This window comes from Bradyrhizobium sp. AZCC 2262 (assembly GCF_036924535.1).
Classification (GTDB): domain Bacteria; phylum Pseudomonadota; class Alphaproteobacteria; order Rhizobiales; family Xanthobacteraceae; genus Bradyrhizobium.
This window is the reverse complement of record NZ_JAZHRT010000001.1, coordinates 7,828,961-7,942,310: the sequence shown is the minus strand read 5'-3', so window position 1 is coordinate 7,942,310 and position 113,350 is coordinate 7,828,961. Positions and strand designations below refer to the sequence as shown.

Sequence of the window (113,350 nt, the reverse complement as noted above, 5' to 3'; positions counted from 1 at the left end):
CCGAGGTTCAGGCGGCGCATATCCAGCCCGTAGCGGCGAAAGGTCCCGACTCTGTTCGCAACGGCCTAGCCCTTTCTGGAACAGTGCATTGGATGTTTGATAGAGGGCTTATTTCGGTAGGAGACGACTACAAGATACTCGTCGCAAAGAACCATGTTCCCGAAGACGCTGCACGTCTCTTGAACAAGAGTGGTGCTATCTACCTACCGAAGGACGAAACCCTTCATCCGAATGCGCACTTTCTCAGGTTTCATCGGGATAACGTCTTCAAGGGCTAAAGTCCGATGGCATACTTGGGATCAAGGTCGTACTTGATGGCATACCATTCGACAAACTCGTAGGGAGATTGCTTCATCTGCCAATGTGAGACCAACCTCTCATCATCGATGCCTGCATCGTCGATTGTGATGAGGTAGATAGTCGGCCGTGAAGAATCCTGGATTTTCAGGCTGGATTGACCCGGGGAAGGTGGCGATGATTTGCCACAACAAGAGCCTGAGCCAGCAGATCAGGCGGCGGAAGTTATAGCCGACGGCGGCGAGGACGGCGTTGATGGCGTCGCCTTCACGATGCCAGAGGTAGTTGCGGCCCATGCGGTGCTCGGATTTGAGGTGGCCGATGACCGGCTCGACGGCGGAACGCCGTCGCAGCTGGCGCTTGATCTGTGGCGTCACCCGCCGCTTCTGTCCTGAGATGAACACCCTGAACTTGTAATCGGGCGGAGCGTTGTGGCCGCGATAGCCCTTGTCGAGGAGCGCGCGCTCGATGGTGTTGCCGATCAGCGCCTCCATCTCGGGGATGACGGTTGCAAGTGTGTGGCCGTCATAGGGGTTGCCGGGCAGCGCCTTCACATGGCTCACGAACTGCCCGCCCTTGGCGTGCGCCAGCGTAGTGGCGACCGAGACCTTGACGCCGAACTCGTAAGGCCGGTGCGCCTTGCCCTTGCCGATGCATTCCACCTCCGGCGCGTGCAGCGAGTAGAGCTTCGGGCCACGCTGGCGCTGCTTCTGCTCGAGCACTTGTCGCGCCCGCGCCAGCATGCGCTCCAACACGACCCCCCCGAGCAAGTCGGCGTTGCCGCCGAGTTTGCGGCCTATGTCGCGGATGATGCGGCCGAGATAGATTTTGAGCTTCTTCAAGGCTCTGTTGGCGCGCTTGAACTGCTTGGCGTGGGCATAACGCTGGTGCTTGATCAGCGCGAACTTGCCCACCCTGGCATAGGACTGGCGCAGCTTGACACCATATCGCTTCGCCAGCCGGACCAGGATCTCGCGGGCGCGGTTCAGCAGCCTGGCATCGGTCGGGAACATCACGTTCTTGGGCTGCACCGTCGTATCAATGATGACCCGATTAAGATCGGCCGGTTTGATCGCCTCGGTCTTGCTGGCCACCGCAAGGCTCTCCTGCAGCAAGGCCTGCAACTTCTCCTCGCCCATCCGCTGTCGCCAGCGCGTCAGCGAAGAGCGATCGAACACCAACCGGTGCTGGAAGAACTCCTCGCCGCAGAAGAACTGGTAATAGGGGTTCTCCACCCAGCGCTCGCACAACACCTCATCAGAGAGGTCGTAGGTGTGCTTGAGGATCGCGAGTCCCGCCATCAGGCGGGTCGGCAATGGCGGCCGGCCCGGCTTGTCCTCATAGACCGCCCCGAACCGCTGCTCCAGGAACGACCAGTCGATCGTCTGTGCCAGCTTCACCAGCGGGTGGCCCATGTCGATGATCGCGTCCAGCCGCGAGCGCAGAAGATCGGCTTGTCCCGTCTCTCGTCGTTCCCTTGGTCGCATCGCTCCCTCCGATGCGATGACGGAATCACGGCTCGCGATTCGACGGAATCCTCAAAAATGAAATTGCAAGCTTTTGGGCAGTCAAAGCCCCAAAGCTTGCAATCTCAAAGCCAATCTCGCCCGGAAAATCGATTCTTGATCAACCGCTTGGATGGTTCTTCACGGACGACTAGATATCCTTAAGCCGCCGGTTCACGGTGCTACGCCACTTGGGAAAGCTGATCTCTTGCCACGTCCAATTGTCTGTAGTTTTCTTCATGGCGATTTCCGACAAGCGTCTATCCGCAGGATAGACCATGGTAGATGTCGCGCAAGTGGCCCTACTTGTTGATAGCGTGTAGTATTTCTTTCGCCGCCCTGTCTCCCGAATCCCTTGCCCCATGCGCGGTCGAGAAAAACCCCGGCGACGTCGCCTCTCCCGCAAAGAATAATCGCCCGTCGACCGGCGCGGCCAGCACTTCGCGGTCCCCCGCGTGGCCCGGCAGCGCGTGCGAATACGAACCGCGCGCAAACGGGTCGTGGGCCCAGCGCGATTCTGCAAGCGGTTTCAGCTTGCGGCGAAAATCGTTGCCGAGAAACGAGACGATCTCGTCGATGCTCGCGGCGGCAATTGCGCCTTCGCCGCCGTCTTCCAGCGATTGCGCAAAACGGCCGCCGAAAAAGCCTTCGATGCAGGGCTGGCCGAATGGGCGGATGTGATAGGTGCCCATTTCGGTGCGCATGGTGGCGGCGCGCAGATTGCCTTCTTTCGGCAGTGTCTCCGGCTGGTCCAAAGCGAGTGTCACCTTGTCGGCGAGGCCGAGCGGCAGGCCGCGCGCGGCGTCGACTTTTGCCGGCAAGGGCGGATGAAAGCGGATGGCTTCGTCGGCGATCAAATTGGTCGGCACGGTGACGATCACCTTGTCGGCCGTCAGCGTGCCCCGCGAAGTTTCGATGCGGACGCGCTTTGCTGAATGATCGATCAGAGTCACCTCGCACTTGAGCGCGAGCGGACATGTCGCGCCATAGGCGGCAATCAGCGTGCCGTAGCCGCGGCGGATGCGCCAGTTGAGGTCGGTATCCTCATAGGCGTCCATGTCTAGAATGGAGACCTGATCGAGCTCGCAGCCATTGATGTAGGTCGAGATCGCATCGATCATCGGGTTCCAGCGGTTGCCGGGCTCGAGAGACAGGCTGGCGGCAACGTCTCGGCCGCTCTGCTCGGCGTCGATCGCGGCCTTCTCGGCGCGATCGTAGAACGCATCCAGAGCGCGGATGAAGTCGTCGCGATCTTCTTGTGGAAATGCCTTGCCATAGGCGCGTTCGCGCCAGGGCGGCAGTGACTTGTTGATTTCGAAGCCGAGCCGTTCGGCGATTTTGACGAAGGAATTTTCGTCCGCCGAATGCAGCCAGCCGCAGCCGACGTCGAAGGTGACGTCAGGCGAGGCCATGATGGTGTGCGCCCGGCCGCCGACGCGATCGCGCGCTTCCAGCACGAGGACGGAGAGGCCGGAATTCTTCAGCGCGTTCGCGGCGCCGAGGCCGGCGGCGCCGGCGCCGATGATGGCGACATCGACAGAGGAGGGGAGGGAGGACATGCCCTTGCCTCTAGCATGTTCGCCGCCGCGCCTGAAGTCGCGGCATGCATAGCTGTCATCATCCGCGAAAGCGGATGATCCAGTACGCCGCGGCCCCCTCGGTTCTATCTCAGGCGCTAGTTATTACTGGATGCCCCGCCTTCGCGGGGCATGACGAGCCGGGGCAGTTACGCCACCGCTTCCTTGGCTTTTTCCGCGCGCTTGCGGTCGTTGGCGTCCAAAAACTTCTTGCGCAGGCGGATCGATTTCGGGGTCACTTCGACCAGCTCGTCCTCCTCGATATAGGCCAGCGCCTTTTCGAGCGTCATCCGGATCGGCGGCGTCAGGCGCACCGCTTCGTCCTTGGAGGTGGTGCGGATGTTGGTGAGCTGCTTGCCCTTGAGGATGTTGATCTCGAGGTCGTTGTCGCGGGTATGCTCGCCGACGATCATGCCCTTGTAGACCTTCCAGCCCGGCTCGATCATCATGGGGCCGCGGTCTTCCAGCTTGAACATCGCATAAGCCACCGCCTCGCCCTGATCGTTGGAGATCAAGACGCCGTTGCGGCGGCCCTGGATGTCGCCCTTGTAGGGTGCATAACCGTGGAACAGGCGGTTCATGATCGCGGTGCCGCGGGTATCGGTGAGCAGTTCGCCCTGATAGCCGATCAGGCCGCGGGTCGGCGCGTAGAACACGAGGCGCAGGCGGTTACCGCCGGAGGGGCGCATCTCGATCATCTCGGCCTTGCGTTCGCTCATCTTCTGCACGACGACGCCGGAATGCTCCTCGTCGACGTCGATCACGACTTCCTCGATCGGCTCCTGCCAATTGCCGGTGGCTTCGTCCTTCTGCAGCACGACGCGCGGGCGCGACACCGAGAGTTCAAAACCTTCGCGGCGCATGGTCTCGATCAGGATCGCGAGCTGCAATTCGCCGCGGCCGGAGACTTCCATCGAATCCTTGTCGGAAGCCTCGACCACGCGCAGCGCGACGTTGCCTTCGGCTTCGCGCAGCAGGCGGTCGCGGATCATGCGCGAGGTCACCTTGTCGCCTTCGGTGCCGGCGAGCGGCGAGTTGTTGACAATGAACGACATCGACACCGTCGGCGGATCGATCGGCTGCGCCACCAGCGGCGTTTCGACCGTGGGGTCGCAGAAGGTGTCGGCGACGGTGCCCTTGGTGAGGCCCGCAATCGCGACGATATCGCCGGCGTCGGCTTCATCGAGCGGGGTGCGCTCGATGCCGCGGAAGGCGAGGATTTTGGTGATGCGACCCTGCTCGATGGTCTTGCCGTCGGCGCCCAGCACCTTCACGGCCTGGTTCGGCTTGATCGAGCCGGAAGTGATGCGGCCGGTGATGATGCGGCCGAGATAAGGGTTGGCTTCGAGAATGGTGCCGATCATCCGGAACGGGCCTTCCTCGACGCTCGGCGGCGCGACGTGGCGCACGATCAGGTCGAACAGCGGCTGCATGCCGGCGTCGTGGGAGCCGTCCGGGCTGTCGGCCATCCAGCCCTGCTTGGCCGACCCGTAGAGGATCGGGAAATCGAGCTGCTCCTCGCTGGCGTCAAGCGCGGCGAACAGGTCGAACACTTCGTTGATGACTTCGGTCGGGCGCGCGTCGGGGCGGTCGACCTTGTTGATGACGACGATCGGCTTCAGCCCGACCTTGAGCGCCTTGGAGACCACGAATTTGGTCTGCGGCAGCGGGCCTTCGGCGGCGTCCACCAGCACCAGCGCGCCATCTACCATGTTGAGGATGCGCTCGACCTCGCCGCCGAAATCGGCGTGGCCGGGGGTGTCGACGATGTTGATGCGGGTGTCCTTCCACTGCACCGAGGCGGCCTTGGCCAGAATGGTAATGCCGCGCTCGCGCTCCAGGTCGTTGGAGTCCATCGCGCGCTCGGTCACCTTCTGGTTCTCGCGATAGGTGCCGGATTGCTGCAGCAGGCGGTCGACGAGGGTGGTCTTGCCGTGGTCGACGTGGGCGATGATGGCGACGTTACGAAGGTTCATGGCTCTTCTTCTGGTCGTGCATGGTGGATGCGCGATCTCACCGGAAAACCGGGACCCACTTTTCCGGATCGCGCTTCTAAAACCTGGAATACTGGCGCGTGATGACGCTTCTTCGAATCGTCATCCCGCGCTGTCTATTTTGTTTGAGCATGATCTCCGGGCAAACGCGTACCGCGTTTGTCCCGAGGGAAAACCGGTAGCCACTTTTCCGGATCATACTCCGGGGGCGCTTTCTCCCCCAAAAAGGAAGCCCGGCCAAAACGACCGGGCACACCTTACGCGTTGCGGCGCAATATATTCAGAAAACGCCAAAAAACAATGGTTTGTTTGGCATTTGGTTAGCCGATTTTGGGCGTGTCGCCGGCCCTAATTGCCCTTTTCGGGATCGGGATAGACCCCGCGCAAAACCTCGTCAAAATGGCCCTTCACGGCCTCGTTGCAGCCGCAGGAGCGGTTTCGCAGCGCATCCGGGTTGCGGACCAGGATCGAGCCGCGCCGGGTCTCCAGCGTCCCCTCCGCCTTGAAGGTCTGGATGACCCGGCTGGTATAGGAGCGGCCGACCCCGAGCAGGGTCGCCAATTGCTCATGAGTCAGCGGCACGACCTCCTCGCCGTCGGTGCGTTCCATCGCCGAAATGATCCATTTCGCCGTGCGCTGCTCGATCGAATGGATCGCGTTGCAGGCGGTGGACTGGAAGATCTGGGCCAACATGCAGTCGGCGTAACGTGCGAAAATGTTGTTCAGCGTGCGTGATTTCGACTTGGCCGCGTCGAGCTTTCCGACCGAAAGCCGCACGAACGGCCCGGCAAACTTGACCGCGATGCGGGTATAGGCCGGGAGATAGCCTTGGCTGACGATGCCCCCGACCGCGCCCTCCCGGCCGATCAGGATGGTCTCGACATCGCGACCATCCTCGTTGGTCACCATGAAGGACGCGAGGCTGGGGCCGCAGGGGAAGTACACGGTCTCGACGTTGTCGCCGGGACTGTAGAGCAAATCGTTCGGAGCCGCGTCGGCCGGGACGAGGTGCCGTTCGATCAACGCAAAATCGGCGTCGTTCAGGCGGCGCAGCAGATTGTTGAACGGCCGCTCGCCGGCCGCATCTTCCTGTCGCAAAATCATTGAAGGTTCCTGCTCCCCGCCGGAGCACAATAATCGATCCAATCCCGTTTATGTGTTCACTAGTGAACAGACGGTAGAACGTACATGTGGTGTTTCAGTTCCGGAACCGGCGATGCGCTTTACGGGCGTCGGCTTGGTGTTGTGCCTTCCGGGGCGTCGGCCCGGGCCTCTTAATCAAATACTGAACCTTGAACTGGCGAGAGACATGGAACCCGCCTCCTACGACGGCATGCCCAACGATGTGTTGATCGTTGAAGACGATCCAATCATCGCGCTCGATTTCGAAGACACGATTTTGGGGTTTGGCGTGAAGCTGGTGCGGACCGCCGCGAACGTGGCCAAAGCGCTCGATATGATCGCCGAACGGCCGCCGGAATTCGCGCTGCTCGATGTCAGCCTCATTCGCGAGAAGAGTTTTGCCGTTGCCGAGCGGCTCGAAGCGTTGAAAATTCCTTTCGCGTTCGTCACCGGTTATGGCGCCGACGCCAGGCTGCCGGCGGCGCTCGCGTGCAAGCCTCGGCTGCCCAAGCCCTATTCGACCGATGCGCTTGAGGCGCTGCTGAAGAGCCGCGGCAGCAGGCCTTGAGCGGTTGCGGCCTCGCGGCAGCTACACGGGCGCAACTACGCGGGCGCACCTATGCGGGCTTGGGATCGAGCGTCGTCGACCACAGCGCTACGTCGGCGCGGTCGCGCAAGGTCACCGTCATCTGCCCGCTGGCGCCCTCGATCCTGACATGGCCGAAGAACTGCATGCCGGCCGATGGCGGCAGGTTCTGCTTGTCCGCGCCGGGCGCCTTGATGAATTTCACCTCGGGGCCAAAAGTGTTGTCGAGCTCGTTCGGACCGAACGTGCCGGCGTGCAGCGGCCCGGAGACGAACTCCCAGAACGGGTCGAACTCCTGGAATTGCGCCTTGTCCGGGTTGTAGTAATGCGCAGCGGCATAGTGCACGTCGGCCGTCAGCCACACCGTGTTGACGATGCCTGATGTCTTGATGAAACGCAGGATGTCGGCGATCTCCAGCTCGCGGCCGCGCGGCGGGCCATCGCCCTGCGCAAACGCTTCCGAGCCTTTCTTGTTGGCCGCATCGTCATAGACGATGATGCTGAGCGGCATGTCGGACGCGATCACCTTCCAGGTGGCGCGCGAATTCAACAGCGCGCGTTTCAGCCAGGCGAGCTGGTCTGGACCGAGGAAGTAGCTTTCGGGCCCGTAAGCCGTCTGCTGGTTTGGACCATTCGGGCCGCGATAGCTCCGCTCGTCCAGCATGAACACGTCGAGATGCGGGCCATAATTAATAGTGCGATAGACCCGGCCGGGCTCAACAATGCTCTCGCGCATCGGATACATTTCGTGGAACGCGCGCGCCGCGCGGGCGGCGAGCAGGGTGATGTTGCGTTCCTTGTAAGCCGCAGGCAATTCCTTCGACAGCGACCAGTTGTTGGTGACTTCGTGGTCGTCCCACTGCACGAAGATTGGCACCTCGGCGTTGAACGCCCGCAGATGCTCGTCCATGAAATTGTACTTGTGCGCGGCGCGGAATTCGTCGAGCGTTTCGGCGACCTTTGCCTTCTCCGGGGTAGTCACATTCTTCCAGACCTTGCCGTCGGCAAGCGTCACCTCGCTCTTGATCGGTCCGTCGGCATAGACGGTGTCGCCGGAATGCAGCAGGAAATCCGGGCGATGCTTGCGCATGGTGGCAAAGGTGAACATGCCGCCGTCGTCCGGGTTGATACCCCAGCCCTGTCCGGCAACGTCGCCGCCCCAGACGAAACTGACATCGCGTCGATCGCCAGGCGCGGTGCGGAACCGCCCGACCACCGGCTCGCTTTCGATGCCGCTATGCGCGAGGTCGCGAAACCGGACACGGTAGAAGATCTGCTGCCCGGCAGGCAGGTTCTCCAGCAGCATTTTCGCGGTGAAGTCGCTTTCGGGCAGCGCCGCGATCGGAGGCAACGTTCTCGCATTGGCAAAGGACTCCCTCGTGGCGACCTCGACCAGCATTTGCGACGGACGGTCGGCGCGCGCCCATACTACGCCGCCGTCAGCGCCGACATCGCCGGATTGCACTCCGGATGTCACGACCGGCCGGTCGGCGGCGCGGCTGAGATACGGCACCGCAAGAGCGCCGATGGCCCCGGCCCCCGCAGTGGAGAGAAAGCGCCGTCGGGAAAGTCTGCGAGAAATCCTGAACGTCATGTGAGCTCCCTTCGGTCCGGTGCGGGCATGCAATGCCGGCACCGCCAGACCTAGAAAGAAATGATGACGGTTCGATTACGGGATTTGCAGATCACGCGTTGCTGGCGGCGCGAAATTGCGCGCTCGCCCGTTGCAGGTTTTGCGGCATGCTCATCAGGAGCGCCTTGCGGTCGGCCACCGCGTTGTGGAACTGCTCGATCGCGATGTTGAACGCAGTCAACGTGCCTTCCTCGATCGTGCCGTGCTCGTAGCATTGCAGCGTGTCGCGCAGAATGGCATCCGCTTCCGACTGCATCTGGTCGAGTTCGTCCATCGAGTCGCATTGGCGGGCGGCGGTCAGCATGTCGAGAAGCCGGTCGCGCTGCGAGGTGTTGACGCTGCGATCATCCTTCTTGAGATATCCGGCGAACCAGGCGCCGGCGGAACCCATGGCCGACAGCGCCATCAAGGCCCACCAGATGTAATCGCTGTAGCGGTCGAGGAAGGTTTTCTCCTCGCCGTCGACAAAGGCGGCGGCGCCGGGATGAACGGGGATCGTGGCGTCCTTGTCGGTATCGGGCGTCTCGATCTTGGCGGCCAGCGGAAACTCGTTCTTCAGGTTCTGGCGGGCCGCAAACAACTGCCGCGTAAAGATCGCGATGGTCGATTCCGCAATACCCCTGCGCGCCACGATGTGGTGCGAGAAGCTGATCGTCTTGATCTCTTCCTCGGGCCGGCTCGGCGCGCTGCCAAACGTTCCGGCCGGGATCTCGGAGGCCTCATAGGCGGGATGGTTCTGCGCAATTGCCTCGGCCGAATCGATCGCGAGGAATTTCGGCGTGCCGCCGTCGCGCACGGAGGCTGTGATCGCGTCCGCCGTAATCTTGCTGTTGACCGGGCCGGCGGCGAGATAGGCGTCCGCCTTCTGGTTACGAATGGTCTCGGCGGCCTCGTTGGCGGGGAACTGGATGATCTCGACCTTCGCCGGATCGACGCCGTATTGCCGCAGGATCACCTTGAGCAGATTGACGTTGGCCTGGGTGCGGCCGACGACGCCGATGCGGCGCCCAGTGAGCTGGCCGATTTTCGTGATGGCGGGCGCGGCCTTCTTTCCCTTGGTCTTGGCCGCAGTCGGCACCCACAGCACTACGACGTTCTTGCGCAGCGTCGCCACGGCCTGCGCATTCTTCGGCACATCGAGGTCGCCCCTGATGATGGCAAGATCGGCTTTGCCTTCTCCGAGCAGGTTGGCGCTCGTCACCGCGCCATCGGTCTGCACCGGGCGCAACCGGACCACGCTGTTTCGCTGGTTGTTGAAGGCCTGCGTCAGGTTCTGAACGACTTTGAGGTCGTCGCTGTTGACCGGGCCGACCGCGATCCGCAGCGTCACCGGCCGCATGGCAAAGTAATAGCCGGCAACCAGCGCGCCGACGATGGCCAGCACGCCGGCCAGCGTGACGAATGTCAGCCGTTGTTTCGCTGATCGGGGCGAGGCTGGGGCCGGCTTTTCCGAAGGGAGGGGGCCGTCGCTCATCAATCCCTGGATAGTCGTTGGAGGTGCAATTTCATGCCGCCGGCATGCTTACCGACCTACTCTAGCAAATTTCCCGCTTAACCATTGTTACATCTGCGTCATGGTTACCGGCGCCCCCAAACCGCCATTGGACACCCGATGTGGCTCATTCCGGGCGAGGGATCCCCGATGCGGCCTTCGGTGTTAGGGTAGAGGGGCAGTCTGAAACGGGAGGCAATCATGGCGGAACGGCTGTCGGCAGAGGCGCGGAAATCGGCGCTGGCGGAACTTCCCGGCTGGTCCGAGACGCCGGGACGCGAGGCGATTGCGCGGACCTTCACCTTCAGGGACTTCAACGAAGCCTTCGGATTCATGTCCCGCGCCGCCCTGGTGGCGGAAAAGAACGACCATCATCCGGAATGGAAGAACATCTACAAGACGGTCGACGTGGTGCTGGCGACCCACGATGCCGGCGGGGTCACCCGGCTCGACATCGATCTGGCCAAGGCGATGAATGCGATTGCCAAGCAATTGGGCGTGGCCTGAGTTGGCGGCCCACGATCCTTGCAGGGTAGGGCGGACATCCCCAATTCTTGAATCATACAATCGGCCGCGGCGATCTGCCGCGCCCGGGTTCCGAGGAGCGCCGCGATGGCATCGTCCGATCACACCGTGGGTTTCGAACCGGCCGACCGGCTGGCGCAGGACCGTGACAGCGTGCGCCGGCGCTTCGGGATCAAGTTCAAGCAGGTGGTGGCGCAGCTTCCCTTCGCCGAAGACCTGCTGGCGGCCTACTACTGCGCGTTCGACAAGGAGACGCCGCGTCACGTGCAGGCGGCGCTGCTCGGCGCCGTCGCCTATTTCATCCTGCCGTTCGATTTCGTGCCGGACATGCTGCCGGTGCTCGGCTTTACCGACGATGCGGCCGTCCTGGCCACCGCCATCCGCATGGTCGCGGGCCACATCACGCAGGAGCATCGCGACGCCGCCCGCGCTGCGCTGAAGCGCGGGATCGACACCGCCGACGTGAAGGATTGAATATCAAGGAGCCCCGCTCCGATGCGAACCGGAACGGGGCTCTGGTTTGAAGCGTTTCGCTAACGCTGCGCCGGCTGGGGAGCCTGCGCCCTCGCGCTGCGCTCGGCCTCCCAGGCCTGGAACTGCCTGAACAGGGTTTCCTTGTCCGCATCCGTCTTGACGGCTGCCGCGGTCGCCGGGCTCTGCTTCAGGAATTCATCGAACCTGGCGCGTGACACGGCCTCGACGTTGTGGCTCTTGAGCCATTGTTCGGCGACCGGCAGACGCTGCCAGTCAGGCAACGGCGCCGACAGCGAGACCTCCTTCCACTTCGGGTGGAACGGCGGGTTCTGGAACGTCGGAAACTTCGTGAAAAACGCGTCCACGAACTGGGACAGTTTGCGATAGCGGTCGGTATTGGGCGCCCAGTTGTAGGCGGCGAGCACCGCGGGCACGGCGATGGTATCGACCTTCTCGCCCTCCGCAATCAGGTTGGGATAGTCCTTCGACGTCAGCGTCGCCGGCAGGTAGTCGGTCTGCAGCGGTCGCGAATAGTCGACAGGTACGAGGTGGAAGCGGTTGTCATTGAACGCGCTGACCGATTTGTATGGCTTGCCGCCGACGGCAATCACCGCGTCGATTTCGCCGGCCCGCATTTTTTCCATCGCGATACGCTGCTCGATATAAAGGAAGTTCGGCTTGATGCCGAGCCGCTCGAACACGATTGCCGCCGTCACGAAGGTGCCGCCGTTGGGAAGATCGACGCTGACCTTCTTGCCATTGAGCTGGTTGATGTTGGTGACCGACTTCGACGAGATGACATACATCTCTTCATTGTAGAGCTTGGTCACGTAGGTGAACTGCTTCTTGATGTCCTTGGCGAAGCCCTTTTTCTCGAGATAGTCGAGCGTGTCGGCTCGCACGATGCCGAGGTCGACGCCCTGCAGGAACAGGATGTCGGCGACGCTCTGCACAGAGCCGCGCCCGACGATCGGAAGTACGCGCAACTTGTTTCCGTCGTCGAGCACGGAAGCGAGGTCGGCACCGAACTGCACATAGGTGCCGCCGATCGTCCCCGAGATAAGCGTGACTGTGTTCTGGTTCAGCGCCTGCTTTGTGGCGACCGAACCGAACTGAAAAATAGCCTTCAGACTGTCGCTGACCTTGGCTGGATCGTATTCCGTCTCTGCAGCCCGGGTCGCCGTGTTGCTGCATGCCATCGTCATGGCAAGCAATGCCATTCCGAACAAATGTCGCATAGATTCTCCTGCGCTGGTCTTGAGTAATTAATTAATTCTGCAGCTGACCGAGCCGCCGCTTCGCGTCAGCCGAACCGAGTTGGGCGGCCTTCTGGTACCATACTTGCGCCGTCGCCGCATCGGGCGTGACGCTCCGCAAATCCTGGCTGCCCAGCACCTGCGGATCATACGTCCCCGCCAGCATCAGCGCCGCTTCCGCCTCCTGCGCGTCCGCGGCCCGTTCGAGCAGCAGTCGGGCGGAGGTGATGTCGCCGATCGCAAGCAGGCTCTTGGCCCGCTTCAGCAGCACCGCAAGCTCGTCCGGATCGATGCGTCGTACCGGAGCTGCCTCGCGTGTCACCGGAACGGGCTCACGAACGGCCGGAGCGACCGCGACCACTGGGGCCGTCGGAGTTACCGCCGCGACTTCGCGGGAGGCTTCGCGGGCCGCAGGCTCAGGTACCGCGACCTTGCCCTTGAGCGCGCTCTGATAGGCGGCGGCGATTTCGTCGCGCGACGGCGATGCCGATGCCAGCGCATTGGGCGGCGAGCGGCGAGCGGCCGCAACCTCTGCTCCGGACGGTTCGGCGGCGAGCGGCGGCGCGGCAATGCGCTGCGGCTGCGGAGCCTCCGGCTGCGCCACGGCGAGTTGGGCGGGCGGCGGCGCGCTGCCGCCACCGAGCGAGGCGTTGAAGATGACGGCACGCGTCGAGTCGATGGAGAACAGCGCGAGAACGGCCGCGATCGCCGACACCACCACGACGCCGGTCACGATGCGTCCCGCGCGCGCTTTCTTCAGCCCGCCGCTACCGAACCGCCGGTCGCCGTTCGCGAAAGTATATTCGGAAAGCTGCTGGTGAGACTCCTCCTCGTAGTTGGCGAGGAAAAGCGGTACCGGCTCGTTTGGCGGTAGCTCCTCCGGCAGCACATCCGTCCGCTCAAACGACAGCGCGAAGGGCTGCTCATATTGAGGCCGCTCGTATTGAGATTGCTCGTACTGAGGCTGCTCCTCGTATTGGGGCTGCGGCTCATATCGTAGCTGCTCTCGGAGCTGCTGGTATCGCGCCTGGTCGGCTTCATACAACCGAGGATCGCTGATGGCTTCGTCGAACCGGTCGAACGGATCTCTTGACTGAGCCGGCCTGTTATTCTCCGCCATGGTGATGTTCCCCACTACTGCAACGCAACTACGGGCGTCCCCTGCACCTACTTCTTGCTTTTGTTGACGTACAGGAGCCCCTTAACTGATGGTTAAAGTCGCACACGGAATGGGTTCAAAAAACGACCGTGGCCGGTGCGAATGGGGAGATATATTGGTATGATTGAGGCAAAGAAGCGGCATAAGGGGTTTTTGGAACACGCATTGTTACCGAAAATTATCTCGGTGACATGACATCAGAGGCCTGCGTCACCTGGCGACACGCCCCTCCGGCCTGCGTCCCTTCGAATGGATGACAATGCAACAGATGATCCGGCATCTCCACTCAGGGATGCAGGATCACCTTGCCCATCGCCTTGCGGCCAGCGAGCACCTTCAGCGCTTCGGCGGTTTGCGCCAGCGGAAAAGCGCGGTCGACATGCGAGGAGATCTTGCCTTCCGCGGTCCACTTCACGAGCTTCTCCAGGTTGGCGCGGTTCTTCTCGGGGTTGACCCGGGTCCACGCGCCCCAGAACACGCCGCGGATATCGCAACCCTTGAGCAGTGCGAGGTTGAGCGGCATCTTCGGGATGTCGCCCGCGGCGAAGCCGATCACCAGGAAGCGGCCTTCCCAGGCGATCGAGCGCAATGCGGCCTCGGCGTAAGTGCCGCCGACCGGATCGAAGATGATGTCGACGCCCTTGCCGCCGGTGAGCCGGCGCAAGCCCTCCTTCAGGTCTTCCTTGCTGTAATTCAGCGTCAGCTCGGCACCGTGCGCTTTGGCAAATTCGAGTTTCTCGTCCGACGAGGCGCAGGCGATCACCTTCAGGCCCATCAGCTTGCCGAGTTCGCAGGCCGCAAGTCCGGTGCCGCCGGCAGCGCCGAGCACCGCAAGCGTCTCGCCGGGCTTCGGGCTGGCGCGGTCTTCCAGCGCGTGCAGCGCCGTGCCGTAGATGATGATGATGCCGGCGGCGCGATCGAAATCCAGATTGTCGGGAATTTTCACAATAGAGCTTGCGGGCAGCGCGATCTTTTCGCGCGCGCCGTTATGGCCGCAGGACGCCACCACGCGGTCGCCGACCTTCAGGTCGGTGACGCCGGCGCCGATGCTTTCGATCACGCCGGCAACCTCGGCGGCCGGCGAAAACGGGAACGGCGGCTTGATCTGGTACTTGCCCTGGATCATCAGGATGTCGAAGAAATTCAACGCCGCGGCCTTGATAGCAATCACCGCCTGTCCCGGTTCGGCCACCGGATCGGGCACGTCGGCCAGCACGAGGTCGTCGGGTTGGCAATATTGCGAGCAGAGAATGGCTTTCATGGGCGCACCTGATTGTCGGACCGGGAAAGAAGAGGCCGGATGCTTCTTGCCGGATTTGAAGGCAGGCTACAATCCGATTCAGGCGTATGGCCTAGGGTGATCGAAGGGGATTCAAGCGATGTTTGAAAAGGGCTTGCTGGCGGGAAAGCGGATATTGGTCACCGGTGGCGGTTCGGGGCTCGGCGCGGCGATGGGACACCGCTTCGTCGAGCTCGGCGCGGAGCTGATCATTTGCGGACGCCGGCTCGAATTGCTGGAGACGACGGCCGCGCGAATGCGCAGCGAACTCGGCGGCAAGGTCGGCGTGATCGGCTGCGATATCCGCGACGGCGCAGCGGTCGATGCCATGATGGAAGAGATATGGCGCGAGGCGCCGATCGACGTGCTGGTCAACAATGCCGCGGCGACCTTCATCGCGCAGACCGAACACCTGTCGCCGCGGGCAGCCGATGCGATCCTGGCGCCGACGCTGCACGGCACGATGTACTGCACGCTCGCCGCGGGCAGGCGCTGGATCGACGGCAAGCACAAAGGCGTGGTGCTGAGCATTCTCTCGACCTCGACGATCACCGGCCGCGCCTTCACGGTGCCGTCGGCGATGGCGAAGTCCGCCGTGCTCGCGATGACCAGGAGTCTTGCGGTGGAATGGGGACCCAAGGGTGTGCGCACGGTCGCGATCGCGCCCGGCGCGTTTCCGACGCCCGGCGCTTCGGGCCAGCTCCGTCCCGAGGGCCGCGATGAAGGCTGGGCGCAACGCAATCCGCTCGGCCGCGCCGGCGAGCATGGCGAACTTGCTGACCTGGCGAGCTTTCTGATTTCGGATCAGGCCGGTTACATCAATGGCGAGATGGTGGTGCAGGATGGCGGCGCGCATTTGCGCAGTTCCGGCGCCGAGGATCTGCTGCAATGGACCGATGCGCAGTGGCAAAGCCAGCGCGAGCGCCGGCCGAAGGGCTGAAACCAAAACCTTCGGTTTTGATTCGCCTAAGGGACGTCATTTGATTCGCCTAAGGGACGTCACAAGGATCTTGGGACGAAGCGTCGCCACGGTGGTGACAACGCTGTAACTGCCTTCCCAAAAAAGCATTTCCCAGCTATCCATCCCCCGGCGGCGCGATGCGCCTTCGGGCCATCTTCCAGTCACAATGATGAGGGAACCAGTTGTCCGTGTTGCGAATACTGACATTTCTGGTTGCGATTGCGGCGTTGTTTGGGACGTCATCCCTCGCGCAAGCACAGGGCGCTGCTTCGAAAGGCGCCAAGGATGCGGCCAAGCCTGCGCCCGCACCTGCACCGGCGGCAAAGCCGACGACGGCCAAGCCTGCGAAGCCGGAACCGGCAGCGACCGCCGCGGCCGGTGGCGCGGAACCCACCTTGATCGGTCAGTTCGGAACCTGGGGCGCCTACTCGGCGACGCCGAACGGCAGGAAGGTTTGCTTCGCGCTGGCGAAACCATCGTCCTCCAAAACCAATCCGCCGAATCGTCCGCGCGATCCCGCCTACGCTTTCGTCTCGACGCGTCCGGCCGAAAGAGTCGTCAACGAAGTTTCGATCATGATCGGATACGCGCTGAAGCCGGGTTCGGAATCCTCTCTCGAGGTCGGCGGCTCGGCCTATGCGATGTATACCCAGGGCGACGGGCTCTGGATCAAGAACGCCGCGGAGGAAGAGCAGATGGTCAACGCCATGCGCAAATCCGCCGAAGTCACCGTCAAGGGTGTTTCGGCCAAGGGCACCGAGACCACAGACGTCTTTTCGCTGAAGGGATTGTCCCAGGCGCTCGACCGGCTGGCGCAGGACTGCAAGCGCTAGGCGGCTTTTAAGCTCAGAATGACGTTGTTTACGGGCCTTGGAAGGCCTATTTGAAGCTGCCTCCCCTCATGGTGAGGAGGCGCTTGCGCCGTCTCGAACCATGAGGCCCGGCTCTCACCCTTCGAGACGCGGCGAAGGTGCCGCTCTTCAGGGTGAGGGAGAAACCTCCCTAGAACAGAAATCCGATGACCGCAGTTTCGACCGAGACGAATTCCATGCCGACAGTGGCCGTGGCGCCGCTGGAGAAGGTTCCGCTCGAAACCTACGTGCCGCCGGCAAAACCCTCGCTGATCGGCCTGTCGCGTGCCGAAATCGCCGATCGGCTGGGCGAGATCGGCGTGCAGCCTGCGCAGCGCAAGATGCGGACGCAGCAGCTCTGGCACTGGATGTACGTCCGCGGCGCCAAGGCGTTCGACGAGATGACCAGCATTTCCAAGGAAATGCGTGCGCAACTAGAGCAGCATTTTACCGTCGACCGCCCCGAAGTGGTGGCCGAGCAGATTTCCAACGACGGCACCCGCAAATGGCTGTTGCGCCTGCCGAGCGGTGATGCATTCCAGAAGGCGCACGAGGTCGAGTGCGTCTACATTCCCGAAACCGATCGTGGCACGCTCTGCGTTTCCTCGCAGGTCGGCTGCACGCTGAACTGCTCGTTCTGCCACACCGGCACGCAGCGGCTGGTGCGCAATCTCACGGCCGGCGAAATCGTCGGCCAGATCATGGTGGCGCGCGACCGCCTCAATGACTGGGCCGATCGCGAGACCCCGACCGGCAGCCGGCTCGTCACCAATGTCGTCATGATGGGCATGGGCGAGCCGCTTTATAATTTCGACGCGGTGCGCGATGCGTTGCTGATCGTCGCGGACAATGAAGGCGTCGGCATTTCCCGCCGCCGCATCACGCTGTCGACCTCGGGCGTGGTGCCCAACATCATCCGCACCGGCGACGAGATCGGCGTCATGCTGGCGATCTCGCTGCACGCCGTGCGCGATGAGTTGCGTAACGAGCTGGTGCCGCTGAACCGCAAATATCCGATTGCCGAATTGCTGCAGGCCTGCCGCGATTATCCTGGCTCATCCAATGCGCGGCGCATCACCTTCGAATATGTGATGCTCAAGGGCGTCAACGACTCCATGGATGACGCCAAGCTGCTTGTTAAGCTGCTCAAGGGCATTCCGGCGAAAATCAATCTGATCCCGTTCAATCCGTGGCCGGGCGCCAAGTATGAGTGCTCGGACTGGGAGCAGATCGAAAAATTCTCCGAATATATTTTTAACGCCGGCTATTCCTCCCCGGTGCGCACGCCGCGCGGCCGCGACATTCTCGCCGCCTGCGGCCAGTTGAAGTCGGAGACCGAAAAACTGTCCGCGCGCGAGCGCCAGGCGCTGCGCGCCATGGCGATGACGGATTGAGAATAGTGTCCCCGTCATTGCCTGCGACAAACGCGAAGCGTTTGCGCAAGGGAGCGAAGCGACGAAGCAATCCATCTCCCAGCAAGCGGCAGGATGGATTGCTTCGCTTCGCTCGCAATGACGGAGTCCAGCCATGTCCCTGATCGGTCGCCTCTTCGTCATCCTGTTCGCTTTCCTCGCTGCCTGCTTCGTGGCGGGGATGATCGTGGTCGGCGCGGTGCTGTATCCTGAGTTCAGCGATCTCGGCGACGGCCAGATCGACCAGAGCGCGATCAACGTCGTGCTCGGCTTCGGCTTTATCTTTCTGTCCGGCTTTGCGCTGCTGCCGGCGCTGGTCGTGGTTTTGATCACGGAAGCCTTCTATATCCGCAGCGTGCTTGCCTACGCGATCGGCGGCGCCATCGTGGGCGCGGCCTGCTATCTCGGCCTTATTCCGTTCGATCCCGACACGCTGCGGTTCGACGGCATCGTGCGCCGCCATCTCGAAATCATGACCGGTGCCGGCATCGTGGCCGGCCTGATCTACTGGATGATCGCGGGCCGATCCGCCGGCGCCTGGCGCGAACCAAGGCCTCCCTTGCGTCCACCGCCGCCATTGCCGTCGCAGTCCCGGCCGCAGGCGTGAAGGGGACCACGGCTGCTTCGCTCGCGCTCTCTTGCGCAAACGCTTCGCGTTTGTCGCAGACAATGACGGGGGTTTTCATCACGGACCGCCTCGGCTAAACCCCGCGCCATGAACCGGACCGGACTTGTTATCGCGTTGGGCCTATCGCTCGTCATCGGACTGCTGTTCGGGATTTTCCCTGAACTCGACCTGAAGCTGGCGGCACTGTTCTACGATTCCACGAGCACATCATTTCCGCTGAAGCAGAACGGGCTTGCCGCCGTTGCGCGCGACGGCGCGATGTGGATCGCCTGGGCGCTGGCGCTGCCGGCGCTGTTCGCTATCGTGGCAAAACTGGTGCGGCCGGACCGGCCGATGCTGGTTCGGGGACGCGCAGCGGTGTTTCTCTTGGTCACCGTCCTGCTCTCCGCCGTCGTGCTGACGAACCTCACCTTCAAGAGCTATTGGGGGCGGCCGCGGCCGGTGGTGGTGACAGAATTCAACGGCCCCTGGCAGTTCGTGCCGTGGTGGGACCCGCGTGGGGAGTGCGGGCGTAACTGCTCGTTCTTCTCCGGCGAGGGCGCCACCGCGTTCTGGACCTATGCGCCCGCGGCGCTGACCCCGCCGGCGTGGCGGCCTCTGGCCTATGTGGCGGCGACCCTGTTCGGGGTTGTGACGTCTGGGCTGCGGATGGCGTTCGGCGGTCATTTCTTTACCGACGTTGCCGCCGCGGGGCTGGTGAGCTTCTTCGTGATTTGGCTGGCCTACGCCTGGATTTACCGCTGGCCGTCGACGAGGCTGACGGATGCGCAGATCGAATCCGCGCTGGGGCGCTGGGGTTGGCCTGGCTATCGCCTGTGGCAGCGCTGGCGCGGGCGCGAGGCGGGGTAATCCGATCCCAGCCGTTAAGGGCCACTAAAAAGAGCGATTAAACGCGTGCCCATCAGCGCGAAATTTGTTATTCGCGCCCTCGAAACCGGCATCCGCCATTTCGACCGATTGGAAGCTCCATGAGTACGATTCTGAAAAGCCTGCCCAAAGGGGAAAAAGTCGGCATCGCTTTCTCGGGCGGTCTCGACACCAGCGCGGCGCTGCTCTGGATGAAGCAAAAGGGCGCTCGCGTCTTTGCCTATACCGCCAATCTCGGCCAGCCTGACGAGACCGACTACGACGAGATTCCGCGCAAGGCGCTCGAGTTCGGCGGCGAAAAAGCCCGGCTGGTGGATTGCCGCACGCAACTGGTCCACGAGGGTATCGCCGCCATCCAGTCCGGCGCCTTCCACGTCTCGACCGGCGGCATCGCCTACTTCAACACCACGCCGCTCGGCCGCGCCGTGACCGGCACGATGCTGGTTGCGGCCATGAAGGAGGACGGCGTCAACATCTGGGGCGATGGCTCCACCTACAAAGGCAACGATATCGAGCGGTTCTACCGCTACGGCCTGCTGACCAATCCGAACTTGCGGATCTACAAGCCCTGGCTCGACCAGCTCTTCATCGATGAGCTGGGCGGCCGCGCGGAAATGTCGGCGTTCATGACCGCCAATGGATTCGCCTATAAGATGAGCGCCGAAAAGGCCTATTCGACCGACAGCAATCTGCTCGGCGCTACCCACGAGGCCAAGGATCTCGAGCAGCTCGATAGCGGCATCAAGATCGTCAATCCGATCATGGGCGTGCCGTTCTGGCGCGACGACTGCGTCGTCAAGGCCGAGAAGGTCACCGTGCGTTTCGAGGAGGGCCAGCCGGTCGCGCTAAACGGCCAGACGTTCAGTGATCCCGTCGCGCTGTTCCTCGAGGCCAACGCCATCGGCGGCCAGCATGGCCTTGGCATGAGCGACCAGATCGAGAACCGGATCATCGAGGCCAAGAGCCGCGGCATCTACGAGGCGCCCGGCATGGCGCTGCTGCACATCGCCTATGAACGTCTCGTCACCGGCATCCACAACGAAGACACCATAGAGCAATACCGGATCAGCGGCATGCGCCTTGGCCGGCTGCTTTATCAGGGACGGTGGTTCGATTCCCAGGCCCTGATGCTGCGCGAAACCGCCCAGCGCTGGGTGGCGCGCGCCGTCACCGGCGAGGTGACGCTCGAGCTGCGCCGCGGCAACGACTACTCGATCCTGAACACCGAGAGCCCGAACCTGACCTATCAGCCGGAGCGGCTGAGCATGGAGAAGGTGGAGGATGCGGCGTTCACGCCGGCCGACCGCATCGGCCAGCTCACCATGCGCAACCTCGACATCGCCGATACCCGCGCCAAACTGGATCTGTACGGCAAGACAGGCCTGTTAACGAGCCGGGAAGGCGCCGATATCTTCAAGCTTGAGAGCGACAAGAGCTGACCCAAAGCGCAGCGTGCCCACCAATTCTGGTCTGGGCACGGACGGTGGGCACGGCGCGATGCGCCTTTGCCCATCCTGCGAATCTCGCAATGACGAATAACAAAAATGGCCGGGATTGCTCCCGGCCATTTTCATTTGATGAACGATCGCCTCAGCGCGGCGGCGCGGTGCCGGGCGGGGGCGGCGGCAGCGAGGCCTGTCCGCCGTTGAGCAGCGGCGTGATGTTGCGGATGGTGACGCGCCGGTTGATCGCGCTCGGCCCGTCGGTCTGCTCCTTCAGGTACTGCTCGCCATAGCCCTGCGAGGTCAGGTTTTCCGCCGGCACGTTGAACTGCTGCGTCAGCAAGGTCGCGGCAGATTCGGCGCGGCGATCCGACAGCGACAGATTGTCGACATCGTTGCCGACCGCGTCGGTGTGGCCCTCGATCAGGAACACCGCACGCGGATTCTGCTGGATCGCCCGGTTGAGGCCGTCGGCGATCGCCTGCAGCTTCGACGCCTGATCGGGCGGGATTTCCCACGATCCGGTTTCGAAGTTGATGGTGTTGACGTCGATGCTCGGCATGCGCTGGCGCACGGTCGGGCTGTAGCGGATTTCGTCCAGCGAATAACGCCGTTCGATCCGCTCCACGGGCGGCGCCATCATGGTCTCGTAGAGTACCTCCGGCGACGCCTCCTCGGCATCGACGATGTAGCGGTTATAGGGAATGCGGACCACCGGCGGCGCCAGCGCGACATAGAATCCGCCGCCGAAACGCGGATCGCGGTAGCTGTTGTCGATGATGATGATCTCGCGACCGCGCTCGTCGCGGCGAATACGCCGCAGCAACTGGCCGTCGCGGCCGACCACGGTGATCACCTGCGTGCCATCGGGCCTGATCACGACGGTGCGGGTCTCGCCACCAACGGTCTGGGTCTGGATGTCACGCGCGCCGTAGCGGAAGCGGTCCACCTCGCTGTGACGGACATATTGCTGTCCGCCGGGATCGCGAATGATGATCCGCCCGGGCTCGGTGATGATGGTGCGGCCGCCCTGCTGGCTCTCGCGGCGCTGGCCGCGGAAGTCGTCAAGCCGTTGCGGTCCGGACGGCGGTGCACCCGGAGCAATGGCCCTGATCCCTGCGTCGGGCGGCGCCGCTGGCAGCGGTGCGGTGACTTGCGGTGCCTGGCGGAAGGCCGGTGCAACGGTCGGCGGGGCGTTTTGCGCCCGGCCGGGAGGCGGTGCGGCGTTGGGCGCGCCCGGCACGGCGGTCGGAGCCGTGGGAGCGGCAGTCGGCGGCGTTGTGCCCGGAGCGGTGGGGACGCCGCCGGCGCTTGGCGCGGCAGGCGGCGGCGCGCCGGGTCGTCCCGGCGGCGTGGTCGGCGTGGTTGTCGGGGCGCCCGCACTTGGAGGTGTCGCCGGTGCGCCGGGACGCGGCGGCGGCGCCGTCGTACTTCCGCCAGGCGGCGGGGCGGCGGTCGGAGGCGCTGTCGGGGCCGGCGTGGTGGCAGGCGCGGGCGGCTGCTTGGCGCCAGCCGGCGGGGGCGGCGGCGTAGTCGGTGCGGCCGGTTGCTTCGGAGCCACAGGCGCGGCTGCCGGCGGAGGAGGCGGCGGTGGCGTCGGGCGCGCAGGCGCAGCTGCAGGAGGCGGCGGAGGTGTTGCCGGTGCCTTCGGCGCAGCAGCCGGTGGCGGCGGAGGGGGCGGGGGTGGTGTCGGCCGCGGAGGCGCAGCCGCGGGAGGCGGCGGAGGCGGTGTCGGGCGCGGGGGCGCAGCGGCCGGAGGCGGCGGGGGGGCTGGCGTCGGGCGCGGTGGCGGAGCCGCAGCAGGCGGTGGCGGCGGAGGCGCTGCCGGACGCGGAGGTGCTGCGGCCGGAGGCGGTGGAGCGGCCGGCGCCTTCGGCGCGGCGGCCGGCGGCGGAGCGCCCTTCGGCGCTTCCTTCTTGGTGCCCGGGGGGCCCTCATCTTTGGCTTGCGCCACGACGATCGGTGCGGTCTGCGCCTGCGATTCGGAGGTCGCGAGCTGGCTCGCCGTCAAGGCAGTCGTGGCGAGCAGCAGGATGCGAAGGTTTTTCATGATGTCCTTGGTCCCCGGAATAGGCCTGACAGCAACGGAACGGCTTTCCATTGGCATGTCAGTTGGTCGATTGAACGGCTAATCATTAGGCCGGATTGTGGCGGCCTACAAATGGTCGGATGGTTTTTATTTCATCGGCGCAATGGGTTGCATGCATCGTTGTTCATTGCGCGTTCAGACGGTGCCTTCATATGGTCCTCGGATTGGTGGCGGGATTGGGAGTGCTGGGGCCGCTTGGCCCGCGTATCGGTAACTCGTCCGGCGTCTTGCCCGGCAACTCACGCGGTTGTGGTGGCTGACCGGGTTCACGGAGGGGTGGTGGCACCTCCGGGCGGGGATTACCCGGAGGATTCTCCGGCGGCGGCTCGGTCGGCTGTCCCGGTGTCGCCGGCGGTATCTCCGGCGGTTCAATCGGCATCGCGTCTCCTGAAGTTTCAACTCCGGATGAGACAACGGCGCTGGCGGCGCGAGGTTCCCGCGCGATACAAAAATGGAACCGCCGGGACGGTCAAGCCGGCGCGTGACAGACGGCTTCGATGTTGTGGCCGTCGGGATCGAGCACGAAGGCGCCGTAATAGTTCGGGTGGTAGTGCGCGCGAATTCCCGGTGCGCCGTTGTCGCGCCCGCCGGCCGCCATGGCTGCCTTGTAGAAGGCGTCCACCGTGGCACGGTCGTTGGCCAGGATCGCGACATGCAACGGCTTGTCCATCCCGCCTTCGCCGCCGATCCAGAAATCGGGCTTTCCATTGGCGCCAAAACCCGCGGCGGGCTCGCCGCCTGTTCGCTCCGGCGGGACTTCAAACACGAGGGTGTAATCGAGCGGCGCCAATGCCTTCAGATAGAAGGCCTTGGAGCGTTCATAATCCGAAACCTGAAATCCGATGTGGTCGATCATCAAGCTCTCCTGCGGTTCGAGGGATTATGGAGATTCAGCCGCGCGCCAGCAGCGTGTTGCTGCGGGTCTTGCCCGTCTCGATATAACCCCGCGCGCGCATGTCGGCGATGCAGTCGCCCAGCCACTCGTCCTTCGACAGATGCTCGATCACGATCGCGCGGGGCCACAAGGCCTGCGGCGCGTCGGCGAAAAACCCGGTCAGCACGCGGTCCTCAAAACCTTCGACATCGATCTTGAGCGCGTCGACATGCGAGACGCCGGCTTCCTCGAGGATGCGCTGCAGCCGCAGCGACGGCACCTTGATCGCCTTGCCGGAGGCCTCACCCGACACGATGTGGCTGGCGCCGAGATTGTCGCCGTCGGTCTCGATCAGCAATTCGCCATCGGCGGGGCCGGCCGCGGCCGCGACCAGCCGCACCTGGGTGTAGCCGGAGGACGTGTTGTTGAAGGCGAGCCGCGCATGGGTCACCGGATGCGGCTCGATCGCGATCACCTTGCCGCCGGCGCCGACATGGCGCGCCAACGCCAGCGCATAGGTGCCGACATTGGCGCCGACATCGACGAAGACCCCGCCCGCGGGAACATGCGCGCGCAAAAAATCCAGCTCCTCGATATTGTAGGCGGGATTGAACAGCGCGCCGCGCTCGGTGGCGCTGGCCTGGTGGTAGAAGCGGAACGAGGCGCCCTGATATTGCACGTCGACAGGACCCGCGCGCAGCAGATTCACCAGCCGCGACAGCATCGGCCGAAAGGCGCCGCGCTTCAGCCGCGAGCGATGGGCCAGCGAAATGATCGCGGCCTGTGCGGCATTCGGGGCGAATGCGCCGAACGGCGCGGGCGAAGGATCGTTGTTGGGCTTCAAGCAAAAGTCCTCGGTGAAGCGGCGGCATGCATAGCCGGTTTTGCGCGCGACTCCAACGACATCGTCGCCCCTGCGAAAGCAGGGGCCCATACGCCGCGGCTTCTCGATTTGAGGCGGTTGGAGTTGATACTCTCCGCAATAATCAAGGCCAGGGGTTATGGGTCCCTGCTTTCGCAGGGACGACGGGAAGTCTTTATCTTACGCCGCTTTCTTGGCAGCCTTGCGATTGCGCAGGAAACGTCCAAGCAGGCGTTGTCCACCCTTGCGCGGGATCAGGTCGACGTCGCTGACCAGTTTGGCGCCGCCCTTGCGCCGTTCCAGCACGATTTTACGGCTGTGAAACGCCTCCAGCTCGACGCGGTGGGCGACGCTGACGATGGTGGCCTTCGGGAGCTCCTTGATCACGATTTCCATCATCTTGTCCTGGCTCTTTTCGTCGAGCGCTGACGTCGCCTCGTCCAGCACCACGATGTCGGGGTTGTGGAGCAGGAGACGCGCGAATGCCAGCCGCTGCTTTTCGCCACCGGAAAGCGTCTGGTCCCACGGTCCTTCTTCCTCGATCTTCTCCTTGAGGTGATCGAGGCCGACCTTGTGCAGAGCCTCGCCGATCCCCTCGACCGTCCAGTCGTCAGCTGCGCCGGGGTAGGCGATCGCGCGGCGCAGCGTGCCGGATGGGATGTAAGGCTTCTGCGGCAGCATGAAGAGCCGGCGGTCGGGGTGGAAATTGACGCTGCCGCCGCCCCACGGCCATAACCCCGCCAGCGCACGGACCAATGTGCTCTTGCCGGTGCCGGATTCGCCGGCCACCAGCAGGCGCTCGCCGGGCCCAATTGCCACTTCGGTTTCGCCGACCACCGCGGTGCCGTCATCGAGCGTGACCGAGAGATCGTTGAGGCTCAGCATGGCGTCGCCCTCGGTCTCGCCGCGCTTGATGCGGCCGATGCCGTCGCCCTGCTCGGCGCGCTCGAGGCCATCGAGCGACATCATCAGCGAAGCGATGCGGCGCGCGCAGGCGTTCCAGTCGGCAAGCCGCGGATAATTGTCGACCAGCCAGCCGAACGCCGTCTGCACGATGGTGAAGGCGGACGCCGCCTGCATCACCTGCCCGAGCGTCATGCTGCCGTCGAGAAATTTTGGCGCGCACAGCAACAAGGGTACGACAGGTGCAATGAGGCTCGATCCCTGCGACACTAGCGTGGTGCGCATATGCTGGCCGGCGAGCCGTGCCCATTGTCGCAGAACTTTGGTAAAGGTCTTGTCGATGCCGTCGCGCTCTTCCTCCTCGCCGCCAAGTAGCGCAATGCTTTCGCCGTTCTCGCGCACGCGCGTCAACGTGTAGCGATACTCGGCCTCAGCCTGGTTCTTGTCCTCGGACACCTGCACAAAACTTCGTCCGATCGTCATGATCGAGCCTGACGCGATCGCTGCGTAAATGATCGCGGCAATCACCAGGAAGCCGGGGATGGTGATGGTGGAGCCGCCCAGCGTTACGGTCAGCGCGCCGCCGATGGTCCAGAGCACGACGATGAAGGTCGCGGCCGAGAGGAACGCCGACGTCACGCCGGCGACGAAGTCCACCGGAGAGTCGGTTGCAATCCTCAAATCCTCGGCGATGCGATACTCCGGATTCTGGTGATCGCCGCCGACGAGATTGAGCTGGTAGTAACGTCCATTGGCCAGCCAGCGCGATATCACCGCGTTCGTCAGCCAGGCGCGCCAGCGGCGCTGGATGCCCATGCGGGCGAATACCTGCGCCACGCCGAGCAGCACGCTGCCGATCGCGAGCGGAAAGAATACCGCGGCGAGATAGTACACGGTGGCGGAATCGCGCTTCTCGATGGCGTCGAAGATCGCGCGATTCCAGACATTTATGCCATACTGGAAGCCGACATTGGCAACGATCAGGAACAGCAGCCCGAACGTAAAAAGCCACGCCAGCCGGCCACCGTTCTTGCCCCAGTAGCCGCGCGCGCTGATCCAGAACCGCGTCAGCAGATAATCCTTGCGGGCTTGCTCGGCCTCTTCCGGGGACCATTCCGGGTCGGGTTCAACCGCTTGGGGCGGCGGGGGCTCGACATGGTCACCGTCTTCCGCGACGACTTCGACGAATTCCGATTTTTCTTCGGAGTCCGGCGCCTTGGCGCCGGAGTCGGGTTTCTTTCTTGCGATTGCGGGTTTCTTCGCTGGCGATTTGACGGTTGCTTTGCCCATGGCGGCACAACGGCAGCCAAATCAAAAGGTTCCAGTTGAGTTCCAGGCGCTATGCCGGCAGCACCAGAAACCCTGCGCGCGGAAAATGCACGACCACCTCGCCGGTGATGGGATCATTTCGCCGAATCGCGATGTGCTGGGACGAGAGCGCGACGATTTTGCCGCGCACGCCGATCTTGCCGTAGTCGTCCGGCATCACCGTGACCGCGTCGCCCGGCTTGCGGCCGTTGGGATCGTGGGGATCGGCGAGCTCGATGGTCGCTGGAGACGCGCGGGTCGCAATCTCCAGCGCTGCCGCGGTCGATATTTCGGTGGAGGTGGCGTGCCCGATCGCGCGCATCCGTGCTTCCCAATCCTTCGTGGCCGGAAATTCCGCGAGCAGTTGATCGAGGACGGGAAGATTGGTGCGAAGGTACCAGACGTTCATGTAGGCGTTGATGTCGCAGAGGCTGACCTGGTCTCCGCACATCCAGCTTCGACCATAGGCGAGCTGCGCGTCGATCCACTGCAGATGGGCGCGAAACTGGTCGCGCATTTGCGGAATCGCGGCCGTCATCGCGGCGATATCGAATTTGGCGCCGCGGAGTTTCTCGCGGTCGGCGATGAACTCCTGCGGGACCTTGTCGGCGAGCGAACCGAAGATCAGGTTCACGGTGCTCTGAAAGAACGCCTTGTCGGTCCACATCGCCGTGGCCGAGGCCAGACCCCGGCACGCTTCCGGAAACAGTGTCGGCGCCGGGAAACGCCGTTCCAGTTCGCGGATGATACACTGGGTGTCGCAATAGATGTCGGCGCCGATCTGCATCACCGGGGTGCGCCGATAGCCTCCGGTCATCGGCATCAGGTCCGGCCGCGGCATGATCCGCGTAATCAGCACCGAGGTCCATGCAATGTTCTTCAGGCCAAAGATCAGGCGGATCTTTTCCGAGAACGGCGATTGCGGAAAGTGGTGGAGGATAATGGGAGGTTCGGTGGTCATTTGCCTTCTTCCGGGTCAATGGCGCGGATAGCGTGAATTTTGCAAAAAATACCGCGGTTGGAAGTGCTCTGGCTATCGCGGGGTCAGGATGATGCGGCCGTCGGCGTCTGTTTGAATTTCCGCCGGCCGACCCGGTGCAGCACGCGCGAGAGCTGCTCGACGGAATAGGGCTTTTGCAGCAGCTCAAAACCGTGGCTGCCGTGTTCCGACAGCACGTGGCTGTAACCGCTGGTCAGCACGACCGGCAGGTCGGTGTACCGGCGGCGGATTTCCTGGGTGAGTTCGAGGCCGGTCATGCCCGGCATCACCACGTCGGTGAATACGACATCGAAGCAATCCGCGCCGACGGCCAGCACTTCGAGCGCATGCGCGCCGCTGCCGACCAGGCGGGTGGTGTAGCCGAGATCGGCCAGTGCGTCGGTGGCAAATTGCCCGACCTCGGCATTGTCTTCGACCACCAGCACCGACATCCCGCTCCCGGCGATCGCCGAGGCATCCGCCGCCGGCATCTGTCGCGATTTCCCGCTGCCGGCGGTGCGCGGCAAATACAGCGTGAAAACACTGCCCTTGCCGGCCTCGCTGGCGACGACCACTTCGCCGCCGGATTGCCTGGCGAAGCCGAACACCTGCGACAGGCCGAGCCCGGTGCCATGGCCGGCCTGCTTGGTTGTAAAGAAGGGTTCGAAGATGCGTTCGAACTGATCCGGCGGAATGCCGCTGCCGGTGTCGGCGACGGATACCGCAACATAGCCATAGGGATTTTGCGACAGCGGCGCGGCGTTGGGCAGACTGGCCGCCATGCCCACCGCAATCGTCAGCCGTCCGCGGCCCTCGATGGCATCCCGCGCGTTCACGGCCATGTTGATGATGGCGGTTTCGAACTGGCCGGCGTCGGCGTTGACGAAGCACGGTTCGTCCGGTCCAAGGATGACGATCTCGATGCGCGAACCGATCAGGGTGCCGATCATTTCGGCCAGCGTCTGCACGCTTCGTCCGACCTCGAACACCTCCGGCTTCAAGGTCTGCCGCCGCGCGAAGGCCAGCAATTGCCCGGTCAGCCTGGCGGCGCGGGTCACCGTATCCGAGATCGCATCGATATAGCGCAGCCGCCGCGGCTCCGGCAGGTCGGGCCGCCGCAACAGGTCCACCGAAGCGCGGATCACCGTGAGCAGATTGTTGAAGTCGTGCGCGACGCCGCCGGTAAGCTGGCCCAGCGCTTCCAGCCGCTGGCCATGCTTCAGCGCTTCTTCGGCCACCTGCCGTTTCTCGGCCTCGAAATGGAGATGGCGCGTCCGGCGCAGGGCCAGCCCCAGCAGGGCAAACAGCAGCGCGGTGGCGGGCGCCCCGAAGATCAGATGCTGGCCCATGGTGGACAGCCAGCGGGCGTGAATGGCCGAGGTCTCGAGGCCGGCGCCGACATAGATCGGGTATTCGGCGAGGCGACGATAGCCGAGACGGCGTTCGAGGCCGTCGGTCGGCGACGTCACGGTGATGAGACCGTCCGTTGGACTGGCGATCAGTTTCCCGATCGGACCTTTGGGGTCGAAATGGATGTCGCGGTCGACGGTGGGGAAACGCGCCAGCACGGTGCCGTCCGTCCGGCCGAGCGCGAAGTAACTGCCGGGCTCGCGGCCGATCCGGGCGTAGTAATTCTCGAAATATTCCGGGAACACCGAAGCCTGCAGCACGCCGGCGAAGCTGCCATCCTCGCTCGGGCGCCGCCTGCTGACGCCGAAGAACGTCGCGCCCTGATAGGGCGGCCGCGGCTTCAGCGCCTCACCGATATAGGTTCCGATATCGCTGGCCGTATGGGCCTTGAAATAGTCCCGGTCGGAAAAGTCTATTTCGGGTGCCGGCACGACCAGGCTGTTGACGAGGGCGTGGCCCTTGGCGTCGAAAATCCAGGCTGATTTCACCTGCGGCAGCGAAGCGACCAGTTGTTTCAGCCGCAGGTGCAGCAATTGCTCGCGCGCAACGATGTCGGCATCGGGAACGTCGCGGACGATCTCGGCCATCTCCGACAGGCTGCGGTCGATGGTCTCGAACACTTTCAGCGCATGCTCGTGCGCGACATCCAGCGCGCGTTCGATTTCGCGGTCGGCGGTTTCGCGGATCGAGACCCAGGAGACGGCGGATGCAAATACAAACAGGGCCAACGGAAGGGCCAGCGAAGCGACCATCATCCATTGCAGCAGTCTCAGCGAATTATGTTGTGCGGTCTGCACGGGCGCTCCGACTCCGCGCCGAGCTTAACGCAATCTTTCGTTGAGAACAAAGTTGGGCGGGGAAGGGAACTTTCGTCCGGACGGATCGGTCATAATCGATTCAAATATCGCCGTTCCCGGGCTACGGCGTCTCGCCTAGATCTGGCGCTCGACCATCTTCAGCTTGAGCTCGGCGATGGCTTCCGACGGGTTGAGGCCCTTCGGGCAGGCCTTGGCGCAGTTCATGATGGTGTGGCAGCGGTAGAGTCGGAACGGGTCTTCGAGGTTGTCGAGCCGTTCGCCGGTGGCCTCATCGCGGGAATCCGTCACCCAGCGATTCGCTTGCAGGAGCGCGGCGGGCCCCAGGAAGCGGTCGCTGTTCCACCAATAGCTCGGGCAGGAGGTCGAGCAGCAGGCGCAGAGAATGCACTCGTAGAGGCCGTCGAGCTTTTCGCGGTCCTCGTGGCTCTGCTTCCATTCCTTCTGCGGCGTCGGCGTAGTCGTCTTCAGCCAGGGCTCGATGGAGGCGTATTGCGCGTAGAAATTGGTCAGATCAGGCACCAGGTCCTTCACGACCGGCTGGTGCGGCAGCGGGTTGACCTTCACGGCGCCGCCCGAGGCCACGTCATGCATTGATTTGGTGCAGGCCAGCGTGTTCTGGCCGTCGATGTTCATGGCGCAGGAGCCGCAGACGCCTTCGCGGCAGGAGCGTCGGAAGGTCAGCGTCGGATCGATGTGATTCTTGATCCAGATCAGGCCGTCCAGCACCATCGGGCCGCAGTCGTTGATGTCGACGTGATAGGTGTCGACGCTCGGGTTCTTGCCGTCGTCCGGATTCCAGCGATACACCCTGAACTCGCGCGTCTCGGTCGCGCCCGCCGGTATCGGCCAGGTCTTGCCGCCGGTGATCCTCGAATTTTTCGGGAGCGTGAATTCAGCCATACTTGCAAGCCTTCGTTGTCGTCATCAGTAAACGCGCGCCTTCGGCGGGATGTACTGGACGTCGTTCGTCATCGTGTAATCGTGCACCGGGCGATAATCGATCGCGGTCTTACCGCCCTTGTCGATCCACGCCAGCGTGTGCTTCATCCAGTTCTTGTCGTCGCGCGCGGAAAAGTCCTCGCGGGCATGCGCGCCGCGGCTTTCGGTGCGGTTCGCCGCCGAATCCATCGTGACGACCGCCTGCACGATCAGATTGTCGAATTCGAGCGTTTCGATCAGGTCGGAATTCCAGACCAGCGAGCGGTCGGTGGTGGCGACGTCGCCGATGCCGCCATGCACCTTGTGGATCAGGTTCTGGCCTTCGTGCAGGATCTCGCCGGTGCGGAACACCGCGCAATTACTCTGCATGACGTGCTGCATGCTGTCGCGCAGTTTTGCGGTCGGCGTGCCGCCGGAGGCGTAGCGGTAGTGGTCGAGCCGGCCGAGCGCCAGATCGGAGGAATCCTTCGGCAATTCCGGCTGCTTGCCGTTCGGCGTCAGCTTTTCCGCAAGCCGCAGCGCAGCCGCGCGGCCGAACACGACGAGGTCGATCAGCGAGTTGGAGCCGAGGCGGTTGGCGCCGTGCACGGAAACACAGGCGGCTTCGCCGATCGCCATCAGGCCGGGCACCACCGCATTGTCGTCGCCGTCCTTCTTGGTCAGCACTTCGGCGTGATAATTGGTGGGAATGCCGCCCATGTTGTAGTGCACGGTCGGCACGATCGGGATCGGCTCGCGGGTGACGTCGACATTGGCGAAGATTTTTGCCGATTCGGAAATGCCCGGCAGCCGTTCGTGCAGCACCTTCGGATCGAGATGATCGAGGTGCAAGTAGATGTGGTCCTTCTTCTTGCCGACGCCGCGGCCCTCGCGGATTTCAATCGTCATCGAGCGCGAGACGACGTCGCGGGAGGCGAGGTCCTTGGCGGAGGGCGCATAGCGCTCCATGAAGCGCTCACCCTCGGAATTGACGAGATAGCCGCCTTCGCCGCGGGCGCCCTCGGTGACGAGGCAGCCCGAGCCGTAGATGCCGGTCGGGTGGAACTGGATGAATTCCATGTCCTGCAGCGGCAGGCCGGCGCGCAACACCATGCCGCCGCCGTCACCGGTGCAGGTATGCGCCGAGGTGCAGGAAGCGTAGGCGCGGCCGTAGCCGCCGGTGGCGAGGATCGTGGTCTGCGCCCGGAACCGATGCAGCGTGCCGTCGTCGAGCTTGAGCGCGATGACGCCGCGGCAGACGCCCTGGTCGTCCATGATCAGGTCGATGGCGAAGAACTCGATGTAGAATTCGGCCGAATGGCGCAGCGCCTGGCCGTACATCGTGTGCAGCATGGCGTGGCCAGTGCGGTCGGCGGCGGCGCAGGTACGCTGCGCCTGGCCCTTGCCGTAGTCCAAGGTCATGCCGCCGAACGGGCGCTGGTAGATCTTGCCGTCCTCGGTGCGCGAGAACGGCACGCCCCAGTGCTCGAGTTCGTAGACGGCCTCCGGCGCGTTGCGCACCATGTATTCGATCGCGTCCTGGTCGCCGAGCCAGTCCGACCCCTTGACGGTGTCGTACATGTGCCAGCGCCAGTCGTCCGGATGCATGTTGCCGAGCGAAGCGGAGATGCCGCCTTGCGCCGCCACCGTATGCGAGCGGGTCGGGAACACTTTTGTGATGCAGGCGGTGCGCAGGCCCGCTTCCGAGCAGCCGACCACGGCGCGCAAGCCGGCGCCGCCGGCGCCGACCACCACGACGTCGTAGGTGTGGTCCTCGATCGGATAGGATTTTCCGTTGGTGGCAGGACCACTTGCAGTTCCACTGCCGTTGGTGGCCTTGCCGTTACCTTGTGCAGCCGAATTCTTAGAAGCCATGGGTTAGACTCCCGATGACAATTTGAGGATCGCGTAGATCGACGACAGTGCCACCGCGATACAGAAGAAATTGTTCGCCATCACGCAGGCGAGCTTGAGCTTCTCGTTATGGATATAGTCCTCGATCACGATCTGCATACCGATCTTCATGTGCCAGGAACTGGCAATGATGAAGAGGGCCAGAATGATTGCGATCGGAATCGAGCCAAGAATTTGCGCGGCGCCGGCCTGGTTGCGGCCGATCAGCATCAGGACGATCACGATGACGGGCACGATCAGGAGCGCCATCGCCACCGCGGTGAGACGCTGGCGCCAGAAATCGGTGGTGCCGGAATGCGAGGAACCGAGATTGCGGACGCGGCCGAGCGGCGTGCGCATCGAGGAGGGGCCGCTCATCGTCCGCCTCCGACCGTATAGGCAATGATCCAGACCAGGACGGTCAGTGAAATGCCCGCGATCAGCGCACCCCAGGTGAGAGCCTCGCGCTCATTGGCCTTGAAACCGTAGCCGAGGTCCCAGAAGAAGTAGCGGATACCGCTGCACAGATGATGCAGCAGCGCCCACGTGTAGCCGAACACGATCAGCTTGCCGATGATGCTGCCGGTGAAGGCCTGGACGTTGGCGTAGGCTCCGGGGCCGGAGGCTGCGGCAATCAGCCACCAGGCCAGCAGCAGGGTACCGAAATACAGCGCCAGGCCGGTGCCGCGGTGGATGATGGACAGCGCCAACGTCAGCGTCCAGCGATAGGTCTGCAAATGTGGCGAAAGCGGTCGTTCGATCCTGGTGGTCATCGGCGGCTTTTGAAGTTGGCGGGGCCTCGGTGTGGCCCATCGCGGATCGCTGTAGATGAATTCTATTTACGAAGTCGAACCAGCGAGCGCAACGATCAAATCGCTTGGAATCGAACCACCGTTCACTACTAGGATGCTATGAAACGCGATCGATCAGCGGCTTGGTATACCACGGCCATTTGGCACAGTTAAAGAATTGAATATTGATTCCGTTTCTCTATCCGTCCGAGGCTGCGCGCCGAACGGATCGACGCCGCGCCAGCGTTCGACGAGGTAATCGACGAAGGCCCTGATCTTCGGCGAAGCCAGCCGCGATGGCTGAAACATCAGGTGCAGTGGCACTGGCGCCGGTTCGAAATCGGTGAGCACCCGCACCAGGTGGCCGGCGGCCAGGTCGGCCTCGGCCTGCCAGGATGGCACCCGCACGATGCCGGCGCCTTCCTTCGCAGCGGCGGCGAGCGCGTCGAGGCTATTCATCCAGAGCCGACCGGATATGCGGATTTTGCGGCCTGCTTTACCGTTGTCGGCGAAGCGCCATTCGGCGCTGCCGGGCGCATCCGAGAACACCAGGCAGTCATGATGCGCGAGATCGCCCGGCATCTCGGGCGTGCCCCGCCGCGCGAGATAGCCGGGCGAGGCGCAAACGATCATCCGTATGTCCGCAAGCTTGCGTGTGACCAGCTGCGAGTCGCGCAGGCGGCCGACGTGAATAGCGAGATGGATGTCTTCCTCGACCATGTCGACCGCGCGGTCGACCAGCAGGAGATCGACCGACAGCGCCGGATAGCGGCGCAGGAATTCGGCGAGCAAAGGCGCGATCACAAGCCGGCCCATCAGGCTGGGCGAACTGACCCGGATCCGCCCCGACGGCTGGTGGCGGCCGCGCGACAGCGCCGCCTCGATCTCCTTGACCTCACCAATGATCGCTTTGGCGCGCTCGTACAGAATCCGGCCCTCGTCGGTGAGCGCGAGCTGGCGCGTGGTGCGCAACAGGAGGCGGGTCCCGAAATGCTGCTCCAGCGCCGAGATCTGCCGGCTCACCGACGTCAATGAACTCGGCAGTGACCGCGCCGCCGCCGACAGGCTGCCGGCGTCGACCGCCCGAACAAAGGTCGCCATGGCCGACATCAGGTCCATCGAACCTTCCGAATTTCGCAAGGGTGCCTGTAAAAGATAATAGATACTCCCGCATTTCAGAAGCAGCTAAGTCTCGCGGGCGGCCATGCTGACGCGCGGGTCGCAAGCCCTGAACCTGGGATGCTCAAGGACATGATGGCTGGCCTCGATCCCAAAGAACTCATCGAACTCGCTCTGCTGCTGGTCGCGACCGGGGCGCTGTCGGGATTTCTGGCCGGCGTGTTCGGCATCGGCGGCGGGGCCATCCTGGTGCCGGTGTTCTACGAATGCTTCCGGCTGGCCGGCGTGCCGCTGGAGGTACGGATGCCGCTCTGCATCGGCACCTCGCTTGCGATCATCATCCCGACCTCGCTCGCCTCCTTTCGCGCCCATTACGCCCGTGGCGCGGTCGACATGGAGATCCTCAGGCGCTGGTGGCTGCCGGTCTTGATCGGCGTGGCCGTTGGCAGCGTCACGGCGCGCTTTGCGCCGGAGCGCCTGTTCAAGATCGTGTTCGTGATAGTGGCGTGGTCGGCGGCGGCGCGGCTGCTGCTGGCGCGGGAAACCTGGAAGCTCGGCGACGATGTCCCGAAAGGTTTTCTGATGCGCGTCTACGGCTTTTTTGTCGGGCTGTTGTCGACCTTGATGGGCGTTGGCGGCGGCCTGTTCGCGAACCTCTTGATGACTTTCTATGGCCGGCCGATCCATCAGGCGGTCGCGACCTCATCCGCGCTCGCGGTATTGATCTCGATCCCCGGCGCGATCGGCTATGTCTATGCCGGCTGGCCCGCCGCGGCGCGCTTTCCGGACGTCACCGCGCTGCAACTGCCGTTCTCGATTGGCTATGTGTCGCTGATCGGGGCGCTATTGGCGATGCCGACCACGCTGATCACGGCGCCGCTCGGGGTGAAGGTTGCGCACGCGCTGTCGAAGCGCGCGCTGGAGATGGCGTTCGGCGCGTATATGTTCATCGTAGGTGGCAGGTTTGTGATCAGCCTGTTGTAGACGCGTAGCCCGGATGGAGCGAAGCGAAATCCGGGATTCTCGCAGCCGGACAAACCGCTCCCGGATTGCGCTTCGCTCCATCCGGGCTACGGTTCTGTGAGGTAGGGGCGCGTGACAGCCAGCGTTGTCGTCCCTGCGAACGCAGGGACCCATAACCACAGGTATCAGTGGTTAGAAAAAAGCCGTCGACCAGCGCTTCCCACAATATCCGCCGCGGCGTATGGGTCCCTGCGTTCGCAGGGACGACACCGAACTACTTCGCGTAAATCTTCGCGTAGGTATCCCGCAAGATGTTCTTCTGCACCTTGCCCATGGCGTTGCGCGGCAATTCCTCGACGACGAACACGCGCTTCGGCATCTTGAACTTCGCCAGCCTGCCGTCGAGCGCGTGCAGCACGCCCGCTTCGGTGACTTCGGCGCCCTTGTTGCAGACCACGACCGCCGTGACGCCCTCGCCGAAATCGGCGTGCGGCACGCCGATCACGGCGGATTCGATCACGCCCGCCATGGCGTCGATCTCACTCTCGATTTCCTTCGGGTAGACGTTGAAGCCGCCGGAGATCACGAGGTCCTTGCCGCGGCCGAGGATGTGCACATAGCCCTTGGGATCGATCTTGCCGAGGTCGCCGGTGATGAAGAAGCCGTCGTCGCGGAATTCAGATTTTGTCTTCTCCGGCATCCGCCAATAGCCCTTGAACACGTTCGGGCCCTTGACCTCGATCATGCCGATCTCGTCGCGCGCGATCTCCTTGCCGGTCTCGGGATCGGTGACGCGGACGGAAACGCCGGGCAGGGGATGGCCGACGGCGCCCGGCACGCGCTCGCCATCATAGGGGTTGGAGGTGTTCATGTTGGTTTCGGTCATGCCGTAGCGTTCCAGCACGGCGTGGCCGGTGCGCGCGGACCATTCGCGGTGGGTATCGGCAAGCAATGGCGCGGAGCCCGAAATGAACAGCCGCATGTGGCTGGTCGATTCCTTCGTCAGCGCCGGGCTCTGCAGCAGCCGGGTGTAAAACGTCGGCACGCCCATCAGGACGGTGGCGCGCGCCATCAGCTTGATGATCATTTCAGGATCGAATTTCGGCAGGAAGATCATCGAGGCGCGGGCGAACAGGGTGACGTTGCTCGCCACGAACAGGCCGTGGGTGTGATAGATCGGCAGCGCGTGGATCAGCACATCCTTATCCGTGAAGCGCCAGTAATCGACCAGGCTGTAGGAGTTTGACGCCAGATTGTCGTGCGTCAGCATCGCGCCCTTGGAACGGCCTGTCGTGCCGGAGGTGTAGAGGATGGCCGCGAGGTCGGCATTGGCGCGCGCGACGGTCGCAAACGCCGAATCCGCCTTGGCGGCGGCGTCCGTCAGCGATCCCTTGCCGTCGGGTCCAAGCGTTTCGACTTTCGCCTTCACCTTCGCCGCGATCGCGCCGATGCCTTCCGCCTTCGAGGGGTCGCAGACCACCAGCGACGGCTCGGCGTCGGAGATGAAGTAGTCGAGCTCGTTGAGCGTATAGGCGGTGTTGAGCGGCAGGTAGACTGCGCCCGCGCGCACGGTCGCGAGATAGAGCACCAGCGCCGGCACCGATTTCTCGGTCTGGGCTGCGACGCGGTCGCCGGGCTTGACGCCGCGCACAACTAGCACATTCGCCATCTGGCCGGCGCGGGCGATCAGATCGCCATAGCTGATGCGCGTGCCATCGAGCATTTCGATCGCGAGCCGGTTCGGATCGTCGAGCGTGTCGAACAGGCGGGAAAACAGATTGGCGTTGGCGGTCGTGTTCATGCAACATTCCCTGAGGGGCGCGGGTAGCGCCCCTCAGGGAGGGGCGCTGGCCAGCGGAATTTCGCCGGCTGGAATAGCAAGAACGCCCTTCATAAAGCAACGGAGACAGTTTGCATGTCAAATAACGGGAAACGCGTGGCTTGGGTGACCGGTGGTGGCAGCGGAATCGGCGAGTCTGGGGCGGAATTTCTGGCGGCCGACGGCTGGACGGTGGTGATTTCGGGCCGCCGCAAGGAAGAACTCGAACGCGTTGTCGCCAACATCACCAAAAAGGCCGGCAAGGCCGAGGCGATCCAGCTCGATGTCAGCAATAAGGCCGATGTCAACAAGGCCGCCGATCAGATCCTGGCCAAACACGGCCGGATCGATTTGCTGGTCAACAGCGCGGGCATCAACGTGCCGAAGCGAAGCTGGGCCGAAATGGAACTGGAAGGCTGGGACAAGCTCGTCGAGGTCAATCTCAACGGCGTGCTCTACTGTATGCGCGCGGTGCTGCCGGCGATGCGGAAACAGAAGGACGGCTGCATCATCAACGTCGCGTCCTGGGCCGGCCGCCATGTCTCGAAGATGCCGGGCCCGGCCTACACGACCACAAAACACGCAGTGCTGGCGCTGACCCATTCCTTCAACATGGACGAATGCGTCAATGGCCTGCGCGCCTGCTGCCTGTCGCCCGGCGAGGTTGCGACCCCGATCCTGAAACTGCGCCCCGTGGTACCCTCGGAACAAGAGCAGGCGAAAATGCTGCAGCCGGAAGATTGCGGCCGCACCATCGCCTTCGTCGCCAGCATGCCGCCGCGGGTCTGCATGAATGAGATACTGATCAGCCCGACGCATAATCGCGGGTTCATCCAGACGCCGCATAACAGGGATTAGGGCACAAATCTCTCGGTGGTCGTCCCCGCGAACGCGGGGACCCATAACCACCGGCGGATGTTTTGCGAAGGGCGTCTGCCATTCTGCCCTATTGAGGCATCACGCGGTATGGGTCCCCGCGTTCGCGGGGACGACACCGAGCGCTTGGCGCGCGCCCGAACCCGCCCCCTCAAAAGCTTCGCTCATCACCACCATTACTCCGCTGCATCGGCCTCCAGGGGGCGGACCGGTGTCCGGTGCCAGCCCTCCTCGTGCTTACGCCAATAGGTATCCTTGAGCAGCATTGAGATCGGCCCGGGCCGATCGTTGCCGAGGATGCGTGCGCCGATGCGCGACGCGGGCATGACGCCGCCGGCCGTCGTCGCCAGGAAGACCTCGTCCGCGTGGTCGAGCGCCGATCGGGGAATCGGTTCAATCGCAGCCTCGATGCCGAGTTCGGCGCAGAGCTCCAGCACCGATCGGCGCGTGATGCCGTGCAGGCTGCCGCGATCTGATGTCGTCACCCTCCCGTCCTTCACGAGGAAGATGTTGAAGCCCGGCCCCTCAGTCAGGAAACCGTCCGTGTCGCACAGCACCGCCGTATCGAAATCGGCGTCGTGCGCCTCCAGCAGGCCGGAGGTCAGGTCGTTCCATTGGTAGTTCTTGACCGTGGGATCGACCGAGGCGTCGGGCACGCGCGGCGTTGAGGCGAGCCAGACATGGGCTCCGCGCGCCTGCACGTCCTTGGGAACGACATCGATCCAGGGCAGCGCGTAGGCGATCAGGTGGTTTTCGCAATCGGCCGGCCGGCGTGATCCCGCAACGCGTGGCCGTCCGCGCGAGGCCACCATCGCGACATAGGCGTCCGAAAGGCCGGTTAGTGCCACGCAGCGATGCAGGATCGCCTCGATCGCGGCGCTGTCTTCCGGTGGCCGGATCCGGCGCTTCGCCATCGAGCGCTCGAAACGATCGAGATGGTCGGCAAGCCGGAAGAAGCCGCCCTTGAACACATGCACGACGTCGTAGACGACATCGGACCGCGTAAAACCCCAATCGGTGACGGGCAGCGTCGCCTCGGCGATCGGGACGAAGCGCCCCCTGACATAGCCGGCGCCATCGGCGAAGATCGAGTTCTTCATGCGTCATCTCCCGGACATCGCAAGGGGCTCCAGCCATCCCAAGCCGTTGCGAATGGCTACGGTAATGCCAGTCGCTGGTACCGTACAATTCCACATTCATTGCACCGCTCCAAAGCCAGCTCGGAAATACCCGGCTCACCCTTGAGCCGCGTCGATTGTACCTCTATACAAGCCATCTCGCGCGACTGGCGATCGCAGATGGGGCACCATCGGGAAGCGCGAGGAATTGAGCCGCTCGCCTGGGCAATCGGATAATCCGATCCACCTTCTCATGAAGGAGCGGCCCAATGTTGACGACCATCCAGATCGCCGGATTGCAGACCTTCGGATATCATGGCTTGTTCGAGGAAGAACGCCGCCTCGGCCAGAAGTTCACCTTCGACATCGACGCGACGTTGAATCCGGCTCCGACACACCGGGACGACAGATTGGATGCATCGATCCGCTACGATGCCGTGGTGGACGCTGCGGTGAGCCTTGCCAGCGGGACGAAATATCAAACGCTGGAAGCGCTCGGGGAGGCCGTTGCGATCGGCCTGCTGCGACGTTTCGTATTGATCGACACCATCACCGTTGGCGTCTCCAAGTTCAGCCCCCCAATCCCGCATACGCTCAGCAAAGTCGGAATCGCGGTACGCCTGGCTCGATCCGATCTGGCGAATTGGCCGATCGCGGAGGCGCTGGAAGTACTTGTCTAGATTGTTGCGAAAGACATCGTAGCCCGGGTGGAGCGAAGCGTAACCCGGGACGGCATCCATCGTCGGAGATGCCCCGGATTGCGCTGCGCTCCATCCGGGCTACGGGCGCCCGTCGCCGCACGACTCGCCTCCGCAAAAGTTTCAGCCATCACGATAATTTATTCGCCGAAACCGGCCGAAAAACCTCCCGTAGCTCGGCCCAACGACGACGAAATCAACCCGGTCAATCGACCTGGCGTCGTTGTTTTGAGTACCGGCGGATGCCCCGCCGGCCATCGCAATCCTCGGGAGAAGATTCCATGTCCAAACGTATTGCACTTCTGTCCGCCGCCATGTTCAGCGCACTGGCTTTCACCGCCACCATCACCGCGCCCGCCAGCGCGGAGGAAAAGACCGTGATGGTCGGTGGCGCGGCGATGTTCCCTTCCAAGAACATCGTCCAGAACGCCGTCAACTCGAAGGACCACACCACGCTGGTTGCCGCGGTGAAGGCTGCCGGCCTGGTCGAAACGCTGGAAAGCAAGGGCCCGTTCACGGTGTTCGCGCCGACCAACACCGCCTTCGGCAAGCTGCCGGCCGGCACCGTCGAGACGCTGGTGAAGCCTGAGAACAAGGCGACCCTGACCAAGATCCTCACCTACCATGTCGTGCCCGGCAAGCTCGCCGCGTCCGACCTGAAGGACGGCATGAAGCTCAAGACCGCCGAGGGCGAACAGCTGTCGGTCAAGCTCCAGGACGGCAAGGTCTGGATCGTCGACGCCAAGGGTGGAACCTCGATGGTCACGATCTCGAACGTCAACCAGTCGAACGGCGTGATCCATGTGGTCGACACCGTGCTGATGCCGGCGTCCTGAACTTCCCACGCGCCTTGACTGGTCCCAACAGGGCGTGTGTGGCTGGGCGAGCCGGGGCAACCCGGCTCGCTTTTTCGTGAACCCGATACCCGCCGTGCATCGATCTGATAGCATCACGGCAGTAACGGAAAGCCGGTTCCCGGCGTATAAACGATATCGAATTCCATGCGGGAAGAGCCATGTCGACCCTCACAGTCAGCGAAGAACACGCCGCGTCAACCAAGGCCAAGGTCATCCAGCCGGCCTGGGTGCGGGCGCTGCACTGGACCAACGCCTTCGCGATGGTCCTGATGATCATGTCGGGATGGCAGATCTATAACGCCTCGCCGCTGTTCGGCTTCAGCTTCTCTTCGAGCATCACGCTGGGTGGCTGGCTGGGCGGCGCGCTGCTCTGGCATTTCGCCGCGATGTGGCTGTTGATGGTCAACGGCCTGATCTATCTGACTGTGGGTCTTGCCACCGGCCGCTTCCGCAAGAAGCTGCTGCCGATCACGCCGGAGGGCGTGATCTCGGATACCAAAGCGGCGCTGACCGGCAAGCTGTCGCACGCCGACCTCACCAAATACAATCAGGTGCAGAAGCTGCTTTATGCCGGAATCATTGTCGTCGGCATCCTCATCGTGCTGTCGGGCCTGGCGATCTGGAAGCCGGTGCAGTTGCAATACCTGACGGCGCCGTTCGGCGGCTACGACGCCGCCCGCTACGTCCACTTCTTCTGCATGGCGGCGATCGTCGCTTTCATGGTGGTTCATATCGCGCTCGCACTTCTGGTGCCGAAGAGCCTGCGCGCCATGATCATCGGCCGCTAACTTAACGGAGTACGGTCATGGGCCGCATGCGCAACCTTCTCATCCCCGGCGTCGACAAGATGCTTCTGGTCAGGGACGCGGTGAAGACGATGCCGGGTCTGACGCGCCGGCGCTTTATCACTGGCGGTGCCAGCCTCGGCGCGCTGACGTTGCTGACGGGCTGCGACGTGACGGACAGTTTCTCGGCCGAAGACATGTTGAAGCGGGTCTCGAAGTTCAATGACGGCGTGCAGGCGTTGATTTTCAATCCCAATGCCATGGCGCCGACTTTCCCGGAAAGCGCCATCACAAAACCGTTCCCGTTCAACGCCTATTACGACCTCGACGAGGCGCCAACAGTTGACGGCAAGACCTGGAAGCTGGAAGTACGCGGACTGGTCGAGAACAAGAAGTCCTGGACGCTGGAAGAACTTTATCAATTGCCGCAGGTCAAGCAGATCACGCGTCACATCTGCGTCGAGGGCTGGAGTGCGATCGGAAGCTGGACCGGGACACCGCTGCGTGATTTCCTGAAACTGGTCGGCGCCGATACGCGCGCCAAATATGTCTGGTTCCAGTGCGCCGACAAGGACGGTTACAACTCGCCGCTCGACATGGCGACCGCGCTGCATGCCCAGACCCAGATGACGTTCAAGTTCGGCGACGAGATCCTGCCGCGCGCCTACGGTTTTCCGATGAAAATTCGCGTGCCGACCAAACTCGGCTTCAAGAATCCGAAATACGTGATGTCGATGGAAGTCACCAACGACTACAAGGGCGGCTTCTGGGAAGACCAGGGGTATAATTCGTTCAGCGGGAGTTAGCCCGCGTCATTTCACTATGCGATGCTGCCCGAATCTCGGAGCGCACGACCGCTGTGCATGCGGGTTTCTTGCGTCTTTCAGCCGACGGATACGCCTGCCTTTGCGCGGCTCATTCCGAGGGCCAGGATGCGATGCAGCACGTCGGGGTAATCGAGTCCGTCATGCCGAGCCGCCAAAGCGAACTCTTGGCTCTTTGCGATTTCGGGATTGGGGTTCGCTTCAATGAAATACGGAGTGCCGTCGGCAGAGAGGCGAAAGTCGATGCGCGCGTATCCATCGAGGCCAAGCGTTCGGTAGATGCGTTTTGCTATTCGCTGAATACGGGCACGTACCTCCGGCGCAAGGTCCTTGGCCGGCCCGTCTTCAATTCCGACGCGCTCCTGATAACTGGGATCGTGTTTGACCCTCTCTGTCGCGATATGCCGCGCACTCTGGCCGCCCATGCTGCCGAATTTCAATTCCCAAACCGGCAGGACCCGCAACCGATTGTTGCCGAGCACGCCGACGTAGAGCTCACGTCCTTCGATATACTGCTCGGCGATGGCGGCAGTTCCGACCCGCTCGTGAATGAAGGCGACGCGCTCTGCGAGCTTCTCGTCCGTATCGACGATGGATGCCTGCGAGATACCCCGCGATCCATCCTCGCTCAGGCTCTTGACGATCAGTGGCAGCGCAAGACGCGCTGGCCGTTTGACCTTGCGCCGCATCGGAAACACCGCGAAGGCCGGCACCGCGATCCGGCGATGGTGCACCAACGTCTTGGACAGATCCTTGCCGCGCGCCAGGATCAGGCCACGCGGGTTGCAGCCCGTATATGGGACCTGCATCAGCTCCAGATAGCTCGGAATGTGCTGGTCATATACCGGCTCGTGATGAAATTGCTCGAGCAGGTTGAATACCACGTGCGGCTTGAAGCCTTCGATCTCTTCGCGCACCGGCTTGATTTCCTCCTGCACGCCGAGCGGGCGCACTTCATGGCCGGCCGCACGCAAGGTGCTCACGACGTCGTACTCGGTTTTCCATTCATTGATTTGCCGCGCGGTGTATCCGTCGGTGGAATCGGGGGGCACGAAGTCCGGATGCATGAGCGCCAGAACGCGAAGGTGTCTCATAGCGCGATCCATTTCCGCCGCGACGGGCCAAACAGCGCGTGCATGGTTTTGGCGGTCAATAGGATGGTGAAATTGACCACAAGCTTCTGTTTGGAGCCCACGGCGCGCAGATTGAGCTCGCGGCACCGGGAGATCATGTCGTCGAGCACGGCATCAAGCGTGAGCTGGTTCTCGCCCGTCCACCGCGCAACCAGCTGCCTGATTTGAGCGCGGTGCCGCCTGATGAAGAGAGAAGCCGCCTGCTCCCGGCGATGCCGCGGATCGGCGGAGAAGAGCCGGGAGAGGTCGCGGTCGTAAGTCTTCGGTGCTTTGAACGCGTAGAATGCCTGCTTCTTTTGATAGTGCTCGCCAATCGTCTCGCTGAGTTGATGCAGCGGATCGACGCGCTCCCGCGTCGTGACAAGCGGTCGTTTCCCGGCGATTTCTTGCATCAGTTCGTCGACATACTCGAGCTTCTTCAGTGCCGGCCACCCGGCATAGCGCGTCCGCCATTTCGAACGCGGCCGCAGCCATACCGCGAAGGTTTCCGCAAAATCCTCGTCTGGATGGCTCTGCGCGTACCAGAGCCGAAGATGCTGGACATAATTCCGGCTAGCCGGATTGGGACGGTAGTAACGCGGGTAGTGTTTCGAGGACGCGCCGAACAGTTGCTGCCAACGCCGGCGGCGTTGCAGCTGGTAGGCGTGCTGCATGGCATGGCCCGTCTCGTGACGGAGAATGGCCATACACTCGGACCAGGTGCCGCCCTCGACGTCGAGCATCATTTTCTTCTCGATCTTCATCAGGCGGGGATGGGTGAGATAGAATGGGATGGCAATACCGGGCACATTTGCCGGGCTGAACCATTCGCTCGACACCCATGTGTGTGGCCGCAGCCGGATGTTCCGAGCCTCGAGCTCTTCATAGAGAGCGTTGAGGCAATCTTCGAGCCAGGTGTCGTCGACGGCAACCCTCAGACTGCTGAGGCGTTGCTTGAGCAGCTGTTCATCCGACAACTTTTCCCAAGTATATTTCTTGCGTGGCATAGGCGCCTAAAAAGTCACAATAATCGGTATTGGATGGTGTCATAAGGTTCTGCTGGCAACAACCGCCCAGTCTTCGCGGCGTTCCCTCGTTCACGCGCCGATATCGCAAACAGATGGTTAATGCTGACACGCCGACGCGAGAGCGGACTTGATTGATTTTTGGCTGAAGCCGAATCCAACTGGCGCAGCGAACGGCTACGCGGCCGCCACGTCCATCCGACGGCAGAAGCAGGAGGCCTTTATCGGAATCTCCGCCCGCGCCTGCGCCAGGTCGAGCCTCTGTTTGATCAGAGCTGTCTCGGCCTTTTCTCCGCGACGGACCAGGCATTCGTGCAGCCCGTGCAGCGCCCAGAGATTGTCGGGATGCTGGCAGGCGCGGCTCAACTTGCCGTCGAGACCGAGATCGGAGCGGTACACCGCCTCGGCTTCCTCGATCCGTCCCTGTTCGAGGAGAAGTGCCCCCAACGCATGGCGGGTCGGCTGCATCCATCCCCATGGCTCGTCATAAGGCAGGTCGTCGCTGAGTTCGACCGACCGGCGCAGGTGCGCGAAGGCCGCGTCATGGTTGCCCTTTCGGTATTCCAGCTCGCCATTCAGCATCGCTTCGGCCACATCAAGCAGATCAACGATATGATTGTTGTGCACGCGGCGGCTCTCGGGCACGCGGGTCTTCGCCGCCATGAACGATGCCTTCTCCATCTCGGCCTCGGCGACATTGCCAAGCGCTGAATGCGCGACCGCCTTGGCGTAATGTATCATGGCAACATTCGAGCAGTAGAGTTCTCGATCCCCAGGCAGCTCCTGTTCGATGATTTCGCGCCATTTGCCGAAGCGCACGAGGACGTGCTGCTTCATCGTCAGGTAGCCCTCGAGGAAATCCGCCATCGGTGGCGATTCAATACGCAGTACCGTCTCGGGGATCGTCGCGATCAGTTCCTCGGCCGCCGCGATTGCGGGCGTGTACTGGCCAAGGAACATTGCGCCGTAGATCGCAAAGTGGAAGTTGTGGATGACGTAGACCAGGTAGACACCTGGATCGTCCGAATAGGCGAGGAACCTGCGGTCGGTCGCCAACGCCTTCTGGTTATGGACAAGGACATCCCTGTAGTGCCCGCACAGCACATCGAGATGCGTCGGCATGTGGATGAGGTGACCGGAGTCCGGGACGATCTCGCGCAACCGATCACCGGCCCGCAATGCGCGCTGCGGAAACGGCGACATCTCCATCAGGTGGACATAGAGATGCAAGAGGCCCGGGTGATCCCATGCTGCCGGGAATTTGTCGAAAGCGTATTCCAGCACCTTCCTGCATTCCTCGGTGCCCGCTCCCTCGGTGGGTTTGCCGGAGGGCAGGTCCCACATCTGCCACGGCGTCTCGTTCATGATCGACTCGGCAAAGACCGCCCGGACCTCCAGATCGTCGGGAAACGCGTCGAAGACCTTGCGCATTTCCCGGGTGTAGGCCTTGTCCCAAGGCGACATGTCCTCGATCGCCTCGCGCTGCGGATAGCGCGCGGTGAGGGCCTGAATCATCGCCCGCTCGACCGGACCAGCCTTCGCGGCATGCGCAAGTGCTGCCTGCATCGCATCGTAGGATGCCGACAGCGCCATTTGACGGCCATGCGGGTCGTAGCGAACCCAGGGCAGATTATAGTTGGGCCCCGAGGCGTAGCTGATGCCCCAATGCGCCATGGCGCATTCGCCGTCGTGCTTCAGCGCTTTCTGAAAGCACTTGATCGCTTCAGTATGGTTGAAGCCAAACAGCCAGTTGAGCCCGCGGTCGAACCAAAGCTGGCTGTCAGGCGACGACGTGGTGACTTTGCGGCTGTACGGCCCGAGATCAAAATAGGTCATGCCATTTGCCATCATCTCCATGATCGCTTCTCCCCATTCTGCATCGCCGATTGCTTCGGGATGTCAGCTGCCTGGCTTGGTGGCGCTAACGCGCAGTGCCGAGCAGACACCTTAGCATAAGACGGCGTCCCGCAAACTGCCGCAGGCGATTGTCACTTCAGGGCCAGCATCCGGGAGTTGATCGGGTTAAACTCTCTCGTCGTCCCTGCGAACGCAGGGACCCATACCGCGCGATCTGAATTTTGGAGAAAGCTGGAGCAACAGCTTCGCATAACCACGAAACCCTGTGGTTATGGGTCCCTGCGTTCTCAGGGACGACGCGCGGATGGAGAACGCATCACGGCTTCTGCACCAGCTTTTTCTGAAACGCCGACAGCACCGCGCCCAGCGCCAGCATCGCCGCCGAGACATTCAGCGCAAACGACAGGCTGCCCATCGCATCCGTGATCGCGCCGACCACGATCGGTCCCAGCGTCTGGCCGATGCCGAATGAAATCGTCAGCGCCGCAATCGCCGTCGGCCAGGTCTGCGGGCGATAGTTGAAGCGCACGAAGGCGGTGGTGGAGCCGACCACCGCGAAAAAGGCGACGCCGAACACCACCGCCGACAACCCCAGCAGCCATACCGAATGCCCGAAGATCGGCAGCGTCGCGCCGACGGCGTTGGCGCCGAGAATGATCGTGGTGGCAAGGCCGCCACGGTCGAGCGCGAGTACGCGACGCCACACCCACGGGGTCACGAATGCGCTGAGGCCGATCAGGCTCCAGAACGCGCTTTGTGCGGCCGCGCCGCCGCCGGCGTCGCGCACATAGGCGATCATGAAGGTCATGTAGGCGATGTAGCCGGCGCCGAACAGAAAATATCCGATCAGATAGACCAGCACCGGGCGGATGGAGAATTTGGCCGGCGCCGCGCTGTCGATCACAGCACCGCCGCCGAGCGGCGCCAGCAACAACGGCAGGATCAGGACGGCACAGAGCAGCGTCATGGCCCACCACACGATCCACCACGATCCGGGCCCAAAGCCCTGCAGCACGAACGGCGCGATCAACCCCGATGAGATAATGCCGAGCCCCGGCCCGGCATAAAACAGGCTGAGCAGGAAGTTGGCGCGTTCGGGGCGCGTTTGCGCGATCGTGGCGGCCAGCGCCGCACCGCCGACGAACCCGCCCGCCGCGCCGACGCCCGCCAGCAATCGCGCAAGGCTCAGCACGAAAAAATTGCCGGAGACAGCGCATAGCGCCAGCGAGGTGACGGCGGCGAGCGTTCCCCAGCGGACCGTTTGCGGCAGCCCGAAGCGCCTGATCATCCGAGAGGCAAGCAACGCGCCCGCCAGATAACCGACGGCGTTGATCGTGTTCATGAAGCCGGCCGCGGAATAGGACCAACCGAGCGCGTCGCGCATGTCGGGCAGCACCAGCGCATAGGCGAAGCGGCCGATTCCAAGACCGATCGTTGGCGCGAGCGACAGAATGAGGATCAGCCACGCGGGGTGCGCGTAGGTGTGTTGGTCGGGGGCTTTCACAAAATTCTCCGGCAGCGTTCATTCTGGCAGGCAAAGCGGACGTTGCACAGATGCGCCGGCCGCAACGGTGTCTTGCCGATCCCGCAACGCGATCAGCCGATCAGCACCAGCGCGACGCCAAGCACTGTCAGCGCGGTTCCGACGACGATCCGTGCGGTGATCTCGATGTGCTTGAGCAGCATCGCGCTCAGCGCCACCGTGACCAGCGGATAGATTGCGGCCAGCGGCGCCACCAGCGTGATCGGACCGTTGCGAATGGCGATGAACAGGCTGAGTGCGCTGAGCCCGTTGCTGATTCCGGTCATCGCGAACCAGAACCGGCCCGCGCGCGGCGCCTGCACCATGAAACTGCCCTTGCGGATACGTTGCACCGTCAGCACCACCAGCGAGGACATCACGTAGCCGATCAGGCAGGCCCAGAGCGGGCTCGGCCAGATCTCAAGCCCGAGTTTCATGATCGGCGGCGTTGCGCCGCGCACCAGCGCGCTGCAGAGCGGCAGCAGCAGCGCCCAGCTGCGCCAATGGCCGAGGTCGCGCGGGCGGGTCACGGTGATGATCGCCGCACCCGCGACCGCGATGACGAGGCCAAGCAGTTGCGGCGGATGCAGCGGCTCTTGCAGCAAGGCCACAGCCACCGTAACCGAAAAAAGCGGCGCGAGGTTGCCGATCGTCGAGGTGATGACGGGCCCCAGCGCCCGGTTCGATGCAAAGGTCAGCAGCGTCAGCGCGGCCGGGAAGAACAGGCCGATCGCCATGAAAACCGGCAAGGCGCGCCAGACCACGGGCTCGCCCTGCAGGACCAGCGGCGATAGCAGGAGGAACAGCAAAGTGAAGGTCGGGACGCTGATTGCGGCCCCCGATAGCGGCTCGACGGTCCGCAAGCCCAGCTGTGCCAGAACGACCCCGGCCCCGAGGAAGAAGGCCGAAGCAAAGGCGTAGATGATGGCTGCGGTCATGAGGTCCGTCTTGTTGCCTTCTTGAGGGGGCTAGCGGGTTACTCGTTCCCAGCCTTTTGACCTGTCAGCGGTGCCTTGCCAATCCGCCTCCGGCGTTTTAGCACTCGGCTCGCATTTCCTTCTCGTCATGTCCGGGCTCGACCCGGGCATCCATCTTTCTTGAAGAAAGCGGGATTGCCGGGTCAAGCCCGGCAATGACGACCAAACATCAGTATCGAGGTAACGACCATGGCGACCCATAAACTGCTGCTTCTCCCCGGCGACGGCATCGGCCCCGAAGTGATGGGGGAGGTGCAGCGCCTGATCGACTGGCTGAACAAGCAGGGCATCGCGTCATTCGAGACCGAGCAGGGTCTGGTCGGCGGTTCCGCCTATGACGCGCACAAGGTGTCGATCTCGGAAGGCGACATGGCCAAGGCCACGGCCGCGGACGCCATCATCTTCGGCGCGGTCGGCGGCCCGAAGTGGGACAGCGTGCCCTATGAGGTGCGGCCCGAGGCCGGTCTTTTGCGCCTGCGCAAGGATCTCGGCCTGTTCGCCAATTTGCGCCCCGCCGTCTGTTACCCGGCGCTGGCGGATGCTTCCAGCCTGAAGCGCGAGGCGGTCGAAGGCCTCGACATCATGATCGTGCGCGAACTGACCGGCGGCGTCTATTTCGGCGAGCCGAAGACGATCACCGATCTCGGCAACGGCCAGAAGCGCGCCATCGATACGCAAGTTTACGACACCTATGAAATCGAGCGCATCGGCCGCGTCGCGTTCGATCTGGCGCGCAAGCGCCGCAACAAGGTGACCTCGATGGAAAAGCGCAACGTCATGAAGTCGGGCGTGCTCTGGAACGAGGTCATGACGGCGGTGCATGGACGCGAATACAAGGACGTGACGCTGGAGCACCAGCTCGCCGATTCCGGCGGCATGATGCTGGTGAAGGCGCCGAAGCAGTTCGACGTCATCGTGACCGACAATCTGTTCGGCGACATGCTGTCCGATATCGCGGCGATGCTGACCGGCTCGCTCGGCATGCTGCCCTCGGCCTCGCTCGGCGAGGTCGACGCCAAGACCAAGAAGCGCCGCTCGCTGTTCGAGCCGGTGCATGGCTCGGCGCCCGACATCGCAGGCCAGGGCCTCGCCAATCCGATCGCGATGATCTCCTCGTTCGGGATGGCGCTGCGCTATTCGTTCGACATGGGCGCGCTGGCCGACAAGGTCGACGCGGCGATCGCGGCCGTGCTCGCCAGCGGTCTGCGCACCGCGGATATCAAGTCCGAGGGCACGACGGCCGCCTCAACCACGCAGATGGGCGAGGCGATCCTGAAGGAATTGCAGCAGCTGCACGCCTAGAGTCGTAGCCCGGATGAAGCGAAGCGAAATCCGGGAAAAGCCAACCGTTTGCAAGATCGGCCCCGGATTGCGCTTCGCTCCATCCGGGCTACATGCCGCTGACCACATCATCGGAGCCGGTTCATGGACGCCTCGCATCGACCCAAGATCGCCGAAACCATCGTCCATGAAACGGTGCGGCTGCGCGAGGCGCAGATCGGCCGGCGTTGCGAAGTCCTAAACAACACGCGCATCGAATATTCCTCGCTGGGCGACTACTCCTATCTCGGGGAGAATTGCGAGGTCGCCGACGCCGTGATCGGAAAATTCACGGCGATCGCGAATTCGGTGCGGATCGGCGCGCCGAACCATCCGATGGGCCGGCCGTCGCAGCATCGCTTCACCTATTGCCCGGAATATTACGAGCCGACGGCCGCCCGGGACCGCGATTTCTTTGCGGAGCGCCGCAGCGACCGGGTGATCGTCGGCAACGATTGCTGGATCGGCCATGCCGCCATCCTGCTGCCGGGCGTGACGGTTGGCGACGGTGCGGTGATTGCCGCGGGCGCGGTCGTCAGCCGCAGCGTGGCGCCCTATACGATCGTCGTCGGCGTCCCCGCGCGCCCGATCCGCAAGCGCTTTCCCGATTCTGTCGCCGAAAGCCTGCGCCGCATCGCCTGGTGGGACTGGCCGGATGAGATCATCTTCGAACGCCTGGGCGATTTTCGCTCCGAGGCGATCGAGCAGTTTTGCGAGCATTACGATCCCGCGTTCGCTCGCTGAAGGCCACAAAGAATGCCCGGTCTCGACCGGGCATTCTTTTCATCTGGCGAATGCCGATTAATACGGCGGCAGCGGGACGGTCAGCGGATAGCCACCCATATCCGACGGCGGGTTAAGCGGCTGGCGGTCGATCGGGCGGTTCAGGTTTTCGCGCGCGAACGTTGGGTACCCGAACGGCGACGGAAAGGCGTAGTCCTGGAACTTGCGGTCGCCCGGCAAGACTTCGGTGCCGGCATCGAGCCACGAGCGCGTGGTGACGTAAACGCGGGTGTGCGGGCCCTGCTGATAGGAGCGGTTGGGGCCGTTCGCGCCGTAATAGATACGGCCGTCCTTGTCGTATTTCGGCTTGGACTGGGCGCTGGCGGAAGCCGAGCCGAGCGCGACGAGGGCAGCCGCGGCAAGCAACATCGCGAGCTTGCTCGCAGCGGGGAATTTTCGGGTCATTGCATCCTCGTCATTGTCCGCCCGTGACGGGCTGGCGGATCGCCAAATCTGGTTGCGCGCATTGTAGCCGTGGCGGGACCATCGTCGCTAGGTCAATTGCGCCACACCGGGCCGGAATAATGCGGCGTGCAACGAAAAAGTTTCATGAAAACCAGTGTCTTGGCTGCTTGTTGCCACAATCGTGAGGGGCCGACGGAGCAGGCCCCGGCAACGGCGGATTACAAGGTGCCGCGCAAATGCGGGTTGTCGGCACCCATCACCCAATCCGCCGACAAGGCCGGCGCGCCCGATGTCGCGCAATCGCTACGCCTGACCTCGGCATGGGCGAACAATTCCGCCAGTTTTGTATCGTTTCCGGCCGTCAGCAGGATCAGCCGGTTCAGCACGCAGCCGATCGCGGTCCGGCGGGCCGGCAAATCCTCGCCCAGGCATGACCAGCCGGAGAGACGGAATTTCGGCTCATCGACATGCCTATAAAATCGGAGGCAGGAGCGGGCGGGCTCCGTGCCGCCGACCCGGCGAAACAGGGTGACGGCGCCGAACTTGCTGTCGATGATTCCTGCTGCTTCCAGTTCGCGCGGGCCAGCCGGGTCCATCCTGGCGGCAAGGTAGCCGGCGGCCGAGCCGACCTGATCGATTTCTTCACCTGGACGATAGATTTCGAGTTCGGCGACCGGCGTGCCACCGATGCCGCTCCAGCGGAACACATCCTTGCGGCCGCCCTCGGGGTGCCGAAAAACTTCGTAAACTTCTGTTTTACCTGGGAAAATGAGCTGGCTTACCGCGAATGCGGGCGCGATGCGTCCGGTCTGGCTCCAGACTTTGGGCGACGTCTCCGTCGCCGTAACGTCGGGCAAATGCTCCCATAGCGCGATACCGCAAATGGCCATGAGTGCCAGCGTCATCAGATAGGCGCAGAGCCGCGCCAGCGTGCCGCAGACCTCGTCCACGAAGCTTGCCAGCGCCGGCCGGATTGTCAGCGTATAGTAGGAGTTGGCCGTTCTGGCCGGAAATGAATGCATCAAGCGCCCAAACACAGCCGTCAAACGTTGGTCAGATTGTTGTTTTGACGCGTTTTCTTCACGCGAACCGGTATCCACTTCGCTCGAAAACGCTATAAGGGCGTTTCTCGCATAGAAGCGCTGCCTTCTCCCTTTCCGCTTGACGCGGCGGGGCGGCATTTTTCCTCGGAGAGTGAACGATGGGTTACAAAGTCGCTGTCGTCGGTGCGACCGGCAATGTCGGGCGCGAAATGCTCAACATTCTCGACGAGCGCAAATTCCCGGCCGACGAGGTCGTGGTGTTGGCCTCGCGCCGCAGCGTCGGCGTCGAAGTGTCCTATGGCGACCGCACCCTGAAGGTCAAAGCGCTCGAGCACTATGATTTTTCCGACGTCGACATCTGCCTGATGTCGGCCGGCGGCTCGGTATCGAAGGAATGGTCGCCGAAGATCGGCGCCGCCGGCGCTGTCGTAATCGACAATTCGTCGGCCTGGCGGATGGATCCGGACGTGCCGCTGATCGTGCCCGAGGTCAATGCGGATGCGGTCGCGGGTTTCACCAAGAAGAACATCATCGCCAACCCGAACTGCTCGACCGCGCAGCTCGTGGTCGCGCTGAAGCCGCTGCATGACAAGGCGAGCATCAAGCGCGTGGTGGTCGCGACCTATCAATCGGTGTCCGGCGCCGGCAAGGACGCGATGGACGAATTGTTTTCGCAGACCAAGGCCGTCTACACCAACAGCGAGCTGATCAACAAGAAATTCCCCAAGCGCATCGCCTTCAACGTCATCCCGCACATCGATGTGTTCATGGAGGACGGCTACACCAAGGAAGAGTGGAAGATGATGATGGAGACCAAGAAGATTCTCGATCCCAAAATCAGGCTGACCGCCACCTGCGTGCGCGTGCCGGTGTTCGTCGGCCATTCCGAAGCCGTCAATATCGAGTTCGAGAACCCGATCACGGCCGATGAGGCGCGCAACATCCTGCGCAATGCGCCGGGTTGCCTCGTGATCGACAAGCACGAGCCCGGCGGCTACGTCACGCCGTATGAGGCGGCAGGCGAAGACGCCACCTATATCAGCCGGATCCGCGAGGACAACACCGTCGAGAACGGCCTGCAGCTGTGGTGCGTGTCGGACAATCTGCGCAAGGGTGCTGCGCTCAACGCCATCCAGATCGCCGAATGCCTGATCAACCGCAAGCTGATCACCGCCAAGAAGCAGGCGGCGTGAGTTAAGGGCGTCGGGGAGCCGCAATCGCAATGACGGAACAACCGGCTTCCTATCGGCCCAATCCGACAGCGAAGCGCGTCGAGCGTGGCTTCGAGAGCCTGCTGTTCAACAGCCGGTGGCTGATGGCGCCGTTTTATTTCGGCCTCGTCGTCAGCCTCGCGGTGCTGCTGTTCAAATTCTGCGCGGTGCTCTGGGAATTCATCGTCCACGCACCGGGCTCCAAGGAATCCGACATCATCCTCGGCGTGCTGGCGCTGATCGACCTCTCGCTGACCGGCAATCTGATCCTGATCGTGGTGTTTTCCGGTTACGAGAATTTCGTCTCCAAGATCGATCCGGGCGGCCATCCGGACTGGCCGGAATGGATGACTAAAATCCATTTCGGCGGGCTCAAGCAAAAACTGATGGCCTCGATCGTCGCGATCTCGGCGATCCAGGTGCTGAAGGCCTTCATGAACATCGACACCGCCTTCGATCCGGCCAAGCTTGCCTGGCTGGTCGGCGTGCATCTGGTGTTCGTGGTCTCGGCCTTCATGCTGGCGATATCCGACCGCTGGAGCGGTGGCGACCACGGCGGGGAATAGCGGACACCGGGTCTGCTTGTTCGGCGTTCCGGCCTCTTTCCCCAACCGAACCATACCGCTTGTTTCCGGCTGCGTTCGCGCACGTCCCGGTCCGCCAGGGTGGTGATGAAAACAAATGTTGCAACCCTAGGAAGTGTGCGCCACAATTACAGGTATTTCAGCATTGCTGCCACACGGCAGCGCCGTTTCGGCGTCTGGCTGCAGCACACAATTTTTTTTGGAGGTCCCATGCCTACCAAAATCCTTTTCGGCGGCACGCGCAAATTCGATGCCCGGCCTGACCGTATCGACTTTCGAGACCTGCCTTACCGGGCGCGGCTTGTCAGCCTGCCGGACAAATATCCATCCGACCAACTGATCGCCGACTGGTTTCCGATTTACCGCGCGGGCCAGATGGTACTGAACCAGGGGCAAGAAGGCTCCTGCACCGGCTTCGGTCTGGCCGGGGTGGTGAATTATCTCCGTTGGGAGCTGGCAAACCAGCAGGCGATGGAAAGCGGCAAGAAGCCGACGCAGATCGAACGCATCAGCGCGCGAATGCTCTACCAGAACGCCCGTCTCTACGACGAATGGAAGGGAGACGATTACGAGGGCTCAAGCTGCCGCGGCGCCATGAAGGGCTTTCACAAGCATGGCGTCTGTTCCGAGAGCTTGTGGCCTAATTTCGGAAAGCGCGGCAAGCCTGGAACGGCACTCGACGGCTGGGACGTCAACGCGCCGCAAACACCGCTTGGCGCTTACTATCGTGTTGACGGAAAATCCATCGTCGACATGCAGTCTGCGATCTTCGAGACGCATGCGATTTACGTTTCCGCTGACGTGCATGACGGCTGGAATCGCGTCAAGAACAATCGCAAAGTGCTCGAGGACGCACTGATCGAGCCGCCAAAAGACCCTGACGACGTTGGTGGCCACGCCTTTGCGCTCGTCGGATATACTGAGTTCGGATTCATCGTCCAGAATTCCTGGGGTCCCGACTGGGGCTTTCATGGGTTCGGCCTGCTGCCATACCAGGATTGGACACGCTACGGCACGGATGCCTGGACGCTGGCGCTTGGGGCCCCGATGCGGGTGGCCTTCCCGGCGATCAAGGGCCGGACCAAGGCCAAGGAGCAAGACAAACAGACGTTTGGCAGCCCGCAGATGCGCACGGAAACGTCGCTTGATGAGCGGCTGCGCGCACGGTCAATGTTGCGTACCAAGGTTGCCCGCGATCTCAGCACGGTCTCGCCATGGATCAACGGCGAGGAAGCCGGGCACATCATTTTTATCGGTCACAACGGCGCCGCCGAGCGCGAGCACGTAGCGGCCAATTCCGGGGATGATGCCGTTCGCCTGGTGGTGCGCGACTGCATCGCCTCGGCGGCACGCGACGGATTTTCGCAGGTGGCCATTTACGATCATGGCGGATTGAACAGCCGTGCGGATGGCATCGACCGCGCGCGCGTTCTCGGCCCGTGGTTCGAGGCGAACCGTATCAAGCCGATCTTTGTGGTTTGGCAGTCCGGCTTGCTTGAATCCGCCGCTGACATTCTCAAAACCGCACTGGAAAAGATCGGCGTTCCCGCCGCCGCAGAGCGGAGCTGGTTGAGGAGCAAGATCAACGAGGTCAAAGATCGCGCATTTGAAGTATTTGCCCGCGACGCCGGAATCAAGGCGATCTGGGAAAACATGAAGTTCCGGGCGGACGGCGCCAGCAAGCCGGGCGGCGGATTGATGACGGCTGCAAAAGAGCTGAAGGCGGCCATCGGCGACCTGACTCGCGACGAAAGGCCTGAAATCCACCTCATCGGGCATTCGGCCGGCGCGATCATGCATGGCAATTTCCTTTCGGCAATGAAGGCGCAGGACCTGAAGGCAAGCTCGATCCAGCTCTGGGCGCCTGCGTGCACGGTGGCTTTTGCGACGGCCAAATACGGAGCAGCCTTTGCCAACAAGGTAGCCGATCCGAAGACGACCTATATCGAAGTGCTTAGCGACGACAATGAAAAGAGCGACCCATGCGTGCCGGTTCTGTATTCCAAGTCGCTGCTCTACCTTGTCTCCCGGGCGCTCGAGCCGGAGCACAAGACACCGGTGCTGGGGCTTCAGAAGGTGTGGTCCAAAGAGCCCGATCAGGACGACACCTTTATGGAAGGCTATCAGAAGATCGTTGATGCGTGGCGAGAAACCGGCGTCTCACTCGATACCACGATCACCGAAACTGAAGTGCCGATCCGTCGCGAAAAGGACAAGGACGAAACGATCGACGCCAGTCACGGGTCATTCGATAACAATTTGGACGCCGTCAATCGCGCGATCCGGCGGATCAGGGGCCGCGTGCTGGAAGAGGTGACCGATCTGCACGGCTTCTGACCCGCTTCGACGCGGTCAGGAAAGGTCCTGCGCTTCCCTGACGCTGCGAAATTCCTTCGCTTCCGGGTCGAGCACGAACAGCGAGCCTTCGGCGACGCCGAAATAGGCGCCGTGCAATTCCATCTCGCCGCGCTCGACGCGGCTGCGCACGAACGGAAACGTCATCAGGTTTTCGAGCGAGCGAAACACCGCGGCTTTCTCGATCCGCGTGGTGAAATCCTGCCGGGTCTCGCGTTCGCGCTGGCTGACCTTTTCGCCCGGCTTGATGAACATCGCCATCCAGCGGCCGATGAAATCGCCCGGCGACAGCGGATCGATATCGTCGATGAAGGCGCGGATGCCGCCGCATTGCGCGTGGCCGAGCACCACGATGTGCTTTATGCGCAGCACCTGCACCGCGTATTCCAGCGCCGCGGAGACGCCATGGGCGCCGCCGTCCGGCTGGAAAACCGGCACCAGGTTGGCGACGTTGCGGACCACGAAGAGTTCACCCGGGCCGGCGTCGAAAATCACTTCCGGCGAGACGCGGGAATCGCAGCAGCCGATCACCATCGCGGCGGGCGACTGGCCGCGTTCGGAAAGTTCCCGGTAGCGCGACTGTTCGGTCGGCAGCCGCTGCGAAGTGAAGGCCCGGTAGCCGTCGAGCAGACGTTGCGGGAATGAAGCCATGGTATCCTGTCCGTATCGGGCCATGCCTAACCATAGACCGGTGACGGGAACAAGGCTTTCGGACCCCGGTTTGAAATGTTAGGGCGTGGGGTTCGAAGCCTCCAGAGGAACCAGCCCATGATCCGTCCGCGCCGCAGCCTGTTGTTCATGCCGGGGTCGAACGCGCGGGCGCTGGAAAAGGCACGCAGCCTGCCCGCTGACGGCATCATTCTCGACCTCGAGGATTCGGTGGCGCCGGACGCCAAGGCGATGGCGCGCGACCAGATCGCCAAGGCCATTGCGGCCGGCGGGTTCGGCAAACGCGAGGTGCTGATCCGCGTCAACAGCCTCGATACGCCCTGGTGGGTCGACGACGTCACCATGGCCGGCAGGGCGCGGCCCGACGGCATCCTGGTTCCCAAGATTTCGACCGTGGCCGATCTCAGCGCCATTGCGAACCGCCTGAGCGACATCAATGCCGACATGTCGATCCGGGTCTGGGCCATGATCGAAACCGCGCGCGCCGTGCTCGATGCGGACAAGCTGGCGGCGGCATCCAGGGATTCAGAAACCCGGCTCGCCGGCTTCGTGTTCGGGCCCAATGATATCTCGCGGGAGACGCGGATCCGCATGCAGCCGGGCCGCGCGGCGATGATCCCGATGATCACGCACTGCATCCTGGCGACGCGCGCGCACGGGCTGGAAATTCTCGACGGCCCCTACAGCGACATCAGCAATATCGACGGCTTTGCGACCGAATGCGCGCAGGGGCGCGATCTCGGCTTCGACGGCAAGACGCTGATCCATCCGAGCCATATCGAGGCCTGCAACGTCATCTTCACGCCGCCGGCGGAAGAGGTGGCTGAAGCGCGCAAGATCATCGCGGCGTTCGAGAAGCCGGAAAACGCCTCCCGCGGGGCGATTCAGCTCGACGGGCGGATGGTGGAGCGGCTGCATGCCGATATGGCCCGACGGACGATTGCGATCGCTGACGCGATCGCGGCGATGGCGCATTAGAGCAAAGTTGCATCGGATTGGGCCGCGACAACGGACCAACTCGCGCCCCGGACGCAACCGGCCTGAGCGCCGCGAGGCCGGCCCCATTCTACTTTGCATGGGGTTGTTTTCGATATTTTCAAATTGGGGTCCGTCCCTTCTCCCCTTGTGGGAGAAGGTGGATCGCTGACGCGAAGCGGCAGCGAGATGGATGAGGGGCCTGTCTCCGCGGAGAGAACCCCTCATCCGCCTCCGCTTCGCTACGGCACCTTCTCCCACAAGGGGAGAAGGGAAGGCGAGCTGCGGCTACGAGCCAAATTTCCCCGCCGCCCACGCATAAAGGCTCCCCGGAATCGGCTTTTCGCCGCCGCGGCCTTTCGGCGAGATGTGCAGCCCGACGATCTCGGGATCGGCGAGCAGGCCGGAAAAGTCCGCCGGCTCGAAGAACAGTTTCGGCTCGGCGTGAACCGCATAGAAGGATTGCTTCGGCAGTGCGTGCTGCAATCCACCCGTACGGCGCGCGAGCGCGGTGATCGCGGCCGGGCCGTAGATGGCTACGCGGATGTCCGAGAGGCGGCTCGATCGATGTCGCAGCTGGCGCAGCATGAAGGTGAGGCGGTGACGCAGCGCCAGCCAGTCCGGCGTCAGATCCTCCTGCTCCATCAGATCCTGGAACGCCCGCACGATCGGATCATTCGCAGGCAGGTACAAGACCGAGTTGCCGAGCTGGCGCCGGCGCTCCCACGCGAAGTAAGGTTTTGCCGGATCGATCTCGATCGGCTTCAGCAACAGCACGTCGGCGTCGAGCCACAGGCCGGCGCGTTCGGCCATCAGCCGCATCCGGAAGAAATCGCTGAACTGCAAAATGGTCCAGTCGCGCCAGCTTCCGTCCGGCTCGGGCGGGCGTAGCCGTTCGGAAAAGGAGTGCGGCAGGATCGCCTCGGCCTCGGCATTGCCGACACCATCGGGCAGGCCCGGCAATGGATCGAAACTGTAGACGGTGACCTTGTGGCCAGCGGCGACCTGCGACCGCAGGCAGGTCAGCCGTAGTCCATCGAGCCGGCCGTGCCAGAAAGTGACGACGTCAGGCCGCATCCGCGTCGCCTCCGCTTAACGAAAGAGCCCCGATGTGATCGGGGCTCTCGTAACACAATCAGGTAGCACGATCAGGCCCAGGCGCGCTCTTTCTTCAGCTTCGCCTCGTAATCGTCGATCGACGACTTCTTTTCCATGGTCAGGCCGATATCGTCGAGGCCATTCATCAGGCAGTGCTTGCGGAACGGGTCGATCTCGAACTTCACCTTGCCGCCGTCGGGACCGCGGATCTCCTGGTTGGCGAGATCGATGGTCAGCGTCGCGTTGGCGCCGCGCTCGGCGTCGTCGAACAGCTTGTCGAGGTCGTCCTGGGTGACGCGGATCGGCAAAATGCCGTTCTTGAAGCAGTTGTTGTAGAAGATGTCGCCGAACGAGGTCGAGATCACGCAGCGGATGCCGAAATCCAGCAGCGCCCAGGGCGCGTGCTCGCGGCTCGAACCGCAGCCGAAATTGTCGCCGGCGACCAGCACCTTGGCGGTGCGATAGGCCGGCTGGTTGAGGACGAAGTCCGGGTTCTCGCTGCCGTCATCCATGTAGCGCTGCTCGGAGAAGAGTCCCTTGCCAAGGCCGGTGCGCTTGATGGTCTTCAAATACTGCTTCGGGATGATCATGTCGGTGTCGACATTGATGATCTTCAGGGGGGCAGCTACGCCTTCCAGTGTGGTGAACTTTTCCATCGATCGCACTTCCCGGTTGAAATTATGGGACAGGGCCAGTGATTTACCGCGAATATGGCCCCGGCAAAAGGCCCAAATACGCAATCCTAGCCCGCATCAGCCTCGATCGCCTCCATATCGGCGTCCGATAGCCCAAAATGGTGCCCGATCTCGTGGATCAGGACATGGCGGACGATGTGGCCCAGCGATTCCTCATGCTCGGCCCAGTAATCGAGGATCGGCCGCCGGTAGAGCCAGACCATGTTGGGCAGGCGGGCGATGTCCTGATTGCTCTGCTGCGGCAGGCCCACGCCCTGGAATAGCCCGAGCAGGTCGAATTCGCTTTGAGCCTCCATCTCGTCCAGGACTTCGTCGGTCGGAAAATCGTCGACACGGATGATCACGCCCTCGCAAAGCGTTCGAAATCCCTTCGGCAGGCGCTCGAACACCTCATGCGCCATGGCTTCCATTTCGGCGAGCGAGGGGGCTTTTGCTTCGGTCCACATCAGGACGTATTTAGCGTGTGTTGTACCCGTGCGCATCCTGGTTTTGCGAGTTGACCTCGGCGCGCCAATCGGGGACCGTACGGGGGATATCAGGCGTGGGTGGACGTAAGATGAAGCAGATTGTGACGGTTGCAATTTGGGCTGCTTTTGCCGGAATGTTGCTGCCCGGTACGATGGCGCAGGCGCAGACGGTATCGCTGGAGCTGCGGGTCGCGGCAGCGCCGAAGCCGGCCGTCACGGATCTGTCCGCGCAGCGGCGGCGGCCGTTGCGGCGAGTGCCGATCTATCGCCAGGAGGAATGGGTGCCTGACGTCTACCCGCGCTACAACCCCGGTCCCAACGCCGTGCGCGACTGCACCGCGCATTACGTGCAGGAGTACCGGCCGAGCGGCACGGTGATCACCCCGCGCATGAACTGCTACTGGCGTCCGGGCTAGCTTGCGCGTTGGCGCCTGAGCACCGCGACGATCAATCCGGCGCCGACGATGATCGCCGACATGCCATAGACGAGAACGGCCATCACCGTCTGGGTGAGGGGGCTTGCGGTTCCAATGCCGCCGCCGGGTCCTTGCGACGCCAGCGCGGCACTGCTCCACGCTGCGGCAGCGATTGAGGTCACCGCCGGCGCTGCCCGCGATATTGCAGTGCGCGTGCGAAATGATGTCATGGAAATCTCCATACAGAAGGCGCTGTCGAAGATACGGCGGCAGTCTACGCCGGGTTCGGGGCGCGGGAAAATTTTAAAACCGCGTCGCGTGCTGTTTGCGTTCATCTTCGTGGCGCATTCATTCACGGCCCATTCAAGTCGCTGGCTTCAGCTTGCGTGCAGCGTTGCGGCGAGCGATTCGGCGCAGACGTGCCACCCGACCCAAGGAGAGCATTCATGCAGTTCACGAAAGTTCTTGTCACGAAGGTTTTTGGGCTCGCCGCCGTTGGCGCGTTGCTCGTGCTCGCAGCTCCAGCCGAGCGCGCCAATGCGCTGTCGCTCAGCAATCCCGGCGCCGCCGCGGCGGTTCAGGAGGATGCCCGGCTGGCGACAACGGAAGTGCATTGGCGACATCATCACCATCATCGGTGGCACCGCTGGCACCATCATCATCGCCACCACCATCACCGTCACTGGCGCCGCTGGTAAGTGCGGCAACTCGGTGCGGATATCGCACAGGCCCGTTCATTGCGGGCCTGTTTCGATTTGAAGGGGTGCCTTGAAACTGGCGAGATTGCCGCCCGTTATCTCTGTCATCTGGATCAACGAGAGGAGTCCGTCATGAGGAGCTTGATCGGGGCAGCGTTTGTCGCAGGCGCGCTCGCAGTCGGCGGGCAGGCCGCGATCAGCCCGGTCGCCGCGGCGCCACAGGCGAAGGCGCAGAGCGCCGGCGCATCCGATGCCACCGATTTCAGCGCGCATCGTTATGTCAGGCGCCATTATGGTCACTACGGCTATTCTCGTCCGTACTACGGTTCCTACTACTACAACCGGCCAGTCTACTATCGGCCGTATCCCTATTACGCGCCGGCGCCGTTCACCTTCGGCATCGGGTTTGGTCCGGCCTGGTGGTGAGCGTGCACAACTTCGCTCAGCCGCAAATCTCTTTTGCGCTTTCTCTTGTGTCTTCTCCTGCGCGTTCATCTTTGCGGTCGATGCATTCATGGCGCGTTCACGAGCCTGTCTCTAACGTCATGTCGGGAGCGACCGCAAAGAAACGCGACGGGGATCGGCCGCAGAGCGGTTGAGGGCGCGCCGTCGCCGGTTAGGGAGATTCATCCATGGCGATATCCGATCCCGGACGCGGCCTTGTCCGCCGTCTGGGCGTAACGGCTGCGGCCCTGCTTGCGTTCGCAGCCGCATCACAACAGCGCGCCGAAGCGCTCTCGCTTGCGAGTCCCGGCACAGCGCCTTCAGCAAAATTTGCAACCGACGATTTGACGACCGAAGTCCGGCATGGCGGTCATGGCGGCGGCGGTGGTGGTTTCCGCGGTGGTGGAGGCGGCGGTTTTCGCGGAGGCGGCGGTGGTGGTTTCCATGGCGGTGGCTTCCGCGGTGGCGGGTTTCATGGCGGTGGATTCAGAGGCGGCGGCATGGCAATCCACCGGGGCGGCTTCCGTGCCGCGCCCGTCTTCCGGGGCGGCGGCTATCGCTACGGGTATCGCCACGTCTATCACCGGCCGCACTTCTACCACCGTCATCACTTCCATCGGCGGTTCTACGCGTCGCGCTATTACAGCTACCCGTATTACTATGGCTACCGGCACCGCTACTGCCGCGTGATCTGGACCTATTACGGGCCGCGCAAGATCTGCCGCTATCGTCCGTGGTATCGTCACCACTGGCGCGTTCGCCACTACGGATATCGCTATTGGTGAGCGACGAAATGAAACAGGCGCCCGATCGGGCGCCTGTTTTCTTCAATGCAACGAACGCTGCCGGTTCAAACCCAATCCTTGCCGCGCCACGGCTTGATTCGCCACGGCGTCAGCGTCTCCATCCGCCACTGTTCCCAGTGATCCGGCGGCCAATGGCTGAGGCGCGAGGTTTCCTTGGTGGCGATGGGCAGAAGGTCAACGATACGCGGCGTCGTGCGGCGTCGCACCTGCTTCGTCGCCTCGCTGATCATATCGACAAATTCAGGCTTGTCCGCCACGGCAGGCTCCCTCGCGAAGGGTCTTCGCAAGGGTCCACTCTGCACCCGGTGCCTTAAGGAGACGTTTCAGGAACGCCTCGCTATCTAGGCAAAGGAGGGTTAACGCCACTCCCGGATATCGACAAAGTGCCCGGCGATGGCCGCGGCCGCCGCCATGGCCGGCGACACCAGGTGGGTGCGGCCCTTGAAGCCCTGACGGCCCTCGAAATTGCGGTTCGAGGTCGAGGCGCAGCGCTCTTCAGGGGACAGCTTGTCGGGGTTCATGGCCAGGCACATCGAGCAGCCCGGCTCGCGCCATTCGAAGCCGGCCTTGATGAAGATCTTGTCGAGGCCTTCGGCTTCCGCCTGTTCCTTCACGATGCCCGAGCCCGGCACCACCATCGCGTTGACGTGACCGTTGACGGTCTTGCCTTCGGCGACCTTGGCGGCCGCGCGCAGATCCTCGATACGGCCGTTGGTGCAGGAGCCGATGAAGACGCGGTCGAGCTTGATGTCCGTGATTTTGGTGCCTGCGGTCAGGCCCATATATTTCAGTGCGCGGTGTTTTGAGAGCCGCTTGGCCTCATCGGCGATCTTGTCGGGATCGGGCACGAAGCCCGAGATCGAGACGACGTCCTCGGGCGAGGTGCCCCAGGTCACGATCGGTGGCAGCTTGGCGGCGTCCAGCCGGATCTCGTGGTCGAAATGCGCGCCTTCGTCCGAGCGCAGCTTTTCCCAGTAGCGCATCGCGGCGTCCCAGTCGGCGCCCTTCGGCGACTTCGGGCGGCCCTTCAAAAACTCGAACGCCTTTTCGTCCGGCGCGATCAGGCCGGCGCGGGCGCCGCCTTCGATCGACATGTTGCAGACCGTCATGCGGCCTTCCATCGTCAGCGCGCGGATCGCGTCGCCGGCATATTCCAGCACATAGCCGGTGCCGCCGGCGGTGCCGATCTCGCCGATGATCGCCAGGATGATGTCCTTGCCGGTGACGCCGTCGGGCAATTTGCCGTCGACCACCGCGCGCATGTTTTTTGCTTTTTTCTGGATCAGCGTCTGCGTCGCCAGCACATGTTCGACTTCCGACGTGCCGATGCCGTGCGCCAGCGCGCCGAACGCGCCATGGGTCGAGGTGTGGCTGTCACCGCAGACGATGGTGGTGCCGGGCAGCGTAAAGCCCTGCTCGGGGCCGATCACGTGCACGATGCCCTGGCGCTTGTCGAACTCATTGTAGTATTCGATGCCGAACTCCTTGGCGTTCTCCGCCATCACGCGCATCTGCTCGATGCTCTCGGGATCAGGATTGGGCTTTGAGCGGTCGGTGGTCGGGATGTTGTGATCGACGACGGCCAGCGTCTTCTCCGGCGCGTGAACCTTGCGCCCTGTGGCGCGCAGGCCTTCGAACGCCTGCGGCGAGGTCACCTCGTGCACCAGATGGCGGTCGATATAGAGCAGGCAGGTGCCGTCATCGGCTTCGTGCACCAGATGGTCGTTCCAGATCTTGTCGTACAGCGTGGTCGGTTTGGACATGAGCGTCAGCTCCAAAAGAAAATTCTGTGTGGGCGGTCAGGCGCGGTTACGCGCGAGCAACGAACGTCGGCGCAGCATCAAGCTGCGCGCGTAAGCTCTGACGTCGCCGACGTCGCGAACCGTCCGAAGAACCGGCCGGGCAGCCGCGAGCGATCGTCGATCACGACGCGCTGGCAGGGCTGGCTTGCTTGATCCGGAACCATTCTAAATTTCTAACACAGGGCCCATACCTGCCACAATCAATCGATTGGGCAGGGGCATTGTCCAGATAGGTATGGCTCAACAAAAAAGCGCGGGGATGAGCCCGCGCTTTTGGTCACATCCGGAGAAGGATGGAATTTACTCGCCGACGGCGGTCGCGCGGTCCTGCTTCTCGACGATGCGGGCCGACTTGCCGCGCAACTGGCGCAGATAATACAGCTTGGCGCGACGCACCTTGCCGCGGCGCACCACCTTGATCGAGTCGATCATCGGCGACATCACGGGGAATACGCGCTCCACGCCTTCGCCGTAGGAAATCTTGCGGACGGTAAAGCTCTCGTTGAGCCCGCCGCCGGAACGGCCGATGCAGACGCCTTCATAGGCCTGCACGCGGGTGCGCTCGCCTTCGACCACCTTGACGTTGACGATCACGGTGTCACCGGGCCCGAATTCCGGGATCGACTTGGTCGCCGACAGTTTTTCGAATTGCTCTTTTTCGAGCTGTTGAATGAGGTTCATTGAAATCTCCATCGGCGGCGCGCCCGGCAGCGGGCTGCGCGACGTCCATCTATCCTGTAGCGCGTATTCCGCAAAAGTGGATACCGGTTTTGCGAATAGAATACGCGCACTTATAACTAGTTAGCGCATTTTCGGACGGCAAACCGGAATCCACTTTGCCTGAAAATGCGCGTGCGCGGATTTGGCGCTCGTATAAGGCATCGGGCCACGCTTGTCACCCGTCTGTCGTGCTTTTTGTGGCTTTTTGGCCGGACCTATTGGCCCACAAATCCGGCCGCCGCGCCCGGGTCAGGGCCTCGGCTTCGGCCTTTCGCCACGCCGCCACCTTGGCATGGTCGCCGGAGATCAGGATTTCCGGGATACCGCGGCCCTCGAACTCCTGCGGGCGAGTGAATTGGGGGTATTCCAGTAGTCCTTCGGAGAAGCTTTCGTCCTCGCCCGAGGCCTGTTTGCCCATCACGCCCGGCAAAAGCCGCACGCAGGCGTCGATCAGCGCCATCGCGGCGATCTCGCCACCCGACAGCACATAATCCCCGATCGAGACCTCCTCGAGGTGCCGTGCCTCGATCACCCGCTGATCGACCCCCTCGAACCGGCCGCAGACGACCAGGGGGCCGGGCCCGGCGGCGAGTTCCCTAATCTGCGACTGGGTCAATGGCCGACCCCGCGGGCTCATCAGGAGGCGCGGACGGCTTTGATCGATATCCGCGGCATCGATCGCCGCCGCCAGCACGTCGGCCCGCAGCACCATGCCCGGACCACCGCCGGCCGGAGTGTCATCGACGCTGCGATGGCGATCGGTGGCGGAATCCCTGATGTCGCGCGCTTCCAGTGACCACAGGCCTGATGTCAGCGCTTTACCCGCCAGGCTGACGCCGAGCGGCCCGGGAAACATCTCGGGAAAAAGCGTGAGAACCGTGGCGCGCCAGGTCATATCAAACCCATCACGTGAGCGTCGGGGCGTCGTCGCCTTCGATTTCCTGCGGCAGCTCGATCACCACGCGGCCGCCGGTGAGATCGACGGTCGGCACCACCGCATTGGTGAACGGCAGCAGCATGGTCGGCCCTTGCGGCGGCGCGATCTCGATGATGTCGCCGGCGCCGAAATTATGAATCGCGGTGACGCGGCCGAGCGGCTCGTTCAAGGCATTGACCGCCGCAAGTCCGATCAGGTCCGCATGATAATATTCGTCGTCGTCGGTCTCGGGCAGCTTTTCGCGCGCGATATAGAGCTCGATGCCGTTGAGCCGTTCGGCGTCCTCGCGGGTGGCGATACCCTTCAGCGTCGCCACCAGATGATCCCTGGCCTCGCGGACATGCGTCACCTCGAACTGGCGCGCGCCGTCCCTGGTCATCAGCGGACCGTAATGTTTTACGGCCAGCGGATCTTCGGTGAACGTCCACAGTTTCACCGCGCCGCGCACGCCATGCGCGGCGCCGATTCGGGCGACGCAAATCGGTGCTGCCACCGTCGTGCGCCGCTATGTCTTAGGCCTTCGCGGCGGCTTCGGCGCGCGCCTTGCGCTCCTTGCGCGGCACGGCCTTTTCCGGATTGCTGCGGGCAGGACGCTTGACGATGCCAGCGGCATCCAGGAAGCGCGTCACGCGGTCCGACGGCTGCGCGCCCTTGGCGAGCCAGGACTTCACCTTGTCCATGTCGAGCTTCAGACGCGACTCATTGTCCTTCGGCAGCAGCGGGTTGAAATGGCCGAGACGCTCGATGAAGCGGCCATCGCGGGGAAAACGCGAGTCGGCGACGACGACGTGATAGACCGGGCGCTTCTTGGTGCCTGCGCGAGCGAGGCGGATAACGACTGACATTTGGTTCTCCTGTTGAATGCGAAACTCAATGATGTGAACGATGTGAATTGGCGTCATTGCGAGAGGGCCCTGCCTCGCCCGTCATGCCCCGCGAAGGCGGGGCATCCAGTAATCGCAGGCATTAGCGATTGAACTGAGGGAGCGCGGCGTACTGGATCGTCCGCCTTCGCGGACGATGACGGCGCGTGTTGGCGAGAGGTCATTTCTTCTTCCCCGGGAAGCCGCCAAGGCCGGGCAAGGTCGGCTTGCCGCTGAGTCCCGTGAGGCCTGGTACATTCGGCAGTCCCTGACGAAGGCCAACGGGAAGATCCTTGGGCAACTGGGGCAGGCCGCCTCCGGCGCCGCCCTGCATCTTCTCCGCCATCGCCTTCATCTCTTCGGCCGAAGGCGGCTTCATGCCGCCGCCAAAGCCCATCGCCTGTGCGATGCCGGCCATCGGGCCGCGCTTGCCCGAGCCCATGGCCTTCATCATGTCGGCCATGTTCCGGTGCATCTTGAGCAGCTTGTTGACTTCCTGGACCTCCAGGCCGGCGCCGGCGGCGATGCGCTTCTTGCGGCTGGCCTTGAGGATGTCGGGATTCTTGCGCTCCTGCCGTGTCATCGAATCGATTACCGCGACCTGGCGCTTGATGATCTTGTCGTCGATCCCGGCCGCCGCGATCTGGTTCTTCATCTTGGCAACGCCGGGCATCATGCCCATCAGCCCGCTGATGCCGCCCATGTTCGCCATCTGCAGCAACTGCTCGCGCATATCCGTGAGGTCGAACTGACCCTTGCGCATCCGCTCGGCGGTGCGCGCGGCTTTTTCGGCGTCGATATTTGCGGCTGCCCGCTCGACCAGCGACACCACGTCGCCCATGCCGAGAATGCGGCCGGCGATGCGGCTCGGATGGAAATCTTCCAGCGCATCGGTCTTTTCGCCGGTACCGATCAGCTTGATCGGCTTGCCGGTCACCGCGCGCATCGACAGCGCGGCGCCGCCGCGGCCGTCGCCGTCCACCCGCGTCAGCACGATGCCGGTGAGGCCGACGCGCTGGTCGAAGGCGCGCGCGAGATTGACCGCGTCCTGGCCGGTCAAGGAATCCGCGACCAGCAGCACTTCATGCGGATTGGCCGTGGCTTTGATCTCGGCCGCCTCGCTCATCATTTCTTCGTCGAGCGTGGTGCGGCCGGCGGTGTCGAGTAGCACCACGTCGTAGCCGCCGAGCTTGCCGGCTTCCAGCGCGCGTTTTGCAATCTGCGCCGGCTTCTGTCCCGCCACGATCGGCAGCGTCGGGATATCTAGGTCGCGCCCCAGCACGGCCAATTGCTCCATCGCCGCCGGGCGGTAGATGTCGAGCGAGGCCATCAGCACCTTGCGCTTGTCGCGCTGGGTCATGCGGCGGGCGAGTTTTGCGGTGGTGGTGGTTTTGCCGGAGCCTTGCAGACCGACCATCATGATCGGCACCGGCGGCACCGCATTGATGTCGATGGTCTGGCCGTCGGAACCGAGCGTGGCGACCAACTCGTCATGGACGATCTTGACCACCATCTGACCGGGCGTGACCGACTTGACGACGGTGGCGCCGACCGCCTGCTCGCGAACGCGATCAGTGAAATCTCTGACGACCTCGAGCGCAACGTCGGCCTCGAGCAGCGCGCGGCGCACCTCGCGCATCGCGGCGTCGACATCCTTTTCGGTCAGCGCGCCGCGCCCCGTCAGACGATCGAGTATCCCGCCAAGCCGCTCCGACAGATTGTCGAACAATGCCGTTGTCCTCTGTCCTGCCCAATGCAGGCTCGCTGCTTCGATCCGTCCACTGCTGTCATCACCCGCGAAGGCGGGTGATCCAGTATTCCAGAGCAGCTCGTTTCAACCGAGAAGCTGCGGCGTACTGGATACCCCGCCTTCGCGGGGTATGACGGCCAGTTATATGCCCGGCGCAGAACGCCAGGACGATATTCCAAACACTTTCGCGCCCGAGGGCGCATCGCGCTGTCGGGCGTTGGCCTCCAGCCTCATGGGCCGGGCGGCGGGTCGAAAAGAACGTCTTTCCGAGAAAGTGCGCGGGTTAAACGCCCGGAAGGGGCGAAAGTCAAGGAAACTTGTCGGTGGCGGCACTTTCGTGAGCTTTGGCAGGCGGTTAACCGCTGCACGAAAATTCACCGTTAGGCCCAGGGCGGATTGGCGAATATGGTATAAGGACACCATGAGATTTATTCCGTGGTATCTGACGCGCGGGGATGTGCTGGGCGCCTTGTTCGTTCTGGCGGTGCTCGGCCTTCTGATCTTCACCCACATTCGATTCCCCGGCTTCGCGGCCGCACCAGGCTTTGGCCCGGATTGGGACTGCAAGAGCGCCCCGCAGGGCGACCCTGTCTGCGTGAAGAAGATCGCGCGATAATCGAAAGCGGAAATTCCAATTCAGGCTTCATGTTGCGGCTGCCGACGCCATATAGGCTGCATGCCTCCCGCCCTTTCAGTTCATTGACCCCGCCCCGTGCCCATTACCCGCCGCCGTGTTCTTGGAGTGCTCGCAGGCGCCGCTGCGGCCGTAGGCGTTCCCTCGATCTGGATCAGCAGTATGAAAACCTATGACGGCCCCGTCTCCGACCACTTTGATGGCACGCGCTTTTTCGATCCCGATGGGGTGCCGCCGAAATCATTGGCCGAGGTGCTGCGCTGGCAGTTCGGCACCGATCGCAAGCGTGCGAGCTGGCCGGATTGGGTGCCGAACGCCCATAGCGATACGCCGCCGCCGCGGGTTTCCGGCGACAAGGTGCGGCTGTCCTTTGTCGGCCACGTCACCTGGCTGATCCAGACCCGGGACCTTAACATTCTCGTCGATCCCGTGTGGTCGCTGCGGGCCTCGCCGGTTTCCTTTGCCGGGCCGCATCGGCACAACGATCCCGGCATCGCCTTCGACGCGCTGCCAAAGATCGACGTCGTGCTGGTCTCGCACGGCCATTACGATCACCTCGACATCGCGACGCTGTCAAAGCTGTCGGTAAAATTTTCGCCGCGCGTGATCACGCCGCTCGGCAATGACGCCACCATGCGCGATACCGACAGCGCGATCAAAGCCGAGGGGTTCGACTGGCAGGACCGCGTCGAGCTCGGCAACGGCATCGCGGTGACGCTGGTGCCGACGCGGCACTGGTCGGCGCGCGGATTGTTCGACCGCAACAAGGCGCTGTGGGCGAGCTTTGTATTGGAGACGCCGGTGGGGAAAATCTACATCGTCTGCGATTCCGGCTATGGCGAGGGCAAGCATTTCCGCCGTGTGGCCGAGAAGCACGGCCCGCTGCGGCTGGCGATCCTCCCCATTGGCGCCTACGAGCCGCGCTGGTTCATGAACGACCAGCACATGAATCCGTCGGATGCGGTGAAGGCGCTGGCCGATTGCGGCGCCGAGCAAGCGCTCGCGCATCATCACGGCACCTTCCAGCTCACGGATGAGGCGATCGACGCGCCGGTGATGGCGCTGGATGAGGCGCTCAAGGAAGCGAAGATCCCGCCGGAGCGGTTCGCGGCGCTGAAGCCGGGGCAGGTTTACGAGATCTAACCTCCGTCGTCCCTGCGAACGCAGGGACCCATAACCGCCGTTGCTGATTGTTGAAAAAGGCTGGAGCTCCAGCTCAGCATAACCACATCTCCCTGTGGTTATGGGTCCCTGCGTTCGCAGGGACGACAGCAACTATTGGCTCGCCTTGATCGCCCAGGTCACACTCACCGTCACCGATAGCATCTCCTCGCCTTGCGCCACCGGCGCACCCGCAGCCATGGGGGCCGCCATCTTGCCGCGAAATGCCGGCACGGGCGCGCCTTCCTCGGAAATGCTGATCGGCTCGCCGAGCGTCACGCCTGCGGCCTTGGCGTAGATCTCCGCCTTGCGGCGCGCATCCGCGATCGCCTTCGTGCGGGCTTCGTCGAGATGTTTTGAGGCCTGCGTTACCGTGAAATTAATGCCGCCTATTTCGTTGGCGCCGGCGCCCACCAGCACGTCGATCACGTTGGCGACCTTGGTCACATCGCGGACCTTGACCGTGACACGGTTGCTGGCGCGGAAGCTGACGATGCCCGTGCGCTCCGAGGGCTTGTAATTCGCCGCAAACTGCGGCTGCAGCGACAGCCGCGAGGTCTGGTAGTCCTTTTCCTCGATGCCGGCGCCCTTGAGCGCGGCCAGCACCTTGCCCATCGCGGCATTGTTGGCGTCCGACGCCTCGCGCGCGGTCTTGGCGTCCGACGTCACGCCGCCGTCGATCTGGGCCTGATCGGGCGCCACCGACACGTTCGCTTCGCCGGTCACGGAAATCGCAGGCGGCGGCATCGTCTGCGCCAGCGCGGGCGCGGCCGCCAGGGTGACGGCAACGACGGCGAACCCGAGCGAATGCTTCATGCGTCTCACTTCAGCGGCACATAGACGTTGATGACCAGCTTGTCCTCCGCCGTCTTCAGGGGATCGGTGATGTATTCCTCGATGAAAGTGTCCTTGGCCTCGAGCTTCTTGTCGTCGAGGTGATTGGTGATCGCCTCATAGGTGTTGTCCATGTTGTCGTAGGAGCCGCGATGGACGAACTTCAGCGCCTTGCCCTCGGGCGACTTGCCCATGCTCATGTCCTTGGTCAGGTTCTTGACGTCCTGATCGACCGGAATCTGGGCCAGGAACGTAAAACCGGTATCGTCGGTCGAGGTGTAGACGATCATTGAATTGCCCGTGGCCTTGATGCCCTGCTTGTCGAGCAGGACAGTCAGCGCCTTGAACGAATCGATCAGGGTGTCGAACGCCGCGTCCCAATTCGCGGTGCCCTTCATGACAACCACTTTCTTGGGCTCAAGCGTGAACTCCTCGCCGAAGGGGTCGGCGGCCTGGACGCTGGCGGCGGGAGGAGGGGGCGCGGGCGCCGGGGCTTTTTCCGCCGTGGGGGCATCCGCCGGCGACTTGGTTTCGGCCGGCGGCGGGACCGGCACCGCCGATGGTGCCGGGCTGGGCGCAGCCGACGGGCTGGCGGCTGGCGAGGCTGAGGGCGCCGGCGATTGCGCCAGTGCGGCCCCGCCAAACGCAACCATGGAGAGCGCGGCCAGGGCCGCACGGAAAGTGCTGATACGGTTCATTTCAGGTATTCTCCATCCACCCCACCTGGCGGCGGCATGTCCCCATCCGCACCCGCCAGGATGGTGCCATTTTCTAACACGCAACGTCCGCTTTCGTCCCATGACAGATGCGTCATATGCCCCTGCGTACTAGGCAATTGGCCATCATTCGCCATATAAGGCAGGCAGAAATTGGGAAATTTCATGAGCGCGCTCGCCAACCACGCATTTGCCAAGATGAACGGCATCGGCAACGAGATTGTCGTGGTGGATTTGCGCGACTCCAAGTCGGCGGTAACGCCGGAAGACGCGCGGGCGGTCGCCTCGCCCGCGGGCGTGCCCTATGACCAGTTGATGGTATTGCAGCCGCCGCGGCTGCAGGGCACCGAAGCCTTCATCCGCATCTACAACAATGACGGCTCGGAAGCCGGCGCTTGCGGCAACGGCATGCGCTGCGTGGTGCGCCGCCTGTTCGAGAAGACCGGCCAGACGGCGGTGACGTTCGAGACCCGCGCCGGCCTGTTGAACTGCTGGCAGGGCCCGGCGCCCGATCTCTACACCGTCGACATGGGCGCGCCGAAGTTCGGTTGGCAGGATATTCCGCTGGCTGAAGAATTTCGCGACACCCGCTATATCGAATTGCAGGTGGGGCCAATCGATGCGCCGGTGCTGCATTCGCCGTCGGTGGTCAATATGGGCAATCCGCACGCGATCTTCTGGGTCGACGATATCAACGCCTATGACCTCGAACGTTTCGGGCCGCTATTGGAAAATCACCCGATCTTCCCCGATCGCGCCAACATCACGCTCGCCCATATCGTCGATCGCGATCACATCGCCATGCGGACCTGGGAGCGCGGCGCCGGATTGACCCGGGCCTGCGGTTCGGCGGCCTGCGCGACCGCGGTCGCCGCGGCGCGGCTGAAGCGCACCAATCGCACGGTCGAGATGACGCTGCCCGGCGGCAAGCTTTCCATCGAATGGCGCGAGCGCGACGACCATGTGCTGATGACCGGCACCGCCGACTTCGAGTATGAAGGCCGCTTCGATCCGGCGCTGTTCGCCAGCGTCGCTTGAGAACAATGAGCGTCGACGTCCTAACCTTCGGCTGCCGTCTCAACGCGTTCGAATCCGAGGTGATCGCCCGCGAGGCGGAGCGCGCCGGACTTTCCGATACCCTCGTCATCAATAGCTGCGCGGTAACCAATGAAGCCGTGGCGCAGGCGCGGCAATCGATCCGGCGGCTGAAGCGCGAGCGGCCGCACTTGCGCATCGTCGTCACCGGCTGCGCGGCGCAGACCCAGCCAAAAATGTTTGCCGAAATGGCCGAGGTCGATCGCGTCGTCGGCAATGACGACAAGATGCGCGGTGATGCCTGGCGCGAGACGCGCGCGGCGTTCGATACAGGCTTCGGAATCGAAGCAAGCGAGAAGATCGCGGTCGCCGACATCATGGCGGTGCGCGAGATGGCGCCGCATCTGCTTGATGGCTTCAAGGCCGGCTTGCCGCGCGTGTTCGTGCAGGTGCAGAACGGCTGCGACCACCGCTGCACCTTCTGCATCATCCCTTATGGCCGCGGCAATTCGCGCTCGGTGCCGATGGGTGCGGTCGTGGATCAGGTCCGCGCGCTGGTTGAGCGCGGCCATGCCGAGATCGTGCTGACCGGTGTCGACCTCACAAGTTACGGCGCCGATCTGCCGGGCACGCCAAAACTCGGGCAGCTGACAAAGCAGATTTTGCGTCACGTGCCGGAACTGAAGCGCTTGCGGATTTCGTCGATCGATTCCATCGAAGCCGATCGCGATCTGCTTGAAATTATCGCGGAAGACGAGCGGCTGATGCCGCATCTGCATCTGTCGCTGCAGTCCGGCGACGACATGATTTTGAAGCGGATGAAGCGCCGGCATTCGCGAAAAGACGCGATCGAGTTCTGCGCACAGGTGCGGCGGCTTCGTCCGGACATCACGCTTGGCGCCGATATCATCGCGGGCTTTCCGACCGAGACCGACGAGATGTTCGCGCGCTCCGAGGACCTCGTGGATGAATGCGATCTCACCTTCCTGCACGTGTTCCCCTACTCGAAGCGACCCGGCACGCCGGCCGCGCGGATGCCGCAGGTGGTGGGCGGGGTGATCAAGGAGCGCGCACGACGCCTGCGGGCGGCAGGGGACGCAGCCCTGCAGAAGCGGCTCGCATCAGAAATCGGTCACACGCGTCAGGTCTTGATCGAGAGCGCGACGCAGGGGCGTACCGAGCATTTTTTGTCGGTGGCGATAGCGGGCGAGACGCCGGGCGCGGTGATGGCGCTCGCGATCAACGGCCACGACGGTGCGCGGTTGACGGTGTGATTCTTCCTTCTCCCCTTGTGGGAGAAGGTGGCGCGAAGCGCCGGATGAGGGGTTCTTTCCGCGGAGACAGACCCCTCATCCGTCTCGCCGCCGCTTCGCGTCCATAGCCGATGCAAAGCATCGGCGTCCTTTTCTAAGTACGGCGGCCGACGGCCGCCTATGCCACCTTCTCCACAAGGGGAGAAGGGAAGTGAGCAGGCGTGTGCCATCACTCCCCGTTCCAACCACACGCCCTGAGCCGCTCCCGCATATGCTCTGGCGCCGGCGCTGTCACGCGCACCGGTTCCTTGTTCTTCGAAATCGGAATCACGATCTCGCGGGAATGCAGATGCAGGATCGGCTCGCCAACACGAGGTCCGTTGCCATAGATGTTGTCGCCGACGATCGGCCAACCCATGGCGGACGTGTGCACGCGCAATTGATGGGTGCGGCCAGTCACTGGCTCGAGTGCGAGCCAACAAAGGCCATCGCCGCGGCCGCGCACTTTCCAGTTGGTGACGGCCTTCTGCCCGTCCGGATCCGGCTTCTGCCACCAGCCACGCTCGACGTTGAGCCGCCCCAGCGGCATGTCGATGACGCCTTCATCCTCGGCAGGTCCGCCCTCGATCACCGCCCAATAGGTTTTTCCAATCTTGCCGTGCTTGAACAACAGGCCGAGCGAGGCGGTAGCCTTGCGGTGGCGCGCCCCAGCACAAGACAGCCTGAGGTGTCCTTGTCGAGCCGGTGGGCCAGCACCGGCGGCCGCGGCAGGCCGAATCGCAGGCCGTCGAACGACGCCTCCAGATTGGCGCCGCCCTTGGGGCCGCGGTGCACCGGCAGGCCGGCCGGCTTGTCGATGACCAGCATCAGCCCGTCGCGATGGAGCACGCGGGCCTGGATTTCGTCTGCCGTTAGCCCCCGGACATCAAGCGATGTCCGGGGGATGTCAAAGGATGTCCCGGGCACATCAAGGGATGGCCCGGGAACATCAATGGATTGGTTGTGACTTCCGCTCATGGCGCGAAACCGCTAACACGTCCCCGACATGAGCGATACCACTCCCGGAACCCCCAAATTGAGCTGGTGGCGGCGGCTTTCGAGTGGCCTGAAGCGGACCTCGAGTTCGCTTGGGTCCGCCGTTGCCGACCTCGTCACCAAGCGCAAGCTCGACCGCGCCATGCTCGACGATATCGAGGATGTGCTGCTGCGGGCCGATCTCGGCACCGCCGTGGCGGTGCGGATCGCGGACGCCGTCGGCGCCGGCCGTTACGACAAGGCGATTTCGGCCGATGAGGTGAAGACGGTCGTTGCGACCGAAGTCGAGAAGGTGCTGGCGCCGGTGGCGAAGCCGCTGGAGATCGACGCGGCGCAAAAGCCGTTCGTCATCCTCGTGGTCGGCGTCAACGGTTCCGGCAAGACCACCACCATCGGCAAGCTCGCCGCAAAGCTCAGCGCCGAGGGCCGCAAGGTCATGCTGGCGGCCGGCGATACGTTTCGTGCCGCGGCGATCGAGCAGCTCAAGATCTGGGGCGAGCGCACCAGGTCGCCGGTCATTGCGGGCGCGCAGGGCTCGGATTCGGCAAGCCTCGCCTTCAATGCGCTGACCGCGGCGAAGGAACAGAATATCGACGTGCTGCTGGTCGATACGGCCGGGCGGCTGCAGAACAAGGCCGAACTGATGAACGAGCTCGAAAAGGTCGTTCGCGTCATCAAGAAGGTCGATGCGTCAGCCCCGCATGCGGTGCTGCTGGTGCTCGATGCCACGGTAGGACAAAATGCGCTGTCGCAGGTCGAGGCGTTTCATCGTACCGCTGGCGTCACCGGCCTCGTGATGACGAAGCTCGACGGCACCGCGCGCGGCGGCATTCTGGTGGCGCTGGCGGAGAAATTCAAACTGCCGGTGCACTTCATCGGCGTCGGCGAAGGCGTCGACGATCTCGCGCCGTTCACCGCGCGGGATTTTGCCAACGCGATTGCAGGAATCGAAAGCTAATATGGACAAGACCCAGCCGCATCCGGTGTTCAAGCTCGCGACCGAACTCGGTCCGCTCATCGTATTCTTCGTCGCCAACGCCAAATTCAACCTGTTCGTCGCGACCGGCGCCTTCATGGTGGCGATCGTGGCCGCGATGATCGCCTCCTATGTGGTGGTGCGGCATGTGCCCATGATGGCGATCGTCACCGCCGTCATCGTGCTCGTGTTCGGCACGCTGACGCTGGTGCTGCACGACGAGACTTTCATCAAGATCAAGCCGACCATCATTTACGGCCTGTTCGCCGCGATCCTCGGCGGCGGCCTGTTGTTCGGCCGCTCCTTCATCGCGATCCTGTTCAATCAGATGTTCAACCTGACGCCGAAGGGCTGGCGCATCCTGACCATGCGCTGGGCGTTGTTCTTTCTGGGGATGGCGGTCCTGAACGAAATCATCTGGCGCACGCAGTCGACCGACTTCTGGGTCACCTTCAAGGCATTCGGTGCGGTTCCACTGACGATGGTCTTTGCGGTTTCCCAGATGCCGGTGATCAAGCGTTATCATCTGGAGCCCGCCACGCTCGAGGCGAGCGAGGCGGAAGCGGGCGATGTGAGCAAGGGTTAATCAAAAGCAAAACGCACCGGCGCGGGTCGCGCCGATGCGTTCTCTGCAGCGAAGATCAGCTCTTCTGCTTGGCGATGATCTTGTCCTTGATCTTGTCGTAGGTCGCCTGCGGGACGATGCTCTTCTGCACCAGCTCATCCTTGCCCTTGTACGGCCGGCCCGCGATGATCTTGGCGGAATACGCCTTGCCGACACCTGGCAGCGCGTCGAGCTGATCGGCGGTCGCCGAGTTGATATCCAGCAGTTCTGCCTTCGGCGCAGGCGCCATCTTCGATTCCGAGGCCTTCGGCGCGGGGGCCATCTTGCTGTCGGATTTGGCCGCGGGTTGCGCGGTCTGGGCCATCGACGGGGTCGCCGTCATGAGGCCGAGAGTGAGCGCGGTGGCGAGAAGAGAAGCGAGCGTGAAATGACGCATAGGGTGTCCCTCCAAGGACGGTTCAAGTAACGCCGTAAAGCTAGCTGCGAATTCATGGCGGCGCCATGGCTGGGAAATGAACGGCAGATAAAAGCCAAAAATTATTTGCTCAACGCCTTCTCGATCGCGACTTTAAGCACGCTGTCGAGATTGTCCGGTGTCACCGGCCCGACCATCTTGTAGACGATGGTGCCGTCGCGACCGACCACGAACGTCTCGGGTACGCCGTAGACGCCCCACTCGATCGCGCCGCGCCCGTTGCCGTCGACGCCGACCATGCTGAACGGATTGCCGTAGCGGCCGAGGAAGCGGCGGGCGTTGTCGGAGGAATCCTTGTAGTTGATGCCGACGATCTGCAGCCGCGTGTCGCTGGCCAGAGCGGTCAGCAGCGGCGCCTCGTCGTGGCACGGCACGCACCAGGACGCCCAGACATTGACGACGGAGACCTTGCCCTTGAAGGCGGCGGGGTCGAGCCCGGGTACCGGCACGCCGTTACGGGCGAGGCCTTCCAGCGCCGGAAGCGTGGTCTGCGGCGCCGGGCGGCCGATCAGGGCGGAGGGGATTTTCGAGGGATCGCCGCCATACAGCCGCAGCAGGAACAGCGCGGCGACGGCGATGAAACCGATCAGCGGCAGTGCCACCAGCCAGCGCCGGCGGCGCGGCTGCTCGTCCGATGTTACGGGCGCGCTCATCGGATATCCGTCGCCTGGCGGCCGGAGCGCCGGGTGATGCCGCTGGCTTCGAGTTCGCGCAGCCGCTCCTTCTGATGGCGATAATCGATGGCGATCCAGATGATGAGAAGCACCACGACCGCCGCCACCAGCGTGTAGGACGTTACGATAAAGGAAGCGTAGGGACCGAGCGACGTCACGTCATGTCGCCTGCTGGCTGGCTTGCATTATCTGCAAGCTGCGCACGCGCCGGCGCAGGATCTCGTTGCGCATCGCCGCCAGATGCAGGGTGACGAAAAGCAGCGAAAATCCGATCGCCATCACGAGCAATGGAATCAGGAACGCGCGGTCGAGCGAAGTCCCACCCATCCGCAACACCGCGGCCGGCTGATGCAGCGTGTTCCACCAGTCGACCGAAAACTTGATGATCGGCAGGTTGAGTGCGCCGACCAGCGTCAGGACAGCGGCGGCCCGCGCCGCCCGCGAGGGATCGTCCACCGCGCGCCACAGCGCCATCAGGCCGAGATACATCAGGAACAGGATCAGGACCGAGGTCAGCCGTGCATCCCATTCCCAATAGGTGCCCCACATCGGCCGTCCCCACAGCGAACCGGTGACCAGCGCGAGAAACGTGAATGCCGCGCCGATCGGGGCGGCAGCCTTGGCCGCGACATCGGCCAGCGGATGCCGCCAGACCAGCGTGCCCAGCGCGGCAATGCTCATGACGCCCCACACGAACATCGCCAGCCACGCGTTCGGGACATGGATGAACATGATCTTCACCGTTGCGCCCTGCTGATAGTCGTCGGGCGCCATCGCCGCCTGGTAGAAGCCGATCAGCAGCAGGATTGCGGTCGCACCCGCCAGCCACGGCAGCACGCGCGCCGTCAGCGACAGGAATTTGGTGGGATTGGCGAGATCGATCAGCGTCATGGGACCCCTGATAGTCGTCAGTGGTGAAGCAGGCAATGCGGCTTGGTTTGTTTCATATGACCTCCGCGAGAGTTGATTGGCGTCAAAGTCATTGTCAGTCGAGGCCGTGCCGCAGGCTCGCCGCGGCGGCAAACGGTCCAATCACAAAACTGACCAGCGAGAGCGCGCACAGGATCGAAAACGGTGTTCCAAACGACAGCGGCCCTGTTATGGCGGCCTGCGATGCTGCGACGCCGAAAATCAGCACCGGGATCGACAGCGGCAGCACCAGCACCGCCAGCAACAGGCCGCCGCGGTGGAGTGTCACGGCGAGCGCCGCGCCGATCATGCCCGTGAACGTCAGCGCCGGCGTTCCCACCAGCAGCGTCAGCGCTACCGCCGAGGTTGCGGCGGCATCGAGATTGAGGAGCAGCCCCAGGACGGGCGTTGCCACGATCAGCGGCACGCCGGCGGCGAGCCAATGGGCCAGCGCTTTGGCAGCGCAGGCCAGTTCCAGCGGCGTCCGGCCCATCACGATCAGGTCGAGCGAGCCATCCTCGTGATCGGCGGTAAACAGGCGGTCGAGCGTGAGCAGGCTCGCCAGCAGCGCGCCAAGCCAGAGGATGGCGGGTCCGAGCCGCGCCAGCAGTGCCAGGTCGGGCCCGATCGCGAACGGCATCAGCACCGTGACCGTGAGGAAAAACAGCACGCCGATCAGCGCGCCGCCGCCGACGCGCAACGCGATTTTGACGTCCCGGCGAATCAGCGCGGCGAGGGCGGTCATGCCGCGCCTCCCATGCGCAGTTCCCTCGCGTCGATCCCCAGCGGGGTATGGGTCGCCGCAATGATGAGGCCGCCGCCCGCCAAATGCTCGCGCATGACACCAACGAACAGGTCCTGCCCGGCGGTATCGAGCGCCGAGGTCGGCTCGTCCAGGAGCCAGACCGGCCGCCGCACCATGAGCAGGCGCGCGATCGAAAGCCGCCGCCGCTGGCCGGCCGACAGGTATGCCGCGGGCAGATGGGTGGCATGGCCAAGGCCTACGGCCTTGAGGCATGGGCTGAGATCGCCGGCCCGGCCGCCGAGAAAATCCCGCCAGAACGAGAGGTTTTCAAACACGCTCAGCGCCGGCTTCAGCGCATCGCGATGGCCAAGATAGTGGGATTGTTCCGGCAGCGTCAGCTCGGCCTCGCCGCCTTCCAGGCCGACCGAGCCGCCCGCCGGCACCAGAAGACCCGCGATCAGGCGCAACAGCGAGGTCTTGCCGGAGCCGTTCGGGCCGACCACGGCGAGAACCTCGCCGGAAGAGGCTTCGAAATCGAGGCCGGAGAACACTTCGCGGCCGCCTCTGATACAGTCGATGTGGTGCCCCGAGAGCCGCATTTTGCCTTTTCACAGCCCTCTGAAATTAATGGGTACCGCGTCAGAATTTGTGGGTACCGCATTGCTGCAGCACGCTTGTCGGTGTGGCGGCGCTTCTAGAAAGATTCTATAAGCCCGGAACTTGATGCAGCACACAATCGGCGGCTGCAAGCCAAGAGGCCAGCCTTACGCTGATGGTGTTTAAATACCCTTGCCGGGTATAACTAGAATTTGGGATTTCCTGACATGACCTCGCTCGACAGCTTCAAATGCCGCAAGACCCTCAAGGTCGGCAGCAAGACCTACGTTTATTACAGCCTGCCCGCCGCGGAGAAGAACGGTCTGAAGGGAATTTCCAAGCTGCCCTATTCGATGAAGGTGCTCCTGGAAAACCTGCTGCGCAATGAAGACGACCGCACGGTCAAGAAGGCCGACATCATTGCGGTGTCGAAATGGTTGAGGAAGCGTAAACTCGAGCATGAAGTGGCGTTCCGTCCGGCGCGCGTCCTGATGCAGGATTTCACCGGCGTGCCGGCGGTGGTCGATCTCGCCGCGATGCGCAACGCGATGCAGGCGCTCGGCGGCGATGCCGAAAAGATCAACCCGCTGGTGCCGGTCGATCTCGTCATCGACCACTCCGTCATCGTCAACTTCTTCGGTGACAACAAGGCGTTCGGCAAGAACGTGGTCGAGGAATACAAGCAGAACCAGGAACGCTACGAATTCCTGAAGTGGGGCCAGAAGGCGTTTTCGAATTTCTCCGTGGTGCCGCCCGGCACCGGCATCTGCCACCAGGTCAATCTCGAATATCTCGCGCAGACGGTGTGGACCAAGAAGGAGAAGATGACGGTCGGCAAGAAGACCGGCACATTTGAAGTCGCCTATCCGGATTCGCTCGTCGGCACCGACTCGCACACCACCATGGTCAACGGCCTCGCCGTGCTCGGCTGGGGCGTCGGCGGCATCGAGGCGGAAGCCTGCATGCTCGGCCAGCCGCTGTCGATGCTGTTGCCCGAAGTGGTCGGCTTCAAGTTGAAGGGCCAACTCAAGGAAGGCGTCACTGCGACCGACCTGGTGCTGACGGTCACGCAAATGCTGCGCAAGCAGGGCGTGGTCGGCAAGTTCGTCGAATTCTTCGGCCCCGGCCTCGATTTTCTCTCGGTCGCGGACAAGGCGACGATCGGCAACATGGCGCCGGAATATGGCGCGACCTGCGGCTTCTTCCCGGTCGACGCCGCGACCATTGATTATCTCAAGACCTCGGGCCGCAAGGCTGACCGCGTCGCTCTCGTCTCCGCCTATGCCAAGGCGCAGGGCCTGTTCCGCACGGCGAAATCGGCTGATCCGGTGTTCACGGAAACGCTGACGCTCGATCTCAAGGATGTCGTGCCGTCGATGGCCGGCCCGAAGCGTCCCGAAGGCCGCGTCGCGCTGCCGGTGGTTGCGGAAGGTTTCTCCACCGCGCTCGCGGGTGAGTACAAGAAGCCCGGCGAAGCCGATAAACGCTACGCAGTCGACAATCACAATTTCGATCTCGGCCATGGTGACGTCGTGATCGCGGCGATCACCTCCTGCACCAACACCTCCAATCCGAGTGTGCTGATCGGTGCGGGCCTGCTGGCGCGCAACGCCGCCGCCAAGGGCCTGAAGGCCAAGCCGTGGGTGAAGACTTCGCTGGCACCAGGCAGCCAGGTGGTCGCGGAATATCTCACCAATTCCGGGCTGCAGACCGAACTCGACAAGGTCGGCTTCAATCTGATCGGTTTCGGCTGCACCACCTGCATCGGCAACTCGGGTCCGCTGCAGGAAGACATCTCCAAATCCATCAATGAGAACGGCATCGTCGCTGCGGCCGTGCTGTCGGGTAACCGCAACTTCGAAGGCCGCGTCTCGCCGGACGTGCAGGCGAACTATCTGGCCTCACCGCCGCTGGTCGTGGCTTACGCGCTCGCAGGCACGGTGACCAAGGATCTCGCGGTCGAGCCGATCGGTACCGGCAAGGACGGCAAGCCGGTGTTCCTTAAGGACATCTGGCCGACCACCAAGGAGATCAACGCCTTCATGAAGAAGTTCGTCACCGCGACCATCTTCAAGAAGCGCTACGCCGACGTGTTCAAGGGCGACACCAACTGGCGCAAGATCAAGACCACCGACAGCGAGACCTATCGCTGGAACATGTCGTCGACCTATGTGCAGAACCCGCCCTACTTCGAGGGCATGAAGAAGCAACCCGATCCCGTCGTCGACGTGGTCGATGCGCGGATCCTGGCGATGTTCGGCGACAAGATCACCACCGACCACATCTCGCCGGCCGGCTCGATCAAGCTGACTTCGCCGGCCGGAAAATTCCTCAGTGAACACCAGGTGCGTCCCGCCGACTTCAACCAGTACGGTACGCGGCGCGGAAATCATGAAATCATGATGCGCGGCACCTTCGCCAACATCCGCATCAAGAACTTCATGCTGAAGGGCGCCGACGGCAATATTCCGGAAGGTGGTTTGACAAAACACTGGCCCGATGGCGAGCAGATGTCGATCTACGACGCGGCGATGCAGTACCAGCAGGAGGGCGTGCCGCTGGTGGTGTTCGCCGGCGCCGAATACGGCAACGGCTCATCGCGCGACTGGGCCGCGAAGGGCACGCGGCTGCTCGGCGTTCGCGCCGTGATCTGCCAGAGCTTCGAGCGCATCCATCGCTCCAACCTGGTCGGCATGGGCGTGTTGCCGCTGACCTTCGAGGACGGCACGTCGTGGACGTCGCTCGGCCTGAAGGGCGACGAAAAGGTGACGATCCGGGGCTTGCAGGGCGATCTGAAGCCCCGTCAGACCCTGACGGCGGAGATCGTCTCCGGCGATGGCGCGCTGCAGCGCGTGCCGCTGCTGTGCCGCATCGATACCCTCGACGAGCTCGAGTACTACCGAAACGGCGGCATTCTGCATTATGTGCTGCGCAAACTGGCGGCCTAGAGCTTTTCCGGTTCTGATTGAATCAGAACCGGGCTCCAGGTTTTGTTTTGAACGCGTTTTCTTTACTCGAACCGGGGTCTACTTCGCTTGAAAACGCCATAACGCGGATTTGTGATCAGTGCCTCACTTCGAAGTGAGTAGCGACCAGGAAGGAGGCGGCCTATGACAAGGCCGCTTTCGCGCGTCTGGGGCACGCTTTCAGGATATCAAATCATGCCCAGTAAAAATACGGAGGGAAAACCCCAGCATCGGTTCGGCCCATGGCTGCGATGATGGGCTACAACGGCATATCGCGGTGGTCCGGCGCGCTCAGCGTCTGCGCCATCATCGCCGTGATCCGCCCGGCCCATGCCGATCCGCGCGCCGTGGTCGAGCTGTTCACCTCGCAGGGCTGTTCGTCGTGTCCGCCGGCCGACAAGATTGTCGGCGAACTCGCCAAGGATCCGAACGTGATCGCGCTGAGCATGCCGATCGACTACTGGGACTATCTTGGCTGGAAGGACACGCTGGCGGATTCGCGTTTCAGCGCGCGTCAGAAAGCCTATTCGCACGCCCGCGGCGACCGCAACCTCTACACGCCGCAGATGATCGTCAACGGCTCGGCGCAAGTGATCGGCAGCGACCGTGCCGCTATCGAAGGTGCCATCAGGAACACCGGCAAGGCCGAGGGCGTGATGTCGGTGCCGGTGACGATGACGCTGTCGGGCAAACTGCTCAACGTTTCGGTAGAGGCGAGCAAAGTGCCGACGACGTCGCGCGGCGAGATCTGGATCTGTTCGGTCTCCAAGGCGGTACCGATTTCGATCGGACGCGGCGAAAATCGCGGCCAGCAGATCACGTATTACAACGTGGTGCGTAATCTCGTGAAGGTCGGCGACTGGAACGGCAGTTCGGGAAACTGGACCGTTCCGCTGGAAAATATTTCCCGCGACGGCGTCGATGCCGCGGTCGTCTATGTCCAGGACGGTAACCGCGACAATCCGGGCGCGATGCTGGGCGCAGCCATCACCGCGCTGCGATAATTGGCACTGGCGCTTGTGTAGCCCGGATTTCGCGTCGCTTCATCCGGGCTGCGCGACTGTCTTCCCCGCGCTGCGCTGATTAGCCAGTTATGTTTCTCTGAAGGGGCACGTCAGTGCTCGCTTTCACGCGGCCTGGAACGGCAGTTGATGTCGTTTGTCGTTGGAGCCGCCTCCCCAAAATGAAGCCGCCTCCCCAAACGAAAAAGGACCAACTTTCGTTGGCCCAGTATCGGGATTAACTCCCTCTGCGAACAGGCCCGATCCCGACGGCCCCGGGGGGCTGGGGGCTGAGGAATCCGGAACCGAAAGGACCGGGCCAACGCAGGATTACCTTGTCGCAACCCAGCGGGGCGGGCGGTTGGCGGAAGTGGGGCAGCAATAAGATTCCGCTAACGATCCCGTGAATCGATTTTCCCGTGAAACCGGGTCGTCCGGCGCGGTTCCCTTGCATTTGCACCCCCCTTGCGGCGTCCTGCAGTTAGCGCAATCATGTAAACCTCGGCGTGCTCCCGAAAAGTGGGGACCGGTTTTCGGAACGAGAGCATGCCTGAGATGACAGGAGGCGCTCCATGAGCACGATATCGGAGGACACCGATCCAAGCGAGAACCGTGCAGTGGCACGCGCTGCCACTGCAGTCCCGCCGCCAAATCGTGTCACGTTCAATCGTCTCGAACTCAACCGTATCCTCAATCTGTATGGGCGCATGGTCGCCGATGGCGAGTGGCGCGACTACGCCATCGACTTTCTGAAAGACCGCGCGGTGTTTTCGGTGTTTCGCCGCGCCTCCGAGGTTCCGATCTACCGTATCGAGAAAGATCCGCGCCTTGCGCGCAAGCAGGGCATGTACAGCGTGATCTCGGCGACCGGACTGATCCTGCGCCGCGGCCACGAACTCGAACGCGTGCTGCTGGTGATCGATCGCAAGCTGTCGCTGGTGTAGCGGGCTGCGTCTTCTCAATCCTTCGGCACGGTCGTGCCGCCTTCACCGAGCGCGAGCTGCATCATCACGGTGTCGAGCCAACGGCCGAACTTGAGGCCCACATTGGCGTGCGTCCCGATCATCTGGAAACCGCATTTGGTATGAAGGCCGATCGAGCCGGCATTCGCGGAATCGCCGATCACGGCGATCATCTGCCGGAAGCCGCGCGCCTCGCAGTCCGGGATCAGCCGCTGCATCAGCTGCAGGCCGATGCCGCGGCGGTGGGTCGAGGGCTTTAGATAGACCGAGTTCTCCACCGTGAAACGATAGGCAGGCCGCGGCCGATAAGGGCCAGCATAGGCATAGCCGATCACATCGCCTTCGACCGACGCCGCCAAATAAGGGAAGCCGCCGTCCATCAAAACTTTGAACCGCCGGGTCATCTCGGCCAGATCAGGCGGGACAAGCTCGAATGTCGCGGTGCCGTAGCGCACGGCATGTTCGTAGATTTCAGTGATGGCGGGAAGGTCGGCCGCGGTGGCGGGCCGGATTTCAGCGGCGGTCATGGCAAAAAAGATATCAGCAGATGCATCTGGATCAACGCTCTTTCCGTCATGGCCGGGTCAAGCTCGGGCATGGCGAGTAGTGAGCCAAAACAAAAGCCCCGGCCGTTGGGCCGGGGCTTCGACTTGTAACCTCCGCGGCAGCTCTTAATCGCGCTGGCCGAGCAGCTGCAACAGCAGCGTGAACAGGTTGATGAAGTTCAGGTAGAGCGACAGTGCGCCGGTAATCGCCGCTTTCTCCGCAATCTCGCCGCCCTGAGAGGCGTAGCCGTAGATGTAGTCGTTCTTCAGCCGCTGGGTATCCCAGGCGGTGAGGCCCGCGAACACCAGCACGCCGACCACCGAGACGATGAACTGCAGCATCGAGCTTGCCAGGAACAGGTTGACCAGGCTCGCGATGATGATGCCGATCAGGCCCATGAACAGGAACGACCCCATGCCGCTCATGTCACGCTTGGTGGTGTAGCCGTACAGGCTCAGTGCGCCGAAGGTGGCCGCGGTGATGAAGAACACCCGCACGATCGAGGTGTGCGTATACACCAGGAAGATCGATGACAGCGAAATGCCCATCAGCGCCGAGAACACCCAGAACAGCATCTGGGCGGTCGCAGGACGCAGCCGGTTGATGCCGGCCGAGATCGCAAACACCATGGCGAGCGGCGCCAGGATGAACAGCCACTTCAGGGGGCTGACATACATCGCGTAGCCGAACGGCGTCAGGAAGGCGTTGCCGAACCTGGCTGCGGCGCCGGCCTGATCCGTGGTCACGGCGGCCATGTAGACGCCAAGCGCCGCAAGACCGGTGATAGCCAGGCCGATGCTCATGTAGTTGTAGATGCGCAGCATGTAGGCGCGCAGACCGGCATCGACGGTCGCGGCGTCGACGCGCCCGGCGGCCCGGCCGAAAGGAGAGGTGTAGTTACGGTCTAGGTCCGACATGGTCGAATTCCCGTTGGTTGCCCGGCGGAGCGCAAGGGGTTTGCGGCGCCGGTTAGATTTCTATCTCAGATGTCCCGATCTGCCGACGTTAATTTTACGTCATCATCCCGGCCACTGACTTGGCTGGTATGTGGGAAACTAACACATTCGACGCAAGCTTCCACGCGCGGCTGAATGTCGCTTCCCGCGGTCATTTCCGGGTAAAGCAGCGTTAACCCCGCCGTTCCGCCGCTACAAATTGTCACAAATTCCGTAGCACGCTGGCCGGTTTCTGGTTCAGGGCCAGCAACGTCCCGGCGAGCCCCAGCCCCACGGTAACGACCAGGGCGGCGGCGACCACGCCGGCGGCGCTGCCGGCCTGCCAGATGAAACTGAGCGTCATCAGCCGGGTCACGATCAGCCAGGCCGCGATCGAGCCCGCGATCACGCCGAAAACCGCCGTGGCGAGGCCAATCATCAGGTATTCCAGCGCGTAGGCGCCGAGCAGCCGGGCCCGGGTTGCACCCAGCGTCTTCAGGATCACCGCGTCATAGACCCGGTGGCGGTGGCCAGCGGCGAGCGCGCCGCCCAGCACCAGGATCGCCGAGATCAGCGTCACCGCGCTGGCGCCGCGGATGGCAAGCACGAGGTTGGTGATGACGGTGCCGACGGTCTCCAGCGCCTCACGGACCCGGACGCTGGTGACCATCGGGAAGGCGTCCGCCACCTGCTTGATGATCCGGGCGTCTCCGGCCGGATCGGGGTGTGTCTCGGACAAGGTCGCGATATGGCTGTGCGGCGCGCCCTTGAACGCGTTGGGCGAGAACACCAGCACGAAATTGATGCCCAGCCCCTGCCAGTCGACGTTGCGCAGATTGCTGATTTTGGCCGGGATGTCGCGGCCGAGCACGTTGACGATGATCTCGTCGCCTATTCCGAGCTTGAGGCCGTCGGCGATCTTCTTTTCCAGCGAGACCAGCGGCGGCCCCTTATAGTCCGCGCTCCACCATTCGCCCTCGACCACCTTCGAGCCCTTCGGGACTTCGTTGGTATAGGTCAGGCCGCGGTCGCTCTGCAGCACCCATTCGGAATCCTGCGATGGATTGAGCTCGTCGGCCTTGACGCCGCGGGCGGCGACGATGCGTCCGCGCAGCATCGGCACATCGTCCACCGTTGATTGCGGCGCCACTTTCCTGAGGAAATCGCCAAACCGGTCGGCATCAGCGGTCGGAATGTCGATGAAGTAGAACGAGGGCGCGCGCTCCGGCAATGCGGCCAGGAACTGCCGGCGCAGATTGCCGTCGATCTGGGTGATCGTGACCAGGACCGCGAGCCCGAGGCCGAGCGACATCACGACCGAGGGCGTCAGCGCGCCGGGCCGGTAAATATTGGCGATCGCCAGCCGCAGCATGGTGATGCTGCTACGTGGCATGCGGCGCGCCAGCGCCATCAGCCCGGCCGCCACGCCGCGCAGCAGCGCAAACACCGCCACCGAGGAGACGACGAACACGGCCGCCACCCGCTTGTCGTAGGAAAGCCCGATGGCCACTGTGACCAGCAGCGCAATCACCGCGGCCATCAGCGCGAGATAGCTCCAGCGCGGCCGGTGCCATTCGCGCGACACCTCCTCGCGAAACAGCGCCGCGACCGGCACGTCGTGCACCCGTCCGAGCGGCCATAATCCGAAGGCGAGTGCGGTGAGCAGGCCGTAGACGAACGACAGCGCCAGTTCATCGGGATGCAGGGCGGGGATAACCGGCAGCGGCAGCAGCTTGCCGAACACGCCGACGATGATGAACGGTAAAGCCGCGCCGACCACCAGTCCGATCACCGAACCGACCCCGGCGAGCAGGATCACCTGCGTCAGATAGATCGTGAAGACGTCGCGGCCGGTGGCGCCCAGCGCCTTGAACGAGGCGATGACGTCGCGGCGGCGATCGATGTGGCTCTTGACCGCATTGGCGACGCCAACGCCGCCGACCAGAAGGGCAGCGAGGCCGACCAGCGTCAGGAACTGGCTGAAGCGATTGATGGTGCGTTCGAGTTGCGGCGACGCATTGCCGCTGCTGCGGATCCACCAGCCGGCCTCCGGCAGGGCGCTCCGCGCGCTGTCGATCAATTGGGTCGCGGCGCGGTCGTCGGCCGCGTTGTTCGGCAGCTTCACGCGGTAGATCCAGCGCACCAGGCTGCCGGGCTGCAGCAATCCGGTCGCGCGCAGGCTTGCTTCGCTAACCAGAACGCGCGGGCCCAATCCGACATTGCCGGCAAGCTTGTCGGGCTCGGCGACGACTACGCTGCGGATCTGGAAGCTGGCATTGCCGATTCCGATGCGGTCGCCGAGCCTGAGATCGAGCCGCGCCAGCAGCGTGGAATCCACCGCCGCGCCGAACGCACCGTCCCGCTCGGCCAGTAAATCCGCCATCGGCATTTTGGGCTCGAGCGTCACCTCTCCGAGCATCGGGTAGTTGTCGTCCACGGCCTTGAGTTCGACCAATGCCAGCTTGCCGTCATTGCTGCGCGCCATGACGCGGAGTGCGGCCGCAACCGAAACCTGGCCGCGGGCGCGGAGGAAAGCGATTTCCTCCGGCCTGGCTTCGCGCTGGATCAGGGAGAACGCCACGTCGCCGCCCAGCAGCGTCCGGCCCTCGCGCGTCAACCCTTCGCTGAGGCTGGCTGCGACCGAGCCGACCCCGGCAATCGCCATCACGCCGAGCGCGATGCAGGCGATGAAGACATAAAAGCCGCGCAAGCCGCCGCGCAATTCGCGCAGCGCGTAGCGCAGGGCAAGGGATGACGCGCGGCCACGGTAAGCGGGTTCGGAAACGATGGTCATGAATGTCCGTCGATCCGGCCCGAGCGCAGCCGCACCACGCGGTCGCAGCGCTGCGCCAGCGAATGATCGTGCGTCACCAGCACCAGCGTCATGCCGCGCTCGGCGTGCTTGGTGAAGAGCAAGTCGACGATCTGCTTGCCGGTGGTTTCATCGAGATTGCCGGTCGGCTCGTCCGCGACGAGAATGGCGGGGTCGGGCGCCAGCGCGCGGGCCAGCGCCACGCGCTGCTGCTCGCCGCCGGATAATTGCGTCGGATAGTGGTGCAGACGATCGCCTAGTCCGACGGATTTCAATTCCTGCGCCGCCCGCTCGGCCGCGTCCGGGTTACCGGCGAGCTCCAGCGGCACCGCGACGTTTTCCAGCGCCGTCATGGTCGGGATCAGATGAAACGACTGGAACACGATGCCGACCTGGCGGCCGCGGAAGCGGGCCAGCGCATCCTCGTCGAGGGCATTGAACGGCGTGCCGTTGACCACCACCTCTCCGCTGTCAGGACGTTCCAACCCCGCCATCACCATCAGCAAGGTCGATTTGCCCGAGCCTGACGGTCCGATCAGGCCGATCGCCTCGCCCGATGCCACACGAAGGCTAATATCTTTCAGGATATGAACGCGTGCGGCGCCTGAGCCGAGCGAGAGGTTGACGTTGGAGATGGAAATGGTGTCCGGCCCGACGCCGGTCAGTGAAGAGGGTTCGATGAGACTGTCCATGGCTCGGTCATATGGCACATCCACCGTTCGGGTCGAGGGCTTGAAACGGATGTTTGCGCACATACGCGTGTTGATTATGGCTTTGATGACGGCCGGGCCGGTTTTCGCCCAGGCGCCGGCCGTCGCACCCGCCAAACCGGTCAAAATGGTCGTTCTCGGCGATTCCTTGAGCGCCGGGCTTGGCTTGCAGGCCTCGGCGGCGTTTCCGGCGCGTTTACAAAAAGCTTTGGACGACAAGGGGATAAAGGTCGACATGATCAATGCCGGGGTGTCCGGCGACACCTCCTCCGGCGGCCGCGACCGGCTGGACTGGTCGGTCCCCGAGGGAACCGAGGCGGTGATTCTCGAACTCGGCGCCAACGACGCGCTCCGCGGGATCGATCCCGCCGTCACCCGAACTGCATTGACGGAAATCCTGACGCGGCTGAAGGCGCGCAAGATTGCCGTTCTGCTGTGCGGAATGCTCGCGCCGCCCAATTACGGCAGCGAATACGCCGCGCGCTTCAACGCGATCTATCCGGAGCTTTCCAAATCCTTCGGCGTCCCGCTCTACCCGTTTTTCCTGGAGGGGGTCGCCGCCGACGCCAAGCTCAACCAGGCGGACGGGATGCATCCGACCGCCGAGGGCGTCGATATCATCGTGAAAAATATTCTGCCTACGGTGGAGGCATTTCTCGGTACGATCTCCGGGCAGCGGAGTTGAAAAAAGATGCAAACGAATAACGTTACTAATGGGTTTTCCCCGTAGCTTTCCGGTCTGCACGGCCCGCGTGCTTCGCAGAGTCATATAAGTCGGGTAGGAATTAGTAATCGGTGATTCGTCACCGGGCGCTGTTACAGGACATGGTCCTTTTTGAGGTCATGCCCAAGCATCGGGAGTCATGCGATGCCACGTTTGTTTGCTGGACTGGAAATTCCGGCCGAGATCGGCCAGAGCCTTTCCAATTTGCGTGGCGGCCTTCCCGGCGCACGCTGGATCGATCCCGAAAATTACCACGTTACCCTGCGCTTCATCGGCGATATCGATGGCATGTCGGCGAATGAAATCGCCTCGATGCTGTTTCGGATCAACCGCAAGCCGTTTGAGGTCAAGGTGCAGGGCCTGCAGAGCTTTGGCGGCAAGAAACCGCGCGCGGTGGTTGCTTCCGTCGAGCCGAGCCGGCCGCTGATCGAGCTGCAGGCCGAACTCGAACGGCTGATGCAGCGGCTCGGGCTCGATCCCGAGGGCCGCAAATTCACGCCACACGTGACGCTGGCGCGGCTGCACGATGCGTCGAGCCAGGACGTTGCCGATTATCTCTCGGTGCGCGGCTACTTTCCGAGCCGGACATTCATGGCGTCGCGCTTCGTGCTGTTCTCGTCCCGCGCCTCCACCGGCGGCGGACCCTATGTGGTCGAGGATTCCTACGCGCTGAGTGCGTGAGCCGCCGATACGTAGCCCGGATGGAGCGAAGCGCAATCCGTGACGGTCTTGCCAGCCGGCGGATTTATCCCGGATTTCGCTTCGCTCCATCCGGGCTACGGGCTTGGGTATGACGAGTAGTGCTTGCATACCCCCAGCGCCAATTGACGGCTTGCATTTTCCGTACGCTTGAGGCCGTAAGGAGGGCCATGCTGTCCACCCCGCCTGCCTCGTTCCATGACCATTACAAGGCCCTCGTCGCCTCCGGCGCGATCGAGGCCGATCCCGCGCAGGCCGACGCCGCCGAGGCGTTCGCAGCCCTCGATGAGCGGCTGTCGAGCTACAAGCCGGTGCGCAAGCTAAGCCTGCTTGGCCGGCTGTTCGGCGACAAGGGCGAGCCGCCGCCGCGGGGGCTTTACGTTCATGGCGAGGTCGGCCGCGGCAAGACCATGCTGATGGACCTGTTCTTTCAGCACTCACCGGTCCAGCACAAGCGCCGCGCCCATTTCCACGAATTCATGGCCGAGGCGCATGAGAAGATCTACGCCTATCGCCAGAACATCGCGCGCGGTGAAATCGCGGACGGCGACGTCATCGAGCTGACAGCCAACGCGATCTTCGAAGAGGCATGGCTGCTGTGCTTCGACGAATTCCACGTCACCGACATTGCCGACGCCATGATCCTGGGCCGGCTGTTTTCAAAACTGTTCGAACTCGGCACCGTGGTGGTGGCGACCTCGAACGTGGCGCCGGAGGACCTCTACAAGGGCGGCCTCAACCGTGCGCTGTTCCTGCCTTTCATCACGCAGATCGAAGATCGCATGGACGTGCTGCGGCTCGATGCGCGCACGGATTTTCGCCTGGAAAAGCTTGCCGGCGTGAAGATGTGGCTGGTGCCGCCGGACGATGAAGCCGGCGCCGCGCTCGACCGCGCCTGGCGCAGGATGACCGGCAATGCGCCGTGCAAGCCGCGCGACATCACGATCAAGGGCCGCGTTCTGCGCGTGCCCTGTTCGGCGCATGGCGTCGCGCGATTTTCGTTTGCCGACATCTGCGAAAAGCCGCTGGCCGCGTCGGACTATTTGCGGCTGGCGCACGATTACCACACCATCCTGATCGACCGCATTCCAGTGATGGATTACGCTGAGCGCAATGCCGCCAAGCGTTTCATCTCGCTGATCGATACGCTCTATGACAATGCCGTGAAGCTGATGGCGTCAGCCGAGGCCGATCCGGTGTCGTTGTATCTGGCGACCGAGGGCAATGAGGCCAACGAGTTCAAACGGACCTCGTCGCGGCTGATCGAAATGGGCTCGGAATCCTATTTGGCGCTGCCGCATGGCCGGAAGGATTCCGCGGCCAGCGGGTCGAGTACGGGGTTGGTGGAAACGTGACGGCGTAGCCGTCATTCCGGGGCGATGCGCAGCATCGAATCCGGAATCTCGAGATTCCGGGTTCGCGCTTCGCGCGCCCCGGAATGACAGTGGCCGTTGGCATACCTGACCGAAATCGAGGCGCGGCCTTAGAATTGGGCATGCTCCGGCTTGAACCGGCCATTCGAAAGGGATAACCAGCCATCCGGCTGACTATCCACCCTCATCTTCGTCTTAGAAGGACAAATTTCCCATGGCGCGCGACAAGATTGCTTTGATTGGCTCCGGTCAGATCGGCGGAACGCTGGCTCACCTCATTGGCCTGAAGGAGCTCGGCGACGTCGTGATGTTCGATATCGCCGAGGGCGTTCCTCAGGGTAAAGCGCTCGACATCGCGCAGTCTTCGCCGGTCGACGGTTTCGACGCCCATCTCACCGGCGCCAATTCCTACGATGCGCTCGATGGCGCCAAGGTCTGCATCGTCACCGCCGGCGTGCCGCGCAAGCCCGGCATGAGCCGCGACGATCTCCTGAGCATCAATCTCAAGGTCATGGAGCAGGTCGGCGCCGGCATCAAGAAGTATGCCCCCGACGCCTTCGTCATCTGCATCACCAACCCGCTGGATGCGATGGTGTGGGCGCTGCAGAAGGCTTCCGGCATGCCGCACAAGAAGGTGGTCGGCATGGCCGGCGTGCTCGACTCCGCGCGCTTCCGTTACTTCCTCGCCGACGAATTCAACGTCTCGGTCGAAGACGTCACCGCCTTCGTGCTCGGCGGCCACGGCGACACCATGGTGCCGCTGACGCGCTACTCCACCGTCGCCGGCATTCCGCTGCCCGACCTCGTCAAGATGGGCTGGACCTCGCAGGCCCGCATCGACGAGATCGTCGACCGCACCCGGAACGGCGGCGCCGAGATCGTCAACCTCCTCAAGACCGGTTCGGCGTTCTACGCGCCCGCCGCCTCTGCGATCGCGATGGCCGAGAGCTACCTGAAGGACAAGAAGCGCGTGCTGCCCTGCGCCGCCTATCTCAACGGCGAATACGGCGTGAAGGACATGTATGTCGGCGTTCCCGTCGTCATCGGCTCGAAGGGCGTCGAACGTATCGTCGAGATCGATCTGGCCGGCAAGGACCGCGAAGCCTTCGACAAGTCGGTCGGCTCCGTTCAGGGGCTGGTCGACGCCTGCAAGAAGATCGCGCCCGACTTGCTCGGACGTTGATTTTTACTCGACTTTCGCCCCTTTGCCGGGGCGAAAGTGTTTTCAGGGTTGCAGTTCTGTTGGTATATGGTATGCCAACTACCAACACAGGTGATTGCAGAACTCACCGTACGAGGGTTTGGGGAGCGTCCAGATGAATATCCATGAATACCAGGCCAAGGCTCTGCTGCATGAATTCGGCGTGCCGATTTCGCGCGGCGTGCCGGTTCTGAAGGCCTCGGATTCCGACGCCGCCGCCAAGACGCTCCCCGGCCCGATCTGGGTGGTGAAGAGCCAGATCCATGCCGGCGGCCGCGGCAAGGGCAAGTTCAAGGAAGCCACCGCCGGCGACAAGGGCGGCGTCCGCATCGCCAAGTCGGTGGCCGAGGTCAACGAATTCGCCAAGCAGATGCTGGGCGCCACGCTCGTCACGATCCAGACCGGCGCGCACGGCAAGCAGGTCAATCGCCTTTACATCGAGGAAGGCTCCGACATCGACAAGGAGTTCTATCTCTCGATCCTGGTCGACCGCGAAACCTCCGAAGTGTCGTTCGTCGTTTCGACCGAAGGCGGCGTCAACATCGAGGAAGTCGCGCACAACAATCCGGAAAAGATCGTGACTTTCTCGGTCGATCCGGCGACCGGCATCATGGGCCACCACGGCCGCACGGTGGCGAAGGCGCTCAATCTCTCCGGCGATCTCGCCAAGCAGGCGGAGAAGCTGGTGGCACAGCTCTATAACGCCTTCGTCGCCAAGGACATGGCGATGCTGGAAATCAATCCGCTTGTTGTCACCAAGCAGGGCCTGTTGCGCGTGCTCGATGCGAAAGTGTCGTTCGACGACAACGCCATGTACCGCCATCCTGAAGTGGCCGCGCTGCGCGACGAGACCGAAGAGGACGCCAAGGAAATCGAGGCGTCGAAATACGATCTCAACTACGTCACGCTCGACGGCACCATCGGCTGCATGGTCAACGGCGCGGGCCTTGCCATGGCGACCATGGACATCATCAAGCTCTACGGCATGGAGCCCGCCAACTTCCTCGACGTCGGCGGCGGCGCCAGCGTGGAAAAGGTGGCCGCAGCGTTCAAGATCATCACCGCCGATCCCAATGTGAAGGGCATTTTGGTCAACATCTTCGGCGGCATCATGAAATGCGACATCATTGCCGAGGGCGTCGTCGCCGCAGTGAAGCAGGTCGGCCTGCAAGTGCCGCTGGTGGTGCGGCTCGAAGGCACCAATGTCGACGCCGGCAAGAAGATCATCCGCGATTCCGGGCTCAACGTGGTGCCGGCCGACAATCTCGACGACGCCGCGCAGAAAATCGTGAAAGCCGTCAAGGGAGGCTAGCGATGGCTGACCATCTCGCCGCACCGACACCGCTGGAAGAACACCGCAAGCTCGCGGTCTTTGCGGGCGAGTGGACCGGCGAGGAAATGGTCTATCCGTCGCGCTGGACCGCGGGCGGTCCGGCGACCTCGCATGTGGTCGCGCGCATCGACCTCAACGGCTTCTATCTGATCCAGGACACCCGCCAGATGCGCGACGGCAAGGAAACCTTCGCGACCCATGGCGTGTTCACCTATGATCGTGACGACCGGCACTACAAATTATTCTGGCACGATTCACTCGGCTACTATTCGCCGGCGCCGGCCTCCGGCGGCTGGACCGGCAAGACGCTGATTCTGGTGCGCGGCTCGCTGCGCGGCAACGCCCGCCACGTCTACGAAGTCGTCGATGACGACAACTACACCATGAAGATCCAGTTCTCGCCCGATGCCGAAGGATGGGCCGACGTGCTCACCGGCGTCTATCGGCGGATTCACTAAACCCATCGTTCCCGATCACCTACGAAAGCGTCCTCAATCATGTCCGTTCTGATCGACAAGAATACCAAAGTCATCTGCCAGGGTTTTACCGGCAAGAACGGCACGTTCCATTCGGAGGCCGCGATCGCTTACGGCACCAAGATGGTCGGCGGCACCTCGCCGGGTAAGGGCGGCTCCAAGCACCTGAACCTGCCTGTCTTCGACACCGTCGCCGAGGCGCGCGAAAAGACCGGGGCCGACGCCTCCGTGATCTACGTGCCGCCGCCGGGCGCGGCGGACGCGATCTGCGAGGCGATCGATGCGGAAATTCCCCTGATCGTCTGCATCACCGAGGGCATTCCGGTGCTCGACATGGTGCGTGTGAAGCGCTCGCTGTCCGGATCGAAGTCGCGCCTGATCGGGCCGAACTGCCCGGGCGTGATGACCGCGGGCGAGTGCAAGATCGGCATCATGCCGGCCAATATCTTCAAGCCCGGCAGCGTCGGGATCGTTTCCCGCTCCGGCACGTTGACCTATGAGGCCGTGTTCCAGACCACCCAGGAAGGCCTCGGCCAGACCACCGCGGTCGGCATCGGCGGCGACCCGGTCAAGGGCACCGAATTCATCGACGTGCTGGAGATGTTTTTGGCCGATCCCAAGACCACCTCGATCATCATGATCGGCGAAATCGGCGGCTCGGCGGAAGAAGACGCCGCCCAGTTCATCAAGGACCAGGCCAGGCGTGGCCGCAAGAAGCCGATGGTCGGCTTCATCGCCGGCGTCACTGCCCCTCCCGGCCGCCGCATGGGCCATGCCGGCGCGATCATCTCCGGCGGCAAGGGCGACGCCGGATCCAAGACGGCGGCCATGGAATCGGCCGGAATTACGGTCTCTCCGTCGCCGGCGCGGCTCGGACATACCCTTGCCGAAAAATTGAAATCTTAATTCAATTCTTGGTTCTTTTCGGGGCGAAGTTTCGCACTAAATAGGGTAAAGGGTACTTTATCCCGCTGATCCGGTTTCCGGATTGGCGATGCGCCGTCTTCTACGCGCAAACCGAAAATCACCAGGACGCCATCATGTCTCGCCAGGACGCGAACGCAGCATTTGCTCTCTCCTCATTTTTGCAAGGCACCAACGCCACCTACATCGACGACCTCTACGCCCGCTACGAGCAGGACCCCGAGTCGGTCGATGCCGAGTGGCAGGAGTTCTTCAAGAGCCTGAAAGACACCCCGGCCGACGTCCAGAAGAACGCCGAGGGTCCCTCCTGGGGCCGCGACAACTGGCCACTGACCCCGCGCGACGAACTGACCTCGGCGCTGGACGGCAACTGGATCACCGTCGAAAAGGCGGTCGGCGCCAAGCTCGCCGCTAAGGCGCAGGCCAAGGGCGCGGAACTATCGGCTGCCGACGTCAACCAGGCGACCCGCGATTCGGTCCGTGCCTTGATGCTGATCCGTGCCTACCGGATGCGCGGTCATTTCCACGCCAAGCTCGATCCGCTCGGCATCGAGGCGCAGCGCGATCGCGAAGAGCTCGATCCGCGCACCTATGGCTTCAGCGAGGCTGACTTCGACCGCAAGATCTTCCTCGACCACGTGCTTAGCCTCGAATACGGCACGCTTCGCGAGATCGTCGCGATCTGCGAGCGCACCTACTGCCAGACGCTCGGCGTCGAGTTCATGCACATCACCAACGCGGCGCAGAAGGCCTGGATCCAGGAGCGTATCGAGGGGCCGGACAAGGAAATCAGTTTCACCCGCGAGGGCCGTCGCGCGATCCTGAACAAGCTGATCGAGGCCGAAGGCTTTGAGAAATTCTGCGACCTCAAGTTCACCGGCACCAAGCGCTTTGGCCTCGACGGCGCTGAATCGCTGATCCCGGCGCTGGAGCAGATCATCAAGCGCGGCGGCAATCTCGGCGTGAAGGAGATCGTTTTGGGCATGCCGCATCGCGGCCGCCTCAACGTGCTGACCCAGGTGATGGGCAAGCCGCATCGCGCGCTGTTTCATGAATTCAAGGGCGGCTCCGCCAATCCGGACGCGGTCGAAGGTTCCGGCGACGTCAAATACCATCTCGGCGCATCGAGCGACCGCGAGTTCGACAACAACAAGATCCATCTGTCGCTGACCGCCAACCCCTCGCATCTCGAAATCGTCGATCCCGTCGTGCTCGGCAAGGTGCGCGCAAAGCAGGACCAGCACGGTGATCCGCCGGACATGCGTATTTCCGTGCTGCCGATGCTGATGCACGGCGACGCGGCGTTCGCCGGCCAGGGCGTGGTGGCGGAATGCTTCAGCCTGTCCGACCTGAAGGGCTACCGCACCGGCGGCTCGCTGCATTTCATCGTCAACAATCAGATCGGCTTCACCACCTATCCGCGGTACTCGCGCTCCTCGCCCTATCCGTCCGACGTGGCGAAGATGATCGACGCGCCGATCTTCCACGTGAACGGCGACGATCCGGAAGCCGTCGTGTTCGCAGCCAAGGTTGCGATCGAGTTCCGACAGAAGTTCCACAAGCCCGTCGTCATCGACATGTTCTGCTACCGCCGCCACGGTCACAATGAGGGTGACGAGCCCGCGTTCACCCAGCCGGTGATGTACAAGAAGATCGCGCTGCATCCCGGTACGGTCGAGATTTATTCCAAGCGGCTGATCGCCGACGGCGTGATGACCGAGGGCGAGGTCGAGAAGGCCAAGGCCGACTGGCGCGCGCGGCTCGATGCCGAGCTTGAGGCAGGTTCCGGCTACAAGCCCAACAAGGCCGACTGGCTCGACGGCAAGTGGGCGGGCTTCAAGTCCGCCGATCAGGAAGAGGAGGCCCGGCGCGGCGTTACCGGCGTCGACATCAGCGTCCTGAAGGATATCGGGCGCAAGATCACCAGGGTGCCGGACGGTTTTCGGGTTCACCGCACCATCCAGCGCTTCCTGGAAAATCGCGCCAAAGCCATCGACAATGGCGTCGGCATCGACTGGGCGACCGGCGAGGCGCTGGCGTTCTGCACGCTGCTGCAGGAAGGCCGCCACGTCCGGCTGTCGGGACAGGACAGCGAGCGCGGCACATTTTCGCAGCGCCATTCGGTGTTGATCGACCAGGAAGACGAGAGCCGCTACACGCCGTTCAACCATCTCGGCCACGACCAGGGCCATTACGAGGTCATCAACTCGCTTCTGTCGGAAGAGGCGGTGCTCGGCTTCGAGTACGGCTATTCGCTCGCCGAGCCGAAGGCGCTGGCGATGTGGGAAGCGCAGTTTGGCGACTTCGCCAACGGCGCCCAGGTGCTGTTCGACCAGTTCATCTCGTCGGGCGAGCGCAAATGGCTGCGCATGTCCGGCCTCGTCTGCCTGCTGCCGCATGGCTATGAAGGGCAGGGGCCGGAGCATTCCTCGGCGCGGCTCGAGCGCTTCCTGCAGATGTGCGCCGAAGACAACATGCAGGTGGTGTATCCCACCACGCCCGCGAATTACTTCCACGTGCTGCGGCGCCAGCTGCATCGCGAAATCCGCAAACCGCTGATCATGATGACGCCGAAGTCGCTGCTGCGGCACAAGCGCGCGGTTTCGCGGCTCGACGAACTGGGAGCGGACACCACCTTCCACCGCATCCTGTACGACGACGCCCAGATGCAGCCCGACGAGAAGACCAAGCTGGTGGCGGACGACAAGATCCGCCGCGTCGTGCTGTGCGCGGGCAAGGTCTATTACGACATCTACGACGAGCGCGAGAAGCGCGATATCGACGACATCTACATCATGCGCGTCGAGCAGCTCTATCCGGTGCCGCTCAAGGCGCTGGTGCAGGAGCTTTCGCGCTTCAAGAACGCCGAAGTGGTCTGGTGCCAGGAAGAGCCGCGCAACATGGGCGCATGGCACTTCATGGAGCCCTATCTCGAATGGGTGCTGAACCAGATCCATGCGCCGAACCGCCGTCCGCGTTACGCGGGCCGCGCGGCGTCGGCCGCAACCGCCACCGGTTTGATGTCGAAGCATCTGGCGCAGCTCAAGGCTCTGCTGGATGAGGCGCTGAACTAGGAGCCCGTCATGCCCCGCGAAGGCGGGGCATCCAGTACCCGGCGCCGTTAGAATTCAATCATGACCGCCTCGGCGTACTGGATCGCCCGCCTTCGCGGGCGATGACCGCTTTGGAACTGATGACTGCTTAAGGGTATTGAGGAAAAGACAATGACTGAAATTCGTGTTCCGACGCTCGGCGAGTCCGTGACGGAAGCCACCATCGGCCGCTGGTTCAAGAAGGCGGGCGACGCCGTGGCGGTGGACGAGCCGTTGGTGGAGCTTGAGACCGACAAGGTCACCATCGAAGTGCCGGCGCCATCCGCCGGTGTGCTCGGCGAGATCGCGGCCAAGGACGGCGAGACGGTCGCCGTCGGCGGGCTGCTCGGGCAGATCAATGAAGGCGCGGCCGGCGGCGCCAGGCCGGCCGCGGCCGCGCCTGCCAAGGCCGCCGCTCCCGCTGCTGCGCCCGCCGCCGCGCCTGCTGCGGCCTCGAAGGCTATGGCAGCTGATGCGCCGCTGGCCCCTTCGGTTCGAAAACTCTCCGCCGAAAGCGGCATCCATGCCGCGACCGTTCCCGGTTCCGGCAAGGATGGCCGCGTCACCAAGGGCGACATGCTGGCCGCGATCGAGAAGGCGGCGTCTGCGCCGACGCCGGTCAATCAGCCAGCGGCATCCGTGCAGGTGCGCGCGCCGACGCCGGCCGATGACGCCGCGCGCGAAGAACGCGTGAAGATGACGCGGCTGCGCCAGACCATCGCGCGGCGGCTGAAGGATGTGCAGAACACCGCCGCGATGCTCACGACCTTCAACGAGGTCGACATGACCCACATCATGGCGATGCGCGCGCAGTACAAGGACGTTTTCGAGAAGAAGCATGGCTCCAAGCTCGGCTTCATGGGCTTCTTCACCAAGGCCGTCGTGCAGGGGTTGAAGGACATTCCGGCGGTCAATGCCGAGATCGACGGCACCGATTTGATCTACAAGAATTATTACCACATCGGCGTCGCCGTCGGCACCGACAAGGGCCTTGTGGTCCCCGTGGTGCGCGACTGCGACCACAAGTCGATCTCCGACATCGAAAAGGGAATCGCCGATTTCGGCCGCCGCGCCCGCGATGGCCAGCTCAAGATCGACGAGATGCAGGGCGGCACCTTCACCATCACCAATGGCGGCATCTACGGTTCGCTGATGTCGACGCCGATCCTGAACGCGCCGCAGTCCGGCATTCTTGGCATGCACAAGATCCAGGAACGGCCGATGGTGGTCGGCGGTAAGATCGAGGTCCGCCCGATGATGTATCTGGCGCTGTCCTACGATCACCGCGTGATCGACGGCAAGGAAGCGGTGACGTTCCTGGTGCGCGTCAAGGAAAGTCTGGAAGACCCGGCGCGTCTGGTGCTGGATCTCTGACATATCACGCTGGCCGACGCCGGCGCCCAAGCCGGCGTCGCGAGCCGTGGATCGATGCGCGTTGATTTGTGGGGGCTGATGTGACGGACAAGGTTGTTGTGATCACCGGCGGCAGCCGCGGCATCGGCCGCGCTACCGCCATCGCTGCCGCAGCGCGCGGCTTTCGCGTGGTTGTCGGTTACGCCAGTAACGAGGCGGCCGCGAAGGAAGTCGTTGCCGAAATCGAGCGCAAGAACGGCAAGGCCGTCGCGGTGAAATGCGATGTCGCCGAGGAGAGCGATATCCTCAAGCTGTTCGAAGCCGCCGACCAGTTCGGCACGCTCGGGGCTCTCGTCAACAATGGCGGCATTGTCGGCAAGAGTGGTGTGCGGGTCGACGAGATGTCGGCCGAGCGCATTCAGCGCGTGATGGCGATCAACGTCACCGGCAGCATTTTATGCGCGCGCGAGGCCGTCAAGCGCATGTCGACCAAGCATGGCGGCGAGGGCGGCGTCATCGTCAACCTTTCCTCGGTTGCGGCGAAACTCGGCGCGCCCAATACCTATGTCGATTATGCGGCTTCCAAGGGCGCGATCGATTCCTTCACCATCGGACTCGGCTATGAGGTGGCGGGTGAGGGCATTCGCGTGGCCGCGATCCGTCCGGGATTGATCGACACCGACATTCACGCCTCTGGCGGCGAGCCCGATCGCGCGCACCGGCTCGCGCACATGGTGCCGATGAAGCGCGTCGGCACCGCGGATGAAATCGCCAATGCCATCGTCTGGCTGATCTCGGACGAGGCTTCCTACGTCACCAGCGCCATCCTTGATGTCTCGGGTGGGCGGTAATACCTGACACGTTTCTCAGCTACAGGACTTCATCATGGCTTCCTACGATCTCGTCGTCATCGGCACCGGCCCGGGCGGATATGTCTGCGCGGTGCGCGCGGCGCAACTCGGCATGAAGGTCGCCGTGGTCGAGAAGAATCCGACGCTGGGCGGCACCTGCCTCAATGTCGGCTGCATGCCGTCGAAGGCGCTGCTGCATGCCTCCGAGATGTTCGAGGAGGCGGCGCACTCCTTTGCCAAGATGGGCGTCAGCGTTTCCACGCCAAAGCTCGATCTGCCGTCGATGATGAACTTCAAGCAGCAGGGCATCGACGGCAACGTCAAGGGCGTCGAGTTCCTGATGAAGAAAAACAAGATTGATGTCATCAGCGGCAAGGGCAAGATCCTCGGCGCCGGCAAGGTCGAGGTCACGGGCAGCGACGGCAAGGCGCAGACGGTCGAGACCAAAAATATCGTCATCGCCACCGGCTCGGATATCGCGCGGCTGAAGGGCATCGAGATTGACGAGAAGCGCGTCGTGTCGTCGACCGGCGCGCTGTCGCTGGAGAAAGTGCCGGAGAAGCTGCTGATCATCGGTGCCGGCGTGATCGGGCTTGAACTCGGCTCGGTCTGGAAACGGCTCGGCGCTGAGGTCATGGTGGTCGAATTCCTCGACCGCATCCTGCCCGGCATGGACGGCGAAGTGGCGAAACAATTCCAGCGAATGCTCGAAAAGCAGGGTTTTGCGTTCAAGCTGGGTGCCAAGGTCACCGGCGTCGATACGTCGGGCAAGACGTTGCAGGCGACGGTTGAGCCGGCGGCGGGCGGAACGGCGGAAACGCTCGAAACCGATGTCGTCCTCGTCTGCATCGGCCGCGTCCCTTACACCGAAGGGCTAGGGCTGAAGGAAGCCGGCATCGCGCTCGACAATCGCGGGCGGGTGCAGATCGACGCGCATTTCGCAACCACCGTGAAGGGTGTCTATGCGATCGGTGACGTGGTGGCGGGACCGATGCTCGCGCACAAGGCCGAGGACGAAGGCGTCGCCTGCGCTGAAATCATCGCGGGGAAAGCCGGCCACGTGAACTACGACGTTATTCCAGGCGTCGTGTATACCACGCCGGAAGTGTCGTCGGTCGGCAAGACCGAGGAAGAGTTGAAGCAGGCGGGCGTCGCCTATACCTCCGGTAAATTTCCGTTCACCGCCAACGGCCGCTCCAAGGTCAACCAGACCACTGACGGTTTCGTGAAGATTCTCGCAGATGCGAAGACCGACCGCGTGCTCGGCGTGCACATCGTCGGCCGCGAAGCCGGCGAAATGATCCATGAAGCCTGCGTTCTGATGGAATTCGGCGGCTCCGCCGAAGATCTGGCACGCACATGCCATGCTCACCCGACGCGCTCGGAAGCCATCAAGGAAGCCGCGCTTGCGGTCGGCAAACGCGCCATCCATATGTGATCTATATCCGGTACATACCGGGTAGAGCATGGTTGAATAAGCAGGTATTCGGTTCCTCGAAAAGATCACGCTTTCAACAAAGAGATAGAGCGGAATGACCCCGACGGGCGTCATTGCGCTCTAGAGATCAAATCGATGATGCGCCGCCTGTTACAGCCGTTCTGGGTCCTGCTTGCGGTCGTCTTCCTGATCGAAGCCTGGCTGTGGGATCATCTCGAACCGATCGTCGAGCGCATCGTTGCGCTGATCCCGCTGCGCGCATTCAAGCAATGGCTGGCCGAGCGCGTCGATACGTTGTCGCCGGCGATGACGCTGATCGTGTTTGCGGTGCCGGTGCTGCCGCTGTTTCCGCTCAAGCTGGTCGGCCTCTGGCTGCTGGCCAATGAATATTGGCTCAGCGCCTGCCTCGTTATCGTGTTCGGGAAGCTCGTTGGCGTCGGCGTCACCGCCTTCATTTTCGACGTAACGCGCACAAAACTCCTGCAGATGGCGTGGTTCAAGAAGGTCTATGAGTTCATCATGGCGATGCGCGCCAAGGCGGCGGCGCTGGTCGAGCCGATCAAGCAGCGCATAAAGGAAGTTCTGCGTGGTGGCGGCGACAGCTGGTCATCGCGTACGCTGCGGCTGATCCAGCGCTTTCGCAAGAGCGTGCACGAAGCGCGTTGACGCTTCTCACTTGTCGTCACCCGCCTTGTGCGCGCTTGCGCACTGGGGCGGGTGACCCAGTATTCCAGAGGCCGCAGTGATTGAGCCGAAAAGCCGCGGCGTACTGGATCACCCGCTTTCGCGGGTGATGACGAGCGGCGTCATTTACTCAATGCAGATGCAGCAGATGCGGCGCGTAGAGGCCAAGCGCGGTAATCGCAATGCCCGCCATCGCCAATATGCCTGACACCCAGGCCAGCACGATCATGCCGGTGATGATGGTGGCGGATGCCAGCACGATGCCGATCTGAAAGGCGGCCGAGGCGATTTCGTAATGGTGATACTTTGCGGTCGCCTCGTCGCGCTCATGCTCGGCGTGCTTGGCGCGTTTTGCCAACTCCTCCGAACCTTCCCCGGTTTCCGGCTCCGAACGGTAGCGCTGCGCGGTCTTGTTCCAGTCGTCGATCTGCTTCTGCAGCGCCGCCTTTGCGGCATCGTCACCGACCGTCCCCATGCTGAGCTTGGCGTGTTCCGAGGTGGCCTGCACCACGGTGCGGCGGATGCTCTTGGCCTGGAAGAACGCCCACAGGTTCGAAGCCTCGACGTTCTTGCTGATGGCCTCGGTCTGCGCGCCCTTGCCCAGCGTTTCCGACAGCGCCAGAAACAAGGCGATCACGGCGATCAGCAACGCGATCTTCTTGTTCGAGCCCGAAGCGTGCTCGGCATGTTCCGCATGCTCCATGCTTTCATGTGCGCTCATGTTGTCCCTCTCCAGTGAAATCCAGGTTCACGATTGCCGAACGGCCAGTTCAAAGCAAGCGTCAGCCGCTATTTGAACTGTTGCTTTAAGGGATTTTTTTGTCAGTCCTTTTAAGCTTTCAATATGACAACCGCTGATTTCCTTGCAGCCTGTTTTTGGCCCCTCGTCATTCTTTTTGCCGTGCTGCTGAACACCGTCCGTGACCCGGTGCTGTTGCGGTGGATCGGCGCCATCACTGGGCCTTTAATTGCGCTTTGCGTCATACTGTGGGTGGCTTATGGCCCTGGTTCGCTGGTCGGTGTCGTCAACTTTTATCTATTCCTGTTCATTCTCGGGCTTTGGCTGATCTGGTTCGGATTGCGGGAGTGGTACTTCTTTCGGTCGATTCCCAAAACGACATTGAGGGCCTGCGCAGCCGTACTTGGTGGTGCCGCCCTTGCGGTCCTGATGGGCACGATCCTGATCCAGGACTTCTTCCAGTCACCGATCGTGCTTGAAGGCCGCGTTCAGAACCTGCGAACGCGAGGGAGGCACAACAGCGAATACGTTGCCGACATCGCCGGCCGCACAGTTAAGGTGACGACACCCGTCTATGACCGATTGAAATTCCTGCCAGTCGTCCGCGTGGAGGTCGGCCGCGGATCGAATTACGTGTACACGATTGAATATCTCGCCAACTAGAACAGGATGCAGATTGGGCCGTGACGACCGGCCATGTCGTGCCCAGGACGCTAGCCGCGTGAGGGCTGCGAGCCGGGGTCCATTCTACTTTGCATGGGGTTGTTTTCGATATTTTGTGTCTAGCGGGCGTCAGCCGCGCGGATGCGCGCTCTTGTACACTTCCAGCAGCCGTTCGCTGTCGATGCCGGTATAGATCTGCGTGGTCGAGAGCGAGGCGTGGCCGAGCAGTTCCTGGATCGCGCGCAGATCGCCGCCGCGGCTGAGCAGATGCGTCGCGAAGGAATGCCGCAGCGCATGAGGTGTGGCGCTGTCGGGCAGGCCGAGCGCGCCGCGCAACCGCTCCATGGTGAGCTGGATGATCCGCGGCGATAATGGCCCGCCGCGCGCGCCGACAAAAATTGGTCCGGCAGGGGGCAGCGAATGCGGGCACATCGCAACGTAATCGGAAATCAGCGCCAGCACGTTTTGCAGCACCGGCACCATGCGGGTCTTGTTGCCCTTGCCGGTGACAATGAGAACGTCGCCCTCGCCTGGCTTGGGCACATCGCGGCGCTTCAGTCCCAGCGCCTCGGAGATGCGCAGGCCCGAACCGTAGAGTAGCGCCATCACGGCGGCGTCGCGCGCCAAAATCCAGGGATCGCGTTCCTCGCCGGCGCGCTCGTCGGCATCGGCAAGACGCTTGGCGGCGTCCATCTGGATCGGCTTCGGCAGGCTCTTTGCAACCTTGGGCGCGCGGATGGCGGACAGGGCGCCGACCCTGCCTTTGCCTTCGCGTTCGAGATAGCGCCCGAATGAACGCAAGCCCGCCAGCGCCCGCATCAGCGAACGCCCGGCAATGTCGTCGGCGCGGCGCATCGCCATGAAGGCCCTGACATCGGTGGCCTCCAACGCCGCAAATCCTTTCAGGGTGACCTTCCTGCCCCAATGCTGGCAGAGGAAAGTCAGGCATTGGCGGAGGTCGCGGGCGTAGGCTTCGAGCGTCTTGGGCGACAGCCGCCGCTCGGCGCGCAGATGCGTCAGCCAGCGCGCCATCTCCAGCGCGAGGCCCTCGTCGGCGCAATCGAGCTCGATCGGTTGAACGGCCGGAACTTCCTTGGCGATTTCCTTGGCCATGAGCCCTGCCTTGCGCTCGGTCTTGTGCATTCTCTTGGAGGCGGTGATTCCATCCATTATATCGCACCTCTTTCGTTTACCGTTCGCTAACTTGGCGGCGCGGCGCTAGCCTTGCTCTGGACACCTCAAGCCCGATTCCCTGATGGACCACGCCACCCGCCAAACCACCTCATCGGTCTCATCGACCCGCGTCGTCGACGTGCTGGTTCCGGTCGCGCTCAATCAGAACTATTCCTACCGCGTGCCGCGCGGCATGGAGCTGAAGCCCGGCGATGTCGTCTGCGTGCCGCTCGGTCCGCGCGAAGTGGTCGCGGTGGTGTGGGCGGAAAACGCCAATCCCGATCCGCGCCTGCACAACCGCCTCAAGGATGTCGGCGAAAAGCTCGATGTGCCGCCGCTGAAGGAGGAACTGCGCAGCCTCGTCGACTGGGTTTCCAACTACACCCTGTCGGCGCGCGGCATGGTGCTGCGCATGGCCTTGCGGATGGGCGAAAATCTTGGGCCTGAGCGGATGCGGCTTGGCGTGCGGCTGGTGGGCGAGCCGCCGCGGCGTCTGACGCCGGCACGGCGGCGGTTGATCGAGGTGCTGTCGGACGGCCTCTTGCATGGCAAGTCCGAAGCGGCGCGGGAAGCCGGCGTCAGCGGCGGCGTGGTCGATGGTTTGGTCGACGAGGGCACGCTCGCCGTCGAGGCGATGCCGCCGCCGCTGGCGCCGCCCGCGCCCGATCCGTCCTTTGCGCAGCCGGAATTTTCTCCCCAGCAGCGCACGGCGGTCGATGCGATGCGTGCACTCGCGGCCAATGGTTCCTTCCATGTCGCGCTGCTCGACGGCGTCACCGGTTCCGGCAAGACCGAAGTCTATTTCGAGGCGATTGCGGAAATCATCCGCCGCGGAAAACAGACGCTGATCCTGATGCCGGAGATCGCGCTGACTGGACAATTCCTCGACCGCTTCGCCCAGCGTTTCGGTGTGCGTCCCTTGGAATGGCACTCCGAATTGACGCCGCGCACGCGGCAGCGCAATTGGGCGGCGATATCGGCGGGCGAAGCGCCGGTCGTGGTCGGCGCGCGCTCGGCGCTGTTTCTGCCCTATGCGGATTTGGGCCTGATCATCGTCGATGAAGAACACGACCAGGCCTACAAGCAGGATGACGGCGCGCACTACCACGCCCGCGACATGGCGGTGGTGCGCGCGCATATCGCCAAAATCCCGATCGTGCTGGCATCCGCGACGCCCTCGGTCGAAACCGAGGTCAACGCGCGCAAGGGGCGCTATCAGCGCGTCGCGCTGCCGTCGCGCTTCGGCGGCCAGCACATGCCGCATATCGAGGCGATCGACCTGCGCCGCGCCCCGCCGCCGCGCGGCCGCTTCATCTCGCCGCCGCTCGCCGAACAGATTCAGTTCGCGATCGAGAAGCGCGAGCAGGCGCTGTTGTTTCTCAACCGCCGCGGCTACGCGCCGCTGACGCTCTGCCGTGCCTGCGGCCATCGTTTTGCGTGCACGATCTGCGACGCCTGGCTGGTGGACCATCGGTTTCGCCAGCGTCTGGTCTGTCACCATTGCGGCTTCTCGATGCCGCGCCCGAACATCTGCCCGCATTGCCAGGCGGAGGAATCCCTCGTCGCTGTCGGCCCCGGCGTCGAGCGTCTGCAGGAAGAGGCGGCCCTGCTGTTTCCGAATGCGCGCACCATGGTGCTGTCGAGCGATCTCATCACCTCGATCGAGACCATGCGCAGCGAGTTGAACGAAATCGCGGAAGGCCGCGTCGACATCATCGTCGGCACGCAACTGGTGGCCAAGGGGCACAATTTTCCACGGCTCAATCTGGTCGGCGTGGTCGATGCGGATCTGGGCCTCGGCAATGGCGATCCGCGCGCCGCCGAGCGGACGTTTCAGCTGCTCAACCAGGTGATTGGCCGCGCCGGGCGCGAGCAGGGCCGCGGCGTCGGCTACCTGCAAACCCATCAGCCCGAACATCCCGTGATGAAGGCCCTGATCGCGAGCGACCGCGAGGCGTTCTATGCCAGCGAGATCGAGGCGCGCGAGCGCGCCGGCTATCCGCCGTTCGGCCGGCTCGCCAGCCTGATCATTTCGGCAGGCGACCGGCCGACCGCCGAAGGTTTTGCGCGCAGGCTAGCTGCCATCGCGCCGATCGACGAGCGCATCCAGGTGCTCGGGCCTGCCGAAGCGCCGCTTGCCGTCATCAAGGGCCGCTATCGGTTTCGCCTGCTGGTTAAGTCGCTGCGCAATGTCGATCTGTCGGAATACCTGCGCGAATGGCTCGCCGCCGGCCCAAAGACCAAGGGCAATCTCAAGCTCGAAGTCGACGTCGATCCGCAGAGCTTTTTGTGAATTATGCTTCACACTCCCCTGAAGGGGAGGGTCAACAAAAAAGGCCTGCCGTCATTTGCGACGGCAGGCCTTTGATTACGCAACGCAACGCTTACTGAATCTGATGGGCCGGAAAACGGCGCGTCACCGCTCTTAGGAAACGACTTCGGCGGTGATGTGGCCGACGCCGGCGCCGGTCAGGCCGATGGCACGGGCCGCACCCGTGGAAAGGTCGAGGACGCGCCCCTTGATGAAGGGACCACGGTCGTTGATCGTGACGACGACGCTCTGGCCGCGATGGGTCACCCGGAGCTTGGTGCCGAACGGCAGCGAGCGGTGGGCTGCGGTCATGGCGTTCTGGTTGAAGCGCTGACCGGAGGCGGTCCGGCTGCCGGATTCACTGCCGTAAAACGAGGCCTTACCGGAGAAGCTGCGCCCGGTGCTCTGGGAGCCGATCGAGGCATTGGACTCCAGCCAGTTGCTGCCGGGCGTCTGGGCTTTGCTGGCGTGATGGTGATGGCGATGATGCCTGGATTTGGCGGAAGCCTCGGAGATGCTGCCGCCGGCCAGGAGAGTTGCGGCGATCAAGGCGAAGGCCGTACGCGACCGGGTTAGAGTTCCCGGCACCACATTGTTGTTATTCAACATTAAACTAGTCCCTCAGACAGTATTGCCACATGCGTGGCAAATGGAACCCCCGTCCCAGTTTGGTGGGTGCCGTTTGGTGATGCAATGAGGCATGAATTGGGCAGTAAAGCCAGATTGTCGTCGGCTGACATATCTTGTTACCGTGAGCAACTAATCAGACGATATTCCGTAATCTTTCGCTTTAACGGACTTTTAACGAATTCTATACCTTCTATTACTTGCGAATACAGTCATCTCACATTGAGTAAAGATTTGCGCAAGTAATGATCAAATGAAGGCGAGCTCGCCCGATTCGTTCCTGGGCTGGTCGCTCATGCCCGCTATGCAAATACAGGTGGAACGAACGCGCGCCGGGTTGACAGCGATGAGACGTGGGGTAGGTGCCGAGATCCGAGGTAGCCGATCGCCGTCAAAAACGATGTCCCGCCGGGCCTGAAATTTGACGTGCGACAAGGCATCGCCCGAACGCGTGGTCATGTTGCACCTGCGCGCTCGCTATGTTAGCAAAGCCGCGATTTTAACGATCCCGGCACCTCGCGTGCCGGTCGAAAATCGAAGTCCCGCTTGAATTCCAAGGGCTTGGATCGCTAGGCGCCGCTACCCGTGGCGACGGTTTTTCCCTTGCGAGTTTGACAGCTGAAAAGAGCGAGTTGTGGCTGCTGAAGATCCGTCCGTTTCGGGAGTGTCCGGCCGTTATGCTACGGCCTTGTTCGAACTGGCGCGCGACGAGAAATCCGTCGATGCCGTCAGGGCCGATCTCGATAAATTCGAGGCCATGCTGAACGAAAGCGCCGATCTGAAGCGCCTCGTTCGCAGCCCGGTTTTCTCGTCCGATGCGCAGGCAAGAGCGCTCAATGCCGTGCTCGACAAGGCCGGAATTTCCGGCACCTCCGCCAAATTCCTTAAAGTCCTGACCGCCAACCGCCGACTGTTTGCCGTCACCGACGTGATCCGCGCCTTCCGCGCGCTGGTGGCGAAGTTCAAGGGCGAGGCGACTGCAGACGTCACCGTCGCCGAACAGCTCAATGAAAAGAATCTCGACGCGCTGAAGACCGCACTGAAATCGGTGACGGGCAAGGACGTCGCGCTCAACGTGAAAGTCGATCCCTCCATCATTGGCGGCCTTGTGGTCAAGCTCGGCAGCCGCATGGTGGATAGTTCGCTTCGCACCAAACTCAATTCGATCAAGCACGCGATGAAAGAGGCAGGCTGATGGACATCCGCGCCGCGGAAATTTCCGCGATCCTCAAGGACCAGATCAAGAATTTCGGCCAGGAGGCTGAGGTTACCGAAGTCGGACAGGTGCTGTCCGTCGGTGACGGTATCGCTCGCGTCTATGGTCTGGACAACGTCCAGGCCGGTGAAATGGTCGAGTTCGAGAACGGCACGCGCGGCATGGCGCTGAACCTCGAAACCGACAACGTCGGTATCGTGATCTTCGGCGCCGACCGCGAGATCAAGGAAGGCCAGACCGTCAAGCGCACCCGCGCCATCGTGGACACGCCGGTCGGCAAGGGCCTGCTCGGCCGCGTGGTCGATGCGCTCGGCAATCCCATCGACGGCAAGGGCCCGATCCAGGCCGACAAGCGTATGCGCGTCGACGTCAAGGCGCCCGGCATCATTCCGCGCAAGTCGGTGAGCGAGCCGATGGCGACCGGTCTCAAGGCCATCGATGCGCTGATCCCGGTCGGCCGCGGCCAGCGCGAGCTGATCATCGGCGATCGCCAGACCGGCAAGACCGCGATCGCGCTCGACACCATCCTGAACCAGAAGCCGCTCAACGCGCAGCCGGACGAGAACATCAAGCTGTATTGCGTCTACGTCGCGATCGGCCAGAAGCGTTCGACGGTCGCCCAGTTCGTCAAGGTGCTGGAAGAGCAGGGCGCGCTGGAATATTCGATCGTGGTCGCCGCCACCGCGTCCGATCCGGCGCCGATGCAGTACATCGCGCCGTTCACCGGCTGCACCATGGGCGAATACTTCCGCGACAACGGCATGCACGCCGTCATCATCTATGACGATCTCTCCAAGCAGGCCGTCGCCTACCGCCAGATGTCGCTTCTGCTGCGCCGCCCGCCGGGCCGCGAAGCCTATCCCGGCGACGTGTTCTATCTGCATTCCCGCCTGCTCGAGCGCGCGGCGAAGCTCAGCAAGGACCACGGTTCGGGTTCGCTCACCGCGCTGCCGGTGATCGAAACCCAGGCCAACGACGTGTCGGCCTACATTCCGACCAACGTGATTTCGATTACCGACGGTCAGATCTTCCTGGAAACCGATCTGTTCTTCCAGGGCATCCGTCCGGCGGTGAACGTCGGTCTGTCGGTGTCGCGCGTGGGTTCCTCGGCGCAGACCAAGGCGATGAAGAAGGTCGCCGGCAAGATCAAGGGTGAGCTGGCGCAGTACCGCGAAATGGCGGCGTTTGCGCAGTTCGGCTCCGACCTCGACGCCTCGACGCAGCGGCTCCTGAACCGTGGCTCGCGCCTGACCGAACTCCTGAAGCAGCCGCAGTTCTCGCCGCTGAAGATGGAAGAGCAGGTTTGCGTGATCTGGGCCGGCACCAACGGCTACCTCGATGCGCTTCCGCTCGCCAAGGTTCGGGCGTTCGAGGACGGCCTGCTGTCGCTGCTGCGCGGCAAGAACGTCGAGATCCTCAACGGCATCCGTGACA

At 63.1% G+C, this 113,350-nt stretch carries 109 protein-coding genes, 1 pseudogene and 1 riboswitch (2 of these 111 cut by a window edge); of the genes and pseudogenes, 50 read left to right on the top strand and 60 right to left on the bottom strand.

Going from position 1 to position 113,350, the window contains the following annotated elements:
• Window positions 1–278, top strand: the 3' portion of a protein-coding gene (locus tag V1283_RS37200; RefSeq protein ID WP_334391564.1) for an HNH endonuclease. It extends 625 nt beyond the left edge of the window; the window shows 278 of its 903 coding nt (coding positions 626–903); the start codon falls outside the window, past its left edge; the stop codon is at window positions 276–278.
• Between the two features lie 102 nt (window positions 279–380).
• Here the strand turns inward: V1283_RS37200 and V1283_RS37195 are convergent, their stop codons facing one another.
• The 4 genes from V1283_RS37195 to V1283_RS37180 form a co-directional block, all read right to left on the bottom strand.
• Window positions 381–1,784: an IS5 family transposase gene (locus V1283_RS37195; protein ID WP_334391563.1), complete on the bottom strand. Its 1,404-nt coding sequence runs from the start codon at window positions 1,782–1,784 to the stop codon at window positions 381–383.
• A 320-nt stretch (window positions 1,785–2,104) separates the two neighbouring features.
• On the bottom strand, window positions 2,105–3,361 hold the full coding sequence (locus tag V1283_RS37190) for a flavin monoamine oxidase family protein (protein WP_334391562.1): 1,257 nt from the start codon (window positions 3,359–3,361) through the stop codon (window positions 2,105–2,107).
• A gap of 167 nt (window positions 3,362–3,528) precedes the next feature.
• Complete coding sequence (gene typA, locus V1283_RS37185; RefSeq protein WP_334391561.1) at window positions 3,529–5,355, bottom strand: translational GTPase TypA; 1,827 nt, start codon at window positions 5,353–5,355, stop codon at window positions 3,529–3,531.
• Window positions 5,356–5,721: 366 nt separating this feature from the next.
• On the bottom strand, window positions 5,722–6,477 hold the full coding sequence (locus V1283_RS37180) for a Crp/Fnr family transcriptional regulator (RefSeq protein ID WP_334391560.1): 756 nt from the start codon (window positions 6,475–6,477) through the stop codon (window positions 5,722–5,724).
• A gap of 205 nt (window positions 6,478–6,682) precedes the next feature.
• Here V1283_RS37180 and V1283_RS37175 point away from each other — a divergent pair, with 205 nt between their 5' ends.
• Window positions 6,683–7,063 carry a response regulator gene (locus tag V1283_RS37175; RefSeq protein WP_334393317.1) on the top strand — a complete coding sequence of 127 codons (381 nt, stop codon included), beginning with the start codon at window positions 6,683–6,685 and terminating at the stop codon, window positions 7,061–7,063.
• 49 nt (window positions 7,064–7,112) lie between these two features.
• Here the strand turns inward: V1283_RS37175 and V1283_RS37170 are convergent, their stop codons facing one another.
• Window positions 7,113–8,675, bottom strand: a complete 1,563-nt coding sequence (locus V1283_RS37170; RefSeq protein ID WP_334391559.1) for an alkaline phosphatase D family protein — start codon at window positions 8,673–8,675, stop codon at window positions 7,113–7,115.
• A gap of 91 nt (window positions 8,676–8,766) precedes the next feature.
• Window positions 8,767–10,188 (bottom strand): TAXI family TRAP transporter solute-binding subunit, encoded by a 1,422-nt coding sequence (locus tag V1283_RS37165; RefSeq protein WP_334391558.1) that lies wholly within the window; start codon window positions 10,186–10,188, stop codon window positions 8,767–8,769.
• 201 nt (window positions 10,189–10,389) lie between these two features.
• On the opposite strand from V1283_RS37165, the gene V1283_RS37160 reads away from it, so the two are divergent.
• Entirely contained in the window at window positions 10,390–10,713 is a 324-nt protein-coding gene (locus V1283_RS37160) for a 4a-hydroxytetrahydrobiopterin dehydratase (protein ID WP_334393316.1), read from the top strand.
• Window positions 10,714–10,818: 105 nt separating this feature from the next.
• On the top strand, window positions 10,819–11,205 hold the full coding sequence (locus V1283_RS37155) for a YkvA family protein (protein ID WP_334391557.1): 387 nt from the start codon (window positions 10,819–10,821) through the stop codon (window positions 11,203–11,205).
• Window positions 11,206–11,264: 59 nt separating this feature from the next.
• Here the strand turns inward: V1283_RS37155 and V1283_RS37150 are convergent, their stop codons facing one another.
• The 3 genes from V1283_RS37150 to V1283_RS37140 all read right to left on the bottom strand — a co-directional run bounded on the left by V1283_RS37150 (window position 11,265) and on the right by V1283_RS37140 (window position 14,881).
• Entirely contained in the window at window positions 11,265–12,443 is a 1,179-nt protein-coding gene (locus V1283_RS37150) for a TAXI family TRAP transporter solute-binding subunit (protein ID WP_334391556.1), read from the bottom strand.
• Window positions 12,444–12,474: 31 nt separating this feature from the next.
• Window positions 12,475–13,581, bottom strand: a complete 1,107-nt coding sequence (locus V1283_RS37145; protein WP_334391555.1) for a hypothetical protein — start codon at window positions 13,579–13,581, stop codon at window positions 12,475–12,477.
• A gap of 325 nt (window positions 13,582–13,906) precedes the next feature.
• Window positions 13,907–14,881 (bottom strand): NADPH:quinone oxidoreductase family protein, encoded by a 975-nt coding sequence (locus V1283_RS37140; protein WP_334391554.1) that lies wholly within the window; start codon window positions 14,879–14,881, stop codon window positions 13,907–13,909.
• A 118-nt stretch (window positions 14,882–14,999) separates the two neighbouring features.
• On the opposite strand from V1283_RS37140, the gene V1283_RS37135 reads away from it, so the two are divergent.
• The 6 genes from V1283_RS37135 (at window position 15,000) to argG (ending at window position 21,057) form a co-directional block, all read left to right on the top strand.
• The gene (locus V1283_RS37135) at window positions 15,000–15,839 is read left to right on the top strand and encodes an SDR family oxidoreductase (RefSeq protein WP_334391553.1); all 840 of its coding nucleotides are present in this window, start codon (window positions 15,000–15,002) and stop codon (window positions 15,837–15,839) included.
• 209 nt (window positions 15,840–16,048) lie between these two features.
• Window positions 16,049–16,693, top strand: a complete 645-nt coding sequence (locus V1283_RS37130) for an invasion associated locus B family protein (RefSeq protein WP_334391552.1) — start codon at window positions 16,049–16,051, stop codon at window positions 16,691–16,693.
• A gap of 215 nt (window positions 16,694–16,908) precedes the next feature.
• Window positions 16,909–18,105, top strand: a complete 1,197-nt coding sequence (rlmN, locus tag V1283_RS37125) for a 23S rRNA (adenine(2503)-C(2))-methyltransferase RlmN (protein WP_334393315.1) — start codon at window positions 16,909–16,911, stop codon at window positions 18,103–18,105.
• Window positions 18,106–18,238: 133 nt separating this feature from the next.
• Window positions 18,239–18,730, top strand: a complete 492-nt coding sequence (locus V1283_RS37120) for a hypothetical protein (protein ID WP_334391551.1) — start codon at window positions 18,239–18,241, stop codon at window positions 18,728–18,730.
• A gap of 108 nt (window positions 18,731–18,838) precedes the next feature.
• Entirely contained in the window at window positions 18,839–19,600 is a 762-nt protein-coding gene (locus V1283_RS37115; RefSeq protein WP_334391550.1) for a phosphatase PAP2 family protein, read from the top strand.
• Between the two features lie 119 nt (window positions 19,601–19,719).
• Complete coding sequence (gene argG / locus V1283_RS37110; protein ID WP_334391549.1) at window positions 19,720–21,057, top strand: argininosuccinate synthase; 1,338 nt, start codon at window positions 19,720–19,722, stop codon at window positions 21,055–21,057.
• Between the two features lie 151 nt (window positions 21,058–21,208).
• On the opposite strand, the gene V1283_RS37105 is transcribed toward argG, so the two are convergent.
• The 12 genes from V1283_RS37105 to V1283_RS37050 all read right to left on the bottom strand — a co-directional run bounded on the left by V1283_RS37105 (window position 21,209) and on the right by V1283_RS37050 (window position 35,024).
• Window positions 21,209–23,110: an OmpA family protein gene (locus tag V1283_RS37105; RefSeq protein WP_334391548.1), complete on the bottom strand. Its 1,902-nt coding sequence runs from the start codon at window positions 23,108–23,110 to the stop codon at window positions 21,209–21,211.
• A 187-nt stretch (window positions 23,111–23,297) separates the two neighbouring features.
• The gene (locus tag V1283_RS37100) at window positions 23,298–23,528 is read right to left on the bottom strand and encodes a hypothetical protein (protein ID WP_334391547.1); all 231 of its coding nucleotides are present in this window, start codon (window positions 23,526–23,528) and stop codon (window positions 23,298–23,300) included.
• 90 nt (window positions 23,529–23,618) lie between these two features.
• A complete protein-coding gene (locus V1283_RS37095) occupies window positions 23,619–24,005 on the bottom strand; it encodes a VOC family protein (protein ID WP_334391546.1) in 387 nt (128 codons plus the stop codon).
• Window positions 24,006–24,039: 34 nt separating this feature from the next.
• Window positions 24,040–24,867 carry an FkbM family methyltransferase gene (locus V1283_RS37090; protein WP_334391545.1) on the bottom strand — a complete coding sequence of 276 codons (828 nt, stop codon included), beginning with the start codon at window positions 24,865–24,867 and terminating at the stop codon, window positions 24,040–24,042.
• Window positions 24,868–25,065: 198 nt separating this feature from the next.
• A complete protein-coding gene (locus V1283_RS37085) occupies window positions 25,066–27,078 on the bottom strand; it encodes an ABC transporter ATP-binding protein/permease (RefSeq protein ID WP_334391544.1) in 2,013 nt (670 codons plus the stop codon).
• A gap of 49 nt (window positions 27,079–27,127) precedes the next feature.
• Window positions 27,128–28,057, bottom strand: coding sequence for a glutathione S-transferase family protein (locus tag V1283_RS37080; RefSeq protein ID WP_334391543.1), 930 nt, complete (start codon window positions 28,055–28,057; stop codon window positions 27,128–27,130).
• 83 nt (window positions 28,058–28,140) lie between these two features.
• On the bottom strand, window positions 28,141–30,282 hold the full coding sequence (locus V1283_RS37075; protein ID WP_334391542.1) for an ATP-binding protein: 2,142 nt from the start codon (window positions 30,280–30,282) through the stop codon (window positions 28,141–28,143).
• Between the two features lie 135 nt (window positions 30,283–30,417).
• Window positions 30,418–31,203: a succinate dehydrogenase iron-sulfur subunit gene (locus tag V1283_RS37070; protein ID WP_334391541.1), complete on the bottom strand. Its 786-nt coding sequence runs from the start codon at window positions 31,201–31,203 to the stop codon at window positions 30,418–30,420.
• 24 nt (window positions 31,204–31,227) lie between these two features.
• Entirely contained in the window at window positions 31,228–33,096 is a 1,869-nt protein-coding gene (gene sdhA, locus V1283_RS37065; RefSeq protein ID WP_334391540.1) for a succinate dehydrogenase flavoprotein subunit, read from the bottom strand.
• 3 nt (window positions 33,097–33,099) lie between these two features.
• Window positions 33,100–33,474 (bottom strand): succinate dehydrogenase, hydrophobic membrane anchor protein, encoded by a 375-nt coding sequence (sdhD, locus tag V1283_RS37060; RefSeq protein WP_334393314.1) that lies wholly within the window; start codon window positions 33,472–33,474, stop codon window positions 33,100–33,102.
• 14 nt (window positions 33,475–33,488) lie between these two features.
• On the bottom strand, window positions 33,489–33,887 hold the full coding sequence (gene sdhC / locus V1283_RS37055; protein ID WP_334391539.1) for a succinate dehydrogenase, cytochrome b556 subunit: 399 nt from the start codon (window positions 33,885–33,887) through the stop codon (window positions 33,489–33,491).
• A gap of 153 nt (window positions 33,888–34,040) precedes the next feature.
• Entirely contained in the window at window positions 34,041–35,024 is a 984-nt protein-coding gene (locus V1283_RS37050) for a LysR family transcriptional regulator (RefSeq protein ID WP_334391538.1), read from the bottom strand.
• A 132-nt stretch (window positions 35,025–35,156) separates the two neighbouring features.
• Between V1283_RS37050 and V1283_RS37045 the strand changes: the two genes are divergently transcribed.
• Window positions 35,157–36,008: a sulfite exporter TauE/SafE family protein gene (locus V1283_RS37045; protein WP_334393313.1), complete on the top strand. Its 852-nt coding sequence runs from the start codon at window positions 35,157–35,159 to the stop codon at window positions 36,006–36,008.
• 253 nt (window positions 36,009–36,261) lie between these two features.
• Here the strand turns inward: V1283_RS37045 and V1283_RS37040 are convergent, their stop codons facing one another.
• Window positions 36,262–37,788 (bottom strand): malonate--CoA ligase, encoded by a 1,527-nt coding sequence (locus V1283_RS37040; protein WP_334391537.1) that lies wholly within the window; start codon window positions 37,786–37,788, stop codon window positions 36,262–36,264.
• A gap of 114 nt (window positions 37,789–37,902) precedes the next feature.
• On the opposite strand from V1283_RS37040, the gene V1283_RS37035 reads away from it, so the two are divergent.
• Window positions 37,903–38,664 (top strand): SDR family oxidoreductase, encoded by a 762-nt coding sequence (locus tag V1283_RS37035; protein ID WP_334391536.1) that lies wholly within the window; start codon window positions 37,903–37,905, stop codon window positions 38,662–38,664.
• Window positions 38,665–38,858: 194 nt separating this feature from the next.
• On the opposite strand, the gene V1283_RS37030 is transcribed toward V1283_RS37035, so the two are convergent.
• On the bottom strand, window positions 38,859–39,782 hold the full coding sequence (locus tag V1283_RS37030) for an aminotransferase class IV (protein WP_334391535.1): 924 nt from the start codon (window positions 39,780–39,782) through the stop codon (window positions 38,859–38,861).
• Between the two features lie 171 nt (window positions 39,783–39,953).
• Window positions 39,954–40,034: riboswitch (ZMP/ZTP riboswitch) on the top strand.
• Window positions 40,035–40,069: 35 nt separating this feature from the next.
• On the opposite strand from V1283_RS37030, the gene folB reads away from it, so the two are divergent.
• From folB to V1283_RS37010, 4 genes are all read left to right on the top strand, one after another.
• A complete protein-coding gene (gene folB / locus V1283_RS37025; protein ID WP_334391534.1) occupies window positions 40,070–40,480 on the top strand; it encodes a dihydroneopterin aldolase in 411 nt (136 codons plus the stop codon).
• Between the two features lie 299 nt (window positions 40,481–40,779).
• A complete protein-coding gene (locus tag V1283_RS37020; protein ID WP_334391533.1) occupies window positions 40,780–41,334 on the top strand; it encodes a fasciclin domain-containing protein in 555 nt (184 codons plus the stop codon).
• 179 nt (window positions 41,335–41,513) lie between these two features.
• Window positions 41,514–42,143 (top strand): cytochrome b/b6 domain-containing protein, encoded by a 630-nt coding sequence (locus V1283_RS37015; protein ID WP_334391532.1) that lies wholly within the window; start codon window positions 41,514–41,516, stop codon window positions 42,141–42,143.
• Between the two features lie 17 nt (window positions 42,144–42,160).
• Window positions 42,161–42,946, top strand: a complete 786-nt coding sequence (locus V1283_RS37010) for a molybdopterin-binding protein (protein ID WP_334391531.1) — start codon at window positions 42,161–42,163, stop codon at window positions 42,944–42,946.
• Between the two features lie 77 nt (window positions 42,947–43,023).
• On the opposite strand, the gene V1283_RS37005 is transcribed toward V1283_RS37010, so the two are convergent.
• The 5 genes from V1283_RS37005 to V1283_RS36985 form a co-directional block, all read right to left on the bottom strand.
• Entirely contained in the window at window positions 43,024–44,058 is a 1,035-nt protein-coding gene (locus V1283_RS37005) for a D-alanine--D-alanine ligase family protein (RefSeq protein WP_334391530.1), read from the bottom strand.
• Window positions 44,055–44,840, bottom strand: a complete 786-nt coding sequence (locus tag V1283_RS37000; RefSeq protein ID WP_334391529.1) for a putative zinc-binding metallopeptidase — start codon at window positions 44,838–44,840, stop codon at window positions 44,055–44,057. Before V1283_RS37000 ends, V1283_RS37005 begins: the two co-directional genes overlap by 4 nt.
• 438 nt (window positions 44,841–45,278) lie before the next feature.
• The gene (locus V1283_RS36995) at window positions 45,279–46,958 is read right to left on the bottom strand and encodes a tetratricopeptide repeat protein (RefSeq protein WP_334391528.1); all 1,680 of its coding nucleotides are present in this window, start codon (window positions 46,956–46,958) and stop codon (window positions 45,279–45,281) included.
• Between the two features lie 316 nt (window positions 46,959–47,274).
• Complete coding sequence (locus V1283_RS36990) at window positions 47,275–48,462, bottom strand: YbfB/YjiJ family MFS transporter (protein ID WP_334391527.1); 1,188 nt, start codon at window positions 48,460–48,462, stop codon at window positions 47,275–47,277.
• Window positions 48,463–48,554: 92 nt separating this feature from the next.
• Complete coding sequence (locus V1283_RS36985; RefSeq protein WP_334391526.1) at window positions 48,555–49,418, bottom strand: EamA family transporter; 864 nt, start codon at window positions 49,416–49,418, stop codon at window positions 48,555–48,557.
• Between the two features lie 228 nt (window positions 49,419–49,646).
• Here V1283_RS36985 and leuB point away from each other — a divergent pair, with 228 nt between their 5' ends.
• Complete coding sequence (gene leuB, locus V1283_RS36980; protein ID WP_334391525.1) at window positions 49,647–50,759, top strand: 3-isopropylmalate dehydrogenase; 1,113 nt, start codon at window positions 49,647–49,649, stop codon at window positions 50,757–50,759.
• A 123-nt stretch (window positions 50,760–50,882) separates the two neighbouring features.
• Window positions 50,883–51,521, top strand: coding sequence for a DapH/DapD/GlmU-related protein (locus tag V1283_RS36975; protein ID WP_334391523.1), 639 nt, complete (start codon window positions 50,883–50,885; stop codon window positions 51,519–51,521).
• A gap of 57 nt (window positions 51,522–51,578) precedes the next feature.
• Here V1283_RS36975 and V1283_RS36970 read toward each other — a convergent pair whose 3' ends face one another.
• Window positions 51,579–51,965 (bottom strand): hypothetical protein, encoded by a 387-nt coding sequence (locus tag V1283_RS36970; RefSeq protein ID WP_334391522.1) that lies wholly within the window; start codon window positions 51,963–51,965, stop codon window positions 51,579–51,581.
• A gap of 218 nt (window positions 51,966–52,183) precedes the next feature.
• Complete coding sequence (locus V1283_RS36965) at window positions 52,184–52,987, bottom strand: hypothetical protein (RefSeq protein ID WP_334391521.1); 804 nt, start codon at window positions 52,985–52,987, stop codon at window positions 52,184–52,186.
• Between the two features lie 179 nt (window positions 52,988–53,166).
• Between V1283_RS36965 and V1283_RS36960 the strand changes: the two genes are divergently transcribed.
• From V1283_RS36960 to V1283_RS36950, 3 genes are all read left to right on the top strand, one after another.
• Complete coding sequence (locus tag V1283_RS36960; protein ID WP_334391520.1) at window positions 53,167–54,201, top strand: aspartate-semialdehyde dehydrogenase; 1,035 nt, start codon at window positions 53,167–53,169, stop codon at window positions 54,199–54,201.
• A gap of 29 nt (window positions 54,202–54,230) precedes the next feature.
• Window positions 54,231–54,785, top strand: a complete 555-nt coding sequence (locus V1283_RS36955) for a TIGR00645 family protein (RefSeq protein ID WP_334391519.1) — start codon at window positions 54,231–54,233, stop codon at window positions 54,783–54,785.
• A 228-nt stretch (window positions 54,786–55,013) separates the two neighbouring features.
• Window positions 55,014–57,140, top strand: a complete 2,127-nt coding sequence (locus V1283_RS36950; protein WP_334391518.1) for a C1 family peptidase — start codon at window positions 55,014–55,016, stop codon at window positions 57,138–57,140.
• Window positions 57,141–57,155: 15 nt separating this feature from the next.
• On the opposite strand, the gene V1283_RS36945 is transcribed toward V1283_RS36950, so the two are convergent.
• Window positions 57,156–57,809: a carbonic anhydrase gene (locus V1283_RS36945; RefSeq protein WP_334391517.1), complete on the bottom strand. Its 654-nt coding sequence runs from the start codon at window positions 57,807–57,809 to the stop codon at window positions 57,156–57,158.
• Window positions 57,810–57,926: 117 nt separating this feature from the next.
• On the opposite strand from V1283_RS36945, the gene V1283_RS36940 reads away from it, so the two are divergent.
• Entirely contained in the window at window positions 57,927–58,805 is an 879-nt protein-coding gene (locus tag V1283_RS36940; protein WP_334391516.1) for an HpcH/HpaI aldolase/citrate lyase family protein, read from the top strand.
• Between the two features lie 285 nt (window positions 58,806–59,090).
• On the opposite strand, the gene V1283_RS36935 is transcribed toward V1283_RS36940, so the two are convergent.
• From V1283_RS36935 to V1283_RS36925, 3 genes are all read right to left on the bottom strand, one after another.
• Window positions 59,091–59,879: a hypothetical protein gene (locus V1283_RS36935; protein WP_334391515.1), complete on the bottom strand. Its 789-nt coding sequence runs from the start codon at window positions 59,877–59,879 to the stop codon at window positions 59,091–59,093.
• 71 nt (window positions 59,880–59,950) lie between these two features.
• Window positions 59,951–60,556, bottom strand: coding sequence for a 3-isopropylmalate dehydratase small subunit (leuD, locus tag V1283_RS36930; protein WP_334391514.1), 606 nt, complete (start codon window positions 60,554–60,556; stop codon window positions 59,951–59,953).
• An 86-nt stretch (window positions 60,557–60,642) separates the two neighbouring features.
• Entirely contained in the window at window positions 60,643–61,041 is a 399-nt protein-coding gene (locus tag V1283_RS36925; RefSeq protein ID WP_334393311.1) for a metallopeptidase family protein, read from the bottom strand.
• Between the two features lie 110 nt (window positions 61,042–61,151).
• Here V1283_RS36925 and V1283_RS36920 point away from each other — a divergent pair, with 110 nt between their 5' ends.
• Complete coding sequence (locus V1283_RS36920) at window positions 61,152–61,478, top strand: hypothetical protein (RefSeq protein ID WP_442895912.1); 327 nt, start codon at window positions 61,152–61,154, stop codon at window positions 61,476–61,478.
• Here the strand turns inward: V1283_RS36920 and V1283_RS36915 are convergent.
• Entirely contained in the window at window positions 61,475–61,708 is a 234-nt protein-coding gene (locus V1283_RS36915) for a hypothetical protein (RefSeq protein WP_334391513.1), read from the bottom strand. The two genes, V1283_RS36920 and V1283_RS36915, sit on opposite strands and share 4 nt — an antisense overlap.
• Before the next feature lie 147 nt (window positions 61,709–61,855).
• Window positions 61,856–62,161: a hypothetical protein gene (locus tag V1283_RS36910; RefSeq protein ID WP_334391512.1), complete on the bottom strand. Its 306-nt coding sequence runs from the start codon at window positions 62,159–62,161 to the stop codon at window positions 61,856–61,858.
• 147 nt (window positions 62,162–62,308) lie between these two features.
• Here V1283_RS36910 and V1283_RS36905 point away from each other — a divergent pair, with 147 nt between their 5' ends.
• The gene (locus V1283_RS36905) at window positions 62,309–62,602 is read left to right on the top strand and encodes a hypothetical protein (RefSeq protein WP_334391511.1); all 294 of its coding nucleotides are present in this window, start codon (window positions 62,309–62,311) and stop codon (window positions 62,600–62,602) included.
• Window positions 62,603–62,808: 206 nt separating this feature from the next.
• Window positions 62,809–63,405 carry a hypothetical protein gene (locus V1283_RS36900; RefSeq protein WP_334391510.1) on the top strand — a complete coding sequence of 199 codons (597 nt, stop codon included), beginning with the start codon at window positions 62,809–62,811 and terminating at the stop codon, window positions 63,403–63,405.
• A gap of 65 nt (window positions 63,406–63,470) precedes the next feature.
• Here V1283_RS36900 and V1283_RS36895 read toward each other — a convergent pair whose 3' ends face one another.
• From V1283_RS36895 to ffh, 7 genes are all read right to left on the bottom strand, one after another.
• Window positions 63,471–63,683: a hypothetical protein gene (locus V1283_RS36895; protein ID WP_334391509.1), complete on the bottom strand. Its 213-nt coding sequence runs from the start codon at window positions 63,681–63,683 to the stop codon at window positions 63,471–63,473.
• A gap of 99 nt (window positions 63,684–63,782) precedes the next feature.
• A complete protein-coding gene (gene leuC / locus V1283_RS36890) occupies window positions 63,783–65,189 on the bottom strand; it encodes a 3-isopropylmalate dehydratase large subunit (protein WP_334391508.1) in 1,407 nt (468 codons plus the stop codon).
• A 339-nt stretch (window positions 65,190–65,528) separates the two neighbouring features.
• Window positions 65,529–65,909 carry a 50S ribosomal protein L19 gene (rplS, locus tag V1283_RS36885; RefSeq protein WP_057852665.1) on the bottom strand — a complete coding sequence of 127 codons (381 nt, stop codon included), beginning with the start codon at window positions 65,907–65,909 and terminating at the stop codon, window positions 65,529–65,531.
• Between the two features lie 214 nt (window positions 65,910–66,123).
• Window positions 66,124–66,843: a tRNA (guanosine(37)-N1)-methyltransferase TrmD gene (trmD, locus tag V1283_RS36880; protein WP_334391507.1), complete on the bottom strand. Its 720-nt coding sequence runs from the start codon at window positions 66,841–66,843 to the stop codon at window positions 66,124–66,126.
• A 10-nt stretch (window positions 66,844–66,853) separates the two neighbouring features.
• Window positions 66,854–67,378, bottom strand: a complete 525-nt coding sequence (gene rimM / locus V1283_RS36875; protein ID WP_334391506.1) for a ribosome maturation factor RimM — start codon at window positions 67,376–67,378, stop codon at window positions 66,854–66,856.
• A 19-nt stretch (window positions 67,379–67,397) separates the two neighbouring features.
• A complete protein-coding gene (gene rpsP, locus V1283_RS36870; protein ID WP_108520681.1) occupies window positions 67,398–67,730 on the bottom strand; it encodes a 30S ribosomal protein S16 in 333 nt (110 codons plus the stop codon).
• A gap of 199 nt (window positions 67,731–67,929) precedes the next feature.
• Window positions 67,930–69,477, bottom strand: coding sequence for a signal recognition particle protein (ffh, locus tag V1283_RS36865; RefSeq protein ID WP_334391505.1), 1,548 nt, complete (start codon window positions 69,475–69,477; stop codon window positions 67,930–67,932).
• A gap of 442 nt (window positions 69,478–69,919) precedes the next feature.
• Between ffh and V1283_RS36860 the strand changes: the two genes are divergently transcribed.
• Both V1283_RS36860 and V1283_RS36855 read left to right on the top strand, forming a co-directional pair.
• Window positions 69,920–70,114, top strand: coding sequence for a hypothetical protein (locus V1283_RS36860; protein WP_334391504.1), 195 nt, complete (start codon window positions 69,920–69,922; stop codon window positions 70,112–70,114).
• Between the two features lie 96 nt (window positions 70,115–70,210).
• The gene (locus V1283_RS36855; RefSeq protein ID WP_334391503.1) at window positions 70,211–71,275 is read left to right on the top strand and encodes an MBL fold metallo-hydrolase; all 1,065 of its coding nucleotides are present in this window, start codon (window positions 70,211–70,213) and stop codon (window positions 71,273–71,275) included.
• 132 nt (window positions 71,276–71,407) lie between these two features.
• On the opposite strand, the gene V1283_RS36850 is transcribed toward V1283_RS36855, so the two are convergent.
• Genes V1283_RS36850 through V1283_RS36840 form a run of 3 tightly spaced genes read right to left on the bottom strand, consistent with a single transcriptional unit; the run spans window position 71,408 to window position 73,010 of the window.
• Window positions 71,408–72,109, bottom strand: a complete 702-nt coding sequence (locus V1283_RS36850) for an SIMPL domain-containing protein (protein ID WP_334391502.1) — start codon at window positions 72,107–72,109, stop codon at window positions 71,408–71,410.
• Window positions 72,110–72,114: 5 nt separating this feature from the next.
• Complete coding sequence (locus tag V1283_RS36845; protein WP_334391501.1) at window positions 72,115–72,825, bottom strand: GyrI-like domain-containing protein; 711 nt, start codon at window positions 72,823–72,825, stop codon at window positions 72,115–72,117.
• Window positions 72,822–73,010 (bottom strand): hypothetical protein, encoded by a 189-nt coding sequence (locus V1283_RS36840; protein ID WP_334391500.1) that lies wholly within the window; start codon window positions 73,008–73,010, stop codon window positions 72,822–72,824. Before V1283_RS36840 ends, V1283_RS36845 begins: the two co-directional genes overlap by 4 nt.
• On the opposite strand from V1283_RS36840, the gene dapF reads away from it, so the two are divergent.
• The gene (dapF, locus tag V1283_RS36835; RefSeq protein WP_334391499.1) at window positions 73,009–73,881 is read left to right on the top strand and encodes a diaminopimelate epimerase; all 873 of its coding nucleotides are present in this window, start codon (window positions 73,009–73,011) and stop codon (window positions 73,879–73,881) included. The two genes, V1283_RS36840 and dapF, sit on opposite strands and share 2 nt — an antisense overlap.
• Window positions 73,882–73,886: 5 nt before the next feature.
• Window positions 73,887–75,152: a tRNA (N(6)-L-threonylcarbamoyladenosine(37)-C(2))-methylthiotransferase MtaB gene (gene mtaB, locus V1283_RS36830; protein WP_334391498.1), complete on the top strand. Its 1,266-nt coding sequence runs from the start codon at window positions 73,887–73,889 to the stop codon at window positions 75,150–75,152.
• 208 nt (window positions 75,153–75,360) lie between these two features.
• On the opposite strand, the pseudogene V1283_RS36825 reads toward mtaB, so the two are convergent.
• A pseudogene (locus tag V1283_RS36825) lies at window positions 75,361–75,998 on the bottom strand (RluA family pseudouridine synthase).
• Window positions 75,999–76,176: 178 nt separating this feature from the next.
• On the opposite strand from V1283_RS36825, the gene ftsY reads away from it, so the two are divergent.
• Together ftsY and V1283_RS36815 are read left to right on the top strand one after the other, a co-directional pair.
• On the top strand, window positions 76,177–77,124 hold the full coding sequence (gene ftsY, locus V1283_RS36820; RefSeq protein ID WP_334391496.1) for a signal recognition particle-docking protein FtsY: 948 nt from the start codon (window positions 76,177–76,179) through the stop codon (window positions 77,122–77,124).
• A gap of 1 nt (window position 77,125) precedes the next feature.
• A complete protein-coding gene (locus V1283_RS36815; protein WP_334391495.1) occupies window positions 77,126–77,728 on the top strand; it encodes a septation protein A in 603 nt (200 codons plus the stop codon).
• Window positions 77,729–77,783: 55 nt separating this feature from the next.
• Here V1283_RS36815 and V1283_RS36810 read toward each other — a convergent pair whose 3' ends face one another.
• The 6 genes from V1283_RS36810 to ccmA form a co-directional block, all read right to left on the bottom strand.
• Entirely contained in the window at window positions 77,784–78,143 is a 360-nt protein-coding gene (locus V1283_RS36810; RefSeq protein ID WP_334391494.1) for a ComEA family DNA-binding protein, read from the bottom strand.
• A gap of 101 nt (window positions 78,144–78,244) precedes the next feature.
• The gene (locus V1283_RS36805; protein ID WP_334391493.1) at window positions 78,245–78,835 is read right to left on the bottom strand and encodes a DsbE family thiol:disulfide interchange protein; all 591 of its coding nucleotides are present in this window, start codon (window positions 78,833–78,835) and stop codon (window positions 78,245–78,247) included.
• Window positions 78,832–79,014, bottom strand: a complete 183-nt coding sequence (gene ccmD, locus V1283_RS36800; protein ID WP_334391492.1) for a heme exporter protein CcmD — start codon at window positions 79,012–79,014, stop codon at window positions 78,832–78,834. Before ccmD ends, V1283_RS36805 begins: the two co-directional genes overlap by 4 nt.
• Before the next feature lies 1 nt (window position 79,015).
• Window positions 79,016–79,747: a heme ABC transporter permease gene (locus tag V1283_RS36795; RefSeq protein WP_334391491.1), complete on the bottom strand. Its 732-nt coding sequence runs from the start codon at window positions 79,745–79,747 to the stop codon at window positions 79,016–79,018.
• Window positions 79,748–79,841: 94 nt separating this feature from the next.
• A complete protein-coding gene (ccmB, locus tag V1283_RS36790) occupies window positions 79,842–80,510 on the bottom strand; it encodes a heme exporter protein CcmB (protein ID WP_334391490.1) in 669 nt (222 codons plus the stop codon).
• On the bottom strand, window positions 80,507–81,109 hold the full coding sequence (gene ccmA / locus V1283_RS36785; protein WP_334391489.1) for a heme ABC exporter ATP-binding protein CcmA: 603 nt from the start codon (window positions 81,107–81,109) through the stop codon (window positions 80,507–80,509). The genes ccmB and ccmA overlap by 4 nt, the downstream gene beginning before the upstream one ends.
• A 225-nt stretch (window positions 81,110–81,334) precedes the next feature.
• Here ccmA and acnA point away from each other — a divergent pair, with 225 nt between their 5' ends.
• From acnA to V1283_RS36770, 3 genes are all read left to right on the top strand, one after another.
• On the top strand, window positions 81,335–84,055 hold the full coding sequence (gene acnA, locus V1283_RS36780; protein ID WP_334391488.1) for an aconitate hydratase AcnA: 2,721 nt from the start codon (window positions 81,335–81,337) through the stop codon (window positions 84,053–84,055).
• A gap of 260 nt (window positions 84,056–84,315) precedes the next feature.
• On the top strand, window positions 84,316–85,077 hold the full coding sequence (locus V1283_RS36775; protein WP_334391487.1) for a DUF1223 domain-containing protein: 762 nt from the start codon (window positions 84,316–84,318) through the stop codon (window positions 85,075–85,077).
• Between the two features lie 569 nt (window positions 85,078–85,646).
• Complete coding sequence (locus tag V1283_RS36770) at window positions 85,647–86,018, top strand: DUF2794 domain-containing protein (RefSeq protein WP_334391486.1); 372 nt, start codon at window positions 85,647–85,649, stop codon at window positions 86,016–86,018.
• A gap of 14 nt (window positions 86,019–86,032) precedes the next feature.
• Here the strand turns inward: V1283_RS36770 and V1283_RS36765 are convergent, their stop codons facing one another.
• The 4 genes from V1283_RS36765 to V1283_RS36750 all read right to left on the bottom strand — a co-directional run bounded on the left by V1283_RS36765 (window position 86,033) and on the right by V1283_RS36750 (window position 91,021).
• A complete protein-coding gene (locus V1283_RS36765; protein WP_334391485.1) occupies window positions 86,033–86,563 on the bottom strand; it encodes a GNAT family N-acetyltransferase in 531 nt (176 codons plus the stop codon).
• Between the two features lie 144 nt (window positions 86,564–86,707).
• Window positions 86,708–87,499 (bottom strand): Bax inhibitor-1/YccA family protein, encoded by a 792-nt coding sequence (locus tag V1283_RS36760; protein WP_334391484.1) that lies wholly within the window; start codon window positions 87,497–87,499, stop codon window positions 86,708–86,710.
• Between the two features lie 241 nt (window positions 87,500–87,740).
• Window positions 87,741–90,311, bottom strand: a complete 2,571-nt coding sequence (locus tag V1283_RS36755; protein WP_334391483.1) for an ABC transporter permease — start codon at window positions 90,309–90,311, stop codon at window positions 87,741–87,743.
• On the bottom strand, window positions 90,308–91,021 hold the full coding sequence (locus tag V1283_RS36750) for an ABC transporter ATP-binding protein (protein WP_334391482.1): 714 nt from the start codon (window positions 91,019–91,021) through the stop codon (window positions 90,308–90,310). The genes V1283_RS36755 and V1283_RS36750 overlap by 4 nt, the downstream gene beginning before the upstream one ends.
• On the opposite strand from V1283_RS36750, the gene V1283_RS36745 reads away from it, so the two are divergent.
• From V1283_RS36745 to V1283_RS36690, 12 genes are all read left to right on the top strand, one after another.
• Entirely contained in the window at window positions 91,020–91,724 is a 705-nt protein-coding gene (locus tag V1283_RS36745) for an arylesterase (protein WP_442895911.1), read from the top strand. The genes V1283_RS36750 and V1283_RS36745 overlap by 2 nt on opposite strands.
• A gap of 183 nt (window positions 91,725–91,907) precedes the next feature.
• Window positions 91,908–92,444: an RNA 2',3'-cyclic phosphodiesterase gene (gene thpR / locus V1283_RS36740; RefSeq protein ID WP_247833799.1), complete on the top strand. Its 537-nt coding sequence runs from the start codon at window positions 91,908–91,910 to the stop codon at window positions 92,442–92,444.
• A gap of 188 nt (window positions 92,445–92,632) precedes the next feature.
• Window positions 92,633–93,817 (top strand): cell division protein ZapE, encoded by a 1,185-nt coding sequence (gene zapE, locus V1283_RS36735; protein WP_334391480.1) that lies wholly within the window; start codon window positions 92,633–92,635, stop codon window positions 93,815–93,817.
• A 232-nt stretch (window positions 93,818–94,049) separates the two neighbouring features.
• Window positions 94,050–95,018 (top strand): malate dehydrogenase, encoded by a 969-nt coding sequence (gene mdh / locus V1283_RS36730; protein ID WP_334391479.1) that lies wholly within the window; start codon window positions 94,050–94,052, stop codon window positions 95,016–95,018.
• A 133-nt stretch (window positions 95,019–95,151) separates the two neighbouring features.
• Window positions 95,152–96,348, top strand: a complete 1,197-nt coding sequence (gene sucC, locus V1283_RS36725) for an ADP-forming succinate--CoA ligase subunit beta (protein ID WP_334391478.1) — start codon at window positions 95,152–95,154, stop codon at window positions 96,346–96,348.
• 2 nt (window positions 96,349–96,350) lie between these two features.
• Entirely contained in the window at window positions 96,351–96,827 is a 477-nt protein-coding gene (locus tag V1283_RS36720; RefSeq protein ID WP_334391477.1) for a DUF1579 family protein, read from the top strand.
• Between the two features lie 39 nt (window positions 96,828–96,866).
• Entirely contained in the window at window positions 96,867–97,751 is an 885-nt protein-coding gene (gene sucD, locus V1283_RS36715) for a succinate--CoA ligase subunit alpha (RefSeq protein ID WP_334391476.1), read from the top strand.
• Window positions 97,752–97,885: 134 nt separating this feature from the next.
• A complete protein-coding gene (locus V1283_RS36710; RefSeq protein ID WP_334391475.1) occupies window positions 97,886–100,843 on the top strand; it encodes a 2-oxoglutarate dehydrogenase E1 component in 2,958 nt (985 codons plus the stop codon).
• Window positions 100,844–100,993: 150 nt separating this feature from the next.
• Window positions 100,994–102,235, top strand: a complete 1,242-nt coding sequence (gene odhB, locus V1283_RS36705; protein ID WP_334391474.1) for a 2-oxoglutarate dehydrogenase complex dihydrolipoyllysine-residue succinyltransferase — start codon at window positions 100,994–100,996, stop codon at window positions 102,233–102,235.
• Window positions 102,236–102,315: 80 nt separating this feature from the next.
• On the top strand, window positions 102,316–103,065 hold the full coding sequence (locus V1283_RS36700; RefSeq protein WP_334391473.1) for an SDR family oxidoreductase: 750 nt from the start codon (window positions 102,316–102,318) through the stop codon (window positions 103,063–103,065).
• A 34-nt stretch (window positions 103,066–103,099) separates the two neighbouring features.
• A complete protein-coding gene (lpdA, locus tag V1283_RS36695) occupies window positions 103,100–104,503 on the top strand; it encodes a dihydrolipoyl dehydrogenase (protein ID WP_334391472.1) in 1,404 nt (467 codons plus the stop codon).
• Window positions 104,504–104,638: 135 nt separating this feature from the next.
• Window positions 104,639–105,169 carry a hypothetical protein gene (locus tag V1283_RS36690; protein ID WP_334391471.1) on the top strand — a complete coding sequence of 177 codons (531 nt, stop codon included), beginning with the start codon at window positions 104,639–104,641 and terminating at the stop codon, window positions 105,167–105,169.
• Window positions 105,170–105,317: 148 nt separating this feature from the next.
• Here V1283_RS36690 and V1283_RS36685 read toward each other — a convergent pair whose 3' ends face one another.
• The gene (locus V1283_RS36685) at window positions 105,318–105,908 is read right to left on the bottom strand and encodes a DUF4337 domain-containing protein (RefSeq protein WP_334391470.1); all 591 of its coding nucleotides are present in this window, start codon (window positions 105,906–105,908) and stop codon (window positions 105,318–105,320) included.
• Window positions 105,909–106,031: 123 nt separating this feature from the next.
• On the opposite strand from V1283_RS36685, the gene V1283_RS36680 reads away from it, so the two are divergent.
• Window positions 106,032–106,589, top strand: a complete 558-nt coding sequence (locus tag V1283_RS36680) for a hypothetical protein (RefSeq protein WP_334391469.1) — start codon at window positions 106,032–106,034, stop codon at window positions 106,587–106,589.
• A 129-nt stretch (window positions 106,590–106,718) separates the two neighbouring features.
• On the opposite strand, the gene V1283_RS36675 is transcribed toward V1283_RS36680, so the two are convergent.
• A complete protein-coding gene (locus V1283_RS36675; protein WP_334393309.1) occupies window positions 106,719–107,702 on the bottom strand; it encodes a tyrosine recombinase XerC in 984 nt (327 codons plus the stop codon).
• Between the two features lie 142 nt (window positions 107,703–107,844).
• Here V1283_RS36675 and V1283_RS36670 point away from each other — a divergent pair, with 142 nt between their 5' ends.
• Window positions 107,845–110,055: a primosomal protein N' gene (locus tag V1283_RS36670; protein ID WP_334391468.1), complete on the top strand. Its 2,211-nt coding sequence runs from the start codon at window positions 107,845–107,847 to the stop codon at window positions 110,053–110,055.
• A gap of 132 nt (window positions 110,056–110,187) precedes the next feature.
• Here the strand turns inward: V1283_RS36670 and V1283_RS36665 are convergent, their stop codons facing one another.
• Window positions 110,188–110,682, bottom strand: a complete 495-nt coding sequence (locus V1283_RS36665) for a septal ring lytic transglycosylase RlpA family protein (protein WP_334391467.1) — start codon at window positions 110,680–110,682, stop codon at window positions 110,188–110,190.
• Window positions 110,683–111,334: 652 nt separating this feature from the next.
• On the opposite strand from V1283_RS36665, the gene V1283_RS36660 reads away from it, so the two are divergent.
• Window positions 111,335–111,895, top strand: a complete 561-nt coding sequence (locus V1283_RS36660) for a F0F1 ATP synthase subunit delta (protein ID WP_334391466.1) — start codon at window positions 111,335–111,337, stop codon at window positions 111,893–111,895.
• A protein-coding gene (atpA, locus tag V1283_RS36655) for a F0F1 ATP synthase subunit alpha (protein ID WP_334391465.1) crosses the window boundary here: on the top strand, window positions 111,895–113,350 show its 5' portion. 74 nt of this gene lie beyond the right edge of the window; the window shows 1,456 of its 1,530 coding nt (coding positions 1–1,456); its start codon is at window positions 111,895–111,897; the stop codon falls past the right edge of the window. The genes V1283_RS36660 and atpA overlap by 1 nt, the downstream gene beginning before the upstream one ends.

Excerpts from the sequence above, each read along its gene's own strand:
- V1283_RS37190 (WP_334391562.1), bottom strand. The coding sequence starts at position 3,361 with ATGTCCTCCCTCCCCTCCTCTGTCGATGTCGCCATCATCGGCGCCGGC.
- leuB (WP_334391525.1), top strand. The coding sequence starts at position 49,647 with ATGGCGACCCATAAACTGCTGCTTCTCCCCGGCGACGGCATCGGCCCC.
- V1283_RS37100 (WP_334391547.1), bottom strand. The coding sequence starts at position 23,528 with ATGCCGATTGAACCGCCGGAGATACCGCCGGCGACACCGGGACAGCCG.
- sdhA (WP_334391540.1), bottom strand. The coding sequence starts at position 33,096 with ATGGCTTCTAAGAATTCGGCTGCACAAGGTAACGGCAAGGCCACCAAC.
- ccmB (WP_334391490.1), bottom strand. The coding sequence starts at position 80,510 with ATGACCGCCCTCGCCGCGCTGATTCGCCGGGACGTCAAAATCGCGTTG.
- sdhD (WP_334393314.1), bottom strand. The coding sequence starts at position 33,474 with ATGCGCACGCCGCTCGGCCGCGTCCGCAATCTCGGTTCCTCGCATTCC.
- V1283_RS36670 (WP_334391468.1), top strand. The coding sequence starts at position 107,845 with ATGGACCACGCCACCCGCCAAACCACCTCATCGGTCTCATCGACCCGC.
- V1283_RS36770 (WP_334391486.1), top strand. The coding sequence starts at position 85,647 with ATGAGCACGATATCGGAGGACACCGATCCAAGCGAGAACCGTGCAGTG.
- leuC (WP_334391508.1), bottom strand. The coding sequence starts at position 65,189 with ATGTCCAAACCGACCACGCTGTACGACAAGATCTGGAACGACCATCTG.
- mtaB (WP_334391498.1), top strand. The coding sequence starts at position 73,887 with ATGAGCGTCGACGTCCTAACCTTCGGCTGCCGTCTCAACGCGTTCGAA.
- V1283_RS36935 (WP_334391515.1), bottom strand. The coding sequence starts at position 59,879 with ATGCGGCCTGACGTCGTCACTTTCTGGCACGGCCGGCTCGATGGACTA.
- zapE (WP_334391480.1), top strand. The coding sequence starts at position 92,633 with ATGCTGTCCACCCCGCCTGCCTCGTTCCATGACCATTACAAGGCCCTC.
- V1283_RS37135 (WP_334391553.1), top strand. The coding sequence starts at position 15,000 with ATGTTTGAAAAGGGCTTGCTGGCGGGAAAGCGGATATTGGTCACCGGT.
- V1283_RS37175 (WP_334393317.1), top strand. The coding sequence starts at position 6,683 with ATGGAACCCGCCTCCTACGACGGCATGCCCAACGATGTGTTGATCGTT.
- V1283_RS37085 (WP_334391544.1), bottom strand. The coding sequence starts at position 27,078 with ATGGGCAAAGCAACCGTCAAATCGCCAGCGAAGAAACCCGCAATCGCA.
- V1283_RS36805 (WP_334391493.1), bottom strand. The coding sequence starts at position 78,835 with ATGAGCGCGCCCGTAACATCGGACGAGCAGCCGCGCCGCCGGCGCTGG.
- V1283_RS36925 (WP_334393311.1), bottom strand. The coding sequence starts at position 61,041 with ATGTGGACCGAAGCAAAAGCCCCCTCGCTCGCCGAAATGGAAGCCATG.
- V1283_RS36665 (WP_334391467.1), bottom strand. The coding sequence starts at position 110,682 with ATGTTGAATAACAACAATGTGGTGCCGGGAACTCTAACCCGGTCGCGT.
- V1283_RS36765 (WP_334391485.1), bottom strand. The coding sequence starts at position 86,563 with ATGACCGCCGCTGAAATCCGGCCCGCCACCGCGGCCGACCTTCCCGCC.
- rplS (WP_057852665.1), bottom strand. The coding sequence starts at position 65,909 with ATGAACCTCATTCAACAGCTCGAAAAAGAGCAATTCGAAAAACTGTCG.
- V1283_RS37145 (WP_334391555.1), bottom strand. The coding sequence starts at position 13,581 with ATGGCGGAGAATAACAGGCCGGCTCAGTCAAGAGATCCGTTCGACCGG.
- V1283_RS36685 (WP_334391470.1), bottom strand. The coding sequence starts at position 105,908 with ATGAGCGCACATGAAAGCATGGAGCATGCGGAACATGCCGAGCACGCT.
- V1283_RS36690 (WP_334391471.1), top strand. The coding sequence starts at position 104,639 with ATGATGCGCCGCCTGTTACAGCCGTTCTGGGTCCTGCTTGCGGTCGTC.
- rpsP (WP_108520681.1), bottom strand. The coding sequence starts at position 67,730 with ATGTCAGTCGTTATCCGCCTCGCTCGCGCAGGCACCAAGAAGCGCCCG.
- argG (WP_334391549.1), top strand. The coding sequence starts at position 19,720 with ATGAGTACGATTCTGAAAAGCCTGCCCAAAGGGGAAAAAGTCGGCATC.
- ccmA (WP_334391489.1), bottom strand. The coding sequence starts at position 81,109 with ATGCGGCTCTCGGGGCACCACATCGACTGTATCAGAGGCGGCCGCGAA.
- V1283_RS37045 (WP_334393313.1), top strand. The coding sequence starts at position 35,157 with ATGATGGCTGGCCTCGATCCCAAAGAACTCATCGAACTCGCTCTGCTG.
- V1283_RS37180 (WP_334391560.1), bottom strand. The coding sequence starts at position 6,477 with ATGATTTTGCGACAGGAAGATGCGGCCGGCGAGCGGCCGTTCAACAAT.
- V1283_RS36975 (WP_334391523.1), top strand. The coding sequence starts at position 50,883 with ATGGACGCCTCGCATCGACCCAAGATCGCCGAAACCATCGTCCATGAA.
- V1283_RS36960 (WP_334391520.1), top strand. The coding sequence starts at position 53,167 with ATGGGTTACAAAGTCGCTGTCGTCGGTGCGACCGGCAATGTCGGGCGC.
- V1283_RS36940 (WP_334391516.1), top strand. The coding sequence starts at position 57,927 with ATGATCCGTCCGCGCCGCAGCCTGTTGTTCATGCCGGGGTCGAACGCG.
- odhB (WP_334391474.1), top strand. The coding sequence starts at position 100,994 with ATGACTGAAATTCGTGTTCCGACGCTCGGCGAGTCCGTGACGGAAGCC.
- V1283_RS37095 (WP_334391546.1), bottom strand. The coding sequence starts at position 24,005 with ATGATCGACCACATCGGATTTCAGGTTTCGGATTATGAACGCTCCAAG.
- V1283_RS37115 (WP_334391550.1), top strand. The coding sequence starts at position 18,839 with ATGAACCGGACCGGACTTGTTATCGCGTTGGGCCTATCGCTCGTCATC.
- lpdA (WP_334391472.1), top strand. The coding sequence starts at position 103,100 with ATGGCTTCCTACGATCTCGTCGTCATCGGCACCGGCCCGGGCGGATAT.
- V1283_RS37035 (WP_334391536.1), top strand. The coding sequence starts at position 37,903 with ATGTCAAATAACGGGAAACGCGTGGCTTGGGTGACCGGTGGTGGCAGC.
- V1283_RS37165 (WP_334391558.1), bottom strand. The coding sequence starts at position 10,188 with ATGAGCGACGGCCCCCTCCCTTCGGAAAAGCCGGCCCCAGCCTCGCCC.
- trmD (WP_334391507.1), bottom strand. The coding sequence starts at position 66,843 with ATGACCTGGCGCGCCACGGTTCTCACGCTTTTTCCCGAGATGTTTCCC.
- rlmN (WP_334393315.1), top strand. The coding sequence starts at position 16,909 with ATGCCGACAGTGGCCGTGGCGCCGCTGGAGAAGGTTCCGCTCGAAACC.
- V1283_RS36710 (WP_334391475.1), top strand. The coding sequence starts at position 97,886 with ATGTCTCGCCAGGACGCGAACGCAGCATTTGCTCTCTCCTCATTTTTG.
- V1283_RS36675 (WP_334393309.1), bottom strand. The coding sequence starts at position 107,702 with ATGGCCAAGGAAATCGCCAAGGAAGTTCCGGCCGTTCAACCGATCGAG.
- V1283_RS37010 (WP_334391531.1), top strand. The coding sequence starts at position 42,161 with ATGGGCCGCATGCGCAACCTTCTCATCCCCGGCGTCGACAAGATGCTT.
- V1283_RS36750 (WP_334391482.1), bottom strand. The coding sequence starts at position 91,021 with ATGGACAGTCTCATCGAACCCTCTTCACTGACCGGCGTCGGGCCGGAC.
- V1283_RS36840 (WP_334391500.1), bottom strand. The coding sequence starts at position 73,010 with ATGAAATTTCCCAATTTCTGCCTGCCTTATATGGCGAATGATGGCCAA.
- V1283_RS37000 (WP_334391529.1), bottom strand. The coding sequence starts at position 44,840 with ATGAAGATCGAGAAGAAAATGATGCTCGACGTCGAGGGCGGCACCTGG.
- V1283_RS36915 (WP_334391513.1), bottom strand. The coding sequence starts at position 61,708 with ATGACATCATTTCGCACGCGCACTGCAATATCGCGGGCAGCGCCGGCG.
- dapF (WP_334391499.1), top strand. The coding sequence starts at position 73,009 with ATGAGCGCGCTCGCCAACCACGCATTTGCCAAGATGAACGGCATCGGC.
- V1283_RS36920 (WP_442895912.1), top strand. The coding sequence starts at position 61,152 with ATGAAGCAGATTGTGACGGTTGCAATTTGGGCTGCTTTTGCCGGAATG.
- V1283_RS36955 (WP_334391519.1), top strand. The coding sequence starts at position 54,231 with ATGACGGAACAACCGGCTTCCTATCGGCCCAATCCGACAGCGAAGCGC.
- V1283_RS36950 (WP_334391518.1), top strand. The coding sequence starts at position 55,014 with ATGCCTACCAAAATCCTTTTCGGCGGCACGCGCAAATTCGATGCCCGG.
- V1283_RS36755 (WP_334391483.1), bottom strand. The coding sequence starts at position 90,311 with ATGACCATCGTTTCCGAACCCGCTTACCGTGGCCGCGCGTCATCCCTT.
- leuD (WP_334391514.1), bottom strand. The coding sequence starts at position 60,556 with ATGGAAAAGTTCACCACACTGGAAGGCGTAGCTGCCCCCCTGAAGATC.
- sucC (WP_334391478.1), top strand. The coding sequence starts at position 95,152 with ATGAATATCCATGAATACCAGGCCAAGGCTCTGCTGCATGAATTCGGC.
- V1283_RS37195 (WP_334391563.1), bottom strand. The coding sequence starts at position 1,784 with ATGCGACCAAGGGAACGACGAGAGACGGGACAAGCCGATCTTCTGCGC.
- V1283_RS36900 (WP_334391510.1), top strand. The coding sequence starts at position 62,809 with ATGGCGATATCCGATCCCGGACGCGGCCTTGTCCGCCGTCTGGGCGTA.
- V1283_RS36945 (WP_334391517.1), bottom strand. The coding sequence starts at position 57,809 with ATGGCTTCATTCCCGCAACGTCTGCTCGACGGCTACCGGGCCTTCACT.
- typA (WP_334391561.1), bottom strand. The coding sequence starts at position 5,355 with ATGAACCTTCGTAACGTCGCCATCATCGCCCACGTCGACCACGGCAAG.
- V1283_RS37050 (WP_334391538.1), bottom strand. The coding sequence starts at position 35,024 with ATGGACCTGATGTCGGCCATGGCGACCTTTGTTCGGGCGGTCGACGCC.
- V1283_RS36810 (WP_334391494.1), bottom strand. The coding sequence starts at position 78,143 with ATGCGTCATTTCACGCTCGCTTCTCTTCTCGCCACCGCGCTCACTCTC.
- V1283_RS37155 (WP_334391557.1), top strand. The coding sequence starts at position 10,819 with ATGGCATCGTCCGATCACACCGTGGGTTTCGAACCGGCCGACCGGCTG.
- V1283_RS37070 (WP_334391541.1), bottom strand. The coding sequence starts at position 31,203 with ATGGCTGAATTCACGCTCCCGAAAAATTCGAGGATCACCGGCGGCAAG.
- V1283_RS36985 (WP_334391526.1), bottom strand. The coding sequence starts at position 49,418 with ATGACCGCAGCCATCATCTACGCCTTTGCTTCGGCCTTCTTCCTCGGG.
- V1283_RS37015 (WP_334391532.1), top strand. The coding sequence starts at position 41,514 with ATGTCGACCCTCACAGTCAGCGAAGAACACGCCGCGTCAACCAAGGCC.
- V1283_RS36760 (WP_334391484.1), bottom strand. The coding sequence starts at position 87,499 with ATGTCGGACCTAGACCGTAACTACACCTCTCCTTTCGGCCGGGCCGCC.
- V1283_RS36860 (WP_334391504.1), top strand. The coding sequence starts at position 69,920 with ATGAGATTTATTCCGTGGTATCTGACGCGCGGGGATGTGCTGGGCGCC.
- V1283_RS37170 (WP_334391559.1), bottom strand. The coding sequence starts at position 8,675 with ATGACGTTCAGGATTTCTCGCAGACTTTCCCGACGGCGCTTTCTCTCC.
- V1283_RS36775 (WP_334391487.1), top strand. The coding sequence starts at position 84,316 with ATGGCTGCGATGATGGGCTACAACGGCATATCGCGGTGGTCCGGCGCG.
- V1283_RS37150 (WP_334391556.1), bottom strand. The coding sequence starts at position 12,443 with ATGCGACATTTGTTCGGAATGGCATTGCTTGCCATGACGATGGCATGC.
- V1283_RS36720 (WP_334391477.1), top strand. The coding sequence starts at position 96,351 with ATGGCTGACCATCTCGCCGCACCGACACCGCTGGAAGAACACCGCAAG.
- folB (WP_334391534.1), top strand. The coding sequence starts at position 40,070 with ATGTTGACGACCATCCAGATCGCCGGATTGCAGACCTTCGGATATCAT.
- acnA (WP_334391488.1), top strand. The coding sequence starts at position 81,335 with ATGACCTCGCTCGACAGCTTCAAATGCCGCAAGACCCTCAAGGTCGGC.
- V1283_RS36965 (WP_334391521.1), bottom strand. The coding sequence starts at position 52,987 with ATGCATTCATTTCCGGCCAGAACGGCCAACTCCTACTATACGCTGACA.
- sdhC (WP_334391539.1), bottom strand. The coding sequence starts at position 33,887 with ATGACCACCAGGATCGAACGACCGCTTTCGCCACATTTGCAGACCTAT.
- V1283_RS36795 (WP_334391491.1), bottom strand. The coding sequence starts at position 79,747 with ATGACGCTGATCGATCTCGCCAATCCCACCAAATTCCTGTCGCTGACG.
- sucD (WP_334391476.1), top strand. The coding sequence starts at position 96,867 with ATGTCCGTTCTGATCGACAAGAATACCAAAGTCATCTGCCAGGGTTTT.
- V1283_RS36850 (WP_334391502.1), bottom strand. The coding sequence starts at position 72,109 with ATGAAGCATTCGCTCGGGTTCGCCGTCGTTGCCGTCACCCTGGCGGCC.
- thpR (WP_247833799.1), top strand. The coding sequence starts at position 91,908 with ATGCCACGTTTGTTTGCTGGACTGGAAATTCCGGCCGAGATCGGCCAG.
- ftsY (WP_334391496.1), top strand. The coding sequence starts at position 76,177 with ATGAGCGATACCACTCCCGGAACCCCCAAATTGAGCTGGTGGCGGCGG.
- V1283_RS37040 (WP_334391537.1), bottom strand. The coding sequence starts at position 37,788 with ATGAACACGACCGCCAACGCCAATCTGTTTTCCCGCCTGTTCGACACG.
- V1283_RS36745 (WP_442895911.1), top strand. The coding sequence starts at position 91,020 with ATGGCTCGGTCATATGGCACATCCACCGTTCGGGTCGAGGGCTTGAAA.
- V1283_RS37030 (WP_334391535.1), bottom strand. The coding sequence starts at position 39,782 with ATGAAGAACTCGATCTTCGCCGATGGCGCCGGCTATGTCAGGGGGCGC.
- V1283_RS37140 (WP_334391554.1), bottom strand. The coding sequence starts at position 14,881 with ATGAAAGCCATTCTCTGCTCGCAATATTGCCAACCCGACGACCTCGTG.
- V1283_RS36845 (WP_334391501.1), bottom strand. The coding sequence starts at position 72,825 with ATGAACCGTATCAGCACTTTCCGTGCGGCCCTGGCCGCGCTCTCCATG.
- V1283_RS36815 (WP_334391495.1), top strand. The coding sequence starts at position 77,126 with ATGGACAAGACCCAGCCGCATCCGGTGTTCAAGCTCGCGACCGAACTC.
- V1283_RS37005 (WP_334391530.1), bottom strand. The coding sequence starts at position 44,058 with ATGAGACACCTTCGCGTTCTGGCGCTCATGCATCCGGACTTCGTGCCC.
- V1283_RS37120 (WP_334391551.1), top strand. The coding sequence starts at position 18,239 with ATGTCCCTGATCGGTCGCCTCTTCGTCATCCTGTTCGCTTTCCTCGCT.
- V1283_RS36905 (WP_334391511.1), top strand. The coding sequence starts at position 62,309 with ATGAGGAGCTTGATCGGGGCAGCGTTTGTCGCAGGCGCGCTCGCAGTC.
- V1283_RS36680 (WP_334391469.1), top strand. The coding sequence starts at position 106,032 with ATGACAACCGCTGATTTCCTTGCAGCCTGTTTTTGGCCCCTCGTCATT.
- V1283_RS36995 (WP_334391528.1), bottom strand. The coding sequence starts at position 46,958 with ATGGAGATGATGGCAAATGGCATGACCTATTTTGATCTCGGGCCGTAC.
- V1283_RS37080 (WP_334391543.1), bottom strand. The coding sequence starts at position 28,057 with ATGACCACCGAACCTCCCATTATCCTCCACCACTTTCCGCAATCGCCG.
- V1283_RS36970 (WP_334391522.1), bottom strand. The coding sequence starts at position 51,965 with ATGACCCGAAAATTCCCCGCTGCGAGCAAGCTCGCGATGTTGCTTGCC.
- V1283_RS37105 (WP_334391548.1), bottom strand. The coding sequence starts at position 23,110 with ATGAAAAACCTTCGCATCCTGCTGCTCGCCACGACTGCCTTGACGGCG.
- V1283_RS37020 (WP_334391533.1), top strand. The coding sequence starts at position 40,780 with ATGTCCAAACGTATTGCACTTCTGTCCGCCGCCATGTTCAGCGCACTG.
- mdh (WP_334391479.1), top strand. The coding sequence starts at position 94,050 with ATGGCGCGCGACAAGATTGCTTTGATTGGCTCCGGTCAGATCGGCGGA.